This window comes from Streptomyces sp. NPDC090798 (genome assembly GCF_044768965.1).
Lineage (GTDB): Bacteria > Actinomycetota > Actinomycetes > Streptomycetales > Streptomycetaceae > Streptomyces.
Genome location: NZ_JBIVXA010000018.1, coordinates 53,539 through 165,551, shown reverse-complemented (window position 1 = coordinate 165,551; position 112,013 = coordinate 53,539). Strand labels below are relative to the sequence as shown.

Here is a 112,013-nt window from a genome sequence, read left to right as displayed (position 1 = left end):
TCGGCACGCTGGAGTACAAGACGGTCAGGCACGGCCGCACCTTCGCCAAGGTGGACCGCGCTTTCCCGTCCTCTCAGGTCTGCTCGGCCTGCGGATTCCGGTACGGCCCCAGGCCCCTGCACGTCCGAGAGTGGACGTGCGGCGCGTACGGCACCGACCGCCACCGCGCCCACAGCGCAGCCCGCGACGTCCTCAGCGCGCCCGCACTCGGAAACGCAGCACCCTCCCGCAGCCATGCACGGCGGAGACCGGCCGATGATGTGACTGATCCTTCTCGCCGGCTCGCGCGGGGCGCCGCGAGACACGAGGTTTCTCATTACCCCGCTACCTACAGCATCAGTGGCGCAGGATGGAACTGCACCCTGAACACACTCACCTGCACCCGTAGCGACGTCCTCCCCGCCGGGAGCAGCTACCCTCCCATCACCCTGAAGGTCGACGTCTCCTGCACGGCCCGCTCCCAGGTGACGAACACCGCCATCGGCGGCGACGACACCACTACCCGCACCGCCACCGACCTCACCAAGATCGACCGCCACAACCACTACGAGCGCTGCGAGCACCACGACCACTGGTAACCGAACTGACCTGTGCCAACGGCGGGGACGTCCATGAGGGCGGCCCTGCCGTTAAGCACGCGCTGCTGATCAGCAGCGGGAGCTTCGCGAGCGCCGAAGCCGGCAGTGGTTCACCAGCCGCGCTGATCGAGTGATGGCGACAGCCGTGTCCTCGTTGCGCCGCATGGTGTGCAGTTCGGTGTGGTGTCGTTCTGCTGGTGGTCCATCCGTGCGTGGGCGGTCCGCCCACCTTCCCCGGAAGCCCGGGCGACAGACAAGGCGGGGACCGGGAACGGAGACCACGGGATGGCGAGCTCAGCGGCCGCGGTGTTGTCGGCGGCTCAGCCCTGGACCGCTCAAGACACCTGGCTCCTGGTGGTGGTGGGTGTCTCCATCGCCCTCGTCGTTCTGCTCATCAGCTGGTTGAAGATCCACGCCTTCCTGGCCCTGACGGTGAGCTCCCTGACCGTCTCACTCCTGGCTGGTCAGCCCGCCGAAAAGGCCGTCGGCTCCTTCACGACCGGGATGGGCCGCATTACAGGCTCGGTTGGCGTGCTCATTCTCCTTGGCGCGATTCTGGGCCGTATGCTGGCCGATTCCGGCGGTATCGACCGGATCGTCGACACCTTGACCCGCACCGTCCGACCCGAATGGCTGCCGTGGGCGATGACCCTGGTCGCGGCCCTCGTCGGGTTGCCGATGTTCTTTGAGGTCGGCTTCGTCATGCTGATGCCGTTGGTGCTGCAGCTGGCGAAGCAGCTCCACTACCCGGTGCTGCGGGTGGGCATGCCCGTTGTGGCCGGTCTGGCCACTGTGCACGCGCTCGTCCCCCCTCACCCGGGGCCACTGATCGCGATCCAGGCAGTGCACGCCTCGATCGGGCTCACCATGCTTTTCGGGCTCCTGATCGCGCTGCCCTGCGCCATCGTCGTCGGCCCTCTGTTCACCGCCTATATCTGGCCCCGTGTGCCGGCCCACGTGCCCGACTCCGTCGAAGCCGCCTTCACCACCACCCCTCACGACAAGAGCGACGACGCGGGCGCCAGCGGTGATGTGGAGGGTGTCGAACGAGCGCCACGCAGGCTACCGAGCCTCCCGGCGACCCTCGGCACCATCCTGCTCCCTATTGTGCTGATGGCACTCAAGGCGATCTTCGACAGCATTCCCATGTCCCACGGCACGCTGTACACCGTCGTAGAGTTCCTGGGCACCCCGATGATCGCACTGCTGGTGGCGGTATTCGTGTCGCTGGTGACATTCGGATATGCGCTCGGCGCCGACCGGCGCCACATCCAAGCATCCCTGGCCAAGAGCTTCGCGCCCGTCGCGGGCGTACTGGTGATCGTCGCGGCCGGCGGAGGATACTCCCAAGCCCTGCAGGACACCGGTGTCGATCGTGCCGTCACCCTGGCGGCAAGTCACCTCCACCTCTCGCTGCTCCTGCTCGCGTGGCTGATCGCCGCCTTGATGCGAGTCGTCGTCGGGTCCGGCACCATCGCCACCATCACCGCAGCCGGCATCGTCGGCCCCCTCGCGGACGGCCTGGCGCCCACTCAGGCAGCGCTCCTCGCCCTGGCCCTGGGCTCGGGATCGACATTCATGGGGCATGTCAACGATGCGTCGTTCTGGATGATCAAAGAGTATTTCGGAATGTCGGTCGGTGGCACGTTCAAGACCTGGACGGTGTCCCACACTCTGCTCTCGTTGACATCCTTGGGCTGCATCATGCTGCTCAACGCCGTCGTGTGACACCCCTTTTGGGCCGACGACCACGGGCTGTGCGGCTGGGGTCGGGATGGTTGATGTGGTGTCAGGTGCCGTCTCGTAGGCGATGGGACGGCGGACGACCGCACGCGCTGTCGGCGCCGCCACGAGGTCGGCGACTGGCACGCCTCCCAGCGCAACCCTTTCAACGGCACCCGAGCACCTCGTCCAGGCCATCCGGCACGGCCTGAGAAAGGGGAAGGAGGCGACAGGCACGTCATCCACCCGCTCCATCGGTTGTGGGATCCCCCGTGTCCGGAGGAAGTTTTAGCGTATTCGCAGTGATCCTTTGACCAACCCCAACACTCAGGTTTGTGAGCTGTCATGCAAAACGAACGAAAGGCCAGTCGAGGGCGCGTCGTCGTCGGCGTCGACGGCGAAAAGGGAAGCACCGCGGTACTGCAGCGCGCGGCGGAAGAGGCACGGCGCCGGGATGCCACCCTCCTGGCCGTCATAGTGTGGAGTCCGTTCGGGGGCGAATACGTCGAGCGTATGTTTCCTTGTCCGGAGCTGAGCACATCGCAGGAGGCGTTGGCCCGGGAAACACTCGACACGCAGTGCGAGCGCGCTTCTCTTCCCAACGACGTGCCGGTGGAGCACCGAGTGGCAAAGGGCGTTCCTGGACCGGTACTGACGAGTCTGGCTCGGGGAGCCGAAGATCTGCTGGTGGTGGGTCGCAAGCGCCGACAGGTCCTCCGGCGGCTGCGTCGCACGGTCGACAAGTACTGCCTTCAGCACGCGGCATCACGTGTACTGGTCGTTACAGCGCCATGACACGGATGGATCGGCATCGGGAGGGCGGCCAAGCCTAGCGAGGCCGCTCCCCGATCCGCTCGGCCGCCTTTTCGGCGATCATGATTGTGGGTGCGTTGGTGTTTCCGCTGATGACAGTCGGCATGACCGAGGCGTCGACGACACGGAGTCGCTCGACTCCGTAGACCTCCAGGTCCGAATTGACGACCGAGTCGTGTCCGGTGCCCATGGCACAGGTGCCCACTGGGTGATACGACGTGGCACTCCACCTGCGGACGTGCTCTTCGAGAGCCGCGTCGTCCAGGCCGTCCAGACACTCCAGGTCGTCGCTGGGCGGCAGGTACGACCGCGCCAGGTATTCGGCGAAGGGTGCGCAGTGGGCGATGCCCATGACCGCTCTGAGCCCGGCGACCATGACCGGCACATCCGCAGGCACGTCGAAGTACCGGGGATCGATCAGCGGTGGGGCCTGCGGATCAGCTGACGCGAGACGGACGGTGCCGCGAGTCTGCGGGTTCAGGGGGACGCAGTTCATCGTGAACACCGGCTGGTCGGATACTTCCTCACCGCTGAGAATGAGTGCCGTGGCCCCTCCCACCAACTGGACGTCAGGACGGCTGTTGCCGTCCGTGACGTTGAGGAACGCGCCGACCTCGCCGTAGTTGGAGGCGAAGGGCCCGTCGCCGTGGGCACGCCACCGTTCGAGGTTGTCCGGGGTGAGCAGGTCCCGGACGATGTCAGTGGAGTTCCGGGTCTCCCACACGACGGGAGCCATCAAATGGTCTTGCAGGTTCCGCCCGACCCCGGGCAGGGGGACTCGGACGTCTATCCCCACATCGTGCAGCTCGTCGGGATCGCCTATGCCCGACAGGAGCAGCAACTGGGGCGAGTTGATGGATCCGCCGCAGAGCAGGATCTCCCTGTCGGCGTGGGCCGTCCGCTCCTGTCCGTCCCGGAGATGGGTGACGCCGGCCGCGCGTGATCCCTCGAGCGTGATCTTTGTTGCCAGGGCGCCGGTGCGTACCGTGAGATTGGGCCGGCCAAGAGCGGGGCGCAGATAGGCGTCGGCCGTGGACCACCGTCGCCCGTGATGGCAGGTGACCTGGTACAGGCCGGCGCCGGCAGGGGACGCACCCGCGAAGTCGTCGTTGTGGTCCAGTCCCCATTCCACGGCGGCGTCCAGCCAGGACCGTGACAGTTCGTGGGTGTAGACGCGGTCCTCGACGTGCAGGGGTCCGTCCGAACCGTGGTAGGGCTCGCCGAGGCGGCGGTTCGACTCGGACTTCATGAAATACGGCAGGACGTCGTCGTAGCCCCAGCCTTTCGCACCGTGCTCGTCACGCCAGCTGTCGTAGTCGTGCCGGTTGCCCCGGGTGTAGATCATGATGTTGGTGGATGATGAGCCGCCCAGTGTCTTGCCCCGGGGCCAGGAGAAGGTGCGGCCCGGCTGGGGCTGCTCGACCGTCCGGTAGCTCCAGTCGGTATGCGATCCGAAGAGCATGCCGAGCGCGGCTGGGATGTGGATGAGTTCGTCGGTGTCGGGGCCGCCCGCTTCGAGGAGTAGCACGCGGACGCGGTCGTCGCGGCTCAGGCGTTCTGCGAGTACGCAACCGGCGCTGCCGGCGCCCACGATGACGTAGTCGAATCCTTCGGTTCCGGTGGAAGTCATGCTGGCTCTCCCTCGCCCGGCGGACGGCCGTCGCCTGGACTCGCCCGAGCCGGGCGACGGATGCGGGCCGTGGCGTCAGGGGTGGTAGATCGACTGGAGTTGCTGGTATGCGTGAAGCCCTTCGGGCCCCAGTTCGCTGCCGAGTCCACTGGCCTTCCTGCCTCCGTAGGGGGAGGTGAGGTCGGGCAGATAGCCGTTGAGCCCGACGGTGCCGGTCCGGATCCGGCGGGCCACCTGGGCACCGTGGTCCAAGTCCGTGGTCCAGACGGTGCCGGCGAGACCGTAGACCGACTCGTTCGCCAGGCGCACTGCCTCGTCCTCGCCGTCGTAGGGCGTGATCGTGAGGACCGGGCCGAAGATCTCCTCCTGCGCGATGGTCGATGAGTTCTCGACGTCGGCGAATACGGTGGGTTCGACGAACCAGCCTCGGTCGAGGCCGGGCGGCCGGCCTCCTCCGGTGGTGAGCCGAGCCCCCTCGTTGAGGCCGGTCTTGATGTACCCCAGCACACGTTCGCGCTGGCGCTGGCCGACGAGCGGGCCGATCTGGGTGTGGGGGTCGAGCGCGTCACCGACGACGGCGTCACGGGCCATCGCCGTGCAGAACTCGACCACTTCCCGATACCTGCTGCGGGAGGCCAGGATCCTGGTGCTCGCGTAACAGGTCTGACCGTTGTTCAGCAGACTGGCCATGAAGAACTGCTCTGCGTTCGCGGCGAGGTCGGCGTCGTCGAGGACGACGGCGGCGGACCTGCCTCCCAGTTCCAGGGTCACCGGCCGCAGCAACTCGGCGCATGTGGCGGCCACTTGGCGCCCCGCCCGGGTGGAGCCGGTGAACGACACCCTGTCGATGTCAGGATGGGCGACCAGATACGCGCCGGTGTCGCGGCCGCCCGCAACAATGTTGATCACGCCGTCGGGGATGCCCGCTTCCTCGACCGCCTCCGCCAGCAGCACCGAGTCGAGGACCGTCTCCGGTGCCGGCTTGAGGACGAGCACGCAACCGGCCGCCAGCGCCGGGGCCATCTTGAAGAAGGCGATGGTCTGAGGGAAGTTCCAGGTCATGATGGCGGCTACGACGCCTGCGGGTTCCCGGCGGACCAGGGTGGTGCCACGGGGCAGTCCGGTACGCAGTTCCTCGCCCGTCATGCTGTCGGCCAGACCCGCGTAATAGCGCAGCAGGGCGGATGGCACCACACCTTCGAAGGACCGGGCGACAGTGATCGGCATGCCGTTCTGCGCGCTGACGGCGTCGGACGTCGCCCCCTTCCTGGCATCGAGCGCGTCCGCGAGACGGATCATGGCGGCCGCGCGACGTCCAGTGCCCCAGGATGCCCAGCCGGTCGGTGCGTCGAATGCGGCACGAGCGGCCCCGACCGCCCGGTCGATGTCGCCCGGGGAGCCGTCCGGTACGGCACCGAGGTGATCGCCGGTACTCGCGGATACGGCGTTGATGACGCGATCGCCGGATGCGCGCACCCAGCGCCCGCCGATGAACAGATGGTTGGGATCCATGGTGGACTTCTCCTCGGCATGGCCGTGGGCTCACGGCACTCCGTGATGTTCGAGATGTGGATGGCCCCGCGAGCACGAGGGTGCTCAGCGCGGTACGCAGGCCGCTGCCAGTTGCGGCTTCCCGGGCCATGGCCCGGCGCGTCGAACCTGCGGGTGGGGCTACATCTGCGACGCCCCTTGCGGCTGGTACCGGCCTCACGAGGAGCGCTTTCATGATTCAAAACTGAATAAATGCGACATTACACCCATCTGGGGTAATGCGTCACCAGATGGGTAGGAGATCGGCGGAAAAACTTTGGGAAAGGTGGCACCTCGTGAGGACATATGGCGGAGCAACGGCGGAACAGCGCGCTTCGCTCCGCCGTAGGCGCCTCATGGAAAGCGGCCTCGAGCTCTTCTCCAGCCGGGGATACGCCCACACCTCCATCAGTGCGGTACTCCGCCACGCCGGGCTGAAGGACAGGTACTTCGCGGAGAGCTTCTCGTCCCTCGACGATCTCATGGCAGCACTCATGAGAGACATCTACGAGGAACAGATCACCCGGTGCGCCGAGGCGATCGGCACCGACCAGCCGCTGCGCGACCGGGCTCGAAACATGATCGACGTCATCGTCGGGCTTCCTCTGGAAGACCCGAGAAAAGGGCGCGTCAAACTCGCGGAATCCCTGGGTGCCGGTCCCCTCACAGCACGCGAACGGCGTCTGGGCCTGCAGCGCATGAGCGGCCTCGTGGACTCCCTCCTGAGGGAAGGGCTTCACGATCCCCGGATCGACACCGCCACCCTGTCCGTGGCCGTCGTGGGCGCGGTCAGCGAGATGCTGCTGAGCTGGTTCAACGGAGTTCTGGACATCTCGAGGAAGGAGCTGGTGGATCAGGGCCTCCTCCTCTTCGAGGCCATCACCGAGCACGCCTCGGCGACATCACGAGAATGACAGCGCAGCCACCGTCGCGAGACCGAGCGCGTCCACGACGCGACGGCCCGCAGCGTCATGAGGCGGCGCCGACGCCGTCGCGTGCGGACTCGGCCGGGCGGAGCCACTGCGCGATGTGCGTGCGGTGACCCAGCCCTTGAAGGGGCGGTAAAGGCCGGCTCGCGCCGCCGGCAGCAGAGAGAATTCCGCCAGCCGGTACGAACCGCAGAGGATTCCGCACCCGGCAGACGGAGCTTGCCGGCCAGGTCGATGTGGTCCGCACTCGGTCCGGTTTTCAAGGGAGTGGGGCGTTTCAGTGAGCGTCGCGGGCATGGCCGGCCGCCCGCCGCGTCGCTGGTGGCCTGGGTTCGCTGTGTTCGCTAGCGTCGGTCCATGTTGCATACGAGATTTACCGAAATATTCGGTATCGCTTACCCGGTGATGGCGGCCCCCATGGGCTTGCACAGCGGCGGGACGCTCGCCGCCGCTGTTTCCGCGGCCGGCGGGCTCGGCTCCTTCGGGGGTACGCATCCTTGGAAAGGGCCTGACTGGATCCGTGCGGAGATCGCGACCATTCGCGCCTCGACGGACCGCCCGTTCGGAGTCGGCTTCATCACGCCGTTCCTCCCCTTCACCGAGCCGCATTTCGCTGCCGCGCTGGAGGAGCGGCCCGAGATCATCGCGCTGTCGTTCGCCGACCCCCGGCCGTGGCTTGCTCGCGCCAAGGACGCGGGAGCCCGGGTGATGTGCCAGGTGCAGAACTACGATGACGCGAAGACGGCCGTCGCCGCGGGTGCCGATGTCCTCGTGGCGCAGGGTACCGAGGCCGGTGGCCATACCGGGGCGATGGGTCTGCTGCCGTTCCTGGCCGGGATCGTGAGGCGCTATCCGGATGTTCCGGTGCTGGCCGCAGGGGGCATCGGCGACGGTCGAACGCTCGCGGCGGTTCTCACAGCCGGTGCGGACGGCGCCTGGTTGGGCACGGCGTTTCTCGCCACGCCCGAAGCGGTCGAGGTGCACGATGCCCACAAGCGCCTGATCGTGGAGAGCGATGGCAGCGACACCGTGCGGACGCGGACCTACGACATCGTGTCGGGGCTGCCGTGGCCGGCGGCGATCGGCGAACGCGTCCGCCGCAATCGGTTCACTGATGAGTGGTCAGAGCGTGAGGCGACGCTGCGGGACCGCAGAGAGGAATTCGCGCCCCCGGAAGGCGTCAACCCCTTCGCGGCCCCACCCGATCCCGACACCAGCGAGATCATCTACGGCCAGTCGGCGTTCTTCGTCGATGCCGTCCGCCCTGCCGCGGAGGTGGTCCGGACGATCAGTGACGAGGCGGAGGCAATCCTGGCCTCGCGGCCTCGATCGCTGCTGAGCTGACCGCGTGTGTGACGTGCGAGGCCGGTCCGCCGGGACGGTCCCGGCCCCCGGTGGCATCCGGTCGCAGGTCGGACCGCGTACGCCCGTACGCGGCGTTCGATCGTGACGCGGTACACCACTTGCCGAACCGGCTCGACGCGCTCGCCACCCGTCCCCCGGGCCAGGAGGAGGAGTACTCCGATCTCGGCTACGCGGTCCTCGGCGAGGCCCTGACCGCCGCATCGCCCAGACCATCGCTGCGGCGCCCTCCTCGGACCCCCCACCATGCCTGCGTGGACGTGCCAGTTCACGGACGGGCTTGCGTGCGGTCTCGCACGATGATCTTGCCGGTGTTCTCGCCGCGCAGCATTCCCAGGAACGCGTCCACGATGCGTTCGAAACCGTCCACCACCGTCTCGTCCAGAGCGAGCCGGCCGCTCTGCAGATGCGGCACCGCGAACTCGTACAACTCCTCCTGCATGTCACGGTAGTTGCTGACCAGGAAGCCCTCCATGCGGAGGCTCTTCTCCACGATGTCCGCGTAGTTGAAGCGCGGCGACGGCGCGTCGGGGGTGTTGTACTGGCTGATCGTGCCGACGCGGACGATGCGCCCGAACTCGCGCAGCGCTCCCACCGCCGCGGCCAACTGTGCGCCGCCGACGTTGTCGACGAACACGTCGATGCCGCTCGGCGCGGCCTTGCCGAGCAGGTCGGCGGCGGGCCCGTCGTGGTAGTCGAAGACGGCGTCATAGCCCACCTCCCGCGTGAGGTGGGCGGCCTTCGCCGCCGAGCCCGCGCTGCCCACGAGCCGTCCGGCGCCGAGCAGTCGGGCGAACCGCCCGGTCGCCGTGCCGACCCCGCCCGCGGCGGCCGACACGAACAGGTCCTCCCCCTCCTGGAGCCGGGCGATCCGGGTCAGGCCCACATAGGCGGTCAGGCCGGTGCCGCCGAGGGTGCTCAAGTACGCGGTCAGGGGCACCTTGTCGAAGCGGGGCAGCTGCCGGATCTCCTCGGGCGTGACCACCGCGTGCGTGCGCCAGCCCTGCCGGTGGAACACGATCTCGCCCTCGGTCAGCCGGGGCGTGCGCGAGGCGATCACCCGCCCGATGGCGCGGCCCTCCAGCGGGGCGTCGAGCGCGAAGCCGCCGGGCACGTCGTCCATCATCTCGCGGTGGTAGGGGTCGACGGACCAGTAGAGGTTTTCCACGAGTGCGCTGCCGGCTGCGGGGTCGGGAAGCGTGGACTCGACGAAGGCGAAGTGCTCGGCGGTGGGAAAGCCGTGGGGGCGGGCGGTCTGGTGCACGGTGAGCGCGGTCTCGTTCATGCCCGGACCGTAGGGCGGGAATGCGCCACCTGGGCAACCGGTTGGGCTCATGCGACACCCCGTTCCATGAGCAGTTCTCATACGTTGAGGTGAGCGCCCCGTGGCCCGCACGACCGACTCCGATCTCGCCCCGCAGGAACTGCGCGTCCTGGTGGCGGTCGCGGACACCGGCGGCTTCTCGGCCGCGGCCGACGCACTCGGTCTGACCCAGTCCGCGGTCTCCCACTCGGTTCGCGGCAGCGAGCGCAAGGTCGGTGCCGTCCTCTTCGACCGCGGCCGCACCGGCGCCCGCCCCACCCCCGCCGGAGAGAAGGCCGTCGCGCACGCCCGCCGCATCCTGCGCCTGCTGGACGTCCTGACCTTCGAGGCGCGCGGCACGGCCCGGCCCGATGCTGCGGAGGGGCCGCTGCGGATCGCGGCTTTCCGCAGCGCGGCTCTCCACCTGCTGCCGCCCGTCCTGCAGCGGCTGCGCGCCCGGCACCCCGGGATCGAGCCGCGGGTGCGGATCGTACGCGAGGTGGGGCGCGGCACTGCGGGTGAAGTGGCCGACGGGAAAGCCGACATAGCCATCGCCACGCTGGGCGGCTCCGTGCTGCTTCCACCGGGTCTGGTCGCGGGCGGGCTCCTCGAAGAGCCGTATGCGCTGGTGCACGCGACGGGTCAGGCCGCCCCGCGCTCGCTGCCGCTGGTCGACTGGGCCGAGAACTGTGGCTCGTACACCCGCGCCTGGTGGGCTGCGCAGGACTGGATCCCGAAGGCGACCGTCGAGGCCGAGGACGACGGAGCGGTGCTCTCCTTGGTGAGCGGAGGTCACGGAATGGCGATCATGCCGGCGCTGTCCCTGGTCGGAGCACCGGACTCGGTCGGGATCACTGATCTCGGCCCCGAGCGCCCGACACGCCAGGTCGGCTATGTCACCACCTCCGAACTGGCCGGATCCGCTGTCGTGCGCGCCTTGGTGAGGGAACTGCGGGCGACGGTCCCGCAGGATGTGAGCCTTCTCAGCGGCAACGCCTGACGAGCGCAGGACGAGAACGGCAGGGGACTATTCATCGCCGCCACTCTGGCCAGCCGGTGGGGCACCCGTTACGGGGAGGAAGGGAAGACGATCTGGGTCGAGCAGGATCTGAGTCCGGGATAGGGGAACGTGTCCCCCGCCACGATCATCAGCGACCGAAGGATCACGGGTCTGTCGGCCGCTGTGATCGCCGAACTCGCCTTTGGGGTCCCCCCGTTGTGGCACGAGCGGCACCAGGCCAGGATTTGTCTCCCTCACCAGCCCGCAAACCAGGTACATGCTTTTACCGGCGGAATTGGCCGACGCGCGGCGGCACGGGCTGCGGGCACGGCGGCGGGATCAGCTGGCGCGGGTGCAGGAACGGTCGGCGCGGAATGCGGCTGCCGCCCTGGCGGCGGGCGCGCGTTGGGCAGGGCCGCCCGGGCAGCGGGAGTTCGGCCCGCGGCGGGAGTTCCGGCGGCCGGCGCCTTGGCTAATCTGCACGGGTGACCACCGACCTGACCCTGCTGCCACGTGTCGCCTATCGCGGACAGGAGGTCACCGCGCCCCGGCTCCGCGGTCTTCTCGCGCTGCTCGCGGGCGACTTGCGCGCGGGCTGCAGCACCGAGCGGCTGGTGGCAGGGCTGTGGCCGGACGAGTTGCCGGAGCGGCCGGGAAAGGCGGTGCAGGTCCTCGTGTCCAGGGTGCGGGCGCAGCTGGGCGCCGACGTCCTCGCGAGCACACCGACCGGATACCGGCTCGCCCTCGCCGAGGACCAGGTCGACAGCTCCGCCCTGCTGCTGCACGCCGCCGCCGGCGCGGACCGGGCCAGGGCCGGGGACCACGCGGGATCGCTGGCCGCGGCCGAGGCCGGGCTCGCGCTGTGGGAGGGCACTCCTGACGGGGCCGGCGACACCGACGACCCCGTGGCCGCGTTGCGCACCGAGCGCGCCCCCGTCCGCGGCACGCTCGTACGCGCGCAGGCGCTCGCGCTCGCCCGCCTCGGGCGGCATGCCGAGGCGGCCGGGCCGCTGGCCGTGGCCGCCGCGGAACATCCGCGCGACGAGGAGGTGCTCGCCGAGCTGCTGCGCGGCGAGGCGGCGACGGCGGGCCCGTCCGCCGCGCTGATGCGGTACGAGGCGTACCGCCGTGAGCTGCGCGAGACGCTCGGCACGGATCCGGGCGCCGGACTCAAGGCCGTACAGCAGGAGCTGCTGCGCGGCGAGGCGCCTGTGGTCCGGCACGGCGTGCCGCACGAGCCGAACCAGCTCCTCGGCCGGGACGAGGACATCGCGGCGGTGGAGCGGCTGCTGCGCGCCTCCCGCGCCGTCACCGTCGTCGGCCCCGGCGGCCTCGGCAAGACCCGGCTCGCACACGCCGTCAGCCGCCGGGGCGAGCAGCGCGTGGTGTACTTCGTGCCGCTCGCCGGCGTCACCGCGGACGAGGACGTGGCCGCGGAGGTGGCCTCCGCGCTCGGCGCGGGCGAGGGCCGGCCCGGCGCCATGAGCGGCCACGACCCGGTCTCCGGCATCCTCGGCGTGCTCGGCTCCGGGTCCGCGCTGCTGGTGCTGGACAACTGCGAGCAGGTCATCGCCGGTGCCGCCGGCCTCGTACAGGCCCTGGTCTCGTCCTCCAGGGACCTGCGGGTGCTCGCCACCAGCCGGGCCCCGCTGGGCCTGACGTCGGAGGCGGTGTACGCACTGCCGGAGCTCGGTCTCGACACCTCCGTCGAGCTGTTCACGCAGCGGGCCCGGGCCGCGAGAAGCGGCGTCGAGCTGCCGCCGGACGCGGTGGCCGGGCTGTGCCGCCACCTCGACGGGCTGCCGCTCGCCGTGGAGCTGGCCGCGGCGCGGGTACGGGTGCTGTCAGTGCCGGAGATCGCCCGCCGCCTCGGCGACCGGTTCGCGCTGCTGCGCGGCGGGGTGCGAGGCGTGCCGGAGCGCCACCGCACGCTGCACGCGGTCGTGGAGTGGAGCTGGAACCTGCTCCCGGAGGACGCCCGGGCGGCGCTGCGCACGCTGTCCGTCTTCCCCGGCGGTTTTGACGGTGAAGCGGCGGAGCGGGTCCTCGGCGAGGACGCACTGTTGCTTCTTGAGCAGTTGGCCGGTCAGTCGCTTCTCACCGTCGCCGACACCCCGGCCGGCGTACGGTTTCGCATGCTGGAGACCGTACGGGAGTTCAGCGCGGCCCGGCGGGCGGAGGCGGGCGGGGACGAGGCGGCCGTGGGCCGATTCCTCGTCTGGGCACGGGACTTCGGGGTCGCGTACCACGACGCGCTCTTCGGCTCGGATGCGCAGGCCGCCTGGGAGCGGATCAAGGCCGAGCAGGACAACCTCGTGCTGGCGCTGCGGCATGCCCTGGCCCGTACGGACAACCCCGCCACTGCCGCCGTCACCGCCGTTCTGGCCAGTCTGTGGTCCACCGGCACCAGCTTTCCCCGCCTCGCCGCCCTCGCCGCGGACACCGGGCCGCCGCTGTCGCACTACCGTCCCGGGCCCGAGTACGTCGAAGTCGCGCGCACCGCCGCGGTGTTGGGCACGGCGACCGTGTTCATGGGCCCCGGCCCGCGCGCCGTACGCCAGCTCGTCACCCTGCGGCGGCTGCCCCCGGCCCCGCCGGACACGCTGATGCGTGCCACCGCGGTCGTGCTGAGCGCGGTCCCCGAGATACGGCCTCCCGGCTACGACGTGCTGCGGGGGCTCTGCGAGGGTGAGGGCGGCAGCGGGCAGCCGTTGCTCTCCGGCATCGCCGAGTGCGTCGCCTGCTACGTCTGGGAGTTCGAGCACGACATCGACCGCGCGCTCGTCTCGGCCCGCCGGGCGGTCACCGGACTGGCGGCGGTCGACAATCCGTCCGTGCGGCTCATGGTGCATTCCCGGCTGAGCGAGCTGTGCCTGCGGACGGGCCGGGGCGAGGAGGCGTACGAGCATCTCCAGGCGGCGCTCGAGGTGCTGCCGCGGCTCGGGGACGGGAACGACTACATCGGCATCCGCTCGCTCCTCGTCCTCGCCTGTCTGCAGCGCGGCGAGACCGACGAGGCCGAGGACTGGCTGCGGCAGGCGGAGAGCGACAACACCCCGCAGCAGGACGACTTCTACCGGCCCGACCTCGGCGGGCGCGCCGAGATCGCGCTCGCCCGCGGACTGACGGAGGTCGGGCTCGGACTGTGGCGCGGCGCCGTGGAGCGGATGCTCGCGGCCGGCTCGCTGCGTGGCGGCGACGCCCGGCTCGACCCGTGGGCCTTCCTGATCCAGTCGGTGGCGGTGACGGCGCACGCGCACGCCGGCCGGCTCGGGCTGGTCGCGGAGGTGGTCGACCGGCTGCGGCAGCGGCTGCGGACGCTGCTCTGCGATCCGGTCGGCTCGCCCTCCGAGCTCCCCTTGTTCGGCACGCTGCTGCATGCCCTCGGCCTGGCGGGGCTCGCGTCCGGTGACACTGGTGCCGTACGGATGATCGCGCTGGCCGAACGGCTGGGGGTGATGCGGGAGTTCCAGCCGACGATGTCGGCGGACCGCGCCCGGAAGGCGGCCGCGGCCGCCGGAGACGCTGCCGGGGCGGCGTACGCCGACGCGGTGTCGGGGTACGCCGCCCTGGAGCGGGACGAGTTGCGGGAGGCGGCCCGCGCTGTCATGGCGGTTACCGGGGATCTTGCAGAAAGCCCCGGCGTTCACGCCGGGGCTGAATGCATCTCAACAGAGCTCTGACGTGCAACCTCAGAGCGGGCGTTTCTGCTGCTCGATGTACTGGCGGACGATCGCCAACGGCGCTCCGCCGCAGGAGGCGGAGAAGTACGAGGGCGACCACAGGCGCCCGTGCATGATGGCGCGGGTGATGTGGCCGGTGAACTCCTGGCGTATCCGGCGGGCGGAGACGCCCTTGAGGCTGTTGACCTGCTTGGAGACGGCGACCTTGGGTGGGTAGTTGATCAGGAGGTGGACGTGATCGCGTTCGCTGTTGAACTCCTTCAGCTCCGCCTCGAAGTCCTCGAGACCAATCGTATTAAGGTCGTGGTCATGCGGCTCCGCTACAACTACCGGGCCTACCCAAATGCCACCCAGCGCCGCGCGCTGGCCCAGGCGTTCGGGTGCGCCCGCGTGGTGTGGAACGACTGCCTGCGCGACCGCAAGGAAGCGCACGCGGCCGGGCTGCCGTATGTGAAGTCGGCCCAGTTGTCCCGGCTTCGGATCACCCAGGCCAAGCGCACCGAGAAACGCGCCTGGCTCGCCGACGTGTCAGCGGTCGTCCTGCAACAGTCCCTCCGGGACCTGGACACCGCCTACAAGAACTTCTTCGACTCGATCAACGGCAAGCGGCAGGGCCGGAAGGTCGGGCCGCCCCGGTACAAGTCGAAGAAAGACACCCGTCAGTCGATCCGCCTCAACACCAACGCCTTCTGTCTCCAGGAGAACGGCACGGTATACGTGGCCAAGGTCGGCAACCTCAAGGTCAAGTGGTCCCGTCGACTACCGGCCGCGCCCACGTCCCTGACCGTCACCACGGACAGCTGTGGCCGGTACTTCCTCAGCTTCGTCGTCGACACCGAGCCGGACATCCTCCCCGGGCTGGAGACGGAGTCCGGTATCGACCTCGGCCTGTCCGCCTTCGCGGTCCTGTCCGACGGCCGGAAGATCGACAGCCCCCGCTTCCTGCGCCGGGCGGAGAAGAAACTCAAACGCCTTCAGCGGGAGCTGTCCCGCAAGGCCAAGGGATCGAAGAACAGGGCCAAGGCCCGTATCAAGGTCGCCCGCCAGCACGCCAGGGTGGCGGACCGGCGCCGGGACTTCCACCACAAGGCTTCCACACAGATCATCCGCGACAGCCAAGCGGTGTACGTGGAAGACCTCGCGGTGTCCGCTCTCGGCCGCACCCGACTCGCCAAGTCCGTGTACGACGCGGGATGGTCCGCGTTCGTCGGCATGCTGGAGTACAAGGCGGTCAGGCACGGCCGCACCTTCGCCAGGGTGGACCGCGCTTTCCCGTCCTCTCAGGTCTGCTCGGCCTGCGGATTCCGGGACGGCCCCAAGCCCCTGCACGTCCGGGAGTGGACGTGCGGCGCGTGCGCCACCGTGCACGACCGCGACCACAGCGCAGCCCGCAACGTCCTCTTCGAAGGACGCCGTATCGTCGCCGCCGGACGGGCGGAGACGCCAAACGCCTCGCAGAGCGCCGGTAAGACCAGGCCGAAAGTCCCGGCACAGCGCGTTGAAGCAGGAAGCCCCCGGAAGGGTCAGACGACCCAGGCCGGAATCCCTGGGCTTTAGACCAGGGAGCACGTCAATTCGGGTCGCGGTTGAAGGACGCCGTCGACCAGCGGTAGCCGAGCACGGTCAGGCCGGCGCACCAGGCGATCGCGATCCACCAGTTGTTGCCGATCTCGGTGCCGAGCAGCAGGCCGCGCAGGGTCTCGATGGCCGGCGTGAACGGCTGGTACTCGGCGATCGGCTGGAACCAGCCCGGCATCGTGTCGGCCGGGATGAAGGCGCTGGAGATGAGCGGGAGGAGGATCAGCGGCTGTGCGCTGTTGCTGGCCGCCTCGGCGTTCGGGCTGGCCATGCCCATCCCGACCGCGATCCAGGTGAGCGCCAGGGCGAACAGCGCGAGCAGCCCGAACGCCGCCAGCCACTCCAGGGCGGTTGCGTCCGTGGACCTGAAGCCGATGGCCACGGCGACGGCGCCGACGAGGACCACGCTGGCGATGCACTGCAGCACGCTGCCGACGACGTGCCCGACGAGCACGGACCCGCGGTGGATCGCCATCGTGCGGAAGCGGGCGATGATGCCCTCGTTCATGTCGGTGGCGACGGACACCGCGGTCCCGATCACGGTGCCGCCGATGGTCATCATCAGGATGCCCGGGACGATATAGGCGATGTAGTCGGAGCGGTCGGCGCCGCCGATGCCCGTGCTCATCACGTCTCCGAAGATGTAGACGAAGAGCAGCAGCAGCATGATCGGGGTGAGCAGCAGGTTCAGGGTGAGGGACGGGTAGCGGCGCGCGTGCAGGAGGTTGCGGCGCAGCATCGTGTTCGAGTCGCGGACGGCGAGGGAGAGGGTGCTCATCGGACGTTCTCCTTGGACTGGTTGGGGACGTTGGCGGGGCCGGTCAGGGCGAAGAACACGTCGTCGAGGTCGGGGGTGTGCACGGTCAGCTCGTCCGCCTCGATGCCGGCCGAGTCCAGCCAGTCGAGGATGGCGCGCAGCTCGCGCTGGCTGCCGTCGCTGGGGATCTGCAGCGCCAGCGCCTCGTCGTCGCGGGTGACCTCGCGCAGGGTGACGGCGGCGGACTGGTAGGCGGCCGGGTCGGTGAAGCGGAGCCGGACGTGTCCGCCGGGGATGAGCCGCTTCAGTTCCTCGGCGCTCCCCTCGGCGGCGATCTTGCCGTCGTTCAGCACCGCGATGCGGTCGGCGAGTTCGTCGGCCTCGTCCAGGTACTGGGTGGTGAGGAAGACGGTGACGCCGTCGGAGACCAGTTCGCGGATGATCTGCCACATGGTGTGGCGGCTGCGCGGGTCGAGGCCGGTGGTCGGCTCGTCGAGGAAGATGATCCGCGGGGCGCCGACCAGCGTCATGGCGATGTCGAGGCGGCGCTTCATGCCGCCGGAGTAGGTGGAGGCGGGCTTCTTCGCGGCCTCGGTGAGGTCGAAGCGCTCAAGGAGTTCGGCGGCGGTGCGGCGGCCCTCGCTGCGGGAGAGGTGGTGCAGGTCCGCCATGAGGAGCATGTTCTCCTCGCCGGTGATCAGGCCGTCGACGGCGGAGAACTGTCCGGTGACGCCGATCGCGGCCCGTACGGCCTGCGGGTCGGCGGCGAGGTCGTGGCCGCCGACTCGCAGCTCGCCGGCGTCGGCGGTGATGAGGGTGGAGAGGATCTTCACGGCGGTGGTCTTGCCGGCTCCGTTCGGGCCGAGCAGGGAGAAGACCGTGCCGGCCGGCACCGCCAGGTCGATGCCGTCGAGGACCGTCTTGTCGCCGTAGGCCTTGCGCAGCCCCTTGGCCGCGATGGCGAGTGAGTGCGAGGTCGTTGTCGTCATGCCGAGGAGGTTGCGGCAGGGCGCATTCAGCGCGGTTTCACGATGGTTTCAGCGAATTCTCGCGAGGAACCCCGGGCGTTGACGCCCGGGAGGAATGGCATCCCCGTGGCTGCGGAGCGGAGCGCCGCGGTATCTGACTGCCCTGGAACCGGGTGGCGGGGGGCAATGCCTTGTTGCCTCCCCGCCGTCGCGGCCTCGGCGCGGCTGGCGCCGCGGCAGGAGAGGCGGCTCGCGTTCCGAGGCGGGGCTCCTGTATGTGTCGTACAGGGGACAGAAGGGGCCCCTGGCCGGCGGTGACGCCGGCCGGGGCCCCTTGACACAAGCGGTCTGCGTCAGCCGTCGGACTCCGAGGAGGGGATGTAGGCGCCCGGCACGTCCTTGGGCGCGAAGATCTTGTTCTCGCCGGGGTAGGGCTTCGTCCACCCGTGGGTCTGGTACCAGGTGAAGTGGTTCATCTGTGCGGGGTTCGCGAAGTCGGGGATGGCGCCCGGCCCGGTCAGCCGCTGGTGCGTCTTCCACTCCTCCCACGTCGCGGCGAGGGCCCGCTTGCCGGCTGGCACCTTGGCCGAGGGGACGGCCGCTGCGCTGGGGTCCTGCGGTGCCGGGGTGTCCACGCCGCAGGCGGGCGGGGTCTTCAGGCCGTCGGTCAGCGAGGTCCGGTTGGGCAGCGCCTTGAACGGCGTGAAGTCGGCGTGCTGGGTGAACGCCCCGTGCATCGGGCTGGCCGCGCTGTCCTTCTGGTTCATCGGGTGGATCCCGAGGATCTGCTCGATGGTCCGGATCATCGTGATCTGCGAGTAGTAGTGGCTGTCGACGGTGGCGTGCTGGGCCCAGGGGCTGATGATCTGGATCGGGGCACGGTGGCCGTCGACGTGGTCGAGGCCGGCCTGGGAGTCGTCCTCGACGACGAAGATCGCGGAGTCCTTCCAGTACTTGCTGTGCGAGATCTCGTCAACCATCCGGCCGACCGCGAGGTCGTTGTCGGCGACCTGAGCGGCCGCGTTCGCCGGACCACCGGTGTGGTCGTTGGAGAGCCAGAACATGTTCAGGTTCGCCGGACCGTTCTTCTCGAAGTCCTGCTTCCAGATCTGCTCCTTGTAGACGTCCGGGACGCTGGTGTCGAACAGCGGGAAGCCGGGCACCGACACCTTGTTGAGCGACGGGATCGCCGAGCCCGTTTGAATGGGGTAGGCGGTGTCCTGCCCGGTCGCCTGCATGTTCTTGGTGTCGCAGTACAGGTTCTGCCAGGACGCGCCGGCCGGCTTGCTCTCGAACGACTGGAACTCGCCGAAGTCCTTGACGGACTTCCCGGCCGCCTGCGCACCGGTCCAGATGAAGCCGGACTTCTGGTGTCCGAGAGCGTCGTCCTCGGTGTCGTAGCTGCGCGTGTACTCACCGGCCGAGGACTCGGTGTACTCCGGGTCGTCGGCCTGCATCAGCCAGTTGTGACCCTCGGCGGAGTTCGTGCCGATGTCGTAGGTGTTGTCGTACAGCCCGAACTGCGAAGCCAGGGCGTGCTGGTTCGGCGTCACGTTCTCGCCGAACTGCGTCACCGACGGGTCGCCGTTGCCCTGCGGCATGTCACCGAAGACCTGGTCGTAGGTCCGGTTCTCCTTGACGATCATGAAGACGTGCTTGATCGTCGAAGCGGCGCCGAGCCGCGCCGGGACCGGCACCGACCTCTGGTTGCCCTTGCCCTTGGCCAGGGAGACCGAGCCGCGGGTCCAGCCGTTCTGTTTGAAGACCTTGCCCGTCTGGGACCTGATGACACTGTCGTCCGGCAGCGTGAACTGCGTCAGGCTCGACGTCGTGTCATGGGTGCCGTGCCCTGCCTTGCCGGTGGGGCGGCGGGCGTCGATACCGCGGGTGTTGGAGACGACCACCTTCTTGCCCACGGTGGTGATCTCCGCGGGGAAGTAGTCCGTCGGGAGCAGGCCGACGTAACTCGCCGGCTCCTGCGGGGCCTTGTAGCGGTAGACGGCGACGGCGTTGGCGCGGCCGAGCGTCACCAGCAGACGACCGTCGTCGGTGAGCGTCACCGCGTCGGGCTCGTAGCCCACCGACGCCTCCGGCCACGGCTGGGTGGCGATGGTCTGCACGACCTTGTTCTTGCGGGTGTCGATGACCGACACACTGTTGTCGGCGGTGTTGGTGACGAACACCGCCCCGTTCTTGGCGTACAGGGCCGTCGGGTGCAGACCGACGTCGATGCTCCCGACGGCTGCGGTCGGGTCCGCCAGGTCGATGACACTGACCGTGCCGGTGGTGGTGGCACCGGTCTGCGGGTTGGCCGGAACCTGGGTGCCGTAGGAGTTGATGGTGGTGTCGCCGGCCTTGGCCAAACGCCCGCCCTCGTTGCTGACGTAGAGCTTGTTGCCGACCATGGCGATGCCACGGGGTGCGTTGCCGACGGCCCAGCTCTGCTTGATGGTCCCGGTCGCCGCGTCGATGGCGGCCACCCGGTTCTGGCCGTTGACCGCGCCGTACACGGTGGAGCCGTCGGCCGAGAACACCGCGGCGCCCACCAGTGCGTGCTTGGAGCCGTCGGCCGGGATCGCGATGGTTGTCGGGTTGGAGAGGGTGCCGTCCGCGTTCACGGTGAACTTGGTGTAGCCGTCGCTCTGGCCCAACCACAGCTGCGAACCATCGGGCGAGTACGTCGGACCCTCCTGGCCGACGGCGCCGCTCGTGATGCGCAGGTCGTCCGTCGAGGCGGTGCCGACGCGCTGCTTCACCTGCCCGGTCTTGAGGTCCATGACGACCAGCGAGGCATCACCGTCGGCGATCGAGGCCGCGAGATGGCTGCCGTCCGGGCTGACCGAGGACGACATGATCTTGCCGTTGTCGATGACGGTGCGGCTGCCGTACGGGGCGATGTACTGGTCGCTCGAGATGACCTGGCCGTTGGCGGTGACCTGGCCGACCTGCTGGGTGCCGAACTGGCTCGTCGAGGCGACAGCGGTGCCCGTGACGGCGAGGGCCACAGCGATGCCCGCCGCTACCAGAGTGCTCCGGCGGCCGACGCGTCTGCCAAAAAGGTTGACCTGTTCCTTCTCGATACTCCGACGCTGCCGTACTACCTGCATGAAGTTATCCCTTCGGGGTGGCGAGCAGGTCGACGTTGCCGTCGAACTGCCAGAGCGGGTTGGGTGCGTCCCCGGTCGGGGTGCGGACCAGGAAATAGCCGTTCACTTCCTTCGGTCCGTCGCCATCGGCCATGAAACGACCGTCTGGGGTGACGTCGAGCTGGTAGATGGCCGTCCCTGCGGCCTCGATGCCGGGCAGATGCCAGGAGATGACGCAGCGCCAGTCGTTGCCCGGCCCCTCGGCGGCGACCTTGACGCTGCCCTTGTCGCACGTCGCCGTGGCCTTCAGCTGCGCTTCTGTGACGGCGGGGCGGTTGAGCTGCCTGGTCTGCAGGCGGTAGAGGTGGGCGAATGCCGTGGCGGCCGAGCGCTGCACCTTGTCCTGCTCGATCCCGGAGCCCGTGGCCCCGGTCGCCGCGGTGAGCACCGCGATCGTCACGGCGACCAGCCCGGCCAGCGGCAGGCCTGCGGCGATGACCGCGCGGCGCCCTGAGCCGTCGTAGGTCAGGTTGGTGAAGTCGCGCCGCAGGAAAAGCACGTAGGCCAGCACGGTCGCGGTCACGGCCCACAGCAGGCTGACCACGATGCCGATCAGGAGCGGGCCGAGCTGCGCGGGGCTGGTGAACAGGCCGTTCCAGGCGATGAAGGCGTAGCTGGGCAGGGCGACGCGTACGGCGACGGGCAGCGGCATCATCTGGGCGAGCTGCATCGTGAGCGCGACGAGCGCGGGCAGCAGCAGTCCCATCGGGGACCGTCCCAGCGTGACGGACCCGAGCAGTCCGATCGCGGCGAGGGCCAGGGTCGGGGCGAGTACGCAGACCCAGGCGAGAAGGACCTTGCCGGCGGCGTCCGCCGGCGTGAGCAGGTGGCCGTCGAGGCCTGCCAGCGGCTGGTTGCCGACCGCCACGATCCCGCCGGCCGTGCTGGATGCGGCCAGCCCGGCCATGAGCAGCAGGATGACGGTGAGGCTGGCCAGTGCCTTCGCGGCGAAGATGCGCCTGGGTGAGCGGACCGCCACGAGCAGGTGGCGCCAGGTGCCGAGCCGGTCCTCGGAGGAGAACACGTCGCCGGCGACCACCGAGGTCAGCAGAGGGAGCGCCCAGGTGCCCGCGAAGCCGAGCGTCACCAGTGCTCCGGCCCACCCCGTGGCGTGCATCCAGCGGCCGAAGAGGGTGTCGGAGGGGAGCGTGCTCTGCCGGCTCACCGCGGCGACGAAGAGCGCCGGCGCGATCCAGCAGGCGAGGACCAGCAGGCGGATCCGCCATTGCGAGACCAGCTTGACCAGCTCGAAGCGGTAGGCACGCGGAACCGAGACGTGGCGGGCCGCGGCAACGTTGTCGTCGGCGATGGTCGCGGTCACCGGCCGTTCTCCTTCTGCTCGGTGAGGGCGAGGAACGCGGCTTCGAGCGGCGACACCAGGGGGGCGAACTCGCGCAGCGCGATGCCCGCCTGCACGAGCCGCACCACCAGTTCGTCGAGGGCGGGCACCGGCGCGCGCACGACGAGCACCTCGGTGTCGTGCCGTGCCCCAATGTCGTCGACGACGCGGATTGCGGCCGTGTCGAGGGCCAGTTGGCGGGCGGCCTGCGGGTCGGAGGTGAGCAGCCGGTAGTCGAGTTCACGGTTCTCGGCGGCCAGTTTGCTCAGCGGGCCGGAGAAGACGACCCGTCCGGCGGCGACGATGGTGGCCTCGGAGCACAGTGCCTGGAGGTCGTCCATGCGGTGGCTGGAGAGCACGACGCTGGTTCCGTCCGCCGCGAGCCGGGTGAGGACACCGTGTACGTGTCTTTTGCCGGCCGGGTCGAGGCCGTTGGAAGGTTCGTCGAGCACGAGCAGCCGGGGCTTGGTGAGCAGGGCGGCGGCGAGCCCGAGCCGCTGACGCATGCCGAGGGAGAAGCCGCGGGCCTGGTCGTCGGCGACATCGGTGAGCCCGACCTGGTCGAGCACGTCGTCGACCCCCGCTGTCCGCGCGTCGCGGCCTCGCAGAGCGGCCAGCGCGGCGAGGTTCTGCCGGGCGGTGAGCGAGGGGTAGAGGCCGGGCCCGTCCACGAAGCCGGCGACACCGTCGGGGGCGGCGAGCGCGCGCCTGAGCGGCGTGCCCAGGATCTCGAGGCGGCCGCTGTCGGCGACGGCCAGGCCCAGCAGGAGACCGAGCAGCGTCGTCTTGCCGGCGCCGTTGGGTCCGACCAGGCCGTGGATCTGCCCCTGCGCCACGTCCAGATCGACGCCGTCCAGTGCCACGACGTCGCCGAAGCACTTGGTGATCCCACGAGCCTGGACTGCGAGAGGTGTGTCCATGAGCCCCTTCTTCCGAAACACTCAGGGACCTTAGGGACGGCACACAACGCAGGCACAGACGGCTGGTTGAACGTGCAGGAAACGGATCGTCAAGGCGTCGGCAAGTCCGGGCGCACAAAATGGGCGGCATCGAGCCAGAGTCGGGCAACTCCTGGAGGCACCGGAGGCACCGGGTCGGCGCGAACACCGTCGGCTTCGAACCCGTCGAGTCCACCTGAACCCGCGGCCTTCATCCTGCTGCCCTGGGCTCAAGCTTCATTTTCGGACCAGGGGAAGCTCAGGGAGGGTTGTCCCCGGGCGCGACGACGTCCGTCTCGTACGTGTACGTACACGGCAGCCTGCGTCCGGTGCCGCAGTCCGGGCTTGTTCAGTACCCGCGGCACATGGGTCTTCACGGTCGCCTCACCGACGAACAGCTTGCCGGCTGTTTCGGCGTTGCTGTCTCCGCCGGCCACCGCTCATGGAAAGCCCTCGTGCCGCCTTCCGCCTGCTCACCACTCGGTCCGGCCGCATAGGCCCGCGGAGGTGCGATTGCCTGGACATCCGCTTCCTCTCCGACCCACAGCGCGATGAACAGCGCGGCGGTCGCCTCCAGGAGTCCCGCCCGTTCGAGACCGCCGGCCGCTACGGGCTCGCAGCCCACATCCAGCACCAACTCGCGTACGCGCGCGAGGGCTGCATGGTCGTCCCCGCAGACCGGAACGGCCAGTGGCCGCCCGTCGAAGACGGGTGGCCGCATGCGCCACACGTCCTCGTGGCAGAGATTGAACGCCTTGACCACATGGGCTCCCGGTGCCGCCTCGGCCAGCTGCTGTGCGGCCGGAAGGCCTCCTTCCGTCAGCAGCCGGAAGCCTGGCCCGACCGGATTGGAACAGTCGAGCAGCACCTTGCCGTCCAGGGCCGCCCGCAGCTCTCGTGCCACGCTCGTCCCTGCGTCATAGGGCAGCGCGGCCAGTACCACCTGTCCGAACTCGGCCGCCGCACGCAGACTTGCAGGCTTCGCGCTGCCCCCGATGCGCGTCGCGAGCCGCTCCGCCTTGTCTGCGTCCCGTCCCCCGATGGTCACCTCGTGCCCGGCCCGCGTCCAGTGGGTGGCGAGTGCGTCCGCCATGTTGCCCGTTCCCAGCACGCCGATTCTCATCACACGATTCCTCTCCGTGCCTGCTTCGACCTTTCGGGACGACGCTAGGTGGCCTGTGGGGCACCATTTGGTACGTGACGACCGACGCCTTCCTCGCCGACTGCCGCGCCCGCCTCGCCTTCGACCTGCTCTCCAACACCTGGAACGCCGTGGTGCTTTGGTCACTGCGCGAGGGTCCCAGGCGCCCGGTCGAACTGCGGGAGCGGATCGGGGGCATCAGCTCCAAGGTCCTCACCGAGACGCTGCGGCGCCTGCAGTTCAACGGACTGGTGGACCGGCACGCACGTCCCGGAGCACCACCGCGGGTCGAGTACCGACTCACTGCTCTGGGACGGACCTTGTTGGCACCCATCGACGCCGTCGGAGCGTGGGCCTTCGAGCACGGTGATGAGGTCATGGCCGCCCAGGAAGCCGCATGCGCTCCCACCGCACAGCGCCCTCCTCATACCCGCTAGGGTCTGTCCGTTTGGATCAGGTCGCCTCACGAGGCGCGCACCAGACCCTGCGGCCCAGGCCTGATCCACATGACAGGGCCTAGGTTCGTCGGCAAGGGCCTTGAGATGTGAGGGCTGCCAACCGCAGTTCGCCCCGGGGCATGAAGTCGAGCACGATCGCATCGAACTCACGCCCGACCGCAGGGAATTTCTCTGGCCGCGGGTGTTCCAGGCCATCGGTGAGGCTCACGAAGTCGATGAAGGCCAGAGCATCGAAGGCGGGAGCGATCGCAGAGACCTCTACGCCAAAACGTCCTCGAGTTCATGAGCTGCGGGGCTGAGGGTGCAGTGAGTCGTCAACGGTAGTTGTCCCGTGCCAATGAACGTTGAGCGTTTGCCACCGACCGCCGACCGCCCAAGCCAGGGTGATGCCGCGTTCCGTAGCAGCTCATCGAGCGGGCAAAGGGGCGTCACAGATCATGCCCGCGTGACAGGCGTCCCGATAGGAGGACTCGTAGACGCGTTCACCAGCACCCTTCGCGCCGATCATGATCCCGCAGATGGCGACGGACATCATGAGCTGGGTGATGGCGACCGCGCGGGCCCGACGCACTCCGGCCACGACAGCGGCAAGCAGGGCGGCTGCCGGCACGAAAGCAGCCTTCTGCAGGTAGGGACCCGGGGGCGCGCCGTAGTGCTGCGGGTCCCACGACCAGTAGGACGAAGCCCAGGACAGCCAGACCAGGGCAAGGGCTGCCAGCTCGACAGCAGCCAAGGCCGCAGCCACGCCCCGACCCGTACGTTCGCCATCTGCACTCACCCAGCGACAATCACCCCGGCAGGCACGCGGTGTCATGAGTACCCGTACTCAAACCCGGCCCATGGCGCCCAACGAGCACTGGTCAGCCGTAGTCCCGGGTGGCCAGGACACCGTTCACGATGCGGGTGTCGCCGATCCATCCGTAGAGACGTGGAGATTCCCGGTGACCTTCCGTACGCGAATGTCGTCGTTCTGGATGGTCAGGACTGGTTCCCAGGTTGGGAACAAGCTGGCTTCGAGCGTGGTGGGAAAGACCGCGAAGTCCGCCGCTGTGACCGAGCACTTGAGTTGGCCGGTTGAGCGCGGCAGCGCCGGCGCCACGCTTTCCAGGCCGGTGGCACGATCACTTGGCGCTGCTCTGCGGGATCGTCCTGTCGGTGGCACGTCATAGGGTGCGCCCGACCATCAATGGCTCATGGGTGAGGGGCGAAGTCATGCACGAAGGGATTCGGTGGCTGGTCGATTTGGAGCACTGGATGTCCAGCGTGGTGTTCGCACGCGGGATATCTCCGCAGGAACTGGCGGTACGTATGGGAGGCGACCGGGACGGAGCGACCGAACCGATCACCGACGCCGAAGCGTGGGACCTCGGCGAGTGGTACCGCCCAGGCAAGGATGGCGATGGCGTTGTACGGGTCGGAGAGCATGGAGGCTGGTCGTTCGCTCTGGAGTACGGGGACTCGACCGGCGGGGACCGGCTGGCAGAGATCTCCCGCAATGGTGCCGAAGCCGTCCACTACGTGCCGATGCAAGAGCATCCGCCGGCCACTGTCCTTTACGCTCGGGACGGCGTGGAACTGAGTGGCTTCGGGCTGGGCGAGGAAGTGTGGCGCTGGGGCCAGGAGCCTGACCTGCTGCTTCCAGACCTCGTTGCCGGGCACGTGCTGCAGCCCGACGGGACCACCATCATCGCTCACGAACGCGAGCACTACACGGATACCTACCGGCGCACCCTCGGCGTGATGGAGCAGCGGTTCGGCCTCTCGCTCTCTCCGGCCTGCCTGAAGGAAGGCCGCCTGCCGGCGTATGCAGTTCGCGGCACCCCCGACATGCACATCTGAGCGGACGCAGAGAGCAACGCTTTCCCGTTGCCCCGCCGAATCGGCCAGCTGCTCCTGGAGCACCGCGAGGGCATCATCCTGGGCGGGAGCAGCCGTGGGTAAGAGGGTCGTGGCCGTACATCGTGAAGCAGGATGCCCCTCGCACGGGCTGCCCCTCCGGAGCCCACAGTTGTGCCCGGTCCTCCCGTCCGGCCGGCTTCACCAAGGCCCTGGTTCTCCGGGCCGTTGACGTGCTGCTCTGGCCGATCAGCGGAGTGGTCTCCGGCCCGGCGATCTGCTCCCTCAGCTTCTTCCCGTAGGTCAACGTCCGGTTCCTCTCGTGGGGTTGAACACGTCACATGGAAAGGGCCGTCGCAACACGACTGCCCTTTGCCAGAACAAGAGGATCCCTATAGCGATACCGGACCATCCCCTTGGACGAGCTTTACTCACCTCAATGGCGCAAGCGGTTCACCGGAGAAACGTCACTGGTCCTCCGTCCGGGCCGCCCGGTTGATCCCGGCGCGCAGACGGGCGCGGAAGTCGGGGCCCCCTCTGCCGGCGCCGCGGTCCCCGGCGGTCAAAAAAGCAGCCCCGCCTCCGGGATACCGGAGACGGGGCTGTGCGGAGCGCCGGGCAGGCCTTGCACCTGCATCTCCCCGCAGGAAGCGGGGCGTCTTTCCTTGGACCACCAACGCGAGGCCGGCCGCCGGAAGTTCGGGCGGCTTGCTCAAGATCAATGATAGCGCAGCCGCGGCGTCCCGCAATCCCGCGGCGGTGAAGGAGCCGGACCGGCCGCCGTGCGGGACAGCGCCCGAGTCCTCGGGTGTTCAGGCCAGCGGAATGATGACTTCGTCCTCGACCGGCGGGTCGAGTTCCTGCGCGCGGTTGCCGGTGGCCGCGAAGCAGCGCAGCCGGACCGCCTCCGGGGTGACGTCCAGGCGCAGGAAGCACTTGAAGAACGGCGGACTGTAGGTCGCCGAACCCGGTGAGAAGAGCTGGGTGTAGATCTTCCGCACGGGCAGGCGGAAGCGCGAGGTGCGGTCGGGGCGGCCGCCCGCGCCCAGCAGGTTCGCGATCAGACGGGTGCGCCGGGTGACGCGGGCGGGCGGGCCCTGGGTGCGGGTCGGCGGGATGCCGAGGCGTTCGGCGACGACGGCTGTCGCCTCGGCCTCGGTGAGGGTGAACAGGCGGCGCAGGCGCAGCCGGCGTCCGTAGAGCCTGCTGTAGAAGGCGAGGGAGTCGCCGCGCAGCGGGTAGCAGCGGAACTCCTGCTCGGTGACGTCCGCGACGGAGACGCGGGGGATGGTGTGGGTGGCGTGCATGAAGGCTCCGCCGCCGCCCGACACCACGTACTGGATGGTGCGGCCGTCCACCTGCACCGGGTAGCGCTGGTAGTTGTGGATGTCGCCGCCTATGGCCGCGAGGTAGCGGTGGTCCGGGTCGCGGACGAGGTCGTCGACGGTGCCGCCGCCTTCGATGGGGCAAGGGTGGTGTTCGCCGTCCACGTACAGGGGCGAGCCGGTGACGAGGATCTTGGGGAGAGGCCCCTTGGACACCTCGCGCAGCCATGCGCCCTGCTCGGCGTCGATGGTTCCCAGCAGTCCCGTGTCGATGCCTATGATCCGCACCGGCCCGGCGTCGATGGCCCAGTACGGGCCCGGCTGGACGGCCTGTTGGGCTGGTGCGGAGCGCAACTTCCGTGCCTCGGTGAGACGTTGTCTGTCGGCGGGGTGCGGCCGGTGCCACAGCAGTGACCGCAGCCAGGCCCGTGAGAGGGGGCGCGGCGCGGGCTGTGGGGCGAGTGGCGGGGCGTCGTCGCAGAAGACGCGCATGAAGCCGCCGAGGTCTTCGTACCAGTCGTGGTTGCCGGGTATCGCGTATATGGGTGCCTGGTAGTCCTGGTACGGGCGGAAGAACTTCGTGCCGTAGTCGTCCGTCCGGCCGACGGGGTAGATCACGTCGCTGGCGATGACGGCGAATTTCGTTCCCTGACTGGCCTTCAGGAAGCCGGGGACGACGGCGTATTGGGGATCGTCCCCTTCTCCGGTGTCTCCGATGACCATGAAGGAGAACCGGTCCGGCTCGTCGCGCCGGATCACCTTGGTGACGGGCGCTCCGGCGGCCGTCCGCTGCGCCACCCAGCGGCTGCGGGTATGGCCCGTGGGATCCCCGAACCAGGAAGCCAGTACGCCGTTGCGTGCGGCCCACAGGGTCTTCGGGTTGAGCCATGAGAGCTTCTCGACCCGGTGCGGCATGAGGTGCTTGTACTCGCCGTGTTCCAGGGTGCCCCAGCCGGCGCCTTCGGCGGTATCGCGTGAAGAGTCAGACACCGGTGAACCGTAGCAACGATCTAGGAGCGGGCCGGGAAGGGGTGCGTGGCGACGCTGTCGTCTCTTCGTGCTCCAGGGGGGCGAGGACGTCGAGTTCGTCCATGCGCATCGGTCCGTGGTCGTGCTCGGCGGCCTCGCTCCTGTCCGGCTTCCCGTCGTGGCCGCGCAGCGGCGCGCATGGGCCGATCCTGCGCAAGATGCCCGGCCGCGGTGTGCGCACCGCGTGGGAGGACCGCTTCGCACAGCCGCGGCGGGCGGCTGCCGCGTGACACTGCCCGGCCTGCCCGACCACCGCCGCCTGCTCGCCGGCGCACTCGGGCCGTCCTCGCCTGTGCGGGAACCCGCGTGTCCGGGAACGGCTGATCCTCCGGTTCCGACCGAGGCCGCACCTCTCCCCCATTCACCGGCTTCGCCGCGTGAGGGGCGTTGCGGTGGGGCCGTGCCGTGCGTGGTCCGCATCGGCGGTGATCGCAGAGGGCGGCGGCCGCGTCGCCGCGTTCGTCGCCGTCCGGGTCGCGGGGCTCGGCAGGCCGCGCCGGGACCGCTCTCCGGCCATGGTGGGCGACCCCGACGAAGATAGACAGGCTGCCTGCTAATATTTGTCAGGTGGCCTGCTCATCTCCGCCGGGATCTCCCCAGCAGGTCTGCCCCGTCGCGGAAGGTCCCGGAGGAAGGAGCCGCGCCGTGCCGCTTGCCGGTGACACCCGCACTCCGGAGCGAATACCCGAGGCCGGAGCACCCCGTGGCAATCCCTTCGGTGCGCGCTTCGTGGCGCCGCTGTACCTGGGGGCCTCGCTCAACCCGGTCAACAGCTCGATCATCGCGACGGCGCTGGTCGCCATCGCCGCGGCCCTGCGCATCCCCGTCGGGGACACCGCGATCCTGATCTCCAGCCTCTATCTCACCAGCGCGCTGGCCCAGCCCGCCGCCGGGCGTCTCGCCGAGGAGTTCGGGCCCCGGCGGATCTTCGTGGCCGGTATCACGCTGGTGCTCGTGGCCGGGATCGTCGGCTCGCTGGCCCACTCGCTGACGGCACTGATCGTGGCCCGGGTGCTGATCGGCGCGGGCACCTCGGCGGGCTACCCGGCGGCGATGCTGCTGATCCGCCGCCGTGCCGAACAGGCCGGCCACGAGGCCCCGCCGCGCGAGGTGCTCGGCGGTCTGTCGATCACCGGTGCCGCCACCGTCGCCGTCGGCCCCGCCATCGGCGGACTGCTGATCGGCGGGGCGGGCTGGCGCGCCGCCTTCTGGATCAACATCCCGGTCGCCGCCATCGCCCTGTTCCTGGCGCTGGCCGGGATCGCCCGGGACCCCGACCCGGTGCGCTTCGGCTCGCCGCGCGCGCTCGCCTCCCGCATCGACCTGCTCGGCATGCTGGGCTTCGGCGGCTCGCTCACCGCGCTGATGATCTTCCTTGACGCGCTGCCGCGCCTGGACTGGCCCGCGCTCGCCGCCGCCCTGGTCCTCGCCGCCGCCCTGGTCGGCTGGGAACTGCGCGCCGCCCAGCCCTTCCTCGACGTACGGCTGCTCGTCGCCAACGGTGCCCTGACCCGTACCTACCTGCGCAACGGCCTGACCTTGATGGGCACGTACGTGATCCTGTACGGGCTCACCCAGTGGCTGGAGGTGGCCCGCGGCCTGTCCGCCTACCAGGCCGGGTTGATGCTGATGCCGATGGGCGTGCTGACCGCCCTGGCCGCCCGGGTGGTGTCGCGGCGGGCGGCGGTACGGCTGCCGCTGATCGCCTGCGCGGTCCTGCTGCTCGTCGGCGCGGTGGCCACGCTGTTCGTGAGCAGCGGCACCCCGGTGGCGGCGGTCATCTGTGTCACCGCGGTCTTCGGCCTGACCTCCGGCGCCGGCACGGTCGCCAATCAGACCGTCCTCTACCAGGAGGCCCCCGCCGCCGCGCTGGGTACCGCTTCCGGACTGCTGCGCACCTTCGGCTACATCGGGTCCATCGCCTCGGCGGCGATCACCGGCACCGCCTTCCACCGCAGCGTGGGCGACAGCGGCCTGCACTCCATAGCGTGGGTGCTGGTCGTGATCTCCGCTCTCGTCCTCGTCATGACCGTCCTCGACCGGCAGTTGGCCCGGGCCGACCGCCACCACACGAACCAACCCCCGGCCGGGGCCCGGAATCCGGGCCCCGCGCCCGGCACAGAACCCCCTCGCGCAGAACCCCCTCGCACAGAAAGCCGATCCACTGACATGACCACTGGTACGCACACCACCCCCGCCCTCAACCCGGCCCGCACCGCGCTGCTGCTGATGGACTTCCAGCCCGTCGTGCTCGGCGTCGTGCCCGACCCGGAGGGCGTGCTCGCCCGCGCGGGCGAGGCACTGGCCTGGGCCCGCGCCCACGGGGCGCACGTCGTCTTCGTACGCGTCGCGCTCGCGGAGGAGGACGCCGCCGCCGTGCCCGCCCACAACAAGACGTTCTCCCAGGCCGCCGCGGCCGGATACCTCACCGACGGCACTGCGGCGACGGCGGTGCACGAGTCCCTGAAGGCCGAGGAGGACGATCTGACCGTACGCAAGACACGGATCGGTGCCTTCGCCAGCGACACCGACCTGCGCGCCGAACTGCGCGCCCGCGACGTGGACACCCTGGTCCTCGCCGGGCTGTCCACCAGCGGCGTGGTGCTGACCACCCTTCGGCAGGCGGCCGACGAGGACTACCGCCTGTTCCTCCTGGCCGACGCCACCGCCGACCCCGATCCGGAGGTGCACCGGGTGCTCATGGAGAAGGTCTTCCCCCACCAGGCCGAGATCATCAGCACCGCGGACCTCGCCGCCCTGAGCACGGCGGTGAAGTAGCCGTCACGACGTCAGGCGGTCTCGGAGTCCGCCAGGCGATTCATGATCTCGGCGGCCTTGTCGAGCGTTCGACGCTCGGGGGCTCGAAGCGCGGACCCGATCACCTCGGCCAGCCACGCCTCACGGGCCGCCGGGATCCGCTCGGTCAGCGTCCGCCCGGCCGGGGTCGCGCTCACCAGGGCCTTGCGCCCGTCGTTGGGGTCCTTCGCGGTGGTGATCAGCTCACCGGTGCGCAGCGCGGCCACGGTCTCCGCCATCGACTGCCGCCGCACGTGCTCGGCCTGCGCGAGCTCGCTCACGGTCATCGGACCGTCCGTGACGATCCGGTGCAGTGTGGTCAGATGCGACCAGTTCCACGGCAGGTCGTCGATCGGCGCCTCGGTGCGCAACCGCGCGCGCAGCCGCGTCATCGCCCGCATCAGCTCGACGGCGGTGCCCTCTGGCGGAACCGGTTCGCTACTCACCAAGCCAGCATATGGCAGGGCGAAGACGCTCTGACCAGCAAAGGGAACCGGTAGAGGCGGATCCCCGGGCAGCAAGACCGGATGCCCCGTCAACAGCCCGCCGGGCAGAGCCGGTTGCCCGGAGGGAGCTCATCTGTTCAATGGCGGCCCGGTGCCCACGTCGGCACCGGCCGAGGTGCGGGTGACGATGTGTTGGGCGATGTCGTCGAGTCGTGACGGGTGGTCGGAGAAAGCGGGTGCCGTCGGCGTCACAGTGGCTCTCCTCCGCGACAGGGCCGGCGAGCCGGACTTGCGTCCGCTGCGCGACCCCGTGGCTCCGGCATGAGGACGACGGTCAGCGGTGAGACGGAGTACGGCGGGCAACACCTGCCTCGGCGTGCCTCTCGGCCTCGCGTGCACCGCAGCGTGATCGAATAGGGCATGGCATCGTCCTGGACTGGTGAACGGGTACGCCTACGCGCTATCGAGCCCGACGACTGGGCAGCGTTCACGCGCTTCGCCGACGATGACGGGCGGCGAGGGAGCCGGCTGGATCTACCGCGGTCCGCCGAGAGCTACCGTGCCTGGGCGAAGGAGCAAGCCGTTGCCAAGTGCGGTGACGACCGCTTCCGGTTGGCAGTCGAAACGACGGCCAGGGGAGAGCTGGTTGGCACAGTCGGCTCGCATCGCACCGGCCCTCGTTCAGGCTGGTTCGAGTTTGATGTCATGATCGGCGCTGACCACCGGCGCAAGGGCTACGCGGCAGAAGCCCTGGTGCTGCTGCTGCGCTTCATGTTCGCCGAGCGGCGCTATCACAAATGCCTGGCAGTGGTCTTCGCCCACAACGAGGCATCGCTGGCACTCACCCGTCGGCTCGGCTTCACCGAGGAAGGGCGCTTGCGGGAACACGTCTTCTTCGCCGGCCGGCACCACGACCTCGTCATGATGGGCATGCTCGCCGACGAGTTCGACCAGCGACACGCGATGGACGCACCCTGAGCGGGCCATCCAAGCGGGTGGGAACGGCACCGAACGTGGTCGACGTTCGCTGTTCGCCGGGGGGCGGCCTGTCGCCGAAGGCGGGACTGCCCTCAGCTGCGCACGGTGGCACGCAGGCGCAAGCCGACAGTCGCGAGACCTTCCAGGGTGGTGACCTGGTAGCTGGGTTCCGGTCCGGGCGGCTCGCTCAAGTGGTAGCGGCGGGCGGTCTGCGCAGTCAGGAGCGTCAGCATCGCCATGGCCAGAGCGGCTCCCTCGCAGCCATGCGGCCCGGTACCGAAGGAGAGGAAGACCCCGGGTTTCGCCGGCGAGTCCGAATCATCGAGCCAGCGCTCGGGCTGGAACTGGTCGGGCTCGGAGTGTTCCCGTGCGTCGCGTTGGGCGGTGTAGGGGCAGACGAGAACGGTGGACCCGGCGTCGATGGTGTAGTCGGCGAGCTGGGTCTGTCGCGTGGCGCGCCGGGTCAGTAGCCAGCTCGGGGGGTGGAGTCGGAGCACCTCGCGCACCAGTGCCTGGGTGTATTGCAGGCGGTCGAGGTCGGTGCTGGTCGTCGCGGCCGGGTCCGCGGGCAGCAAGGCGGCTTCGGCCGCGACGCGGCCCGCTGCCTGGGGATACCGGGCCAGGTGGAGCAGGATCCATCCGGCTGCCCGGGAAGGTGTCTCGAAGGTGGCGACGGTGATTCCGGGGAGAGTGTCGAGGATGGCCTCTTCCGGCAGTAGGCCGTAGCGGGAGGAGGGACGGAGCATCTGTCCCAGCATGTCGTCACCGAGCCGGCCCGATGAACGGCGCCGCCTGACGATGGGCCGCAAGGCGTTGATGAAGGCGACTTGCTGCCGTGTGCGGAACCGCCGTGCCGGTGTGGGCATCCAGCGCGGCCATACCCAGCGCGAGGGGCGTACGAGCACCTCCCGGGCCAGGAAGAGCTGTGAGGCAAAGGGCAGCAGGGCGGGAGCGTCTTCGGAGAAGAGGTAGCCAACGCCGATCTCCGCCAGGGCGTGCCGGACCGGGGGCAGAATCTCGACGTCCTGGCCCGTGGGCCATTGGTCGGCGAATCGGGCGGCCCTGGGCGCAATCTCACCGATCCGGGCTGCAACCGCCTGCGGGCGCAGTCCGCGCATGCGGGCGGCGTGAGCGTGCGCACGCTCCTCGGGCGTCGGTGCTCCGCTCGAGCGCTTCAACGGCGGGAAGAGGGGCGAGGATGCCTTGGGGAAGTCCTGCGCGCGGCGCAGGACTGCTTCACACGGCCCGGCCGTAGCGGCTACGTAGACACCCGGCTCCAGCTGCCAGACGTCCCCGCACTCCTCAGCGCCGCGGCGTGCCAGTGCCAGCCGGTCGCGGCTCCAGGCCGCGAAGCTGCCTTCGGGCAACCGCGGCGGCTCATTCATCCGGCCCATGAGATCGTCTCTGACTCTCGAACCTTGCCGACTGTCCAGGCCGATGTCGTCGGCAGCGTCGCTCGCTGGGAACCGGCGGGCGCCCGGGGGCGCCCGCCGGCAGTGCGGTCAGACTCAGTCGCCGGCGTACGCATTCCATTCATGGGCCCCGTACGCACCGTAGTGGCGGGTGAAGGACAGCTTGCTGAGCAGCTTGGCGATCATGATGCACTCCTCTCGCCTGTCTGAACTCTTTCAGCCGAGGGTTCAACAAAGAAGTTCCCATCAGCACCAAATACCACATATCCCATATTGCCATATATGTCACATCAGGAGCATCGGTCACACGGCGCGCACGTCGCACGTATGGATACAAGGCGCGTGCTTGCGGGCCGGGCCCGCAGCCGGCCAACGTCGCCCCGGTGCTGGAGGTCCGCTCTTCACGCATCGACCGCACCGCACTCCCCCGGTCAGGCCCCCCGCTCTGCCGGGCGCGGGCCGCCGCGGAATCCCCGCACCGGGCGCATCTCGCCGTCAGTCGGTGCCGGCCGTGACCGGCTCCCAGCGGGCGTACTCGTCCATCAGCTCGGCGAAGCGGTCCCGCACCATCTCCAGGCCGGCGGTGGCCACCGCAAGGTGAAGCGGGGGCTCGTCGATGCCCGTGATGTCGGCGACGGCCGCCATGGACTTGACGAGGTCGCCCCTCACCGCCTGCTCGGCGAATTCGGCCATGGCGGCGTAGGAGGGCGCGTAGGCGGGGATGGACGTGGCGGGGAGCTTCGCATTGGTCCCGAAGTTGGTGTCGTAGCCCGCCGGCTCGACCAGGGTGACGTGGATGCCCAGCGGGCCGACCTCCTTGGCCAGTCCCTCGGTCAGGTTCTGCACCGCGCTCTTCGAGGCGCAGTACACGGCCATCGTGGGCAGGCTGACGTGGCCACCCATGGAGCCGATGTTGATGAGGTGGCCGGAGCCGCGTTCCCGCATGTGCGGGAGCACGGCCTGGATCACCTGGACGAGGCCCACCACGTTGGTTTCGAACTGGTCGCGCAGCTGGTCGGGGCTGACTTCCTCGACCGCGCCGACCTGCCCGTAGCCGGCGGCGTTGACGAGAGCGTCGATGGCGCCGAAGCGATCGACGGCCTCCTTGACGGCCTGCCCGATGCCGGCGACGTCGGTGACGTCGAGGCGCGTGACCAGGACATTGCCGAGGCCGGCGAAGGCCGGGTTGGCCTTGGTCGTGTCACGCATGGTGGCCACGACGTTCCAGCCGCGCGCGGCGTACTCGAAGGTGGCCGCCTCGCCCATGCCTGTCGAAGCACCTGTGATCAGAACGGTCTTGCGCATGATGCCCTCTCTCGTGGCGTGGCCCGTACGCCCGCCACTAAACAGAATCTACAAAATATGTATAGCACGCTCATTCGGTATGGTGTGCATATGGCAGCGACCCGTGGGGACACCCGACGCCGCGAGCAGGTGCTCGCGGCGGCACTGACCGTTTTCGCCACGTTCGGCTATCGCAAGACGTCGATGGACGCGGTGGCTCAGGCGGCGGACATCTCCCGCCCCGGCCTGTACTTCCTCTTCTCCGGCAAGGAGGAGCTGTTCCGCGAGACCATGCGGCAGGCGCTGGACGAGGCCCTGGACGACGTCCGCACGGCGCTGGCCGCGCCCGATGCGGACCTCAATGCGCGTCTGGTGGCCGCGCTCGACGCCCATCTGGGCCGCTACGTCGGCACGCACATCAACGAGGGCGTCGACGACCTGCTGGAGCACGGCACGGCACAGCTCCAGAGCATGTACGACGACTACCGGGCCGCCTTCCTCGACGCGCTCACCGAGGCCGTCGCCACCTCCGGCCGGCCCACCAAAAGCGTCACCCCGCAGCAGATCGCCGAGGTCCTGCACGCCGCCGCCGAGGGCTGGAAGCACCGCGTCGCCGACCGTCCGGCATTCGTCGACAAGCTCACCATGGCCGTCGACGTCGCACTGCGCCCCTAGGTTCTGCCGTCAGGTGTCACGCCACATCAGCAGGGCCGCGATGGGGAAGTCCGACAAGACCTGCCGGAGTTCCTCGCCGGCTGACGACTGCCGCGCCGGTCAGCGCTGGAGGATTTCGACGAGGCGGGGGCCGGTCGCGGTCATGCCTTTCCTGACGTAGTCCGTGAGGTCCTCCAGCGATTCGGCCCGGTGCACCTCCAGGCCGTAGCCGCGTGCGATGTCCAGTACGCCGATGCCGGAGATGTCGAGGTAGTCGCCTCCCGGGACGTGCATGATCTCGGCGAGGTCCTGCAGCGCGCGGTACTTGGTGTTCGTGCAGACCACGAACGTGACGGGCACCTGGTGGCGGGCCGCGGTCCACAGGGCGGACGGGGTGTACTGCATGGCGCCGTCGCCGATGAGGGCGACCACGGGCCGCTCGGGGCAGCCCAGGCGCAGTCCGATGGCGGCCGGCAGGCCCCAGCCCAGGCCGCCGGCGGCGGAGTAGAACAGCGACTTGGCGCGGGTGATGGTCAGGCGGTCGCGCATCACTTCCCCGGAGGTCCACTCCAGGGCGATGACCGTGTCGTCGTTCTTGCCCCGGTCGATCGCGTCGAGGATCGCCTCGATGGTGAAGTGCGGTCCGCTGGTGTCGGCTTCGGGGATCGTGCGGGTCGCGGGCCAGGGGCGGTCGCTGCCGGCGGCCGCGGCGGCGACGCGGACGAGCGCGTCCGACGGGTCGCCGATGGAGATGCGCCCGAAGGGCGCGCGGGCTGCTTCGTCCGGGTCGTCGGTGACCGCGTACACGCTGGTGCCCGGCTGCAGGAAGTCCCCGTCGCTGGGCACGTGGTAGCGGAAGACCGGTGCCCCGAAGCTCACGACGACGTCGTAGTGCGCGAGCACGTCGGCCACCTCCCCCGCGGCGGTGGGCAACTGCCCCTGGAAGCAGCGGTGTCGCGTCGGGAAGGGCGCCCGGGGCGGGCTCGGGGCGATCCAGACCGGAAGGTGCGCCCGTTCGGCCAGCGCGACGGCGGCCTGGAAGCCCTCCTCGGTGTCCGCGCCGGGCCCCAGCACCAGGGCCGGCGCCGAGGCGCGGTCCAGGGCTGCGACGAGGGTGTCCAGGGCCCGCTGCGGCACCACCGGGTCGCCGTCCACGCCGCGTTCGAGCAGGTGGTTCAGGGCATTGTCCTCGGCGGCCTCGGTCCAGTCGTCCAGCGGGACGGACAGGTAGACCACACCCCGGGGCGCGGAGTCGGCGAGCATCAGGCCCTTGGAGAGCAGCGACGGGGCGTCCTGCGGACGCAGCGGCTCACCCGACCACTTCACCAGCGGGTCACCGAGTTTGACCGGGTCGACGTTGGTGAGCATCGCGCCCACCGGCACGTACCGGCGCGCCTGCTGGCCGGCCATGACGACCATCGGCGTGTGGCCGCTGGCCGTGTTGGTCATGCAGCCCATCGCGTTGCCGCTCCCCGCGGCCGCGTGCAGGTTGAGGAAGCCGGTCGTGCCCGACGCCTGGGCGAACCCGTCCGCGATGGCGATCGCGGCGCCCTCCTGCAGCACCAGGTAGTACGGGATGTCGTCCGGAAGCCCGGTCAGGAAGGACAGTTCGTTGGACCCCGGATTACCGAACACCGCCTTCACTCCGTGGTGGCGAAGGATTCCGTAGAAGGCGTCGCTGACAGTGACCACGACATGCATTCCTCACGTAGAGTGCACGGACACAACTCCACCACTATCGCGCCAGATCACCGCATAAGCTCATTTTGCGGACGTGCGGGGGACGTGCGCCGTGCCGACCGCGGACGCACCCCGTGGGACGCCGGCAACTCTCCGGGCCCGGCCAGGTCGAGCCGGTACGCGACAAGCTCAGGCGCCTCGCGGAGCGGCGGGGCAGGCCCCTAGAAGCCTCTGCGGACACCCCCGTCGACTGTCAGCATCACGCCCGTGAGGTACGACGCGGCGGGCGACAGCAGGAAGGCGGCGCTGCGGCCGAACTCCTCGGGGGTTCCGTAGCGGCGCAGGGGGACGCCGGCGGTCGCACGGGCGCGGGCGGCGTCGGCGTGGCCGGTGTGCGCGTCGAGTTCGCGGACCCGGTCGGTTTCGATGTGGGCGGGCACGAGGCCGACGACGCGGATGCCCCGGGGGCCCAGCTCGTTCGCCAGGTTCTTCGCGTAACCGGCCAGGCCCGGCCGGAAGGCGTTGGAGAGCGCGAGGCCGGGGATCGGCTCGTACACGGAACTGGAGAGAACGAAGCCGATGACCCCTCCCTCACCCAGCTCCGCCGCGACGGCGCGGGACAGCCGCACCGCACCGAGGAAGACCGACTCGAAGGCGGCGCGCCACTGGTCGTCGTCGATGCTGTCCGACGTACCTGTCGGCGGGCCGCCGACGCTGATGAGCACCCCGTCCAGCCGCTTGAAGGCATCGCGTGCCGTGCCGATGAGCCGGTCCGGGGCAGCGGGGTCGGCGTTGTCGGCCACGACACCGACTGCCTGCCCCTGGCCGCCGAGCTCCGCCCCGGCGTCGGTCACCGACTCCTCGCTGCGGCCGCTGACGACCACCCTCGCACCGTCCGCCACCAGTTCGCGCGCGGCGGCCCTGCCCAGACCGCGGGTGCCACCGGTGACGATGTACACCCGGTCCTTCAGTCCAAGGTCCATGAGCGCTGTCTCCTGTCCCATCGTGCCGGGCGCATGGTCTACAACATCGCCTTCTGGGGTTGCGTGGGCACCACGATGACGGTGGTGGTGCCGGCGCCCAGGGCCGCCTTGAACTCCCGCTCCAGGTCCCCCGTGGTCTCCACGTCGACCGCTCGGCATCCGAAACCGCGGGCCACGGAGGCGATGTCGAGCCCGGGCAGGTCGAGGCCCGGAACGCCCGGCGTCTCCTCCAGCACCGCGAACGACTTGAGGATGGAGTACTCCTGGTTGCGCATGACCACGTACACGATCGGGAGGTTGTGCTGGGCCGCCGTCCAGATGGCCTGCACGGAGTACTGGAAGGAACCGTCGCCGATCAGGCCGACCACCGGCCGGTCGACGCCCCGGTCCCGGTCGCCCAGCGCGACGCCCACCGCGGCCGGGGTGCCCCAGCCGATCCCTCCGCTGGCCGTGGCGAAGAACGATCCGGTCCTGACCGTCGGAAGCCACTCGACCTGTTGCGCCATCGTGGAGGTCGATTCGTTGACGATGACCGCGTCCGGCGGCCTGACCCTGCTCAGGGCGGCGTACACCTCGGGCGGGGTGAGCGGGCTGTTCGGCGCCTGCGGCAGCTCACGGGGCCGCGCCATCGGCTCCGGAGCGGTCCGCGCGGACCCCTCGGCGACCATGTCCAGGAGCAGTTCGATCGCCGTCGCGGGATCGCCCAGGAGGCTGTCGCCCACCCGCGCCGCCGCGGCAACCCCCGGATTGCCGGTGATCTGCAGGAGCTCGGTGCCGTCGGGGAGGTAGTCGCCGGGCACGTAGGGGTAGTAGCGGAACGCCTCCGCGCCGATCACGACCACCAGGTCGTGCCCGGTCAGCCGGTCGCTGATGGTCTTCACCGACATGCCGAGCGGGCCGCGGAAGAGGGGGTGGTCCTCCGGGAAGGAGGCGCGGTCCAGCAGCGGGGCGCCGTAGACGGAAGCGCGCAGCTTCTCCGCCAGGGCCACGGCCGCGTCCCAGCCGCCGGCCCGGTCCACCTCCGGCCCGAAGACCAGCGCGGGACGACGGCTTGCGGAGATGCGGTCGGCGAACAGCCGCAGGCGCTGCGCGTCGGGGGCGACCCGGTCGCTGACGGTCCGGATCCGGGTGAATCCGGACAGGGGACGCTTCCAGTCGTCCATGGGAATCGACAGGTAGACCGGTCCCGCCGGCGGCTGCAGCGCCTCCGCGTAGGCCCGCATGAAGGCCTCCGGGACGTCTTCGGCGCGGGCCGGCTCGTAGGACCATTTCACCCACGGCTTCGGCAGCGTGGTGGCCTCGCGGTTGCCGAGATACGGCTCCCCGATCACGAGTTCACGGTGCTGCTGTCCCGAGGTGATGATCAGGGGCGTGTTTCCGTGGTAGGCCGCCACCAGGTTGCCCACGGCGTTTCCCACCCCGGCCGAAGAGTGCACGTTGACCAATGCGGGGCGGCCGGTCACCTGGGCGAACGTGTCGGCCATGGCGATGACAGACGCCTCCTGCAGCGCCAGGACATAGGTGAAGTCCTCGGGGAAATCCTGCAGGAAGGTCTGCTCGGTCGAGCCGGGATTGCCGAAGACCGTGGTGAGTTTCAGGGTTCGCAGCAGGTCGTAGGTCACGCCGTGGACGGTGGATTGCTCGGTCATTGTTGCCACCGACTTTCGTGCTGGAGCCGGGCGCCGGGTCAGCGGCCCTGCCCGTGGGGTGCGCGCTTCTCGGTGAAGGCTCGGGCGCCTTCCTTCGCGTCGTGGGACGCCGGAACCGAAGCGACGATCCGATCCTGCTCGACAAAGGCGTCCTCGTCGCGCAGTGCGGTCCGTTCGGTGACGGCACGTTCGACGGCTGCCACGGCCAGGGGGCGTCGTGCGCCACGAGGACGACGCTAGGAGCGTGCACGGATGGAGCCATTGGGCGACGGACACCATATTTGTCACGAAATTGGTTTCCCGGTACCAACATGCGCGGCGGCCATCAGCATTTCCTTGCTTGACAAAGCAGATTACTGCCTGTGCATACTCGGTCGGTCGGTCCGGAACACGGGAGCCCGCATGAACCTCGGCATGGCCATCGCTGACTTCACCCAGCCCCAGGGGCCGGCAGGCATCGCACGTCACGTGGGCCGGCTCGCCCGCACCGCGGAGGAGTACGGGTTCACGCGCATCGCCGTCATGGACCATCTCTTCCAGATCGGGATCGTAGGGGCGTCCGAACAGGAAATGCTGGAGGCCTACACCACGCTGGGCTACCTGGCGGCGAGCACCGGGCGCGTGGAGCTTCTCGCCCTGGTGACCTCGGCCGGCTACCGCGAGCCCGGCCTGCTGGCCAAGATGGTCACCACGCTCGACGTGCTGTCCGAGGGCCGGGCGGCCCTGGGCATCGGCGTCGGCGCGGGGTTCAACGTCGCCGAGGCGCGCGGACTGGGTCTGCCCTTCCCGCCTGTCGCCGAGCGGTTCGAGCGTCTCGAGGAGACGCTGCGGATCTGCCTGCAGATGTGGAGCGACGACGAAGGGCCCTTCAACGGCCGCCACTACCAACTCGAGCGCACCCTCAACTCCCCGGGCACGGTACGGCGCCCCCATCCGCCGATCCTGATCGGCGGGTCCGGCGAGCGGAAGACGCTGCGGCTTGTCGCGGAGTACGGCAACGCCTGCAACCTCTTCCACGGACCGGACCTCCGGCACAAGCTCGATGTGCTGCGCGGACACTGCGACCGGGCCGGGCGGGACTACGACACGATCGAGAAGACCGTCCTCCTCCCCCTCGACCCCGGGCGGCGGGGCGAGCACGTGCCGGGCCTGCTCGCCGAACTGCGCCGGCTGCACCGGATCGGCATCGACCACGTCATCGGCCCGGTACGGGGAGCCGACCAGCAGGCAGCCCTCCAACTGCTCGGAGAGCGCGTCGTTCCCGAGGCAGCGCATCTCTGAGGTGTCGCATCACCGACCGCGACGTGGCAGGAACCTGACCAGTTCAACAGTTTCAATTTGCTTGAAGAAGCATTTAAAGCGCATCCACTGACAAGTCCTCGGAGGAATCCGTGAGCGACAGCAACGACCAGCCGGGCAAAGACGCCGATGTCATCGTCGTCGGGGGCGGATCCGCGGGCGCCGTACTCGCCGCCCGGCTCAGCGAGGACCCGCAGCGCGAGGTCCTGCTGATCGAGGCAGGCCCGGACTACCCCGCGGGGCAGTTACCCCACGGGCTCCAAACCCCGCATCTGCTGGCCGATCCTGATCACGACTGGGGCTACACCGCGCGGGGCACCGACCGGGCCCCGGGCATCCCCGCTCCGCGCGGCCGGACCATGGGGGGCAGTTCCTCCGTCAACGCGGGGGTGGCCATCCGGGCGCGTTCCGCGGACTTCGCCGCCTGGGCGGACCGTTACGGCATCAAGGGCTGGTCCTACGAGGACGTCCTGCCCACGTTCAGGCACATGGAGAACACACCGGCCGGCGACGACGCCTACCACGGGCGCTCCGGACCCTTCCCCGTCCGCCAGTGGTCCTACGAGGAACTCACGTCGCCTCTGCGGGCGTTCGTCGACGGCTCGGCGGACCGGGGGTTCCGGCGTGTCGAGGACTTCAACGGGGCCGAGCAGGAGGGCGTCGGCGGCTATCCCGTCAACATCGCCGGCGGGGTGCGGCAGAACACCGCCCTGGCCTATCTGACACCACCGGTGCGGCGGCGCCCCAATCTCCAGGTGCTGAGCGAGGTCACCGTCGACACCGTACTCATCAAGGACGGCACGGCGCGCGGCGTGGTGGGTGCCTCCGGCACCGTGTACCAGGCCGCCGAGGTGGTACTCGCCGCGGGCAGCTACGGCAGTCCGGCCATCCTGCTGCGCTCCGGCGTCGGCCCGGCGAAGGACCTGCGGGCACTGGGCATCGACGTGGTCGCCGATCTGCCGGTCGGCCGGCGGTTGCAGGACCATCCGTTCTTCCACTCGCTGTTCGCCCTGGCGCCCGGGCACCAGACGATGACGGACGCCTTCTCGGCGGGTCTGTGGTGCGCCTCGACCGAGGCTCGGGCCGGCGAACTGGACCTCGGCATCGTGGCCGTGCACCTGCTGGACGGCTCCTTCAGCCCGACCGGCGGAGCCCTGCTCCTGGCGACGGCCCTCACCCGGCCGGAGTCGCGGGGCTCCCTCCGCCTGGCCGGCCGGGACCCCCACGCCGCTCCGGTCATCGACGACAACTACCTCGCGACCGCCAGGGACCGCCGCCGCATGCTGGAGGGCGTGAAGCTCGTGCGCAGCCTCGTGAGCACGCCGCGGTTCGCACGGGTGGTGGCCGGCGAACTCGTTCCCGGCGACGCCGTCCAAAGCGACGAGGAACTGCTCAACACGATCGAGGCCCGGATCTCCACCTACGGTCACCCCACCTCGACCGTGCCCATGGGAGGGCCCGAGGACGAATGGGCCGTGGTCGACGAGTCGGGCGCGGTCAAGGGGGTTGAGCGGCTGCGCGTCGTGGACGCCTCCATCATGCCGGAGGTCCCGTCCACGGTGACCAACGCGACCACCATCATGATCGCGGAGCACATCGCCCGCCACGTGTACCGGGCCTGACGAGGCGTGTGGAACCCCGGCGCCGGGGAGCGCGACGCGGACCGCCCGACCGGTGCGGTCCGCGTCAGCTCCACCACCCGGGCGCGCAGACGACGACCGCGTCGACCAGGTCCTCAGCCGATGAAGTGCCGCACCAGCGCCTCGTACACGCCAGGGTCCGCCGGATCCGCCGGAGCGTTCTGGTAGACGGCCCTGAACCGCGCCACGTGATCGGCGACCTCGCCGGTGGCGAGGCGCAGTTGCTCCTCGGCCGAGGATCCCCCTTCGCTTCGCCGCCGCTCTTCGCGCCGGTGGCCTCACTCCAGGTCGGCGGGCTCGGCGACGTACATGTTCAGGGCGTCGAAGACGGAGGCGGCGAGTCGCGGCCGTCCGTGGCCCGATTCAGTCGAGCTTTTTCACCACGGCCTCGAACTGCCTCACCAGAGCGGGCAGGGAGCGTCCGTCGAGCTGGTCGACGACCCGCTTACGGGCGCTCGCCAGATGAACGGGGTAAGCGGCCTGGAGGCGCTTTAGCCCCTCCGGGGTCAAAGAGGCCACATTGCCCCGCCCGTCGCCTTCGTGGCGCCGCTTGGTCACCTGGCCCCGAGCCTGGAGTGTGTCCACGATCCGGGTGATCCGACTCGCCGACAGGGCGCTGGCCGCGGCGAGATCCGTCATCCGCAGCTCCTGGTTCTCGGCTTCGGAGAGGCTCATGAGGACGACGTACTCGGTGAGCGTCAGTCCCGTGGCCCGCAGCAGATCGTCGTCCAGCGAGCGCGGGAGCGCGATGATGACGCGCATCAGGGCACGCCAGAGGCGTTCTTCTTCGGCGGCCAGCGGATCAGCGTCACTCATCCGTGCAGCTTACGTGCTCAAGCAAGCAAGCTCAAGCGTTGATCGGATCTCGGATTCTCGCGCAGCCCGCGGCGCCGCACAGAGCCGCTCACCCATCCCGGTTTATTTGCTTGACAAAGCACTGGCATGCCAAAGATGCTTGCTTACGCAAGAACAATCCGAGTTCGGCCACGATCCGGCCGGCCCTCGCCGGCCGGCCAGGTCCTGTCGTCACCTTCCCGTCGTCCGCCCGGAGGGCGGCCCCTGCGGCGTCAGGTGCGTGCTCTCGGCATGCCGGGCACCGGCCCTCGTACTTGGATACGTCACCCCCGCCGTCGCCGAGCTCACCGAATTCTTCGGCGAGCACCGGGCCGGCTGACCGCCTACCGTGCCCGCGACGGTGCGGCAGGCCGCCGGGCAGGTCGGGGAGCTGGAAGGAGTTGATGTGGTGCCGTACACACGGCGGGAGGCGGGCTGCGTCCGCGTCGCGGACGTCGAAGCCGTCCGCGCGCAGCTCGTTCACGGCGGCGTCCGGTGGGGGCTGGGCGCAGGCCGGTGCCGATCACCAGCTCGCCGTGCCCGTACGGCGGGCTGGTGCGGGACGCGTCCGCGGCCGCTGCGTCGTAGCCGCCGACCGAGCGCGACCGGACTTCCTTGCCCCTCTCGGCGTCGGCCGCCCGGTCCGGCGTTCAGACCGTTCCGTTGACGACGGCCGAAGTGGCCCGCCACGCCACCGCCGGCGGTGAACACCCCGCTTCGGCCCGGACCAGGTCAGAAGGGCAGCGCCCGCTGGTCGCTGGTGGCGTTGATCCAGATGACGTCGGTGAAGTCGGCGAGGCTGTCGGGGCCCGTCCGGCCCCAGCCGCTGTCGCGTACGCCGCCCATGGGCGCGTGGATCTCGTCGTTGACGGTGGGCGAGTTGACGTTGACGATGCCGTGCTGCAGCGTCGGCGCCAGCTCGAGGCCCCGGTAGGTGTCGCCGGTCAGGATCGAGGACGTGAGGCCGTACATCGTCCGGTTCGCGACCTGCACCGCCTCCTCGGCACTCTCCACGGCCTCCACGACGACGAGCGGCCCGAAGGTCTCCTCGTTGGAGACGGTCGCGGTGTACGGGACGTCGGTGAGGATGGTGGGCTGGTAGACAAGGCCGTCGTGCGTGCCGCCGGTGCGCAGCGTGGCCCCCTTGGCGACGGCTTCCCTGACGCGCTCGTCCACGAGGTCGACCGCCGCCCGGGTGACCAGGGGGCCGATGATCGTCGCCGGGTCCAGCGGGTCTCCCGAGGGCAGTGTCCTGGTGCGTGCGACGAACTTCTCCAGGAACTCCTCGTAGATCCCGCGCTGAACGATGATCTTGCGGGTGTTGAGGCAGATCTGGCCCTGGTGGAAGAAGGCTCCGAAGGTGGCGGCGCGGACGGCGTAGTCCATGTCCACGTCGTCGAGGATGATCATGGGGTTGTAGCCGCCGAGTTCCAGGACCGTCCGCTTCAGGGTGCGGCCCGCCCGTTCCGCGAGCATCCGCGCGGTGTTCACCCCGCCGATGAGGTTGATGACCCGTACGTCCGGGCTGGCGAAGAACTCGTCGGCGATGGCCGCCGCGCGGCCGGGCGCGTGGGTGACGACGTTGATGACTCCGGGCGGGAAGCCGGCCTCCTCGGCTATCTCGGCGACCATCAGGCCGGCGGATACGGGCGCGAACTCCGACGGCTTGACGACGACGGTGTTGCCCGCGGCGATCGGGTTGAGCACGGCCCGCCACGACAGGATGCTGGCGCCGTTCCACGGAGTGAAGCTCGCCACGACTCCCAGGGGACGGCGCACCCCGACCGAGTGGGTGTTGGGGACGTTGGACTGCAGGACCTCGCCCTTGGGCAGGAAGACCCAGTTGGCCGCCTGCTCCAGGGTCGCGGCGACGCCCTCCTGCTGGAACGTGGAGAACGGGATGGTGCTGCCGGTCTCCCGGGCCAGGATCTCGGCGATTTCCTCGCTCCTGCGCCGTACGATCTCGGCCGCCCGGTAGAACAGCTTCGCCTTCTCGGCCGGGGCCAGCGCCGCCCAGGCCGGGAACGCCTCCGCCGCGGCCTCGATCGCGATCCGGGCCTCCGCTCCCCCGGCGTCGGCGACGCGTGCGAAGACCTCACCCGTGTAGGGCTCGTAGTCCTCGAACACCGCCCCGCCGCCGGCCTCCCGCCACTGTCCTCCGGCGTAGTACTTGCGCACGGGTACATCGGGCATGACAACCCACTCTCAGATGGGAGAACTTACTTGCTTTAGCAAGCAGATTCGACCTCTCCTCGGCCGCGTTGTCAAGTACGGTCCGGCACAGATGCCGAGACGTCTTGCCTTTCTCCGGTGGGTCGTTGGTGCCTCACATCGCCTTGACGTGCCATCACGTCCGGGTGGTGATTGCCGAACAAAGCAATGAGTTAGCGCGGGCGTCCAGGGCCGGACTCGACCGCTCGACCGGCGAGGGTCAGCGCTGTGCGAACCGGACGCGTGTCGGCCGCGCGGCGTCCGGCCGCAGGGCGATCCCGTTGAGTGCCAGTGGTTCTCCGTGGACATCGGTGATCCTGACCGTGCCCCCGCACCCGCTGCCGGCGGGGAGGGACATGCCGTTCAGGGCGTCGGTGACGGTCGGGCCGTCGGCCCGGTGGGTCGCCGTCGCGGTGAGGTTGCTGAACTCGTCATACGACACGCCCGCGGCATCGGTGAGGCGGGCGGGGGGGCGCCTCGTGCCAGGCCCGGGCCTCGTGGTCGGCGTGGCCCGTGCGGGGGCCCAGGACCAGGTGGCCGCCGGCGTGGGCGTAGGCGGCGAGCCGGTCGAGCGTGGTGTCGTCGGCGAGGACAGGGCGGCCACGACGAGGACGTGTGGCGGCGCGCGGCCTCCCCGGGGCCATGCCTTCCCGTTCGCCGCGCGGGTCGTGCCGCCGGCGGGCGGGGACGATGCGGGCCTGCCGTCCGGCGTCGAAGGCGCCGCGGTAGGCCGCGGTAGGAGGGGTCGAGGATGCGGTGGCGGGCGGCCGGGTCCGGTTCGCCGTCGGGGGTCGCGAGGGGCGGCGCTCGCATGCGCGTCATGTCGTGCGTCATGTCACGTGCGGGGCGCGGGTGCCCGTCGCTGCCGCTGGGCGCCGATGCGACCGGTGCCCGGCAAGGCGGTGCGGGGGACGCGGCTTCCACCGCGTCCCCCGCACCGCCGGGACGGCATTCCTCAGCCCGGCCCTAGCGGCTGCTATTCATTATTGTTGTTGCCGTTGTTTTCACCGATGCTTATCGTCCTGACACTCTTGGTCATCTTGACGACCTTCTTGATCACGACGCCCTGGGAATTCTTGGTGATTTTGGTCGTTTTGGTGATCGTGGTGATCTTGAGGCCCTTGATGGTCAGTTCCTTCTTGACCGTCGTTTTGGTGGTGGTGGTCGTACTGTTCTTGACCAGCCCCGTGATCTCGGCGGCCTGGTGGCCCTGGTGGTTTGCCGCGACCGCGGCCACGGTCCCGGTGTGCGGCGTCGCCGGGGCGGCGAAAGCGCTGGAGGGTATCAGCGCGCCTCCTGCCGCCAGGGCGGTCGAGGCGGCAAGCATCACAAGACGCTGGGTACGGGAAGTGCGGGTCATGGGAATTCTCCTCCGTGAGAAATAATCAGGGTTTCCGAACAGTCCTGAAAATTCGCGGCCATTCGGTATTCGGTGCGGCCGGCTTCCGTTGAACCGGCCGGCATCTCTATTAGGCACCGGCGGACGAAAGGAGTCATGCCCCTGGAATACGTGGCAGGAGAACTCGGGACTTGACGGACGGCGGCAGCTCTGCTGCGGACGTGCGGCACATCAGGGGCCCGGAGCCGGGGCGGGCCGGGTGCGGGCTAGCCTGGCAGTTCTGGGCTGGATCAACACCGGACACCTGACCGCCCGATGCCGGCGGAGCACCCCGCCGCTGTCCGTCCGGGACAGACGAGAACGGAGCAGCCGACGTGAGCGACGCCCAAACCAGCACCCAGGAAGGAGCCGCGGCACCGGCGGCCGATCTGCCCGAGCGGATACGCCGGCACCGGCGCCACACGCTGGAACTGCTCACCGTCTGCGCCCTCGCTCTTGTCCCGTGGACGGTCCTGCTGGCGATGACACTGCCGTCCGTGTACGAGGTCCGCCAGTGGCGCGTGACATGGGTCGGATTCGACGCCCTGCTCATGGTCGCGATGGCGGCCACGGCGCTTCTCGGGTGGCTGCGGCACCGCGCTGTGATCGTGTCGGCGGCTGCGACGGCGGTGCTGTTGATCTGCGACGCGTGGTTCGACGTGTCGCTCGCTTTCGGCACCTCGGGGGTGTGGCTGTCGGCGGTGCTCGCGGCGTGTGTCGAACTGCCGCTGGCCTTCTACCTCATCCACCGGGTGATGGGGATGATCTCGCTGGCGCAGTGGCCCACCGTCAAGGCCGCCGCCGACAGCAGCAGGCAGCCTGCCCGCCCGGACGCCTGAACTCGTCCTGCCTTCCCGCGGAGGAGACGACATGATCAGGCACGACATGATCGGACAGGCCCTGACACGTATCCCGTCAGGGCCTGAGCTCCACGCGGTGACCCGCTAGCGATAGCAGTCCAGCACCGGGTCGGTCTCGCTGTAGATCGCGGTGTCCTTCATGAATCCCAGCTGTCCGTTGTCGGCGACGGTCATCAGCCAGCGGGTCGGGTGCGGTCCGCCGACCCAGGCCTGGCCGTCTTCCTTGCAGTAGAACCAGCTCGGGTTGGAGTACATGTAGCCGACGATCGTGCCGGGGTCGGGGTAGGAGTGGTTGTTGCCGATGATGCCGTAGACGGGCGCGCCCGACACGTTGTTGCAGTACCACCTGATGCCGCCGTCGTTGGTCCAGCAGCCCGCGGCGGCATGGGCGGACGGAGCCGCCACCGCGCCGAATCCGATGGCCAGCGCCGCTGTCGCCAACGTCGCGCCGATCTTCCTGTGAGCACGCATGCATTCCCCCGCGTTGTCGTTCCACCGAGCGGTGACCGGATCAAGGTGCGTCGAGGCACGGTGTGCTGCGGCCACTATGCCGAGCACGGGCCGCTCAGGTCGATCACTTCGATCCTGATGGAATCCCCCGTACGCAGCCGTTGGAATCCCCCGTACGCAGCCGCCGGAACCGGCCGCGTCGATTCGGCCGGCGATCTCCTGGGGCGGCCTCTTGCGCTCGCCGGTGCGGTGGCGCTCCGCGGACCGCTGAGTGCTACGGACCGGATGGACCGGGAGGGGGCGACGTCGTTCGGTGTGGGGCGCGTTCCCACCCCGGACGCGCTGCCGGGAGGTGTTCCGGCTTCACCACCGCCGCCCGGCGCGAGCGCGCCGGGCCTGCCCGTCTACTGGTGCTGTCGCCACCGGTCCGGGTCCTCTTCCAGGGCCGCCCGGTCCCAGCCGGCGTGTTCCGCGGCGGCGTTGTAGGTCGTGTGCAGGAAACCAGCCAGTGCCCGGTCCGGGTCGGCCGCAGTACGCACCGCCTCGTACGGCAGGAGGAACTGGGCGAAGTCAGGGCTGTAGAACGCGTCGGCCGGGGTGACCGGGTGGTCGGCGAAGCCACCCGGCTCGGGATAGGCGTATGAGTAGAAGGCTCCTTCTTCACCGCCGCCGGGCCAGAAACCACAGCTGCTCAGCTCGCGGGAGTAGCCCTCCACCATCACCCAGTCACCGCAGTTCGGGGCGCCGCCGGGATGCGGCGGCGCCGCCCGTCCTGAGAACCTCGTGCAGGCCAGGTCCATGGCGCCCCAGAAGAAGTGCACCGGGCTCACCTTGCCGGCGAAGTACGAGCGGAACTCCCCCAGCGCCCGGTTGGCCTGCAGCAGCTGCCGCCAGAAGAGCTGCGCGGCCCCCGGGTCGTAGGAAGTGTGCTGGTGGTCTTCATCGAAGGGGATCGCCGGGTCCACCTCGTTGGGAGACGCCTGGATCTTCGTCTCGATTCCCAGCTCGCTCAGGGCCCGCATCGTCTCGCGGTAGAAGTCGGCCACCGGCCTCGGCTCCAGGGCCACGCTGCGGTGGGCGCCGTCGCTGCTGCGGATACGCAGCTGATGGTCGAGGAAGTCGAACTCGATGTCGAAGACCCCTGAACGGTAGGGGATCGCCGACGTGGTCAGCCCGCGCGGGCTGACATACGAGGTGACCTGCCACCAGTGATTGACCATGGGCGCGTGGGCCAGCCGGATCTTGCCGACGATCTGGGCCCACATGTGCAGGGTGTCCCGGGTCTCGGTCCAGTCGGCGACGCGCAGCCGCGGCCACATCGTCCGCGACGCCTCATTGGAGATCACGGCCACAGCACACTCCTCCCAGGACAGCCGGCCGATACCGACCACGCTGCCCTCAGCCGGGGAATCAGGCAACCCGGCAGGCATCCCGGCGCGCCTCACCGGCCGCCGGACCGGGACGCTTGCATGCTCCACGAGCAGCCGTGCGCCCGCATCGCGAGGAGTGATCCAGCGGCTCAGTCCCACCAGCGGCGGGGCCCTTCGGGGCCGATCGGAAGGATGCTTTGATCATGAATGTCGACCAGTCGGTACTGGTTCTCGGGGCGACGGGGGGACAGGGCGGCGCCGTCGTCAGCGCGTTGCTGTCCCGCGGCGTCGCCGTCCGTGGCCTGGTCCGCAACCCTCGATCCGCTTCGGCCCGGGGCCTGGCCGCCCGCAACGTCGAGGTGGTGGGCGGAGATCTCATGGACCGCGAGTCCCTGGCCTCAGCCATGCGGGGCGCAGCCGGTGTGTTTGCGATGACCACGCCCTTCGAGTCAGGACCGGCCGCCGAGATCGCACAGGGCCGGAGCATTCTCGCCGCCGCCCATCATGCTCGTGTGCCACACCTGGTCTTCAGTTCGGTAGCAGGTGCCGATCAGGACACTGGTGTGCCGCACTTCGAGACCAAGGCTGTCATCGAGCGGGAACTGGCCGCAGGCGAGGTGCCCTACACGATCCTGGGGCCCACCTACTTCTTCGACAACGCCCTCGGCGGCGAGGACCGGATCCGCCAGGGGGTGCTCGATCTGCCCCTGCCACCGGACCGTGCGCTGCAGCAGTTGGCACGCCCCGATCTGGGCGAGTTCACCGCCGCCGTCTTCGCCGCGCCCGACGCGCTTGTCGGACAGCGCATCGAGCTCGCCGGTGACGCCCCCACGCCCGAAGACATGGCGGCCGCGTTGAGCACGGCGGTCGGTGGGACCGTTCGCCACAACGAAGTGCAGCTCAACGAGATCGGCAACGACGACATGCGAGCGATGTGGGCGTTCCTGCGTGGTCCCGGCTACCGCGTCGACCTGTCGGCGCTGCACGCCGCCCATCCCGATCTGCGCTGGACGTCGTTCGCCGACTGGGCCGAAAGCGCCTTCTCAACGGCGCCATGACATGGTGCCTTGTCCGCGGGTCCTTGGAATGGCCGGCATCAGCTGCCGGGTGGTGACAGCGCGGTACTGCAGGGGTCGCCGTGATCCCCCGTCACCGCGGGCAAGCGCGGTTGTCGCGGCGCGCACGCGATCCGGACGGCGGCGCGGCTGCATCCGCCTCAGCCCGGGGTGATCCGCGGTCTGCCCGTGGTGTGCGGCCGGGTGCGCCCGGGAAACCCGCCGTGTTGGAGGTGCGCGGTTCCGGGCGCGCACAGCGGGCCTCCCGGCCGCACCGTTCTCCTGCCCCGCTCCCCCGCCACCCGCGCATCGGCGTCGGCATTTTCACGCAAGAGTCACATGAGTGCGGGGCGGTCCCAGGCCTCAAGGCCTGGGACCGCCCCGCGCTATGGGGTGGGAGTGCTGCTCCTTACCAGCGGTACCAACGGCCACGGCTGCCGCCGGCTCCGGCGGAACGCATGACGAAACCGAGCAGCCATACAGCCAGCACGATCACGGCCACGATCCACAGAGCCTTCAGCGCGAAACCGGCACCGAAGAGAACCAGGGCAAGCAGAAGAACGAGAAGCAGGGGAACCATAGTTATCAACCTCCGAGGCAACGTGTTCCCTGCCAACACCCCGCCATGCACCCGAATTTTATGTGTTTCTTATCCTTCGGTGCGGGAATGCGGTACCGCCCCGAATCCTTCGCCTGGGAACCGAGGTCCACGACGGCCTCGTTGCTCCACGGGTCCCGCGGCCTTCCCGGCTGAGACGGCCCAGCAGGTAACGCGCGACGTTGTGCCGGCGCACCCGCAGGTACGCGCTCTCGATGTTCTGCGGGTTCTTCCTGGACGGACTGCGCCTGTCGTCCAGCCAGGCCTTCAGCGTCCGGTCGGTGACCGTCAGGCCGGCCTCCCGGGCCGCGGCGCGGGCACGCTCTGTGCGGGTGAGGTAGTGGAGCCGGGCGAGGAGGCCGCGCCGGGCGGTGACCGGGGTGGCGGCGAACCCCGCGAGCGCGTCGAGTTGCCGGGCCACGGCCTCGTGGCCCTTGATGCCGCGAGCGCCGAATTTACCGAAATCGTTGTTCCTTTCCGGCATTTCATCTCCTCGCTTTCCCGGCAACCGACTTGACGGAGCCTCACGGTCCCGTACTTCAGGGTGAGTCAAGATGCAGGATCGGGACGGGGGCGGCAGTGGGCTCCGGTGAATTCCGGCAGTAGTGGTCCGGAATGGTTTTTCTATCGTCCGGTGCGGCCTGGGCCTAGGGAGTCTCGAGGTGCCCGATGCCGGCGGCGAGCCGCCGGGGTTCGGTGGTGCCGGTGTCGTCGGCCTCGGTGGCGGTGACCGTCCAGGAGCAGCCGCGGTCGGTGCGGGCTCGGAGGGTGTACGTCAGAGGCGGCAACAGGTGTCCTTGTGCTGGTGTCGATGCCTCCTGGTGGGGCTGGTTGGCATCGGCGCCCAGTATCGGTGCCTGGTCAAAGAGGCGGCCCGCGCCGGGGACAATCGTCGCCATGAGTGAAGGTACGGGTGATGCCGAGAGCCGCCTGGCGCGGATCGAGCGGCTGCTGGAGAGCGGTGAGCGTGAGGTGGCGCCCGCGTGGCGGCGGGCGACGCGGGGTGAGCCGCGCTGGGCGGTGACCGCGGTGATCCTGGTGGCGGTCGCTCTGCAGTGGATGCTGCCGCACCGGCTCGCCTTCCAGCCGTACTGGGCTTTGCCGGTCCTGGAGTTGGTGCTGCTGGCCGGTCTGATCGCGGCGAATCCCCGGCGGGTCGAACCCCGCACCCGGTGGCTGCGGTGGTGGGGGCTGGCTCTGACCGGTGCGATCAGTCTGGCCAACGGCTGGTCGGCGGTCCGGCTGGTGACGGGCCTGGTGAACGGCACCGGGGAGACGGAGGCCGGGCCGCTGCTGCTGACCGGCGGCGGTATCTGGCTGACGAACGTCATCGTGTTCGCCCTGTGGTACTGGGAGTGGGACCGCGGCGGGCCGATGGCGCGGGTCCGCGGCCGGAGTCAGTACGCCGACTTCCTCTTCGTACAGATGCAGAGCCCGGAGACCGCGCCGCCGGACTGGGAGCCGGCGTTCCTGGACTACCTGTATCTGTCGTTCACCAACTCCACCGCCTTCAGCCCGACCGACGTGATGCCGCTGTCGCGCTGGGCCAAGATGCTGATGATGCTGCAGTCCTCGGTCTCCTTGGTGACGGTGGTGCTGGTGGTCGCCCGGGCCGTCAACATCCTCAAGTGACAAGGCCGCGTGGTCGTGTGCGGGCGGCCGATTTCGGAGGAATGTGCTCATGCGTATCAGGACCGCTCTCGCTCTGGCCGCCGTAGCCGTCGTCGCTCTGCTCGGTCTGGCCGGTACCGCGGCCGCCGACGGTGACGTGGGCAACGGCAACGGTGACGGCAACACCGCGACGCTGACCGTCAGCGGCAACAGCATCACCGGCACGGGCTTCCCGGCCGAGGTGTTCAGCGTCGGCAACACCGGCCTGGAGCAGTCCCCCGTCACGGTCACGTTCGCCCGCATCGGCTAGGTCCTGTCGCCACCTTCCCGCCGTCCGCCCGGAGGGCGGCCCCTGCGGCGTCGAGGGGGTCCCTCCCTGTCCGAGTAAAGCCGAGAACTTGGGGGCGCGTGCATGGCGTCGCGGGCGGACGGGAGTGTTTCGCCGGCAGCGGCGAGTCCTTGAGCGCCTTGCCCGCCGACATGAAGTACTTGAGGGCCTTTCCGGCGGCCGGGCCGGCGACGTAGTTCAGTCGCGGGTCCATGCTGTGCTCCGTCAGCCGCCGAAGCGCTCGCCGTCCGCGGAGCTTGCGGGGACGGCCGCGGCCCGGCGGCGACGGCGGTGCGCCACCCCTGCGGCCGCGGCCGCCACGGCGGCCAGGACCGCCGGGATCAGCACCGCGGGCCGCAGGGCCGACCGGTACAACGGAGCCGGTGACGCCTCCAGCGGGATGCGGGCGGTGTCGTTGTGGGGCGTGCGGTCGTAGGGGTTGTACGTCCGGATGGTGCCGTGGGCGCCGGGCACCTGCCGGTCGACGCGGAAGCGGAAGTCCACGGTGGTCGTCCCGTCGCCCCCCGACCACAACACGTCGCTGTCGAGATCACAGACGAAGGCCCCGCCCGGCTTCTTGGTCCGCGCGCACGCCCACTTCCCGTCCGTGTCCTCGAAGGTGTACGGGATGGAGGTGACCGTGGTGCCCTCCGGCGGGACCACCTCGAAGCGGCCCCTCTCGTCCGCCGGCCTGCCGGGGCCGAGGTCGCGCACGCCGAGCGTCACGCTCACCGTGTCGCCGACCCGGCCCCGCACGGTCCCGGTGACCGCCGCGTAGTCGGCCTGCACGGTGGTCTCCACGACGGTGACGGCGCCGGTGCCGTCGTGGATGCCCTCTTCGGGCGTCCTGGTCAGCGTGAGCAGGGCGCCGGTGCCGCGCACCGTGAGCTTGGCGGGCCGCTGCGGGTCGGACGACCAGGAGTAGTCCAGCGTGCCGGCCAGCTCCCCGGGGACGGCGGTGAAGGTGAAGGGTGAGCTCGTGCGGTACGCGGTGCGCGGGGCGGCCTTCACCGGGAACGTGCACCAGGCGTCGGTGAACGTCGGGTTGTAGGAGCAGTTGCGGAAACGGGCCGTCAGCACCAGGCCGCCCTGTGCGGTGATCCGCAGGGCGATGCCGCGCTGCGTGGAGAACCGGCTGGGGTTGGAGAACCTCGGTGTCAGCGCCGCGGGCTTCCCCGGCTCCACCCCGGTCATCTTCCCCAGCTTCTCGGGCCCGTACAGCGTGGGCCCCCCGACGGTCATGCGGGTGGTGCCGGTGACGGAGGGCGCGTTGTCCGCGCTCGCGGTGTACGTGACCGTCCCGCTGTCGCCCGGCCGCACCCCGTCCACGCCGTGGAGGGTGAAGGGCGGCATGCTCTCCCCGTCGTTGTCCAGGGTGCCGTACTCGCACGTCCACACCCAGCCCCCGCCGGTGCAGTTGTTGCCGCTGCCCTTGCCCACCCGGGCCACCCCGGCCAGCCCCGACGCGTCCACCACGACCTTGATGTTCCGGGCCGGTCCGGTGTTCCCGGGCACGACGGCGACCGGAAGGACGAACTCGCCGTTCGCGGCCTTCGCGCCCTCGTCGGCGTTGTACATGACGAACGTCCCGGGGGCCTCGAACCGCAGCTCGGTCTCACCGGACCCGTCGGCGACGGCGGGCGCGGCGGCCGTGAGGAGAAGTGCGGCGAGGAGTGCGACGAGGGTCCCCCACCGCCTGCCCTTTTGCGGGTGTGCGGTCCGTATCGGCATGCGGGGCACTATGCCATCGGCCTCCGGCGTCCCCCCAACACGGCCCGGGGCGAACGGACTTGGCGAACCGGCCGGCCGAACCGGCTTGGCGGACGGACGTGGCGAACCGGCTTGGCGGACGGCCTTGGCGGGGGGGGGGGGGGGGCAAAGGCGGCCCTGCGTCTTCTCCCGCCGGTCCAGCACCCCCGGCGCGGACGGCAGCGCAGCGGGCCCGTTCGAGTGGCGGGTTCAGCGCGCCCGGTAGACGAGGTGCCAGCGGTGCACAAGGGTTGATACCGGCTGATTGCTCGTATTTTCTCCCGCTCATTTCCTGCCCTTGTCGGACAGGCGGTCACGGGCAAGCGCCCCCCGCCCCCGGCACACAAGGAGTCTCCAGGCCATGAGCAACAACCACTCGCTGTCCGGCAAGGTTGCCGTCGTCGGAGCCGGGGCGAAGAACCTCGGCGGATTGATCAGCCGGACGCTGGGCGAGGCCGGCGCGAAAGCCGTCGTGAACTACCACTCGGACGCCACCAGGTCGGATGCCGAGACCACGGTGAAGGCCGTGGAGGCCGCCGGCAGCGAGGCCATCGCCGTCCAGGGCGACCTGGCCAAGGTCGCCGATGTCGAGCGCCTGTTCCACACCGCAAAGGAGCGGTTCGGCGGCATCGACGTCGCCGTCAATACCGCGGGCATGGTGCTCCGCAAGCCCATCGTGGAGACCACCGAGGCCGAGTACGACACGATGCACACCGTGAACGCCAAGACCGCGTTCCTGTTCATCCGCGAGGCCGGCAAGCAGCTCAACGACGGCGGGAAGATCATCAACATCGTCACCTCGCTGCTGGCCGCCTTCACCGACGGATACGCCACCTACGCCGGTGGCAAGGCACCGGTCGAGCAGTACACCCGAGCCGCGGCCAAGGAGTTCGCCGCCCGCATGATCTCGGTGAACTGCATCGCCCCTGGACCGATGGACACCCCGTTCTTCTACGGCCAGGAGACGCCCGAGCGCGTCGCGTTCCACAAGTCGCAGGCCATGGGCAACAGCCTGACCAAGATCGAGGACATCGCCCCGATCGTGCGATTCCTGGCCACGGACGGCTGGTGGATCACCGGCCAGACCATCTTCGCCAACGGCGGCTACACCACCCGCTGACCGGGCTCAGCTCCGCCGACGGCTCGCGCCGCGAAAACCCTGCGCGCGAACCACCGGTGCCGCCTTCACCCTGCCTCACGCGGCGGCCGACGGAATGCGCTGCGCGAACGTGCGCGCAACCAGGCCCGTGACCGCCGAAGGCGCCCGCCCGGTCGCGGAGTTGGGAGACGCCTGCTGCGGCGTCGATGCCTGTTGTACGCCCGCCTGGCCGTTGCGCTTCCTGCGCAGCTCGACATCTTGCGCCGTGGCGGCGTGATGCGGCCGTGCGCGGACGCTTCGCGCGCACGAGCCGGTGGTTGTGCCGCTGACGCGGCCTGGAGGCTCTCCACGTTCTGGGTCCGGGCGCGCATGAGCGAAGCGGCCGGGGATACCTGCCGCTGCCGTTTGAGCGCGAACAGGTCGGCGGGCCGGCCGTGGCCGGCAACGGGTCGTGGATGTCCTCGGCGGGCGTGAGGAAGGCCGCCGCGAACCCCACGAGGCCCCGGCACCGTGCAGGCGGCCGCTCACCAGACGTTGCTCGCCGCCGAGCTTTCGCCCCTCGTCGTCAGCGACCTGTTCGGCATCCGCGTCAACACCGCCGGCGCCTGGGCCGGAGACGCCCAGGACAGCTGGGCCGGCTCTCTCGCGGTATGCAAGGCCACCGAATGGGCAGGCGTAACGGCCGGCTCTCGGCCCTGCTCGATCACGAAGGCTTCAGCTGTACGTCGCCGGCGATGGCGATGAAGCGTTCCAGTTCGCCGACGATATCGGGGCCGGCGGGCTGGTAGACGATTTCGGTGATGCCGTCTCGGGCGTAGGCGCTGAGCGTGTCGCGGATGCGGTCGGGGGTCGCGGTGACGGTGGTGGCGGTGATCGCCTGCCAACTTCCCGCGTTCCAGGCGGCGTCGTCGGCCGCGTTGAGGCCGATGAGGTGCTGGTCGTGCACGGCCAAGTGGCGTTCGGTGCGGGGGTGGGCGCTGACGGCGTCGAGCCAGGCTTGACCGCCGGGCAGGGCGGTGGGGTCGCCGCCGAATTCGTGGGCGGCGTGATAGGCCAGAGCGTTGCCAGGGCCGGCGGCCGCGCGCACGCGGGGGGAGTCCAGCGGTTCGTCCTCGCCCAGGACGGTGCCATGGATGCCCAGTGCGGCCCAGGCGAACTCGTGGGCGTGGGCGGTTTCGCCGTTGACGCTGAAGAGGCCGTCAGCGATCTCATGGGTGACAGCGAGACCTTTGGGACCGAGCGCGGATACCAGCACCGGGATGTCGACGGGGCGCTGCGGTGCGTTCGTGCCGGGATGCATCATGCGCATGGGGGCGCCCTCCCATTCCACGGTGTCACCGCGCAGCAGACCGCGTACCGTCCGGACGTACGTGCTGAGGTAGGACCAGGTGGCCGGAGGTGCGCCGAGGGCACGCGTGCCGTTGAAGCCGGTGCCGAAGGCGAGGGCCGCTCGGCCGGGTGCGAGGGCGGCCAGGGTGGCGGCGCCGGAGGCGTTGACCATGGGATGGCGCAGTGTCGGGACGAGGACGCCGGGGGCGAGGCCGATGCGGTGGGTGCGTTCGGCGGCCGTCGCCAGCATCGCCCAGACGTCGGGGCTCTGGGCGGGGGTGTCGTGGAGCCAGGCGCGGTGGTAGCCCAGCTGCTCGGCGACGGCGATGTGTTCGGGGGAATGCAGGGATGTGGCGAACTGACAAGAGATGTCCATCGGTCAGGCTCCTTGGGCAGGAAGGAAATTCCCGTCTCCCAAGCTCATGTCTTGGGCTCTGAGCTGGGCAGGTGTCCAATCGTCACGAGCAGCGTCAGCGGGTGGTGCGCACCGGCCACAAGCGCGCGGCGCCGGAGAGCATCTACCGGTATGCCTCCTCGGTCCGGTCCAGCGGCACGGTTTCGGCCGTCGGGCGAGTCCCGCGCAGGGCGCTGAACGCCATGGTGTCCTGGGTGTGCGCGTCCCCGAGCGGGTGGGCCGTGCTGTGGATGTAGTGGTGGGCGCCGCGTTGCCCGGCGAAATCGGCCTCGCCGGCTCCGCGGGTGAGGGCAACGGTCCCGAGGCCGGTCACGGCCGCGTACCGCGCGGGCCAAGGGGTGCCGCGCCGGTCGCTGCCGGCGCGTCGGGGATGCGGGCCAGAGCGTCGTTCGGTCGGCGGTCCGTTCGCATTCGTCGAGCGCGAGGTGCCGCTGCCGGGCCCCGGCCCCGTACGGGTGGCCGATCGCCGGGCGGTGCGACCGGCTGCGCGACTCGACAGGTACTCATCTGGGTCCCGGCCATCGGGAGTGAAGCTGGTCCGGGGGTCAGATCTGCGCTCTGCCGCCATCAACGAACAGTTCGATTCCCGTGACGAAGCTGGAGTCGTCCGAGGCCAGAAAAAGCGCCGCCTTGGCAACTTCGTCGGGCTCCCCCATGCGGCCCATCGGAATGGTGGAGGCGATTTTCGCGATGGCGTCCTGGGGTTGCGTCGCCACAAGCGGGGTTTCGATCGGGCCAGGGCTGAGGACGTTGGACCGGATACGGCGATCCTTCAGCTCTACCGTCCATCCCCGGACGAAATTTCGAATGGCGGCCTTGCTCGCGCCGTAGACCGAGAACGCGGGGGTTCCCTTGACGCTCGCAACGGAGCCCGTGAGGATGATGGAGGCACCGTCATTCAAGAGCGGCAGGGCCTTTTGCACCGTGAAGAGTGCGCCCTTCACATTGATGTCGAAAATTTTGTCGAAATGTTCTTCCGTGACGTCTTCCAGCGATGCGAACTCGCCCAGGCCCGCGTTGGCGAAGAGGATGTCGAGCCGCCCTTTCTCCTTGACGGTCTCGTAGAGGCGGTCGAGGTCGGCCAGTTCGGCGACGTCGCCCTGGACGCCGGATACGTTGCGGCCGATTTCCTTGACGCTCTCATCGAGTTCTTTCTGACGGCGGCCCGTGATGAAGACGTAGGCGCCCTCTTCGACGAAGAGCTTTGCCGTGGCCAGCCCGATCCCCGTGGTGCCGCCGGTAATGACCGCTACTTTTCCCTGCAACTTTCCCATGGCCACTGCTCCCGATATCGGTAAAGCCCGGTAAAGCCCATACATCCACGCCCGAAGAAATGGCCGGTATGCCGGCCGGCATGGCTTCGTCCGTACGGCGGTGCCGGTCAGCGTTCGGGCGGGAACTGGTCGCCGAACATCGGCAGGCCGCTGGCGGAGTCGGTGCGGGTCGCCTCATCCTGCAGGACGTCCCAGTGCTCGGCGAGTTTGCCGTTCTCGACGCGCACCACGTCGGCCGCCACCGAGGCGGCGGGGCTGCCGTTGCCGGTGAAGCGGCCGTAGAGCATGACGTGGTCGCCTTCGGCGAGCACGAGCTGGTGCTCGTAGCGCAGCGTGTCGGGCAGGGAGCGGATCAGGTCGAACAGCCCCGCGCGTCCTGGTGCGATGTGCGCGCTGTGCTGGATGTAGTGCTCGGACCAGAAGTCCTCGGCGGCGTCGTAGTCGCGCTGGTTGAACAGCGTGTCGAACGCCTTCAGCACCAGTGTCCTGTTCTGTTCGGGTGCAGCCATGCCGGCCTCCGCGAGATAACCGATGAACCCCATCGCATCACAATGTCGATCGACATTGTTTCTACGCTTGCCACCCGACGATGTCAATGACGATCGACATTGAGATCTTCGGTCCGGCTCGCTACAGTCCTCCCAGGAGCCGGGCCCGGGAGGAGACAGTGGGCGTCTCGAAGCAGCAAGCAGCAGAGAACCGAGAGGCGATCATCGCCGCCGCGGACGGCCTGTTCCGTGAGCGCGGCGTCGACGCCGTCGGCCTCGTCGAGCTGATGGGCGCGGCCGGATTGACACGCGGCGGCTTCTACAACCACTTCGCCTCGAAGGACGCGCTCGTCGACGCGGTCCTCACCAAGGCCATGGCGGACGGGTTCGGCAACCTCGACGCGGCCATCACGGCGTCCCAGGCCCGCGGAAGCGACCCGCTCGCAGAACGGATCGACTGGTACCTGTCGCCTGGACACCGCGCCGACATCGAGCACGGCTGCCCCAACACGGGCTTCGCCGGCGACGCCCGCCGACTGGACCCGGCCGCCCGCGAGCGTTACGCGAACGGCCTGGCGGCGAACCTCGACCGTTTCACGCAGATCGTCCAGGCACCCGGACTCGACGAAGGCGAGCGGCGAGCGCGGGCCATCGCACTGTTCAGCGAGATGGCCGGTGCCCTGCTGCTGTCACGCGCCGTCGCCGATGCCGACCCCGCCCTCGCCGACGAAATCCTCGACAGCGCCCGCACCGACCTGCGCAGCCGCACCAGTACCGCGTAGGCCGTGAGGGGTGGCCTCCTCCCGGTGTTCCACCCGTGATCCCCTCAGGGAGCCCCGGCCGATCCGGTCCTCGGCGGGGGCTTCGGCGTCCCACCGGATCACTGCCCGGCGTCGACCAGTTCCTTGTCCTTGACCGCCGCGTCAAACAGCGCCGCGGCGGCCGCGCGGGCGGTCGTCGCCGCGGAAGGGTCCCTGTCCATCCGCGCCGACACCCCGGCACCGTCGTACAGAAGGTGCAGCTGCCTCGCCAGGTCCTCGGGGTCGGCGACGCCGGCCTCCCGCGCCAGATCCGTGAAGAGGGTCCTGACCCACAGCCGGTACCGGTCCGCGGCACCCTCGACGGGGCTGCCCGGCTGCGCCTCCGCGCTGGCCGTCATGTGTGCACAGCCGTTGAAGTCGGGCTCGGTGAACAGCTGGCCCTGCGCGTCGAAAACCCCCAGCAGCCGCTCGCGTGGTGTCCGGAACCGGGTCAGGGCGCGTTCGACCTGCGCGCGGGTGTCGGCGTGCCGGGCATCCAGGTAGGCCTGGACCAGTTCTTCCTTGCTGCCGAACAGGTTGTAGAGCGAGGCCTTGGCGACGCCGGCCTTCTGCACGATGCGGTCGATGCCGACGGTCTGGACGCCTTCGCTGTAGAACAGCTCGTCGGCGGCGGCCAGCAGGCGCTCACGCGCGGACGGCTTCGAGGCGGTAGTGGCCTTGCTCGGCACGGGACGCTCCCTTCTTTCGGACTGACGGTCCAGTCTACGGCTCCGTTCAGGGGCTCATCCGGGTCCCAGCCTGCATAACAAGGCTAGACAGACCTGTCTTCCCGATCGGGGGGCGGTCGCCGTGCTCCTAGCGGTCGAGGAAGAGCTTGGTGTGGGTCACGAACCGGTCGGGGTACTGGAAGTGGGCTCCGTGGTTGGCGTCGGGGTAGATGATCAGCTCGGCGTCCGGCAGGAACTGCTGGAGGATGTACGAGTTGATCGTCGGGATGATGATGTCGTCGGTGCCGTTGACCACCAGAACGGGGATCGTGATGTTCTTCAGGATCGAGTACGCGGGGTCCTTCGTGGTGCCGTAGGCGTGGATGGCGGTGCCCTGGCCGGCGTAGACCTGCTCGCCGAACGGGGAGGCGTCGCGGTCCTTGCGGGCGACGATCCGCTCGACGTAGGCGCGGCCCAGCTTCCGGCTGGTCTCGGTGGGGGCGAACAGGACCGGCAGCCACATGTCCTCCTGCCGGGGCAGCTTGACGGTGAACAGTGCAGCGGTCTCCGCCGGCGTCTCGCCGATGCCTACGCCGCCGCGCGGGCCGGTGCCGACCAGGACCAGCTTGCGGGACAGGTCGGGGCGCTGGAGGGCGACCTGCTGGGCGACCAGGCCGCCCATGGAGTGGCCGACCAGGTCCACGCGCGACAGCCCGAGGGCGTCGATGAACGTCCCGGCGTCGGTGGCCATCTGCTCGATGGTGTCCGGGACGACGCCGCTGGTGGAAGCGACTCCCGTGTTGTTGAACAGGATGACCTCGCGGTCGGCGGCGAAGCCGTCGCTGATCGCCGGGTCGTGGTCATCCAGGTTGCCGATGAAGTGCTGGAAGAACACGACCGGGATCCGGTCCGTGGCCGCGTCGCCGAAGCGCCGGTAGGCGAAACGGATGCCGCCGGCCTCGACGAACTGGGTCGGGGCGGTGTCGTGGGTGTAGTCGGCCATAAGGGCGCTTCTCCTTGAACCAGCGTTCTGTGTCGGGGAGGGGGCGGACGGCGGTTTCGACAGCCGCGCGTCCGCCGTCCGGGTGCAGAGGACGGGCTCTGCACCCGGACGTGGGTCAGTTGGCGGTGTGGCCGCCGTCGACGTTGAGGATGTGGCCGGTGATGTAGGAGGCCTCCTGCGACGCGATGAACACGATCGCGGCGGCGACCTCCTCCGACAGGCCCAGGCGAGCCAGCGGAACCTCGCTCACCAGGGCCGCCTTGTTCTCCGGTGTGCCGGTGAAGCGGGTGAGCATGCCGGTGTCCGTGGGGCCCGGGGCCACGCCGTTGACCCGGATTCCCGAGCCGGCGACCTCCAGGGCCACCGACTTGGTGATGCCTTCGACGGCGTGCTTGCTGCCGACGTAGACGGAGGCCCCCGCGGCGCCCTCGTGCCCGTAGGTCGAGGAGATGTTGACGATGCTGCCGCTGCCCTGGTCCCGCATGACGCGGACCTGGTGCTTCATGCTCAGGAGCACACCGAGGACGTTCGTGTCGAACGTCGCGTTGTACGTTTCCGCGCTCTGGTCGGTGATCGGGCTGGGCCGGCCTTCGGTGCCGGCGTTGTTCACCGCGACATCGAGACGGCCGAACCGGGCGACGGTCTCGTCGACCATGGCGCGCACCTCGTCCTCGTCGCGGACGTCGGCGTTGATGAACTCCGCCCACGAGCCGAGGCCGCGCAGTTCCTCGACCAGGGCCTTGCCGACCTCATCGCGGCGTCCGGTGACGACCACGTTCGCGCCCTGCTTGGCGAAGCCGACGGCGGCGGCGCGGCCGATGCCGGTGAGGGCACCGGTGATCAATACGACGGGGTTGTCCATTGTCTTGCTCGGTTTCTGTAGTGGTGGGGGGTCGGACGGTCAGACGGCGGTGCGTCCGCCGTCGGCGGGGATGACAGCGCCGGTGATGTAGCCGGCGGCCGGCGAGGCCAGGAACGCGATGACATCGGCGATCTCCTCGGCCTCCGCCGTGCGGGCCAGGAGCGTGGTCTTGCCCAGGGCCGTGAGGTTCTCCCTGGAGGAGCCGCCGGTGTAGGCCGGTCCGGGGGCGATGGTGTTGATCCGCACACCCCGCGGGCTGTACTCGGCGGCCCAGGAGCGGGTCAGCGAGGTGAGCGCGGCCTTGGTGGCGCTGTAGGCGGCGCCGCCTGCCAGGCCGATCTGCCCGGCCATGCTGCCCAGGTTGATCACGGTGCCCCGGCCGCGCTCGGCCATCGCCGGCGCGATGGCGGCCGTGAGGTAGTAGGCGCTGCGTACGTTGGCGTCGAAGAGCGCGTCGAATGTGTCGGGCTCCAGGTCGGCGGTGGGGCCGAACCAGGAGAACCCGGCGTTGTTGACGAGGACCTCGACGTCCTTGGCCGCCTCCGCCAATTGCCTGACGGCGGCGACGTCGGTGAGGTCGGCGGCAAGGAATTCGGCCCGGCCACCGAGGCCCTCGATCTCCTTGACCACTGCGGCTCCGCGGTCGGCGTCGCGTCCGTGCACCAGGACCTTGAATCCGTCCCGGGCGAGCTTCTTCGCAGCGGCCCGGCCGATACCGGACGTCGCGCCGGTCACCAGGGCTGTACGTGTCTCGGCCATGATCGCACCTCCTCCTGAATAGTTAGACCGGTCTGTCTGCTTTCGGTATTCAGCTAAACAGACCTGTCTGGTCTCGTCAACACCGGGGCGGCCGATCCCATGCCCCTTCCTCCTTGGATAGATGTTTGACACTGGTGAGAGGTGGTGCCTACGGTTGCGACGCCAGCAAGACAGACTGGTCTAATCAATATCAGGGAAGAGAGCAAGACATGAGTACGACGTTCTTCGGCGCGTCCTTCGACGCCCATGACGCCGCACGCGCCGCGCGGTTCTGGGCCGCGGCCCTGGACCGCAAGGTCGCCGAGGGGGCCGACGAGCACGATGCCGTCGTGGAGGCCGGCGATCCCGGCAACGGACCGCGGCTGGCCTTCCACAAGGTTCCCGAGGCCAAGAGCACCAAGAACCGGTTCCACCCGGATCTGATCACCGGCGACTACGAAGGCGAGACCGAGCGCCTGCTCGCGCTCGGGGCGACGAAGCTCGACGAAGTCGAGAGGGGCGGCGCCCGGTGGACCACCTTCGCCGATGTCGAGGGCAACGAGTTCGACCTCATCGCCGGCTGAACCACCCACAGGGAAGAGGAACAGGACCATGACGACACGGGAGCCCGAGATCCCCGGACCCGACCACCCGATCACCATCGAGCCCACCGGCGTGCGCGTGGTGGCCCGCGTCGGCACACACGTCGTCGCCGACACCACCAGGGCCCTGACGCTGCGCGAGGCGAACTACCCGCCGGTCCAGTACATCCCGCTCGACGACGTCGACCAGACGCTGCTCACGGACAGCGCCACCCGGACGTACTGCCCGTACAAGGGCGATGCGTCGTACTACAACATCGCCCTGGCCGAAGGCGGCCCGGCCGACGCGGTGTGGTCCTACCGCGAGCCGTACGACTCTGTCGCCGCCATCGCCGGCCACGTCGCCTTCTACACCGACCAGGTGGACGTCGCCGTCGGGGCCTGACAGCCGAGGGAGGAGGCCGCGGGCCTCCTCCGCCCGCCCGTCATCCGGACCTCGGCGCGGAGTCGGCGCGGCTGGTCGCGGCGGGCAAGCTCACATGGCCCTGCGCCCCGTCTGCAAGGCCAAGGACTTCACCGAGGCCCTCGCGTACCTGCGGAAGAAGAGGCCGCCGAGGGTGGCCGGCGGCAAATAACACCCCCTTCGCGTGTCCGCAGACACGCGCAGTCAGGGATCGGACACCCGCATGGCGCTTCGCTCCTGCGACCCCTCCGCCGGAACACGGGGAAGGAGCGCCAAGGCCTGCTCCGCGGCCCCGCTGACGACCTCCGCAGTGGCTCCCGCCTTGCCCAGGGCCTCAAGCCCCCGCAGCACGGCAAGCAGGAGGCTGGCGAGGCTGTCCGCATCCGCGTCAGCATCCAGAGAGCCTTCCGCCTGGGCCCGCGCGATGCAGCCTTGCAGCGCGCCATGCAGCCCGCGGACAACCGCGGCGATTCGCTCGGCCACGCCCTCATCGACGGCCGACAGTTCCGCTGCGCTCTTGGCCATCATGCAGCCGCGCCGTTCCACGTCCCAGACGACGCCGTCCGCGACATTACGCACATGCCGCTCCAGCATGGGCAGGGCCGGTCCGGGGCCGCCCAGAGCTGTGCGCCAGGCTCCCAGCGCGTCACTGTTGTAGCTGTCGAGAGCCCGCAGGAACAGCGCGTGCTTGTCCTCGAAGGCCCCGTACAGACTTCCCCGGCCCAGGCCGGTCACCGCGCTCAGGTCGTCGATGGAGGTGCCGTTGTAGCCCACAGACCAGAACTGATCGCGGGCAGCCCGCACAACCTCTTCTTCGTCAAACTGTCGAGGCCGCGCCATGGGGAAACTGTACGCCGCGTACAACAGCCGAGATCGTTCGTCGGTTCAGGGGCTTGTCGCCGCCTTTGCCGCCTGGTCTCCTGTACGCCGGAACGGGGCGGAAGTGAGGACGGGACGGCGTGGAATCAGTGGCGGGACCGGACGTACGGGGCGCGGTGCCCGAGGGGCTCGGTGCGGCGATACGGGATACGGCCGAGGAGATCGCCGCACTGCTGCGGGCGGGCGCCGGCATGGAACGTCGGGTGCCGCAGTCGCAGTGGAGCGTCGGGGAGGCGGCCGCGCATCTGGCCCTGGCCAACGAGCTGATGGCGGACATCGCGGCGGGACGTGCGCGCAGCTACGGGGACGGCACGCCGCAGAGTCTCGCCGCGGCCAACGAGCAGGGGCTCGCCGCGTTCGGTGAGCGCGGGGCCGAGCCGCTGGCCGGGATGATCGTGGAGCAGGCCGGTGCGTGTCTGAAGGCGCTGGAGGAGCGGGGCGCGGAGGGGACCGTGGTCACTCCGCTGGGCCCGATGGGACCGGATGTGCTGGGGTCGTATCTGCTCACGCACATGCTGGGACACGGTTACGATCTCGCCCGTGCGCTGGGGCGTGCGCACATGATCGACCGGGGGCGGGTGCGGCTGACGCTGCCGTTCTTGATGACGGCGATGCCACGGGTGACCGACACGGCCCGCACGGCCGGGCTGAGCGCCTGCTATGCGATCCGCCTGTGGGGTGGCGGCCGGTTCGGTGTGCGGGTGGACGGGGGTGCGGTGTCGGTCGGTGAGCGGCTGCCGGGGCGGGCGGACTGCACCATCCTCATCGAGCCGGTCACTTTTCTCCTGATGGCGCTCGGGCGCCGGGGCCAGTGGGGCGCCCTCGCTCAGGGCCGCATCCTGGTCGGGGGGCGCAAGCCCTGGCTCGCTCCGCGCTTCCCGGCTCTGTTCAAGGCGCCCTGAGCGCGACGGGCCGCGGCGGCCGGACGAGGGCCGGCTGCCTGTGGTCGTACGGGCCTGGTGGTCACCTGGGCTCGGGGGCGGTGACGGCCGGGGCGGCGCCGAGGAGACCGAGGAGGGTCTCGCGGTGGAGGTCCGCGATCGGTCCGAGGAAGTCCGGGTGGCGCAGCAGGGGGGCCGCGCGGTGGTCGCGCGGGCTGGGGATGGTCAGCCGGCGCGCGTCGCCCACGCTGTCGGGGCCGTGGTGGGTGGCGGCCAGGCAGGCGGCGGCCAGGGCGGCGAGGTCGGCGTCGGCCAGCAGGCAGGCCGCCCAGCTGACGACGGTCTCGTCGACCTGGGTGCGCCAGGCGTGGGTGGCGTCCGTCAGCGGGGGTGCGTCGGCGCCGGTGACGAAGTCCAGCCGGCCGGAGCCGCCGGGGCCCAGCAGGTCCAGCAGTTCGGCGTCCAGCGCGGTGGGGTAGCGCAGGGCGGCGGCGATGGTGGCCGCGTGTCCTGCCTGGGCTTCGGCCAGGGCCTGGTTCAGCGGGCCGGCGGCCGGGGGGAAGGCCGACAGCAGCCAGCGTGCGGAGGCGGCGATGACGGGCGAGAGATCAGTGGGCATGGTGGACCGTCCTGTGCGTGTGCCCGCCTGTCCTGGGTGTTCCGGTGTGGGTGATCCGGTCGCGGGCACTGCGCGCCCGGGCGGGGATGTGCATGGCGGACAACGGTACGGCGGCCTTCCGCGGGGGCGACAGGAGCTGCGTCACAGCCGGGTGCGGTGGGGCGGCGCGGCCAGGGGGGCGGGCGCTGCCTCTCGTGGCGGCCGCCGGGCCGGGGGCGCGGGGGCAGAACGGCGTCGTAGCCGCGTAGGGAACGTCGTCGTGGGGCCCTGCCGCGGTGCGGCCGCGGCAGGGAGACGCGCGTCACATCCGTTGATGTCACATCGTGCCGAGCTGGTTTCGTCATAGCGGTGTATCCGCCCACAACGGCAGGGAGTGCACCCATGGAAGCCCGACTGAACCTTTTCGGCAGCCCGCTCGTGGCCAAGTCCTTGAGGCACCTCGTCTCGGCGGGCAAGGTGACGGCGGACTCGGCGCTGCCGGCCGCGACGCAGGAGCTGGTGAGGCTCCGCGCCAGCCAGATCAACGGCTGCGGTTTCTGCACCGACATGCACACCAAGGACGCCGCGCACGCCGGGGAGACCTCGGTGCGGCTCAACCTGGTCGCGGCCTGGCGGGAGGCCACGGTGTTCACCGACGCCGAGCGCGCGGCCCTGGAGCTGGCGGAGCAGGGCACCCGCATCGCGGACGCGGCCGGCGGGGTCACGGACGAGGCCTGGGCGAATGCCGCCAAGTACTACGACGAGGAGCAGCTCGCCGCACTGGTGTCGGTCATCGCTCTCATCAACGCCTTCAACCGCCTGAACGTCATCGTCCGGCAGCCCGCCGGTGACTACCAGCCGGGCCAGTTCGGATGACGCGGAGCAGCCGGCCGGGGTCGCGTGTGAGGGGACGGGGGTGTGACGACAGGGCCTAGCCGAGCATGCGGTCGAGGTTGAAGGCGGCGCTGATCAGGGCGAGGTGGGTGAAGGCCTGGGGGAAGTTTCCGCGCTGTTCGCCGGTGTGGCCGATCTCCTCCGCGTAGAGGCCGAGGTGATTGGCGTAGGTGAGCATCTTCTCGAAGGCGAGGCGGGCCTCGTCCAGGCGGCCCGCGCGGGTGAGTGCCTCGACGTACCAGAAGGAGCAGATCGAGAAGGTGCCTTCCTCGCCCTGGAGGCCGTCGGGGCTGGCCTGGGGGTCGTAGCGGTAGACCAGGGAGTCGGACACCAGGTCCTCGCCGAGGGCGTCGAGGGTGGCGAGCCATTTGGGGTCGGTCGGGGCGATGAACTTCGCCAGCGGCATCATCAGCAGGGAGGCGTCGAGGATGTTGCTGTCCTCGTACTGGGTGAAGGCGTGGCGTTCGGCGGACCAGCCGTGGCTCATGATCCGCCGGTAGATCGTGTCGCGGACGGCGCCCCAGCGGACCATGTCGGCGGGCAGGCCGCGGTGCTGGGCCAGCCGCATGGCGCGTTCGATCGCCACCCAGCACATGAGGCGGGAGTAGAGGAACGTCTTGCGGCCGCCGCGGGTCTCCCAGACTCCCTCGTCGGGCTGGTCCCAGTGGTCGCACACCCAGTCGACGAGCTCGCTGATGCTGTCCCAGTGGGCGCTGGAGATGGGCTTGCCCCACTTGTCGTAGAGGTAGAGGGAGTCGACGAGTGCCCCGTAGATGTCGAGCTGGAGCTGGTCGACGGCGGCGTTGCCGACGCGTACGGGGGCTGAGCGGCGGTAGCCCTCGAGGTGGGGCAGTTCGCGTTCGGGCAGGTCACGGCATCCGTCGATGCCGTACATGATCTGCAGGGGGCCGGTGGGTCCGGACGGGCCGTCGGGGGCGCGCTGGACGTGTTCGGTGACGAAGCCCATGAAGGCTTCGGCCTCGTCGGTGAAGCCGAGTCTGAGCATCGCGTACACGCAGAACGCGGCGTCGCGGATCCACACGTAGCGGTAGTCCCAGTTGCGTTCGCCGCCGATCTGTTCGGGCAGGCTGGTGGTCGGCGCGGCGACGATGGCGCCGGTGGGGGCGTAGGTGAGGAGTTTCAGGGTGAGGGCGGAGCGGTGGACCATTTCCCGCCAGCGGCCGCGGTAGCGGGACTGGGACAGCCAGCGGCGCCAGTAGCGCACGGTCGCGTTGAATTCTCTTTCCGCCTCGGCGACGGCGCAGAAGCGGGGGGCCACGGCGCCGCCGATCTTGTCGATGGTGAAGACGGCCGTCTCGCCCTCGTGCAGTTTGAACAGGGACCATACGTCCGGGCCGTCGACCTCGATGGGCACGGTGGAGGTCAGGGCGAGGCGCAGCGCGGCGGAGGCGAAGACCGCCTGGCCGGCCTCCGCGTGCACGGTGTGGGGTACGGTGCCGTATTCGAAGCGGGGGGCGACGCGGGCGCGGAAGGGGAGTGCTCCGCGGACGCACACCACACGGCGGATGAGGCGGTGGCGGTCGGCCTCGCGTGAGTCGTCGACGACGGGCATGAAGTCCTGGATCTCGCCGACTCCGTCGTCCGCGAAGAAGCGGGTGATCAGGACGTTGGTGTCGGGGAAGTAGAACTGTTTGGTGCGGGTGGGGACGTCGGGGGCGAGTTCGAAGGATCCGCCCCGTTCGGCGTCGAGGATCGAGGCGAAGACGCTGGGTGCGTCGAAGCGGGGGCAGCAGTACCAGTCGATGGTGCCGTTCGTGCCGACGAGGGCGGCGCTGCGCAGGTCGCCGATCAGGCCGTGCTCGGCGATGGGCAGGTAGCCGGGGGTGCCGGTGCCGCGGGGGCCGGCGTGTGTCCGGTCGCTGTCCTTCGCTCCGGCCTCAGGAGTCGCTTCAGCCACGTCAGCCTCCTTGGGCTTCGCCCGAGCCGCCCCCTGGTGTCCAGGCTAGCGAGTTGTCGCACCCGTGGGCCTGCGGAGCGGTGGGGGGCTGCGGCGGTACGCGCCCCTCTCCCCCGTACGCCGGCCGGCTCCGCCTCGCGGGGAGGGTCAGCGGGCCGCGGGCTGCGCGGGCAGGTTGAAGACGTGGCCCGGGGAGACGATCTTCGTGATCGCCTGCCCGAAGAGAGTGCTGGGCTCCGCGCCGTTGTGGTCGATGTCGGTGTTCAGCACGACGACGAGGGTCGCCTGCGCCGCGGGGAGGTAGATGGTCAGGGATTCGTAGCCGGGCAGGGAGCCGTTGTGCCCGATCCACCCCTGGACGTTGAAGATGCCCAGGCCGTATCCGGCGCCCGGGATCGTGGTGGGTAGCGTGGCCAGCCGCTGCTTCTGCGTGGCCGGGCTGATCAGGGTGGTGCCGTCGGGCAGGACGCCGGTGGCCACCGTGCGCGCCCACACGCGCAGCTCGTCCAGGTTGGAGATCATCGCGCCGGCCGCCCAGGCCCAGGACGGGTTCCAGCCGGCCGTGTCCTCGACCTTCCCGGTCGCGGTCTGGTCGGTGTAGCCCTGCGCGTGCGGGCTCGGGAAGGCGGCGTCGGTCGGGAAGAGGGTGTGGCGCAGGCCCGCCGGGGCGAGGACGTTGTCGTGGATGTAGTCCTGGACCGGCTTCGCGCCGGCCTTCTCGATGACCAGGCCGAGCAGGATGAGGTTGGTGTTGCAGTAGGAGAACTTCTGGCCCGGCGGGAACAGCACGGGATGCCTGAAGGCGTAGGCGAGCAGCTGCCGCGGGGTGAAGGACCGCCGCGGATCGGAGGTGAAGGCCTTGAAGAAGCGCGGGTCCTCGGTGTAGTTGAACAGGCCGCTGCGCATCCCGGCGAGCTCGCGCAGGGTGATCCTCTCCCCGTTCGGCACCCCGGCGACGTACCTGCCGATCGGGTCGTCCAGGCCCACCTTGCCCTCGTCGACGAGTTTCAGCAGGGCCGTCACGGTGAACGTCTTGGTCTCGCTGCCGATCCGCGTGTACAGATCCGGCGACATCGGCCGGCCGCTGCTCTTGTCGGCGACCCCGAACGACCTTATGTAGGTGCCGTGGTCGGGTGTCCACAGGCCCACACTCACCCCGGGCACGTTCGCCTCGCGCATGACCTGCCGCACAGTCCGGTCGAGCTGCCCGGTCACGGCGGGGGTGAGTGTGCGGACCTCGCCCGTCGGCGAGGCGGAGGGCGAGGGCGGCTGCGGGACGGTGGCCGCGGTGCGCACGGACACCGGTGCCCCGAACGCGGCCGGGCCCGCGACCGGCACCGTCAACATCCCCACCGCCGTGGCGGTTACGGCCCCCCTGCGCAGTCGTCTGCACGCGTGCGTCATGGGCCCACTCCCAGCAGCCGAGGACGAGCCCGCGAGCGTGGTGGACGAGAGCGCCGGTCAGCTGCGCGACGAACCGCAGGTCACCGCCGTGCCGTGGACACCACCCTCAAGCTCCTGCCCCACCAGCATAGGAGCGCGGCCTGCCCCCCGCCCGTCGGCGAGGGGGGTCCGGGACGGCGCGGTGAGGACCGTACGACACCGGGACCGGACGGCAGGGTCCGGGCGGACGGCAGGGTCCGGGCGGACGGGCCGTGCGGGCAACCTGCCTGCGGGCACAGCTTCCTGACGGCCAGTCAGCCAGGGTGGCCGCATGCCCGGCGGCCGGCCCGGCGTCAAGTGAGGAACGGGCGGGGTGGGGTGGGACTGCGGTCTGGCGCACCGGGCGGCCCGGTGCCGCTTGCCGGCCGTTGGACCGGGTCCGTGCAACCGCCCGCCCTGCCTTGATCGTCCCCGCCCCCGGGGGAACCGTGACGGGAGGGGATCATGTGGTGCGGGTCGCGTATGTCCTGAGGACGAGGGCCGGGGGGAGATGAAGTGAGCTTCCTGCTCTGTCTGCTGGCCGTCCTGGTCACGGTCGTCTCCGGCGCGGTGTTCCTGGGCCGGGGACTGGCCTCCGTCTGGAGAGGCGGGCTCGCGCGGTCGCTCCGCGGTCTCGCGTATGTCGTCGCGGCGGGCGCGGCCGCGATGTACGCGTGGGGGATGCTGTACGTCGCGGGTGCGGCGCTGGAGGCGGCGGACGGCGGGGCGGACTCGTCTCCCATCCGGCCCTGCCGCACGGGCGTGCAGGAACGCGACTACTGGATCGACGACTACCAAGTCTGGTGGGTACCGGTCCGGTTCGTGTGCCACCGGAGCGACGGGACCACCTACGACCGGGAGGTACCCGGATACGTGAACCCGGCACTGGCCGGCCTCGCGGTCAGCGCAGTGGCCCTGGCCGTATCCGGCCGGTCCGTATCCGGCCGGTCCGTGGACGAGCGGTCCGTGGACGAGCGCGCGCGGAGGCCGTGAACATGCTGGTGTTCTACGCCGTGCCGCTGGTCAGTCTCTTCCTGTTCGCGGCCGGATCCGTTGCGTACCTGCTGTGGGCGGCTCGGCGCCGTCCGTCCCGGCAGGTCCGCTGGGCCGTCGCCGGGGCGTGTGTGGCGGTGCTCGGATACGCGGGTGCCGTGGCGTACGGGCTGGCCTTCACCGATCCCGTGCAGGTGTGCGGCCAGAAGACCCTCGACAACGACTTCCCGCTGGTGCGCGTGAGCGTGGACGTCTTCCCGCCCGATGTCGCCTGCTACTGGACCGACTCGGGCACCTATGGACCCTCGCACCCCACAGTCCTGGGAACGTGGGTCATGTGGGCAGGCGCCGGGGTCCTGGTCGTGGCTCTCTCCGTCATCCTGATCGGGCGGAAGTCGCGGGCCTCGCGCTGGGTGCGGGCCGGTGCGATCTGGTCGCCGTTGGCGGCCGCCATGATCTGGGTGATCGGTGTCGGCCCCGCGATGGAACTCTCACGGACCGAGCTCTACGACGAGTGCCTGCACCACAAGACGGTCCCTCCGGAAACCAAGCTGATCCGGATCGACGTACAGGACATCGAAAGAACTGTCCTTCCGCCCTCCCTCACCTGCACGTACTCCGACAGCAAGGCCGACCTCCTCGCACCCGAGCAGACCGGCCTGCTCGGGTGCGGCGTCGCGTTCGTGGCGTTCGCGGGGGTCGCTCTGTCCCAGGCCGCACGAGCGGGCCGGTCCAGGCCGCGCACGTGAGACGTGGTCGGGCATGGTCTTCCGGCAGCGGGGCGGTGTGTCACGGCGCCGGCGTGTCGCTGCTGACGGGGCCGGGCCGACAGGAGTTCGGCCCGGGCCGGTGAGCAGCGGCGTTGCGGCGCGGTGGTCACCCGCGGCCCTGGGGAGCGTGGTGGCACGGCCTCGGGGAGTGCGGTGGTCACAGGCCCAGGGAGATGGCCAGCCGGGTGAGTTCGGCGGTGCTGCTGATGTTGAGCTTGGCCCGGATACGGCGGAGGTAGGCGTCGACCGTGTGCTTGGAGAGCCCCATGTGGCGGGCCGTCTGCAGATAGGTGCGCCCGGCGGCGATATGTCGCAGCGTCTCCTGCTCACGGGGGGCCAGCGCGGGGACGGGGGCTTCGGCGTGCGGCGTGGTGAGTGTGAGACTCATGGGATTTCCTCCGACGTGTCGGCTCGGTCGTCGCTGCTCACACCCTTGAAAGCAGGGGACATATGACCGAATAAGGCTTTTTGTCCGCTTTACATAAAGAGTGGCCGGGGGACTTCATGACGGTGTCCGCCGACTGTCACAGGCCTGTCACAGGCAATCCCCGCAGGTTTGCAGCGGCGCGCTCACGGACGAAGCGACACCCCGCGCCCCCGGTGACGGCGCCGGGTTGGTGGTCCGTGCCCCCCGGGATCATGCTTGTCAGGAGAGCCCCCGGCCGTGCAGGTTCCCGAAGGGCGAGATGAGCGGCGATGGAGCGACTTCCCACCCATCCTGGTGAGCGGCCACACGAGTCGGACGCCTCCCCCGGTCCGGCCCGTCCGGCCCCTCCCACTCCCACTCCCACGGCCACCGCTGCCGTCGACGCGCGGGGCATCGTGACGGAGTGGAGCGAAGGCGCCCGGCAGCTGCTCGGCTATCCGCCCTCGGAGGTCGTGGGACAGCCCGCCGCCCGTCTGCTCGCCGACGACGCCGACGCGGCCGGCGCGGCCGGCGCGGCGATGCTGCGGGACGCGGCCGGACGGGAGCGGTGGAGCGGCACCGTGGCGCTGCGGCACCGCGACGGCCGCCGGGTGCGGCGGGAACTGCTGGCGCACCGCCGTACGGTGGACGGCCCCCTCACCGAGTGGCTCGTGGTGTCCGCCGTGACCGGCACGCCCGAAGGACAAAACCCTGCCGGCACGCCCGAAGGACAAACGCCTGCCGGCACGCCCGAAGGACAAACGCCTGCCTGCACGCCCGAAGGAGAAGCGGCCCGGGGCGGCACGTCCGGGAGCGAGGCGTCCGGAGGCGGGACGCCCGGGAGCGGCCGGCTGGGGGAATGGGCGTTTCGCCAGTCGCCCTGCGTCCTGGCCGTCTTCGACGCGGACCTGCGGCTGGTGCGGGCCAACGCCGGTATGGAGCAGGTGCTGTCCCGCACCGAGGACCGGATGCGCGGGCTGCGCCTGCCGGAGATCGTGCCGCATCCGGTGAGCGACGAGACCGAGGCGAAGATGCGCCGGGTGCTGGAGGGCGGCGGCCCGCAGCGCCTGCGGGCGGGCCCCGGTCCCGCGGGCACCGGGGCGGAAGACGGCTGGTCGACCTCCCTCGTCCCGCTGAAGGACCCCGCCGGCCATGTGCGCGCGGTGTGCCTGGCGGCGCACCAGCGGATCCAGGAGCATCTCGCCCGGCAGCGGATGCTCCTGCTGAGCGAGGCCTCGGCCCGCATCGGCACCACCGCGGACAGCGGGCGCACCGCACAGGAACTGGCCGACATCGCCGTCCCCCGGCTCGCGGACTTCGCCGCCGTCGATCTGCTGGACGCCCCCCGGCACGGCGGCGAGCCCTCCCCCGCCGCCCCGGACAGGCCCCTGTCCATGACCCGTACCGCGGTGCGCTCGGTCCTCGATGACGGCTCCGCCGCCGCCTCCGCGGCGGGCACAAAGATCCTCTGCCCGGCCCTGTCACCGGTGGCCCGGTGCCTGGCCCAGGGCCACGGCGCCCTGTACGACGCGGCCGACCCCGACCTCGTCCGGTGGGCGCGGCAGGACCCGGGGGCCGCCCGGCTCCTCGGGAGCGGAACGCACTCGGTGATGGTGGTGCCGATGCGGGCCCACGGCGCCACGCTCGGCGTGGCCCTGTTCGGCCGGCACCGGCGCGCGGAGCCCTTCGAGACGGACGACCTGTGGCTGGCCGAGGAGCTCACCGCCAAGGCGGCCGTGAGCATCCACACCACCCGCCGCGACAGCCGGGAGCACACCAGCACCATGACCCTGCAGCGCAGCCTGCTCCCGCAGACGCTGCCCGACCAGGGAGCCCTGGACATCGCCACCCGCTATCTGCCCGCCGGCACCCGGGCCGGTGTGGGCGGCGACTGGTTCGACGTCATCCCGCTGTCCGGTGCGCGGGTGGCCCTCGTCGTGGGCGATGTGGTCGGCCACGGCATCCGCGCCTCCGCCACCATGGGCCGGCTGCGCACCGCGGTGCGCACCCTGGCCGATGTCGACCTGCCGCCCGACGAACTGCTCACCCACCTCGACGACCTCGTCCTGCATCTGTCCGCCGACGAGGGCGGCACGGACGGCGCCGCCGAGAGTGCCGGGGGCATCGGCACCACCTGCCTGTACGCGGTCTACGACCCGGTCTCGCGCCGCTGCGCCCTCGCCCGGGCCGGCCACCCGCCGCCCGCCGCGGTCACCCCGGACGGCGCCGTCCGCTTCCTCGACGTCCCGGCCGGTCCGCCGCTGGGCCTGGGCGGCCTGCCGTTCGAGACCTTCGAGACCGAACTGCCCGAGGGCAGCCTCCTGGCCCTCTACACCGACGGTCTGCTCGCCGCCCGCGACCACGACATCGACGAGGCGCTGGACAAGATGTTCGCCGCCCTCGCCCGCCCCGCGAAGACCCTCGACACGGTCTGCGACAGGGTCCTCACCGCCATGCTGACCCACCGTCCCGACGACGACATCGCCCTGCTCGTCGCCCGCACCCGGGTCCTGCACACCGACCGGGTCGCCGCCTGGGACCTGGCCTGCGACCCGGCCGTCGTCGCCCGGGCACGCAAGCACGCCACCGAGCAGCTGACCGCCTGGGGGCTGGACGACGCCGCCTTCATCACCGAACTGACGGTCAGTGAACTGGTCACCAACGCCATCCGCTACGGCCGACCGCCCATCCAGCTGCGGCTGATCCACGAGGACTCCACGCTGACCTGCGAGGTCTTCGACTCCAGCAGCACCGCCCCGCACATGCGGCGCGCCCGGACCTTCGACGAGGGCGGGCGGGGCCTGCTGCTGGTCGGCCAGCTCGCCCGGCGCTGGGGCACCCGGCACGCCCTCACCGGCAAGACCGTCTGGGCCGAGCAGTCCCTCTCCCCCGGCTGACCGCCGGGCGGCACGGACGGCCACCGCCCGTGCCCGCGGACGGCCACGGCTCCCTTCCGTGCAGGAGGTGGCGGTGGGCAGCCGGCGCTGCGGCCGCGCAGACGTGGCCGCTAAAGGCGTACGACGACCAGGGCGACGTCGTCGCCTCCGCCGCTGCTGACACCGAGGCGGGCGAGCAGCATGTCGGCCAGGCGTTCGGGGGCAAGACGGGTGTGGCGGGTGAGGGTGTCGGTGAGCCGGCGCAGGCCGACGTCGATGTCCTCTCCCCGGCGTTCGACAAGCCCGTCGGTGTAGAGCACGAGGGTGTCTCCCGGGGTGTAGGGCAGCTCGGCCTGGGGGCGGGGCACATGGCGGGGGCGGGCGCCCAGCGGGGGGTCGGTGGCCTGGTCGAGCAGGTCGAAGGAGCCGCCGGGGTGCACCAGAACGGGCGGGAGATGGCCCGCGCTGCTGTAGCGGATGCGGTGGCCCCGGTTGTCGATGACGGCCTTGACCACGGTGGTGGCCAGCGCCCCTTCCACCGAGCGGGCATACAGGCCCAGCACCTCCAGCGCTCTGGCCGGCTCGTGCAGGGCGCGGACCGCCGCGGACAGGGCGCTGCGGAGCATGCCCATCGCCGCGGCGGCCTCCAGGCCGTGTCCGACGACGTCACCGACGGCCACGGCGAAGCCGCCGGGCAGATCGACCACGTCGTACCAGTCGCCGCACACGTTCAGGGACCCGGCGGCGGGCATGTAGCGCACCGCGATGTCCTGGTGGGCCGCCAGGTCGGGCGATTGCAGCATGGCCTCCTGCAGGGTGACGGCGATCTGGCGTTCCCGGGCGTGCGCCTTGCGCAGTTCCTCGTTCAGCTGCTGCAGTTCGCGCGCCCGCGCATACAGCTCGGCCTCCATCGCCTCCCGCTCGCCCAGCACGCCGGCCACTTGCTCGCGCGAAAGGCGGGACATGACGAACTCGGTCACGTCCTCCACTCGGTGGATGATCCACTCCACCTGCCCGTCCGGCCCGAGCACCGGGGTGTTGATCGGCGACCACCAGCGCTCCTCGAACGCACCCGGACGGCCGGTGACGGGGATGTCGTACTTCTGCACCGCCATGGTGTCCGGTTCCTTCGAACGCAGCACCCAGTGCAGGGAGGCGTTCAGATTCCGCACCCCATCGGCGCCCGGGTCCGCGGGATTGTCGGGGAAGGCGTCGAAGAGATACCGCCCGACCAATTCCGTCCGGGGGCGGCCGGTCGCCAGGAGGTACGCCCGGTTGACGTCCACGATCACCAGGTCGCGGCCCAGCACCAGATACGGGCTGGGCGTGGCGGCGAACAGCGCCCGGTAGTCGATCCGCTCCCTCACCACACGCTCTCCCTACCGCCCCGACGTCGCGGTCCTCACCCCGCCCATGAACCCACTCGATCACGACACGGGGCCGTCCGCGCTGCGGGAACCCCCGGCCCGAGTCCGTCGCCGGCTGGACCGCGCCGCTGGGCGGGCGTTCCATCGGAGGGTGGCTCCTTTGCGTATCGACGTGCATGCCCACCTGTGGACCGCGGGGTATCTCGACCGCCTCGAGCGCCTGGGGCAGACCGATACGGGTAGGCCAGCGCGGGATCGGCGCCGACGCGACCGCGGCCGACCTGGAGCGTCGTTTCACACTGATGGACCGGGCGGCCATCGACCTCCAGCTGCTCTGCGTGGCCCCGCAGTCCCCGCACCTGGCCGGGGAGTCCGACGCCGTGGCGCTGGCCGGCGCGGCGAACGAGTCGTACGCGGAGCCGGCGGCCCGCTTCCCCGAACGCTTCCGGATCTTCGCCGCGCTGCCTCTCCCCCCATGTCGACGCGGCCCTGCGGGAGCTCACCCGCGCCTTCGACGGCCTCGGGGCGGTCGGTGCCGGCGTGACCACGACCGTGCTCGGCCGCACCCGCGCCGATCCCCTCTTCCACCCCCTCTACGAGGAACTCGACCGGCGCGGCGCCGTCTTGTACATCCACCCGGCCGGCGAGGGCGCCGCCAGCCCGCTGATCACCGGGCACGACATGACCTGGATGGTCGGGGCGCCGGTCGAGGACACGGTGTGCATCTGATCCTCGCCGGTCTCCCCGTCCGCTATCCGCGGATGCGTGTCCTGGCCTCGCACCTGGGAGGGGCACTGCCGCTGCTGCGGCGCCGGCGTCCTTCGGGGCGGACCGCCTCGTCCTCGGCACGGACTTCCCCTACGAGGACGGGGGGGGTCTTCCTGCGGGCCGTGGACCACATCGCCGACTCGGGGCTCACCCCGGAGGAAGCCACGATGATCCTCGACACCAACGCGGCGGACCTGCTCGGCCTGTCCGCGCCCTGACCCCGCGGGCGCCACCGCTCCCACCGTGCCGCGGGCCGGGCCCCCAAGGGCGGGCAGGGGTCAGCCGGAAGGGCGGGCAGGGGTCAGCCGGCGCCGCCGGTGCCGCCGCGGCCGCCCGTGCCGCCGCTCTCACAGCCGAGCCCGAGGCAGATCCCGCCGGTGCCGCCCTTGCCGCCGCGGCCGCCGTCGCCGGTGCCCACCGCGGCTCCGCCCGTGCCGCCGGTGCCGCCGTTGGCGCTGCCGCCGCAGATCCCGGCGCAGATCCCGCCCTCGCCGCCGATACCGCCCTCGCGGCCCGGCGCGCCGGTCGTGCCGGTGCCGCCGTTGGCGCTGCCGGTGCACAGCCCGGCGCAGATCCCGCCCTGGCCGCCGTTGCTCCCGTTGACGGTCCCGTTGCAGTTGCCCGCGCACACCCGGTCGCCGATCCGCACGCTGTCGTCACCCACCTTGACGGTGCCGAACTGGCCGCCGGCGAACCGGCCGCCGGCGAACTGGCCGCCGCCCGGCTGGGCGCCGTCGGCGGGAAGCTGCCGGGAGGCGGCCACCACGGCCGTATGGCTCTGCGGCACCGGCGCAGCCATCGCGGCCGGCGCCAGCGCGCCGGCCGCCACACCAGCGGTCAGGGCGGTCGAGACCGTGAGACCGAGACGGACCTTCCAAGAACGCATACGCATGGCATTTCCTCTTTCCAAAGAATTATTTTCCGTACCGCGGTTTCCGCTGTATCGAATAAACCCGGCCAGGGCCTCGCCGTCACGGCCCGGGAACTCGGGGCTTGACAGGAACGCCCCGGCCCGCACCGGGCCGGGGCGTCGGAGGAAGTTCCTCAGGAGCCGAAGAGGGAATTCAAACCCATCAGCGCGGCCCAGTCCCCGTCGCGGAACTGCTTGTCCCAGGTGTCGAACTCCTTCTCGGAGATCTTGTACTTCTTGGCGACATCGGCCTTCTTCGCCTGCCCGGACTCCACGGTCAGCACGATCCGTATCTTGTCCACGCCCGTGAGCTCCGACTTGGGCTTGTCGGGCAGGTCGCCGAACTTGAAGCAGCCGAGCCCGCCGGGCTTGCCGGGCTCTCCCGGCTGGCCGGGCGCACCGCCCTTGCCGCCTTCCCCGCCCTGCCCGCCTTCCCCGCCCTGGCCGCAGTGGGACGGGTCGGCCGGGGCCATCTGGCTGGTGCCGGTGGTGACACCCGGCGCCGCCTGGGCGGCGCACGCGGTGCCGGTGGCGAGGGCCACCGAGGCCACCGCCAGGACGAGCGGACGCTGCCAGCGAGTTCTGGACATGGGGGTTCTCCGTTTTCCTTGAGCAAGGTTGGGGTTCTGCGGGCGCCGCGCCGGCCGTCCGGCTCCGCGCACTGGTCAATGGGGGTGCGGGGGTGAGGGGTTGGGGGGTTGGGGGGCGGAGGCCGCGCGGGCCTCCGCCCCACCGGGGCGGGACGGTCAGAAGATGCTGCCGCCGCCGGCGCCACCGCCGCCGCCCAGGCCGCCGAAGAGAACGCCGAGGCCGCCCGCGCCGCCCTTGCCGCCGCTGCCGCCCTGGAAGACACCGAAGCCGCCGTTGCCGCCCTTGCCTCCGTTGCCGCCCTGGAGGATGCCGCCGCCGCCGGTGCCGCCGCCGCCGGCGCTGCCGCCGAACAGGCCGGTGCCGCCGTCACCGCCCCTGCCTCCGTTGCCGCCGACGACACCGTCGCCACCGCCGCCACCGCCGCCGCCACCGCCGCCGGACAGGACGCCGTCGCCGCCGGCGCCGCCCCTGCCTCCGTCACCGCCGACGCCCAGGACGCTGCCGCCGCCGGAGCCGCCGGAGCCCCCGCCGCCGCCGACGAAGCCGCCGCCTCCGGCACCTCCGTCACCGCCGGCGCCGCCGCCGTGGACGAAGCTCACGACATGCGCGGCGGGCATCGGGGCGGCCATCGCGGCGGACGCCGGAAGGACGATGCCCCCGGTGATCACCGCGGCCGAGGCGGCGAGTGTCGCGAGGCGGAAGCCCCGGCGCTTGGAACGGACGTCGCTGTTGGTGTGAAAAATACGGGTCATGGGTTTTCTCCTACCGATACAGGGGGCTCTTCTGTCTGCCCCGAAAATTCGGGACTCCGCGGTTTCGGTGAAAGAGAGAACCCTCTGCGAGGATTTCCGTCCTACCGTCCTGCCTCATTTATTTTCCGGATTTCCTTTCCGGTGAGGCCCGCACTTCAAGTAGGCCCCACGGGCACCGCACGGTCACGTTCCGAGGAGTCGTGACTTGACCCGGCGGGACGAGTCGGGTAAAGCGCGCAAAAGGACGCCGCACGGTGGTCCTGGGACACCGTGCGGCGTATGTGCGCCAGCGCTGCTAGGACGCGGGGCCGGGCGGCTGCTGTTGCTGCTGCTGTCCTGTGCCGGCGGGCGCGGGTCCGGAATTCTGGGGTGCCGTGTTCTGAGGTGCCGTGTTCTGAGGTGCCGTGTTCTGGGGTGCCGTGTTCTGGGGCGCGGAAGACGCGGGCGCGGAGGACAGAGGCGCCGAGGACAGGGGCGGAGGCCCGGAGGACGGGGGCGCGGACGTCTGGGGCGCGGACGTCTTTGGCTCGGGCTGTGAGGAGGGCGGCGCGGAGGACGGGGCCTGCGTCTTCGAGGACTCCCCGGACGACGGGGAGGACGGCTTGCCCGACTCCGGCGAGGACTTGTCCTTCGACGGTGACGACTCCTTGCCGGACGTCGACGGCTTCGACGACTCGGAGGGCTTGGAGGGCTTGCCCGACTCCGACTTCGACGGCTTACCCGACTCGGAGGGCTTGGACGGCTTGCCCGACTCGGAGGGCTTGGACGGCTTGCCCGACTCCGACTTCGACGGCTTACCCGACTCGGAGGACTTCGACGGCTTGCCCGACTCCGACTTCGACGGCTTACCCGACTCCGAGGGCTTGGACGGCTTGCCCGACTCCGACTTCGACGGCTTACCCGACTCAGACGGCTTGGACGGCTTACCCGACTCCGACTTCGACGGCTTGCCCGACTCGGAGGGCTTGCCCGGTCCCGGCGAGGTCTTGCCGTTCGAGGGTGTCTGTTCCCTGCCCGGTGTGGACGGCTTAGGTGGAGGCGGGGGCGGGGGTGGTGTCGTCTTCTTGTCGTGCTCGCCGCGGTGGTCGCCCTGGTTCCGGGTGAACCAGTCGTCCTTCTTCGGGCCCGCCACGACGAACTTCTTCACCGGGCGGGGCGCCGGCGCGACGACGACCACGTGCGCGGGCCGGTATCCGGACCAGGACTGGCCCACCGGCCTGGGGGCGCTCTGTTGCGCGGCCGGCGGTGTCAGCGGGTTCCCGCAGGCGCAGCGCACCCTCGGTACCCCGCGGTCGTCGACCAGGACGGCGGTGCCCGCCTGCAGCACGGCCTGATAGCTGGTGGCGGAGCCGTTGCGGTAGCCGTGGTTGGTGACCCGGGTGTCCGCCCGGAGCTGTACGGGGGTGAGGGTGCGCAGATAGCCGGGGACGGCGGAGGGCTGGATGCCCAGCACCGAGGCGAAGGCCGCGTTCTTCGACGGGCTCGCCTTGAGGGCGGTGATCTGCTTCTCCACGTCGCAGCTGGCGACGTTGCGTGTCCCGCCGTAGAGGCCGGGGGCGTCGCCGTTCACACTCTGTGCCGCGTTGTCCGTGCCCGTGGCCGTGGAGGGCAGCGAGGGTGTCGCCGGCGCGGCGCCCTCCTTCGCGGTCGACTCCGTGAACGGGTCCGTGCCCGTGCTCCCGGCGGACTGCAGGAAGACCTCGCCCCGCTGCTGGTTCGAGGTGCCGTCGGAACGGGTGAACACGAGGATCAGGGCCACCGCCGCCACGATGGCGGTGGCGACCACGGCCACCCGGGGCGCGGACTTCCACCACGGGTGGTGCGGGCCCTCGTCGCCGCCCGGGCCTTCGCCGCCGGGCGGTCCGCCCGGCGGTCCGCCCGGCGGACCCTGCCGCCCGCCGCGTTGGCGGGTCACGGCGTCCGGGGGTGTGGGCCGGCCCGGCTGGGAAGACCCCGCCAGCGGCCCCGATGGAGGACCTTTGGGGCGTTCGGACGACGGTTCGGACGACGACGGTTCGATGCTCACGAGCTCCACTCCCGGCATCGGGGCCTGCGGCACACAGGCCAGCGGCACAGCGTCAGGAAACCCGCAACACAACCTCCTGCCGTCCGCCCCGTGCCCTCCCCCTCGCCCTCCGCCGTCGGTTCCTCTTCACACCATTGTGTGCGGCCGTCCCGCACACCTCGCAAGCCGACGGCCCCGCACCCCGGCAGGAGCGGACAGGGCCGGGCCGGGGCGGGCTGCGTACGGCCGGACGGGCGTACGGCGTGCACCGACCGGGTGTACGGCGTGCGGGTTATCCGGGGGTACGGCCGAAGACCGGCCGGGCCCACTGCGGCGGATCCGGCGCCGGATCGGGCACCGGATCGGGCACCGGATCGGGTGCCTGCGCGGCTTCGGCGACCGCGGGGACCACCTGGGTCGGCGCGTGCATGTCCTTGCCGACAGCGGCAGCGGCAGCGGCGCCCGCGCCGCTCGCGGCGGCCCGCAGTGCCGCCACGAACTCCAGGCAGGAGTCGTAACGGTCCTCGGGGACCTTCGCCAGGGCCTTGGCCAGCACGCCGTCCAGCGCCGGCGGGAGGCCCGGCCGTTGTTCGCTCAGGGGCGGCGGCTGGTCGTACTGGTGCGCCCACAGCAGCGCCATGTCGTCGTCCCGCTGGAAGGGCGGGCGGCCCGCGAGGGTTTCGTAGACGACGCAGGCGAAGCCGTACAGGTCGCACCGGCCGTCCACCGGGCGGCCCGAGATCTGCTCCGGGGCCACGTAGTCGAGCGTGCCGACGAACTCGCCGACGGTCGTGAACCCGGTCAGCGACAGCGACTTCTTCGTCAGCCCGAAATCCGTGAGGTAGACGTACTCGGGATGATCACTGTCCGTGCCCCGGGCCACCAGGATGTTGCCGGGCTTGACGTCCCGGTGCACCAGGTCGTGTTCATGGGCCGCGTCCAGCGCCGACGCCACCTGCCCGGCGATCCGCAGCGCGGTCGTCACCGGCAGCGGACCGTCCCGGTCGAGCAGGGCCTGCAGATCCAGCCCCGAGACGTACCGCATGGCGATGTACAGGACACCGTCCGTCTCACCGGCCTCGAAGACCGGCACGATGTGCGGGTGGTCGATCGCGGCGGCCACCAGCGACTCGTGCGTGAAGCGGCGCCGGAAGGTGTCGTTGCGGGCCAGTTCCGGGGCGAGCAGTTTCAGCGCGACCGTACGGTCCAGACGCAGGTCCTTGGCGCAGTACACGACGGCCATGCCCCCGCGGCCGATCTCGCGCTCCACCCGGTAGCCCGCGATCTGCGCCCCGATCAGGCCCGAGGCCCGGCCGGAGTACAGCTCCATTCCCCCCGACGCCGCGCCCATCACACACCGCCGCCGGAACCGACTCCCGGAACGGGTCCCGGCGCAGCCGCCGTGTGGACGGGCCGCTCACCCATGCCCGAATTCTATCCAGCGCTTTCTCCGGGCGCTTGATCACGGCCGGTCCGCAGGCGGGCGTCCCGGAGGTGTCCTTCGGGTTCGAGTTCGCAGGCCGGGCGGGGTCAGGGCGTGGGGCACAGGGTCAGGTGGCGGCGGGCGGACGGCCGGGGCCGGGGCCCCGCGGGCGGGACCGGGGCAGAGGCGAGGGCCGGGACGGGGGCGGGGGCAGGGGTGGGCGGGCGGGTGCGGGCGGGGCGGGGGCGTTGCGCACCGGCGGTCTCCTCGCGGACGACTTCCCGCAGGGCGCGGCCGAAGCGGGCGATGTCCTGGGGGGTGGTGTCGGGGCCGAGGGAGGCGCGCAGGGCGGTGGTGGCGCCGGAGCGGGGCAGGTGGAGCGGGGTTTCCTGCGCGACCGTCTTCCACAGGACGACACCGCGGGCCGCCAGCCGGCGGCGGACGAGCGCGGCGGGCAGGTCGCGGTGGCGGAAGGCGAGGATGGCGGACTGGACCCGGCCGGGGGCGATCAGTTCGGTGCCGGGGCACTCCTCGACGGCGGCGCGCAGGGCGGGCAGGAGCCCCTGCCCGGCCAGGCCGGCGGACCCGTCGGTGGTGGCCGTGGCGGTGGTGGCCGTGTGGTGGGCCAGGGCGGCGTTCAGGCCCGCGACGGCCGCGTTCGGCGGCGGGGGGCGGTGGGCGGCGGCGTCCTCGAACGCGGCACGCAGCCGGGGCGCCAGGAAGGCGAACCCGACGGCGTACGGGCCGCGCAGGAACCGCCAGCCGTCCCCCGTGAGCAGCTGGCAGCCGATGCGCCCGGCATCCACGGGGAGCTGGCCGGCGGAGTAGGAGGCGTCGACGGCGTACACGCACCGGTACGGGGCGAGGAGCTGCCCGATCTCCTCGACCGGGTTGACGATTCCGCAGCCGGAGGGGACGTGGACGACCGAGACGAGGGCGACGTCGTCGTCGATGTGCCGGGCCATCCACTCCAGGTCCAGGTCCCCGTCCTCGCGCAGCGGGACGACCTCCACCGTGCAGCGGGTGCGGTCGCGCAGGGCGTAGAGGGCGGTCAGGCGGGCGGCGCTCTCGTAGGGGGTGGTCCAGACGCGCTCGCCGCGGCCGGGGGCGAGGCGGGAGACCAGCGCGTCGAAGGCGCCGGCGGCGTCCGTGACGACGGCGGTGTCGGCGGCCGGGACGCCGAGCAGAGCGCCGAGGCGCTCGTGGACCTCGGCGCGCAGGACGTCCTCGAGGTCCTCCTCGAGCTCGTGCGGGCCGTAGCGGTCCTCGCGGCTCGCGCAGTCGGCGACGAGTGCGCGGACGGCGGCGGGCATGGTGCCCCAGCCCGCCGTGTCCAGGTGGACCGTCCGGCCCTCCTGGTCCGCGGGCTCCGTGCGGTCCGTGCCGTACGCGTGGTCCCTGTGGTCCGTGGATGACGGCGTCGCGTTCATTTCCGGGGCCTCCCCCCGCTGTCGCCAAACATTGCCAACTTGCTTGGCAATACATTGCCTAGCGTGAGGCCGTGATGGCAACGGGGGCTCCGGCGGTGCTCTAGCGGAGGGGCCGCGAGAGTGCTGTTCACCCCCCTCGGATTCGGCTCCGTGCGGCCCTCGGAGCGGGGTGTTTGACAAACTTTGCCAGGCATCTGCGCAGGTGGTACGGCGTCTCTCGCCGGTCTCCAGCCCATCTCCAGCGAATACCGAGCAGATCCCGAGGAGGCGTTGCCAAGCTTCTTGGCAAGAAGTTACCAACGCAGATTCGCTTCATTGCCACAGAGGAGCTGTCATGAAGAACCTCGTCGCCCGCCTCGCCGTCACCGCCGCCACCGCCGCCGTCGCCTCCGCCGTGCTCACCGCCGGCGGCATCAGCACCGCCGCGGACGGCATCGGCTGGCCCAAGGCGGCGAGCACCACGACCGCCTCCTCCTCCATCGGGTGGCCCAAGGTCACCGTCGTCTCGGCCACCGGCGACATCGGCTGGCCCAAGACCACCGCCACCGTCTCCGCCACCGATGACATCGGCTGGCCCAAGACCACCACCACCGTCTCCGCCACCGACGACATCGGCTGGCCCAAGGTCACCACTGCCGCAGCCACGGACGGCATCGGCTGGCCGAAGGCCACCGTCGTCTCGGCGAACGGCGACATCGGCTGGCCCAAGACCACCGCCACCGTCTCCGCCACCGATGACATCGGCTGGCCGGTCGCGGGCGGCAGCGCGGCCGTCTGAGGATGCCGCCCGCCCTCGCGCGGCCGTCCCCTCCCGCGCGTCCGCGGAACCCTTCCCCCGCCGCTCCCCGCTCCCCGTACGACGTCCACCGGACCACCACCCACCGGACCACCCGCCGAACCCGTGAGGCCCCCGCCGGCAGCAGCACCGTGGCGGGGGCCTCGGTCATGTCGTGGGGCGGGCCTGCGGCCTGAGCGGGCGTCCACGGCAACTCGAGCGGGACGCGGCACGGTGCTGCCCGGAGCGCCGCTTCGCCTCTCCCGTGTCCCGGAAGGAAGTCGCCCAATGGCCCACGCACCGTGGAACGCGAAATTCGAGGACGTCCTGCGCCAGGGCCTGCCGGGGCTCGGCAAGGACAAGGAGCCCGCCGCCGATGTCCCGATGGAGGCCTACGGGCTGGACTCCATGGCGCTCATCGGCATCGTCGGCGCGCTGGAGTCCGCGTTCCGCGTCAGCCTCGCCGGCCAGGTCGTCGTCCCGGTGCACGCCCTGACCGCCGGCCAGCTGTGGGGCATCCTCTCCGCCGCGCTGGCCCCGGCATGGGACGAGAGCCGGCCCGCCGCGGCCGGCCGCCGCACCCGCGACCCGGGCCCCTGGGCCGTGGCCTGAGCGCCGGCGGCGGGCCGGCCCCCGGTACTCCAACCGCATCCGGGGGTTGTGGCCTCGGCGTCTGCCGTGGAAGCGGCCGGCCCGGGCCCCGGCCGCACCGCCGGAAGCATGACCGGTGCAGATGGTGCTGGTTTCAGGCGGAGAGCCAGTCGGCGTAGCGGGTGGGGGCGAGGTGGGCGTCCTTGTCGGTGAGGACGTCGCCCTTGACGGCGGCGAACATGCCGGCGGTGGGGTCGGTGACGACGGTGCGGTTGTCGCCCTTGTGGGACAGGGTGATCCGGCCCAGTTCGTCCAGGGAGAAGATCTCGGGGCCGGCGGTGTTGCGGATGCCGTTCAGCGGGGTGCCCGCGGCGACCTCCGCCACCGCGTCGGCCACGTCCTTGGCGGCGATCGGCTGGATCGGCGTGGCGGGCAGCCGGACGGTGTCGCTGTCGGCGGTCCAGGACATGACGGCGTCGATGAACTCCATGAACTGTGTCGCGCGGACGATCGAGTAGGGGATCGGCCCGGCCGCGAGGATGTTCTCCTGGAGCGCCTTGGCCTGGTAGTAGTCCAGCTCCGGCACCTGGTCCGTGCCGACGATCGAGAGGATGACGAAGTGGCCGGCGCCGCCCTTGCGGGCCGCGGCCAGCAGGTTGTCCATCGAGGTCCGGAAGAAGGCCGGGGAGGCTTCGTCGAAGGTCGGGGAGTTCGTCAGGTTGACGACGACGTCGGCTCCCGCCACCGCCTCGTCCAGTCCCTGGCCGCTGATGACGTCGACTCCGGTGGACTGCGAGTGCGGTACCGCCTCGTGCCCGGCGGCGTTCAGATTCTTGACGACCTGCGCCCCGATCAGCCCGGTACCGCCGATGACCGCGATCTTCATGACATGCCTTTCATCGAGAGCATGTCTGGAATATGGCATATAAACCGCTACGTGAACCCGGCGAGAAGCGGCGCTTCGACCGGCCGGGGGCGGGCGGTGTCAGCAACCACCGACGAACGTGACCGTCTCGTCGAGCGGCGCCCGGCCCGTACGGGTGCAACCCACCGTGACGTCCTCGAACCCGATCGGCATGCCGCAGAAGAGGATGAGCTCGTCCGGGGGTGAACAGGACCTCCGCGACGGTCTTGCGGTACTTCGCCCACGCCATCCGCGTGCAGCTGTGCAGCCCTCCGGCGCGCCGCGGCCCTGTCGCCTCACGCCGGGGTGCCGTACCAGCCGGAGAAGCCCCGGGCGGCGCCACCGCGGCTCCAGTGGTTCGAGACGGCCCCTCAGGTTCCCGTTGCCAGGATCTTGGCAAGGTTTTGCCAAGCCTTCCTCTGTAGCCGCTGTCGAAGGAGCGAGCCGCGATGTCACTCTCCGGTCCCAAGCCGCCCGACCGCATGGTCCTCTCCGCGCTGACGGCGTTGCCCGCTCTGCCGAGGGGCGCAGGCGGCAACGGCGAGGCCGAGCACGCCGCGCCGCCCGCGTCCGGCGCCGAACCGCCCGGCACTCCCCTGCAGGAGATCGTCCGCGACCTGTTCGCCGAGGCGGTCGGCGTGCCGCGGCGTACCGTCCACGCCGACTCCGACTTCTTCCGCATCGGCGGGCATCCCGCGGCCGCGGCCCGGCTGCTGGCCCGGGCCCGCCGGGTGCTGGGCGCCGGCCTGGACGACCGCGCCCTGCGCGAGGCGCCCACCCCGGCCCGTTTCGCCGCGGCAGCCGGCGAGCGGCCGGCCGCCGCCACCGGGCCCGCCGGGGCGCTCGACGGGGCACTCGACGGGGAGGGCAGCGCGGTCCTGCCGCTGCGGCTGCGCGGGGCGCTGAACGCAGGGGCGCTGCAGGAGGCGCTGGGAGACGTGGGGCGCCGTCACGGGGCGCTGCGCAACAGCCGGCTGGGCTCGGCCGGCACCCGGCTGCGCGCCCTGGCCGCCGGGGACCACCTGCTGGAGCTCACCCTCCCGGCCGACCTGGTCGACCTGTGGTCGCACACCCCGCTGGCCGCCGAACTCGCCCTGGCCTACCGGGCACGGGCCGCGGGCCGGGCGCCGCGCTGGGAGGGCCCGGTGCCCGAGGCGGCGCCCCGGGCGAGGGCCGGCGACCTGGCGCCCACCGTGCCGCCGGGCAGCCGGCCCGCCCCGGCCGACGCCCGCGTCGGCCGCCTCGCCCTCGACTGGGACGCCGGCCTGCACCAGCGGCTGGCCCATCTGGCCGCCACGCAGGGCGCCACCCTGTTCATGGTGGTGCACACCGCGCTCGCGGCCCTGCTCACCCGGCTCGGCGCGGGCCCCGCCATCACCGTGGCCGCGCCGGTGCCGGCCCGTGACAGCGCCGCCCTGCGCCGGGCCGTGGGCCCCTACGGGCGGGTGCTGGCCCTGTCCGTGGACACCTCCGGCGACCCGGCCTTCACCGCGCTGCTGCGCCGGGTGCGCGCCGCGGACCTCGCCGCCTACCGCGCCGGCGCCGCGGCGCTGGCCCGGCCCGGCGGCATCGCGCTGAGCGTCCTGGCGGACAGCGGCGAGGCGTACGAGGCGGCCGGGCTCACCGTGCGGGCGGCCCCGCCCCTGCTCCCGCTGCGGGCCGCGGCCCTCGGCCTGATCCTGACCGAACGGCACACGCCGGCCGGCGCGCCCGCGGGCATCGCCGTCACCGCCGCCTACCAGTACGACGCCGTCGGCGAGACGGCCGCCGCCCGTCTGACCGGGCAGCTGACCGCCCTGCTGGAGGCCGCCCTTGACGCCCCCGCCGCCGCGCTGAGCCGGCTGGGCGGCGGGGCGCGGCCGCCGCTCGCCCCGGCCGGGACCCGGGAACACACCACCCTCTCCCCCGCCCGCCAGACCGCACCCGCGGTGCCGGTGCCGGTGGCCGGGTGAGCCCGAACGGCTCTCCGGCCTGCGATTCCGGGGCGGGGCCGAGCCCGGTCCTCCGGGGGCGGGCTCGGTCCGGCGCGAAGAACAGCCGGCCGGCTGCCCCTACGATCACGTCAGCACGCTGCCCGCCATAATCGGAAACCTGCGGAACTGGTCCGGTTTCCATGGTTTCCACAATGGCTCTCCGCCTTTTGTGCTGCCAAAGCGCGCCTTTCGGACACGCAGGGAGCCGGCTCGCAGGGCGGCGCACACCCCGACGACCACTCGTTCCGGCACGTCACCAGGCGCAGTGTTCGAAGACCGTATGCGTCTCGTGCCGCCCCTCAGCGCGCCGGGAGCTGGTCATAGGTCCTGAAGGTGTAGGTCGCGTCGTAAGTCATCAGGTTCCCGCTCGGCGCCGGGAGCCCGAGCTGCCGGTTGAGCGGTCCGGCCATCGGCCCGCAGTCTTCAGCGGCAGGAGCGGCGAAGGTGTCGTCGTACGCCGAGAACCTGATCAGCGGCGGGTTCGTGGAGATCCACTGCGAAGGGCCCGATCGCTTCAGCCGGAAGTCGACCGGTGCACCGGCGCCGATGGTGCAGCCCTGCGGCAACCGCGGGCTCATCAGCCTGAATCGCAGGCTGAACTGCCCGGTGTAGAAGTCGGACCGGCCGCCGTACTCCGGCTGAATCGCCAGCCTCGGCCGCCGCGCGCGCTCACCTTGCGCCGTACCGGACACCCCGCCCGCGACGGCGGTCGGCGCGCTGTGCATCGCACCCCACACCTGCCCGTTGGCGCCGTCCGGGAGCGGACCCTCGGCGTGCGTCATGGTGATCGGGGCGAGAGCCACGGTGACCTTGCCCACCGTCAACCGCGGTGCGGCCGTGTGCACTTCGCATCTCCAGCGGGCCGGGTCGACCCCGGCGGGGAGGGCCGGACAGTCGCCGAAATCAGCCGCGGGCTGCGCGACGGCAGCTCTGTCGGCGGGGGCGGGCGGCTCGGCGTACGCGAAGCTCGGCGTGTACGCCCCCGCAAGCCCCGTCAGGGCAACGACACCCGCGAAGGAGACCGCGGCGCGGCGGGCGAGAGGGAAGCGGGGCTGATCGGCAGTGGTGTTCGGCATGGTCATCAGCCTGCTGTCCACCGCCCGCCGACCACCATCGGTGACACCCCTACCCCCACCCTGAGCCGACCCTGACACCTTGTCAGGGTGCGGCCCCGGGCGGAGAGCGGCACGTTCGGTTCTCCGGTGCGCGGGCCAACGCCGCTGGGCCACCGGCTCGCAGGAGTGTCCGTCCCCCGGCCGCCGTACCCGTCAGGGCGTGTCCGTGACCTTCCCTCAGCACGACGGCAGGGAGGGAAGGACGACGTTCAGGCCCCGGGCCGCCGGCGGCAGCGGGACGCCGGGCCGCCGCAGGCACTGCAGAGGTGCGTCAAACGGCCTCTTCCGGATCCTTGGGGGACGGCGGGGTGACGGGTCCGGGTGTGACCTGTGCGCTCGCCGCGCCCGCGGCGGCCAGGAAGAGTCCGGTGACCGCGGCGACGGCCGCGACCGTACGGGAGTGCCTCATCTGATCCCTCCATGGATACTCCGCCCTTCAGGGCGGAGGGTAAACGGACTCCTGCGGAGCAGGGCAGGGAAAGACGATCCGCTGCCAGGGCGGATCGTCGTTCGCGGCCAACTACCCGCAGATAGTCAGGAGTTGATGCGATAGTTTGTGAGTTCTGAGCACTCACGTGAAGCGGGCGTTCAAGTACCGCTTCTATCCGACGGATGCGCAGGCAGCGGAGCTGTCGCGCACGTTCGGGTGCGTGCGGAAGGTCTACCACCTGGCGCTCGCCGCCCGTACCCAGGCGTGGGTGACCCGTCAGGAGCGGGTCAACCACAACGCCACCTCCGCGATGCTGACGGCGTGGAAGAAGACCGAGGAACTCGCGTACCTGAACGAGGTGTCCTCGGTCCCCCTCCAGCAGACGCCGCGGCACCTGCAGACGGCGTTCACCCATTTCTTCGGCAAACGGGCCAGGTACCCGCGGTTCAAGTCGCGGAAGAAGACGCGCAGGAGCGCGGAGTACACCACCAGCGCATTCCGCTTCCGCGGCGGAGCGCTGACACTGGCGAAGATGACCGAACCGCTGGCCGTCGTGTGGTCGAGACCGCTGCCCGAGGGCATGGCCCCCTCCACCGTGACCGTCTCGCAGGACGCGGCGGGCCGCTGGTTCGTCTCCCCGCTGTGCGACGACCCCGGCGTCAAGCCGCTGTCCGCGAGGGGGAATGCGGTCGGCATCGACGCCGGGCTGGAGCGTCTCCTGACCCTCTCGACCGGAGAGAAGATCACCAACCCCCGGCACGAGCGCCGTGACCGTGCCGCTCCGGCCAAGGAGCAGCGTCGTCTCGCGAAGAAGGAAAAGGGCTCGGCGAACCGGGCCAGGGCCCGGCTGAAGGTCGCGAAGATCCACGCGCGGATCGCTGACCGGCGCCGCGACACGTCGCACAAGATCACCACTCGGCTCGTTCGTGAAAACCGAACGATCGTGATCGAGGACCTGACCGTGCGCAATCTGGTCAAAAACCACAAGCTCGCCCGCGCCATCAGTGACGCAGCATGGAGTGAGTTCAGGAGCATGCTGGAGTACAAGGCCGTCTGGTACGGGCGCGAGGTGATCGCCATCGACCGGTGGTTCCCCTCCTCCAAGCTGTGCTCCGCCTGCGGCACCCTGCGGGACAAGATGCCGCTGAACGTCCGCACCTGGACGTGCGCCTGCGGCATGACCCACGACCGCGACGTGCACGCGGCGCACAACCTTCTGGCCGCCGGGCTGGCGGTGACAGTCTGTGGAGCGGGTGTAAGACCTCAACGGAGTACTCCGGACGGGCAGTCGGCGACGAAGCAGAAACCCTCACGGCGCGAGCCGTAAGAATCCCCCTCCTTCAGGAAGGGGAGAAGTCAAGCGGTTGCCTTTCGTCTGCGTGGGCTTTGGTGGACGAACCTCGACGCCCCAGCCTGCCCCGGGGCGTCGCAGGGGTCCTCGAGACCTGCTCGAGAGTGGCTCGAACGATCTCCCGAATCGGGCGAAGCGTTCGTTCCGGAGTGCTTCAATGGCCCCCGGCAGAGCCTGAATTGACCAGCACTGACCGGCAGGGAGCGAGCACGGGGATGCGGAAGTCGTACTACGCGGCACACGTCTACATGATCCTGGGAGTGATCTCCGGGCTGTATTACCGGGAGTTCACCAAAGCCAACGATTTCACCGGCGACACCCAGCTGGCGCTCATGCACACCCATCTGCTCGCGCTGGGCATGATGGGATTCCTCATCGTCCTCGCCCTGGACAAGCAGTTCGCCCTGTCCGGGACGAAGCTGTTCACGTACTTCTTCTGGTTCTACAACGTGGGCATCGCGATCACCGTCGCCATGATGTTCGTCCACGGCACCGAGACCGTGCTCGGCGACCATGTCCCCGAGGCGGTGCCGCTGACCGCGGGCCTCGGGCACATCCTGCTCACGGTGGGACTCATCCTGCTGTTCGTGCTCCTCGGCAAGCGGCTCAACGAGTCCGCCGGGGCGGGCCCCGCCGAGCCGGAGCAGGAGAAGGAGACGGCCAAGAGCCCCGCCTGAGAGTCCCGTCGGCAGTCCGGTCCGGGAGTCCGGACCGGCTGCGGCCCCGACACGTCCGGCCCGTCCCGGCGGACGGAGAGGCCGCTGTCCCAGGCCGGGCGGGCCGGGCGGCTGTTCGGGGCCGGACGGGCCGGGTCCCGCCGGGTCAGACGGGCTGGGCCGCCGGGCCCAGCAGTGCGTCGGTCAGGGCGGCCAGCCGCCGGCGCGCCGGGTCCGGGCGCAGGCGGCCCGCCCGGGTGAGGGCGGCCTGGCCGTGCCAGGCGCTCCACAGGACCTCCGTGAGCAGCCCGCTGTCGCGGCCGGCCGCGACGGGCTCGACGGCCTGTCCGATCTCGGCGAGGACGTCCGCGAGCGGCGCCGGCGTGCCGGCCGCCCCGGTGGTGTCCTCGCCCGGGTCGAGGGTGAGCATGGCCTCGTAGAGGACCGGTCCGTGCTCGGCGAAGTCGGCGTAGGCGCGGGCGACCGCGCCCAGTGCCTCCTGCGGGTCACCGGCTTCCTCGCGGGCGGTGCGCAGCGCGGCGGCGAGTTCGGCGAAGCCTTCCAGGGCGACCGCGTGGACGATGGCGTCCTTGTTCTTGAAGTGCTGGTAGAGCACCGGCTGGCTGTATTCGATACGGTCCGCCAGACGCCGTGTGGTGACGTAGTCCCAGCCTTCGGACTCGGCCATCTCACGGGCTGTGGTGAGGATCAGCCGGTGGCGCTGGGCCTGCTCGCGAAGGCGTCGCTCTCGGGGCGTCATGAACCGAACTTTAGCACTTTCGGCGAAAATCCAGCTGTCAGTGATAGAGTCCCTGCCTTTGAAATCTGCTGCTGCCGTACGGGAACGGCGGCTCGGTGCGGGGAGGGTTCGAGCGGTCTTCGAGGCACGGGCGCCAGGATCGGGGCACGACTGCCCACAGAGAGGGCCACCCCATGCTGACCCCGACTCCCCTGGAGGAGCTGCTCGACCTGGCCGCGGACGTCATCGGCTGCGACCGGCGCACCCTGCCGGCCGGGGCCGCGGGTTCCCCCTTCATCACGCTGGGCGGCGGCCTCACGCAGGCCGTGCGGCTGCAGGCGCGCGCCGGCCGGCAGCTGGGCCTGGCCGTGGACCTGGCACAGCTGCTGGGGCCCGCCCCGCTGGCGGACGTACTGGCCCGGGCCGTGCCCGTCCCGGCCGCGGTGCCCGGACCGCCCGCGGGCGCGGGCGCGGTGCGGGCGTTGCTGCCCGGGCAGCGGGCGGCGCTGGCCGCCGAGCGGGAGGCGGGTGCCGGTGCGGTGTGCCGGGTGCTCAGCGCCGAGCTGGCCGGGCCGCTCGACGCGGGCGCGCTGCGCCGTGTGCTCGCCGCTGTCGGTGCGCGGCACGAGGGCCTGCGGACCGTGTTCGCGGATACGCCGCACGGCCCGGTGCGGCGGGTTCTCGCCGCGTGTACTCCGCCGCTGGTCACTCTGGAGGCGGCGGGAGCGGGCGGGGGCGGGGGCGGGGACCCGGTGGCGGCGGTGCACGGGTATCTGGCCGCGCGGGCGCGGCAGTTGGTGGGCCGGCCGGGCCGGCCGCCGCTGGCCTTCGCCCTGAGCCGGCTGGCCGGGGGTGCGCATCTGCTGTCGTTCGTGTACCACGACGCGGTGGCCGACAGCTGGTCGGCGGCGCTGCTGTGGCAGGAACTGCTCGCCGACTACGACCGTGCCGTGCGCCGGCGCCCGCTGGTGCGGGGGTTGCGTCCCGGGCCGGATACGGCGGGGCGCGCCGCGGTGGCCGCCCGGCCGGGCGGGCTGCGCGCGGCGGGCGAGCGGGCCGAGCGGCTGCGCGGCTTTCCGGCCGCTGTGGACCTGGCGGAGGGCGCGCCGCGGCCCGCCGTGTTCGATGTCCGCGGCGAGCGGCTGTACGTCGGCCTCGACGTGCGGCTGCGGGACGCGGCCGACGCGACGGCCCGGCGGGCCGGTGTGCCGCACGGCACGGTGCTGCTGGCGGCGTGGGCGCTGGCCGTGGGGCGGCGCGCGGGCCTGGAGCGGCTGCTGGTGGGCTGCGAGGTGCCGCGCCGCGTCACGGCGGCGCTGCTGGGCACCCTCGCGCCGTGCTCGGCGACGGTGCCGGTGGGCTGTGAACTGGAGGGCGGCGTCGACTACTTCCTGCGCGGGGTCGCCTGCGCGTTCAGCGAGGCCCTCGGCTGCGCGGACCTCGACACCGCCGAGCTGGCGCGCGAGCTCGGGGTGCGCCCGGACCGTTCCCGGCCCGTCCTGACACCGGTGACGTTCGCGGCCCGCGACGAGCTGCTGCCCGCGCGTGTGCGGGCGGGCGACTTGAGCGCGCGTTTCCACCACGGGCACGCGGGCGCCGTCACGGCGGACGCCGCGCTGAGCGTGCTGCGCTGGCGCGAAGACCCGCTGCTGCGCCTGGAGTTCGCCCCCGCGGTGCTCTCCCGCACGCGGGCCGTGCGGCTGGCCGGCGAGCTGCGCGCCGCGCTGGCCGCGCTGACGGCCGCGTCCCCGCACACCCCGGTCGACGACCTGCTGGCCGCCCCGGCCGGCGCGCGCGATCTCGCTCTGCCGCTCTCCTAGGGTCCGTCTTCAAAGATCATCGGATGGTGGATCACGGTCGTGTGCTACGTCGCCATGAACTCACCGATCAGGAGTGGGAGTTACTTGCTCCGCCGATACCGCGGGCTGCAACGGGCCGACCGCGGGTGGAGGACCGGCAGGTCACCAACAGCATGGTCTACAAGATCCGCACCGGGATCTCCTGGCGTGACCTGCCGGAACGCTGCGGACCGTGGAAAACGGTCTGCACCCGCTTCCGCCGCTACGCCCTGGACGGTGTGTTCACCCGGGCCCCGCAGCAGATCCAGGCCCACGCCGATGCGGCCGGGGACATCGACTGGCTGGTGCAGATCGACTCCACCATCGTCCGCGCTCACCAGCACGCCGCAGCGACCGGCCGAAAAAGGGGGCAGTACCGGCCGGACGAACCGGACGATCACGCCCCCGGCCGATCCCGGGGCGGACTGACGACCAAAATCCACCTGGCCTGCGACGGCAAGGGCCGCCCGTTCGCGATCCTGGTGACGTCAGGACAACGCCACGACAGCATCCGCGCACGCCCTCTTCTGGAAGCTCCTGATGGGCAACTGGGCCTGACCAAGTTGGCTCGGCGGATGGGGATATCGACAAGCAGACTCTCCCATCTGGTGGACCGCGCACGGGAGCACGGTTGGGTGGACCAGCTGCGCGAGATCAGCGAGGCCCTTGTCGGGCCGGTCGACCAACAGGATGAAGGCGGCAGTACCTTCTAAGAAGGTTGGGGCGGACCCTCCATACCCCGATCAGCGAGCCCTGCTGGGCGGACCGTGTGATGCGTCAAACGCGCCGTTACTTCCCGAGATCGTCGTTGGCGTCACGCAGTTCACGCATGGCATCGGCGAGCTCGGCGAACCCGTCGCGTCCGAGGGGGGTGAGGACTCGGGCGCGCATGATCTGCGTCACCAGCTGGGAGATGGCCCGGGCCATGTCCTTACCCTGGTCGGTCAGTTCGAGGTAGATGAGGCGCCGGTCATCCTGGCAGGTCATACGGCGGGTCAAACCGGCGTTGCAGAGCCGGTCGCCGACCTTGGTGAACCCGCCGCTGGACTTACGTGTCTCGTGTGCCAGGCGTGTCATCGGCATCCGGTACTTGGGGGCATTGAGCAAGCGCACCAGGACCTCGGCCGCGCCTGGGCCGAGGTTGAAGCGACCGGTCACCTCGCTCGCGAGGGAGTCATGTGTGGCGTGGAAGCCCTGCATCACCAGCATCCACCAGTCGAGCAGTTCACGATCGATGTCCTGCTCGACACCTCGGTCGTCGCCGCTGTCGGCGGGGGGCGGTGGTTCCTCGCCCTGCCGACCCCTCGTTTCGCGCTCCACAACAGTCCTAACGTGCAGGTGGCGCGAATGTTCCTGATCACTTCAGTGGTGAGGGACCGGCTGCGCGAGAAGGGCGCGGGTCATCAGCCCACTAAAAACGCCGAGGCCGACGGCCGCGGCTGCCCACCATGGGGCCCAGGGAAGCAGACCTATGGCCTGGTCGACCGACCAGCGGCCGGGTCCGGTGAGCATGAGCACGGCCGGCAGGAGCATCAGGATGAGCGGGTACTCGTAGCCGTTGTTCTGCACCCAGAGGCCGTTGCGCCACTTCACCGTGACCGCGACCGTCATGACTCCCCCTGCGATGGTGGCCGCCAAGGGGGTGAGCGCTCCTGCACACAGCAGCAGCCCCGCGGCTATCTGTCCGCCTCCCGCGGCGGCCGCAGTGAGCCGGCCGCCGCAGAATCCGTCTGCCCGGAACTCTGCCGCTCCACCCTCGATGCCGTGGCCTCCGAGGCGGTGGCTGACCTTCTGGATCCCATGCCCGACGAAGAGCAGGCCGACGGCCAGTCTCAGGATGAGCAGTCCGGTGTTCATCACACTCTCCTCAAGCGTGGGTGGGTGGGTGGTGCAGCAGCGGTGAGTCGCGGTGGGCTACAGCACGAAGCAGGTGTCGAAGATCTCGGTCGGAGCCTCGGGGGCGAAGCCGCGCCGGGCGCGCCAGTGCCGGTGCTGTTCGGACTCGGCGACGGCCTGGCCGAGCAGTTCGGCCTGTCGCGCGCCCGAGATGCTGGGCTTGACGGTGGCCTGGTAGCCCCCGTAGTGGGCGACCGGGCTCCATGCCGGGCTGATCGCCGGTATCGCCTCGTCCAGGCCCTCGTACTCGGCGGCGGCGTAGACGATGCGGCCGCCGGTGACGGTCAGCAGGGACTCGATGTGCGGGATGTCCTGCTCGGGGACGGTGAGGAAGTCGTCGGACAGGACGGCGAGGTCGCCGTAGAAGCCGGGCCTGAGGATGCCCTTGACGTCCTGCTCTCCGGTGAGCTGGGCGCCGGCCTGGGTGTACATGGTCAGTGCGGTCTCGCGGCTGACCCGGTTGTCCGGCGGATAGATCGTCAGATCGCCGACGGTCCGGCCGGAGACCAGCCAGTGCAGCGCGACCCACGGGTTGTAGGAGGACACCCGGGTGGCGTCCGTGCCGGCGCCGACGGTCAGGCCGCGCTCCAGCATGGCGCGCACCGGCGGTGCCTCTGCGGCGGCCTGGGCGCCATAGCGGCGCACGAATGCCTCGCCCTGGAAGGACATCCTGTTCTGGATCGACATGGCGCCGCCGAGTGCGGCGATGCGGTCGAGGCTGTCGCCCGAGACGGTCTCCGCGTGGTCGAACAGCCAGCGGTTGCCGGCAGGGAAGAGACCCTCGGCGGCGAGCTTCTCGAAGACGGCGAGGTCGCGGCGGATCGTCTCGTCGTAGGTGGCGTGCAGTCGGAAGCCCCAGCCGTTCTCCATCAGCAGCCGCACGGCCTGCTCAAAGTCCCCCTCGTAGCCGGCGGCCAGTTCGGGCCGGGGCTCCGTGAAGTTCTCGAAGTCGGCTGCCGACCATGTCAGGTTCTCTCCGGCCCCGTTGAGCCGGAGCCACTCGTCGCCGTCCCCGGGGTGGACCATGCCCATCCAGCGCTTGAGGTCGTCGATCTCCTGTCCCGCGGTCTGCGGGAAGAGGTGGTAGGCGATGCGCAGCGACAGCTGGCCGGCCTTGGCGAGGCCGATGACGGTGCCGTAGTTGTCGGGGAAGTTCTGAAAACCGCCGGCAGCGTCGATGGCCGAGGTGAGACCGAACCGGTTCAGCTCGCGAAGGAAGTGCCGGGTGGAGGTCTTCAGGTCCTCTCCCTGCAGGGTCGGCGCCGCGGCAAGGGTGGAGTAGAGGATCAGCGCGCTGGGGGCGGCCAGCAGCATGCCGGTCGGCTCGCCGTCACGGCCGCGCACGAGCTGCCCGCCCCTGGGGTCCGGGGTGGCCTTGGTGTAGCCGGCCGCTTTCAGCGCCGCGCGGTTCATCAGGGCGGACTGGTACAGGTGCAGTACGAAAACGGGTGTGTCCGGCGCGGCCGCGTTCAGCTCGGCCAGGGTCGGCAGGCGCTTCTCGGCGAACTGGTCCGCCGACCATCCGCCCACCACCCTGACCCACTGCCCCTTGGGGGTGCGGGCGGCCTGCTCGCGCAGCATCGCCAGTGCCTGGCGCAACGTGGGCACACCGTCCCAGCGCAGTTCCAGGACGTAGTTCAAGCCGCCGCGGATCACGTGGAGGTGAGAATCGTTGAGGCCGGGGATGACCCGGCGGCCCAGCGCGTCGACCACCCGGGTGCGGGCGCTGATCAGGCCCGCGACGTCCTTGTCGTCACCGACCACGGTGACCTTGCCGTCTTTGATGGCGACGGCGCCGGCCTGCGGGTTCACCGGGTCGCCGGTGTAGACCTTGGCGTTGCGGACCACGAGGTCGGCGACGTGACCATCGTTGACAGGGGGGAGGCCAGCCACAGGCATAGTGGCCATGGAAATCATCTCCAGGGGGGTGCTCAGCTGTGTGAGGGGTGAGGCGGCTGCTGCGGCCGCAGCGGGGCGGGACGTGACCGGGGTGCGTCAGCGGGAGGATGAGCCGCGCGGCACGGCCAAGGCGGCGGCAGCGGTACCGAATGTGCTGACCAGCAGGGGCCAGCCAAGCCCCGTGTGCTGCACGAGCAGGGCTCCCCCGAATGCGCCGGCCAGCATCGCCAGCACCGAGGCCGATCGGCGGCCGACACGCGGATTGGTACCGCCTGCCAGAGTCGAGTCGGAGGCCAGCCCGGTCAGCGTGAGTGTCAGCACCGTCGTGGTCACATCCGGTACGGCGAGTTTGCGGACCGTCCCGTTGCGCAGGCCCATAGCCAATGCGATCAGGGCGATGAGCACATGGACCGCACGGCTCGCGGTGAAGGCGACAGTGGTAGCCGTGGCCAGGAGCACTACTTCCAGCACCAGAATCCAGCGCAGCCAAACCGGCGAAGTGCGGCGGCGCATAACGGTTTCCAGACGACCGGCGACCCCGGCTCCGAGAAGGAAGGCGACCAGCGACACCACCGAGCCGAGCACCGAGAAGCCGGGGACGCCGACCGCGGCGAAGCCTATGATGACCACGTTGCCGGTCATGTTGGCGGTGAAGACGTGTCCCAGCCCCAGATAACTGATCGCGTCGATGAGGCCGCTCACCGCCGTCACGGTCATCAGCGCCGGCAGCAGCGGCTCACGACCACCCGGCGCGCCAGGTGCCGAGGAATGATTGAGGTTCACTGTCGTTCCCTTGGGCCGCAGCCCCTGTCCGGTTCGGGTTGATCTCGCATGCAGACGTGGTGCGACGTATCGGCTGGACGCCCTGCGGCAGGATCTTCGCGAGTGCCCCAGCCGCCCGGGCCGGCAGCCGCGCGGACGAGGCGTTCGGGCCACTCGCGCGCAGTTCGACGCCTGCCTGCGATATGTGGCGTTCGCCCTGCGGCGCGGGATCATTTCTGCGCCGCTGAAACCCCGAGCATCGGGCGCATCGAGGTCCTGCTTGGCCGGCCGGCGCCGGCCCGGGGCGGAGCGCCCTCGGGCCGGCGGCCCAGCGGTCAGCCCGCGGCGTGGGCGCCGATGACGGACTGGGCGTAGACGACGCCGAGACCGTAGGCGCCGCCGTGCTCCTTGACGATCTCCATGACAGGGAGGTACGTCTCGGCACGGGCCCAGTCGCGCTGCAGCTCGAGCAGCACCTGGATCCAGGTCACCGGCACAGCACCGGCACTGACCATGCGCTCGATGGCGTGCTCGTGCGCCTGCGGGCTGATGCCGCCGGAGGCGTCGGCCACCACGTACACCTCATAGCCCTGCCCGAGCGCGGACAGCACCGGGAGCACGAGGCACACCTCGGTCCAAAGGCCCGAGATGATGATCTTCCTGCGGCCCGTGGCCTTGATCGCCTCGACGACCGCGTTGTCCTCCCAGGCATTCATCGTGGTGCGGTCGACGATCTCCTCGCCCGGGAAGACCTCTGCCAGCTGCGGCAGGAGCGGGCCGGAGAACGACTCGGCGGCCACGGTGGTCAGCACCACCGGGACGCCGAACGCCTTGGCCGCCTTCGCCAGGCCAACGGTGGCATTGACGATCGCAGTGCGGTCGCCACTGCCGGTACCGAAGAACATCTGCGGCTGGTGGTCGACGAACAGCATCACCGAGTTGTCGGGAGTCAGCAGGTCCGGGCTGGGAGCGGCCTTGACGTTGGCGATGTTGAACATGATGGGTTCCTTTTCTTCTGGTGCAGGCAGGGACACACGCCTGGCGTGTCTGCCGGCGGGTCCGCCGAAGAGGCGGCCGACCCGTGCGAGCAGTCCCTGCAGTCGGTTCTTGGATGCCGACATCGCGGCCTCCTTGGGTGTCACGCGGGGGCGGGTGGCCCGTCCCCGGGTAGGACGCTCACACCAATCAACCTTCCACGAGAGATGTTTTCGCGCAAGAAGTTGAATCGTGAACTAGATGGGAGGTGTGTCACGTGAGGGGCGTCACTCCGCGCCCGCGGACTCATGGGCCCACGGCGAGGCACTTGCTCTCGGCGCACCCCAGCAATCCGCCGACCCCGGCCCACGGCCCGGCCCGTCATCCCGGACGCCAACGCCCCCGTACCCGATGGCCCTCGCCATGCCTCCCGAGTGCGCACGTACGACAGCCGGCCGTACCCGGTGCGCTCGGCCACCCGGACTGGGGAGACACGGGCTCCCGGCCACGCCCGGAAAGGCGGCGTGGTGACCTGCGGACACGCCGTCAGGCGCCTGGCGGGCGCGGACAGTTGCCGGACGGGATACCGGAGAGGTTCCCAACGGGCCCCGGCACGCTTCGCACTTTCCCGTTGCACGCAGCCCGTCCGGCAACGGGTGGATCTGGCCGGGCTGGGTTACGGCTTACATGAGCCCCGCGTCGGCGGGCGCCACTGCCGCATGGGGCCGATGCGGGTCAGCACGCCTCCCCGGCCTTCGACCCCGGGCCGGCTCTGGGCGCGATCCGTTTGAAGACGGACGGTCCCGTACCCGCCGCCGTCGTGCCGTACGGCGGCGGGGGCCGGCCGTGTCCGTACGGCGGCGGGGGCGTCCGGTGCGCGCGTGCCGGGGGAATGCACGCGCGCACCGGAGCCGGTGCCCGGGCGGCCGGCGGGCCGGCGCCCGGGGGGCGGGGTGCGTGTCCCTCCGGGGGTTGGGCGGGATACGCACCCGAGGCGGGCTCGGTGGGGCGGACCAGGGTCCCGGGGCGGGGATGGCTCCCGGGAGCGAAGCCGTCCCCTCCCGGTGTGCGGGAGTCGGTCCTGCGGCGGAGGGCGAGTCACTCCTTCTACGGACGGGTCACCCCTCGGGGGTGGCAGTGAGCGCCCTGGAGGCGGGGCCAGGAACCCCGGGCTCCTTGCCCCGGCCGGGAGCCCGGTCCGCAGGCCCCCGGCCGGAAGCCGAGTCCCGCCCCCGGGACGGGAACCAGACACCTGGAGACCGGGGCCAGACACCCGAGGACCGGGGCCAGGCGCGCCCGGCCGGGGGGCCGGCACCCGGGACCGAGGTCGGACACCCGCAGGCCAGGGCCAGACACCCGGAGACCGGGACCAGACACGCCCGGCCGGAGGACCGGCAGCCGGGACCGAGGTCGGACACCCGCAGGCCAGGGCCAGACACCCGGACACCCGGACCAGACACGCCCGGCCGGAGGGCCGGTACCCGGGGCCGAGGTCGGGCACTCGCAGGCCGGGGGCAGTTACCCGGGCCGGGGTCAGGTCGTGAACTGTGGGAGGCGGGTGGCGGTTTCGGTGGGGGCGGGCATGGAGGCGATCTCGGTGGCGACCTTGCGGGCGGCGTCGCGGTAGGTCTCGTCGCCCAGGATGCGGCGGGCCTGTGCGGTGACCGCGCCGGCCGTCAGGTCGGCGGCGTAGACCACCTCGCCCGCGCCGGCGTCGCGTACGGCGGCGGCGTTGGCGGGTCCGTCGGCGCCCTGCGGGAGGATCAGCTGGGGCAGTCCGGCCGCGAGCGCGGCCAGGGTGGTGCCGGCGCCGCCGTGCTGGACGACCAGGGCCGCCCGCTTCAGTGCCTCGGGCTGGGCCACCCACGCGGCCGCCACCACCCGCTCGGGCAGTTCGCCCAGGTCGGCGACGTCCACCACCGGGCCGGTGGCCACCAGGACCGGCACCTCGAGCGGCAGCAGCCCCTCGATGACCGTGCGCAGGACGTCCACCGAGCCCAGCGCGGTGCCCAGGGTCAGGTAGACGAAGGGGCCGTCCGCGTCCCGGATGGCCGCGGGCAGTTCGCCCGGCACGCCGTAGGCGACGGGGCGCTGCTCGATCCGGGGCAGCGGGGCGGCCAGGAAGCCGCGGTCCTGCAGGGAGGGCGGGCAGATGTCGATGTAGGTGCGGGCCAGGGCCAGCAGCTGGCCGCCGGGCACGCGCACGCCCAGGTCGGCGGCGGTGGCCAGCAGTTCCTCCTGGATGCGGGCCTCCTCGGGGCCCATCGCCATCACGCCCACGCCGTGCGCGACGGCGGGCACGCCCGCCAGGTGCGCGGCGAAGGCGGCGCCGGGGTTGAGCGCCTCGTAGACGACGAGGTCGAAGCTCCCGCCGGCCAGGACGGGGGCGAGGTCGGCGGCCACCCAGCGGGGCAGCACCGAGCCGAACACCTTCACATGCAGGTCGGCCAGTACCTCGGGCGGCACGTCCTGGGCGCCCAGGTCGCCGTCGCCCTCGCCGTGTTCGAGGCCGGCACTGCCGCGTACTGCTTCCATGAACGCCTCGGGAACCGAGCGGCCCGCCGCCACCGGCTCGAGGCCGGCCGCCCGCAGGGCCGGGTGCAGCTGCTCGCCGGTGGCGAAGGCGACCTCGTGGCCCGCGGCGCGCGCGGCCTTCGCCAAGGGAAGCAGGGGATACACGTGCCCGAAGTTGCCCGCGCTGGCAAAGAGGATTCTCATACCGCCCCACGGTAGGGACGCCCCCACCCTTTGTCTAGCAGTGACAGGAGGCATAGCAGCGGCAGGCGAGGGGGTTCGAGCGGGCGTGCGGGGCGTTTCGAGGCGCTCTCCAGTCACGGCCGATCGCCCTGGCGGATCGTCGTGGCGGCGGCCTGGCCCTGGGCGCGCGGCACACGGCGAAGGAGTCACGACTGATGACCATCACCCAGGCGGTGCCCCCGGGCACCCTCACCCCTCCGGGGCGGCGCTTCACGCTGTCGGCCCAGACCCTGGACAGCCCGGTGACGCCCAATCCGGTCTTCCGCGAATGGTTCGCCGAACAGCGCCGCACCAACCGCTACGAGGTGCGGCGCATCCCCTTCCGCGACCTGGTCGGCTGGCGCTTTTCGGACTCCACCGGCAACCTCGTGCATGACAGCGGCCGGTTCTTCTCCGTGGAGGGCCTGCAGGTGCGCGCCGAGTGGGAGGGGCACGCCGCGTCCTGGTCGCAGCCGATCATCAACCAGCCCGAGATCGGCATCCTGGGCATCGTCGTCAAGGAGTTCGACGGCGTCCTGCACTGCCTGATGCAGGCCAAGATGGAACCCGGCAACCTCGAGACCGTGCAGCTGTCCCCCACCGTGCAGGCCACCCGCAGCAACTACACCGGCGTGCACAAGGGCGCCCGGGTGAACTACATCGAGTACTTCGCCCCGCCGCGGACCGCCTCCCGCGTGCTGTTCGACTCCCTGCAGTCCGAACAGGGCTCCTGGTTCCTGCGCAAACGCAACCGGAACATGGTGGTCGAGGCCCTCGGCCACGTCCCCGCGCACGAGGACTTCGTCTGGCTGACCCTCGGCCAGATCCACCAGCTGCTGCGCGAGTCGAACGTGGTCAACATGGACGCCCGCACCGTGCTGTCGCTGATCCCCTCGTACGCCGACGAGGGACCTCCGCTGCACAGCATGGAACACCTCCTCAACCGGCTCACCGAGATCAAGGCCCACCGGGAGCTCGTGCAGACCAGCATGCCGCTGGCCGCCGTGCAGGGCTGGCGGCGCACCGAGGACGCGATCGCCCACGACAGCGGCCACCACTTCACCGTCATCGCCGCGTCCGTGGCCGCCGCCAACCGCGAGGTCACCCGCTGGACCCAGCCCCTGCTCGCGCCGGCCGAACAGGGCCTGTCGGCGTTCGTGGTGCGCCGCATCGGCGGCGTGCCGCACCTGCTCGCCCACGCCCGCTCCGAGGCGGGTGTGCTGGACGTGGCGGAGCTCGGCCCCACCGTGCAGTGCCAGCCCGGCCGCGCCCTGACCCTGCCGCTGCCCCGCCGGCCCCGCTACCTCGACCTCGTCCTGCGCGCCGATCCCGCCACGCTGCTGTACGACACCGTGCAGTCCGAGGAGGGCGGCCGCTTCCACCACGCCGGCAACCGCTACGTCCTGATGGAGGTGGGCGGCGAGTTCCCCGTCGACGTACCCGGGGACTTCCTGTGGGTGACCGCCGGCCAGCTGTCCGCGCTGCTGCGGCACAGCAACTACCTGAACATCGAGGCCCGTACGCTGCTGACCGGGCTGCGCGCGGCCTGGGCCCGCGGCGGGGCGTACGCCCGGTGAACGGGCCCGAGCGCACAGCAGGAGCGGGCGGGCCGGTGCTGCGGATCGGGGTGCTGGGCTGCGCGGACATCGCCGAGCGGCGCATGCTGCCCTCGATGGCCCGCCAGCCGCTCGTCGAGGTGAGCGCGATCGCCAGCCGCAGCCTCGCGAAGGCGCGGGCGTTCACCGGCCAATTCGGCGGCACGCCGGTGGCCGGCTACGCCGGGCTGCTGGAGCGCGACGACGTGGACGCCGTCTACCTGCCGCTGCCGCCCGAACTGCACGTGGAGTGGACCCTGCGGGCCCTTCAGGCCGGCAAGCACGTGCTGTGCGAGAAGCCGTTCGCCGCCCGCCTCGCGGACGCGGACAAGGCGGTGTCCCTCGCCCGCGAGCGCGGCCTGCTGCTGATGGAGAGTTTCATGTTCCTCCACCACTCCCAGCACGCCCGCGTCCGACAGCTGCTCGACGACGGGCTGATCGGCGAACTGCGCCTGTTCGGCTCCGAGTTCGGCATCCCGCTGCGCCGCGACGCCGACGGCACCCTGCGGCGGGCCAGCACCCTGCCCGAGGTCGCCGCCTATCCGCTGCGCGCCGCCCAGCTCTTCCTCGGCCCGCGCCTGCGGGTGGCCGGCGCCCACGTGAGCCCCGCCACCGCGCACGGTCCGGCGCCCGCGGGCGGCGCCCTGCTGACCGCCGCCGGCGGGGCCACCGCCCAGCTCGCCTACGGTGTCGAGCACGCCTACCGCAGCGGCTACGACCTGTGGGGCAGCCAGGGACGGCTGCGCCTGGAACGCGCCTTCAGCACCCCCGACGAGCACGTCCCCGTGCTGCACGTCGAACGCGGCGGCGCCGTCCGCGAGATCCGCCTCGCACCGGACGCCCACTTCACCAACATCGCGGGCGTCTTCGCCCACGCCGTCCTCGACGGCGAGGACTTCACCCCGCACACCGAGGCCCTCCTCGCCCACGCCCGGCTCGTCGACGCCGTCGAACAGGCCGCGGCCCACCCCGGCCCCGTATAGACGACACGCGGACGGGCTCACGGGCGGGGGGGGGGGGGGGGGGGGGGGGGGGGGGGGGGGGGGGGCGGGCGCCGCCCGCCCCCCCCCGCCCCCCGCGCCCCCGCCGCCCCCCCCCCCCCCCCCCCCCCCCCCCCCCCCCCCCCCGCGCCCGACGACGGCTACCGGCCGTCCTGTCCGGCGTGGATGTCGACGCCGAGCTGGCGGAACAGCCCCGCCATGTCCAGCTGGTCCCAGTGCTCGGCCAGCAGCCCGTCCTCGACCCGCCAGAAGTCGATCGACTGGAAGTTCAGCGGCCGCCCGGTGGCCTCGACACCGAAGAACGTGCCCTGGTGGGTGCCCGAGTACTCGAAACGCCCGGCGATGCGGTCCCCCTCCACGACCAGGTCGTGGGTGACGACCTTGACATCGGGGAACGCGGCGAAGATCTGCTCCCAGAACGCCGTGTTCGCCTCGATACCGTCCTCCACGACCGGGTTGTGGTCGATGTGCCCGGGCGCGGTGTGCTCGCTCATGGTGCTCACGTCATGAGCGTTGATCATGTCGACGAAGCGCTGGACGAGTTCACGGTGGTTGTCTGCCATGCCTCAAGCCTTCCTGGGCTCGCGTCACCGAAGCGGGCAGGCGCAGCCGCCCGCCCCGCCGTGTCACCCGAGGATCCCCACCGCCTCTCGAGCCGCCCTGGAGGGGGCCTGTGGGCGCGGCCCATCCCCCATCCCGGCTCAAGTGCCCGCTCCTAGCCTCCCCTTCATGAAGGCTCTCGTACTCTCCGGCGGGGCCGGAACCCGCCTGCGCCCCCTCACCCACACATCCGCCAAGCAGCTGGTGCCCGTGGCCAACAAGCCGGTGCTCTTCTACGGCCTGGAAGCGATCGCGGACGCGGGCATCACCGAGGTCGGGATCGTCGTCGGGGACACCGCCGACGAGATCATGCAAGCCGTCGGCGACGGCTCCAAGTTCGGCCTCACCGTCACCTACATCCCCCAGAACGCGCCGCTGGGCCTGGCCCACGCCGTCCTCATCGCCCGCGACTTCCTCGCCGACGACGACTTCGTCATGTACCTGGGCGACAACTTCATCGTGGGCGGCATCTCCGACCTCGTCGACGCCTTCCGCGCGCAGCGGCCCGCCGCCCAGATCCTGCTCACCCAGGTCCCCGACCCGCGCCAGTTCGGGGTCGCCGAATTCGGCGCGGACGGACGGGTCATAGGGCTGGAGGAGAAGCCCGAGGCCCCCAAGAGCGACCTCGCGCTGGTCGGCGTCTACCTGTTCACCCCGGCCGTGCACGAGGCCGTCCGCGCCATCACGCCCTCCTGGCGCGGCGAACTGGAGATCACCCACGCCCTGCAGTGGCTCATCGACCAGCAGCGCGACGTGCGCTCCACGACGATCTCCGGCTACTGGAAGGACACCGGCAACGTCGGCGACATGCTGGAGGTCAACCGCTCCGTCCTGGAGCACACCGAGCCGCACATCGAGGGCGACGTCGACGACGCCAGCGAGATCATCGGCCGGGTGCGGATCGACGAGGGCGCCCGGGTGAGCGGCTCACGCATCGTGGGCCCGGCCGTCATCGGCACCGGCAGCGTGATCACCGGCTCCTACGTCGGCCCGTTCACCTCCATCGCCCCCGACTGCCGCATCACCGACAGCGAGATCGAGTTCTCCATCGTCCTGGACGGCTCCTCGGTGCGCGGCGCCCGCCGCGTGGAGGCCTCCATCATCGGACGCAACGTGGAGGTGACCCCCGCACCCCGGATCCCCGCCGCCCACCGGCTCATCCTCGGGGACCACAGCAAGGTGCAGATATCGTCTTGACTTCTCCCTCTCGTCAACGAGGGGAATTCTCACGGCTCGCGCCGTGAGGGTTCGTGCTTCGTCGCCGACTGCCCGCCCGGAGTTCTCCGTTGAGGTCTTACACCAGCTCCACACGCGGACACTGCCAGCCCGGCAGCCAGAAGGTTCTTCGCCGCGTTCACGTCCCGGTCGTGGGTCGTTGCGCAGTCACACGTCCAGGTACGGACGCTGAGCGGCATCTTCTCCTGCAAGGTGCCGCGGTGGGAGCACAGCTTGGACGAGGGGAAGAAGCGGTCCACCGCGATCACTTCCCGCCCGTACCAGGCGGCCTTGTACTCCAGAAGGCCCCGGAACTGCGCCCATGCCGCGTCGCTGATGGCGCGGGCCAGGGTCCGGTTTTTGACCATGTTGCGCACGGTCGAGTCCTCGATCACGATCGTTCGGTTTTCACGAACGAGCCGAGTGGTCAGCTTGTGCGGCGTGTCGCGGCGGCGGTCGGCGATCCGCGCGTGGATCTTCGCGACCTTGAGCCGGGCCTTCCTGCGATTGGCGCTCTCACCCCTGGCCTTGCGGGCAAGGTTGCGCTGGGCCTTGGCCAGAGCGGCACGGTCCCGGCGCTCGTGGCGGGTTGTAGACCTTCCGCACGCACCCGAACGTGCGCGACAGTTCGGCCGCCTGCGCATGGGTCGGGTGGAAGCGGTACTTGAACGCCCGCTTCACGTGGTTCGTGGTCACGCTCACAAACTAGTACGGCTATCCGTAAAGGCCACCTGCGGGTCAGGGCCCTGCGATCCGTCCCGGCGGCGAATCACAGCCCCTCGCCCGGCTCCGCAGGAGTCCGTTTCCTCTCCGCCCTGAAGAGCGGAGTATCCACGGAGGGATCAGATGACCACCACACGCATCCTCGTCACCGGCGGAGCGGGGTTCATCGGCTCGCACTACGTACGCACCCTGCTCGGCCCGGCAGGCCCCGGCGACGTCGAAATCACCGTCCTGGACAAGCTCACCTACGCCGGCAACCCCGCCAACCTCGACCCGGTCCGCTCCCACCCCGGCTTCCGCTTCGTGCACGGCGACATCTGCGACACCCGCCTCGTGGCCGAACTCGTCGCCGGCCACGAGCAGATCGTGCACTTCGCCGCGGAGTCCCACGTCGACCGCTCCATCCTCGGCGCCGCCGAGTTCATCACCACCAACGTGCTGGGCACCCAGACCCTGCTGGACGCCGCGCTGCGCCGGCCCGGCGGCCCGGCCCGCTTCCTGCACGTCTCCACCGACGAGGTCTACGGCTCCCTGGCCGAGGGCTCCTGGCCCGAGAGCGACCCGCTGCGCCCCAACTCCCCCTACGCCGCCTCCAAGGCCTCCTCCGACCTGGTGGCCCTCTCCTACCACCGCACCCACGGCCTGGACGTCCGGGTGACCCGCTGCTCCAACAACTACGGCCACCACCACTTCCCCGAGAAGGTCATCCCCCTGTTCGTCACCAACCTCCTCGACGGACACCGCGTCCCGCTGTACGGGGAGGGGCTCAACGTCCGGGACTGGCTGCACATCGACGACCACGTGCAGGGCCTGGAACTGGTGCGTACCGGAGGCCGGCCGGGCGAGGTGTACAACATCGGCGGCGGCACCGAGCTGAGCAACAAGGAACTGACCACCCTGCTGCTCGACCTCGCCGGGGCGACCTGGGACAGCGTCGAGCACGTGCCCGACCGGCTCGGCCACGACCTGCGCTACTCGGTGGACTGCACGAAGATCTCCCGCGAGCTCGGCTACCGCCCCCGCAAGGACTTCGCCCAGGGCCTGGCCGAGACCTTCGCCTGGTACCGCGACCACCGCACCTGGTGGGAACCCCTGAAGCAGAAGGCCGCCCTGTGAGTTCGCACGACCGGCTCTGAGGCTCCGGCAGACACGCCCACGCCTCAGGGGCGCGGGCGTGTCACGTGCCCCGGCTGTCAGGGCTAGGAGGTCTTGGTCGGCTTCGTGGTCACGGTCGGGTGCGCCGTCGTCATCTTCGACGGAGTCGGCTTCGGCGAGTACTTCCTGCTCTTCGACGGAGTCGGCTTCGGCGAGTACTTCCTGCTCTTCGACGGAGTCGGCTTCGGCG

The 112,013-nt window shown here is 70.8% G+C and carries 99 protein-coding genes and 8 pseudogenes (1 of these 107 running past the window's edge); 43 read left to right on the top strand and 64 right to left on the bottom strand.

Annotated features, from left to right (window positions below; genetic code table 11):
• From ACIQTP_RS33050 to ACIQTP_RS33040, 3 genes and pseudogenes are all read left to right on the top strand, one after another.
• Positions 1-131 (top strand): annotated as a pseudogene (locus tag ACIQTP_RS33050) (zinc ribbon domain-containing protein); its annotated part reaches 526 nt to the left of the window's first position; the annotation flags it as partial.
• Between the two features lie 732 nt (positions 132-863).
• The gene (locus ACIQTP_RS33045; protein WP_402049929.1) at positions 864-2,306 is read left to right on the top strand and encodes a GntP family permease; all 1,443 of its coding nucleotides are present in this window, start codon (positions 864-866) and stop codon (positions 2,304-2,306) included.
• 339 nt (positions 2,307-2,645) lie between these two features.
• On the top strand, positions 2,646-3,095 hold the full coding sequence (locus ACIQTP_RS33040) for a universal stress protein (protein WP_403406956.1): 450 nt from the start codon (positions 2,646-2,648) through the stop codon (positions 3,093-3,095).
• A gap of 34 nt (positions 3,096-3,129) precedes the next feature.
• Here ACIQTP_RS33040 and ACIQTP_RS33035 read toward each other — a convergent pair whose 3' ends face one another.
• Together ACIQTP_RS33035 and ACIQTP_RS33030 are read right to left on the bottom strand one after the other, a co-directional pair.
• Positions 3,130-4,743, bottom strand: coding sequence for a GMC family oxidoreductase (locus ACIQTP_RS33035; protein WP_403406954.1), 1,614 nt, complete (start codon positions 4,741-4,743; stop codon positions 3,130-3,132).
• Between the two features lie 75 nt (positions 4,744-4,818).
• The gene (locus ACIQTP_RS33030; protein ID WP_403406952.1) at positions 4,819-6,255 is read right to left on the bottom strand and encodes an aldehyde dehydrogenase; all 1,437 of its coding nucleotides are present in this window, start codon (positions 6,253-6,255) and stop codon (positions 4,819-4,821) included.
• Between the two features lie 257 nt (positions 6,256-6,512).
• Here ACIQTP_RS33030 and ACIQTP_RS33025 point away from each other — a divergent pair, with 257 nt between their 5' ends.
• Both ACIQTP_RS33025 and ACIQTP_RS33020 read left to right on the top strand, forming a co-directional pair.
• Positions 6,513-7,187, top strand: a complete 675-nt coding sequence (locus ACIQTP_RS33025) for a TetR/AcrR family transcriptional regulator (protein WP_403406949.1) — start codon at positions 6,513-6,515, stop codon at positions 7,185-7,187.
• A 372-nt stretch (positions 7,188-7,559) separates the two neighbouring features.
• Complete coding sequence (locus ACIQTP_RS33020) at positions 7,560-8,546, top strand: NAD(P)H-dependent flavin oxidoreductase (protein WP_402049943.1); 987 nt, start codon at positions 7,560-7,562, stop codon at positions 8,544-8,546.
• Positions 8,547-8,832: 286 nt separating this feature from the next.
• On the opposite strand, the gene ACIQTP_RS33015 is transcribed toward ACIQTP_RS33020, so the two are convergent.
• Entirely contained in the window at positions 8,833-9,849 is a 1,017-nt protein-coding gene (locus tag ACIQTP_RS33015) for an NADP-dependent oxidoreductase (protein WP_403406945.1), read from the bottom strand.
• Between the two features lie 100 nt (positions 9,850-9,949).
• On the opposite strand from ACIQTP_RS33015, the gene ACIQTP_RS33010 reads away from it, so the two are divergent.
• The 3 genes and pseudogenes from ACIQTP_RS33010 to ACIQTP_RS33000 all read left to right on the top strand — a co-directional run bounded on the left by ACIQTP_RS33010 (position 9,950) and on the right by ACIQTP_RS33000 (position 14,550).
• Positions 9,950-10,867, top strand: a complete 918-nt coding sequence (locus ACIQTP_RS33010; RefSeq protein WP_403406942.1) for a LysR family transcriptional regulator — start codon at positions 9,950-9,952, stop codon at positions 10,865-10,867.
• A pseudogene (locus ACIQTP_RS33005) lies at positions 10,868-10,990 on the top strand (ATP-binding protein); the annotation flags it as partial.
• 362 nt (positions 10,991-11,352) lie between these two features.
• The gene (locus ACIQTP_RS33000) at positions 11,353-14,550 is read left to right on the top strand and encodes an ATP-binding protein (protein ID WP_403406939.1); all 3,198 of its coding nucleotides are present in this window, start codon (positions 11,353-11,355) and stop codon (positions 14,548-14,550) included.
• Between the two features lie 9 nt (positions 14,551-14,559).
• Here the strand turns inward: ACIQTP_RS33000 and tnpA are convergent.
• A pseudogene (tnpA, locus tag ACIQTP_RS32995) lies at positions 14,560-14,829 on the bottom strand (IS200/IS605 family transposase); the annotation flags it as partial.
• Positions 14,830-14,859: 30 nt separating this feature from the next.
• Between tnpA and ACIQTP_RS32990 the strand changes: the two are divergent.
• Positions 14,860-16,107, top strand: a complete 1,248-nt coding sequence (locus ACIQTP_RS32990; RefSeq protein ID WP_403406936.1) for an RNA-guided endonuclease InsQ/TnpB family protein — start codon at positions 14,860-14,862, stop codon at positions 16,105-16,107.
• A 13-nt stretch (positions 16,108-16,120) separates the two neighbouring features.
• Here ACIQTP_RS32990 and ACIQTP_RS32985 read toward each other — a convergent pair whose 3' ends face one another.
• From ACIQTP_RS32985 to ACIQTP_RS32955, 7 genes are all read right to left on the bottom strand, one after another.
• Positions 16,121-16,906, bottom strand: coding sequence for an ABC transporter permease (locus ACIQTP_RS32985; protein ID WP_403406933.1), 786 nt, complete (start codon positions 16,904-16,906; stop codon positions 16,121-16,123).
• Positions 16,903-17,874 (bottom strand): ATP-binding cassette domain-containing protein, encoded by a 972-nt coding sequence (locus ACIQTP_RS32980; RefSeq protein WP_403406930.1) that lies wholly within the window; start codon positions 17,872-17,874, stop codon positions 16,903-16,905. The genes ACIQTP_RS32985 and ACIQTP_RS32980 overlap by 4 nt, the downstream gene beginning before the upstream one ends.
• Positions 17,875-18,206: 332 nt before the next feature.
• Entirely contained in the window at positions 18,207-20,960 is a 2,754-nt protein-coding gene (locus tag ACIQTP_RS32975; RefSeq protein WP_403406927.1) for a bifunctional YncE family protein/alkaline phosphatase family protein, read from the bottom strand.
• Positions 20,961-20,964: 4 nt separating this feature from the next.
• Complete coding sequence (locus tag ACIQTP_RS32970) at positions 20,965-22,320, bottom strand: ABC transporter permease (protein WP_403406924.1); 1,356 nt, start codon at positions 22,318-22,320, stop codon at positions 20,965-20,967.
• Positions 22,317-23,258: an ABC transporter ATP-binding protein gene (locus ACIQTP_RS32965; RefSeq protein ID WP_403406921.1), complete on the bottom strand. Its 942-nt coding sequence runs from the start codon at positions 23,256-23,258 to the stop codon at positions 22,317-22,319. Before ACIQTP_RS32965 ends, ACIQTP_RS32970 begins: the two co-directional genes overlap by 4 nt.
• A 248-nt stretch (positions 23,259-23,506) precedes the next feature.
• Positions 23,507-23,653, bottom strand: a complete 147-nt coding sequence (locus ACIQTP_RS32960) for a hypothetical protein (RefSeq protein ID WP_403406918.1) — start codon at positions 23,651-23,653, stop codon at positions 23,507-23,509.
• Positions 23,650-24,399, bottom strand: a complete 750-nt coding sequence (locus tag ACIQTP_RS32955; protein WP_403406916.1) for an NADPH-dependent F420 reductase — start codon at positions 24,397-24,399, stop codon at positions 23,650-23,652. Before ACIQTP_RS32955 ends, ACIQTP_RS32960 begins: the two co-directional genes overlap by 4 nt.
• A 74-nt stretch (positions 24,400-24,473) precedes the next feature.
• Between ACIQTP_RS32955 and ACIQTP_RS32950 the strand changes: the two genes are divergently transcribed.
• Positions 24,474-24,854 carry a winged helix-turn-helix transcriptional regulator gene (locus tag ACIQTP_RS32950; protein WP_403406913.1) on the top strand — a complete coding sequence of 127 codons (381 nt, stop codon included), beginning with the start codon at positions 24,474-24,476 and terminating at the stop codon, positions 24,852-24,854.
• A gap of 427 nt (positions 24,855-25,281) precedes the next feature.
• Here the strand turns inward: ACIQTP_RS32950 and ACIQTP_RS32945 are convergent, their stop codons facing one another.
• The gene (locus ACIQTP_RS32945; RefSeq protein ID WP_403406910.1) at positions 25,282-25,620 is read right to left on the bottom strand and encodes a DUF6234 family protein; all 339 of its coding nucleotides are present in this window, start codon (positions 25,618-25,620) and stop codon (positions 25,282-25,284) included.
• 467 nt (positions 25,621-26,087) lie between these two features.
• On the opposite strand from ACIQTP_RS32945, the gene ACIQTP_RS32940 reads away from it, so the two are divergent.
• The gene (locus ACIQTP_RS32940) at positions 26,088-26,714 is read left to right on the top strand and encodes a DUF6461 domain-containing protein (RefSeq protein WP_403406907.1); all 627 of its coding nucleotides are present in this window, start codon (positions 26,088-26,090) and stop codon (positions 26,712-26,714) included.
• 809 nt (positions 26,715-27,523) lie between these two features.
• Here the strand turns inward: ACIQTP_RS32940 and ACIQTP_RS32935 are convergent.
• Positions 27,524-29,026 (bottom strand): metallophosphoesterase family protein, encoded by a 1,503-nt coding sequence (locus ACIQTP_RS32935; RefSeq protein ID WP_403406904.1) that lies wholly within the window; start codon positions 29,024-29,026, stop codon positions 27,524-27,526.
• A gap of 101 nt (positions 29,027-29,127) precedes the next feature.
• On the opposite strand from ACIQTP_RS32935, the gene ACIQTP_RS32930 reads away from it, so the two are divergent.
• Both ACIQTP_RS32930 and ACIQTP_RS32925 read left to right on the top strand, forming a co-directional pair.
• On the top strand, positions 29,128-29,295 hold the full coding sequence (locus tag ACIQTP_RS32930; protein ID WP_403406901.1) for a hypothetical protein: 168 nt from the start codon (positions 29,128-29,130) through the stop codon (positions 29,293-29,295).
• A 415-nt stretch (positions 29,296-29,710) separates the two neighbouring features.
• Positions 29,711-31,843, top strand: a complete 2,133-nt coding sequence (locus tag ACIQTP_RS32925) for an MFS transporter (protein WP_403406898.1) — start codon at positions 29,711-29,713, stop codon at positions 31,841-31,843.
• An 11-nt stretch (positions 31,844-31,854) separates the two neighbouring features.
• On the opposite strand, the gene ACIQTP_RS32920 is transcribed toward ACIQTP_RS32925, so the two are convergent.
• Positions 31,855-32,307 (bottom strand): MarR family winged helix-turn-helix transcriptional regulator, encoded by a 453-nt coding sequence (locus tag ACIQTP_RS32920; protein WP_403406896.1) that lies wholly within the window; start codon positions 32,305-32,307, stop codon positions 31,855-31,857.
• A gap of 420 nt (positions 32,308-32,727) precedes the next feature.
• Here ACIQTP_RS32920 and ACIQTP_RS32915 point away from each other — a divergent pair, with 420 nt between their 5' ends.
• Positions 32,728-33,285 (top strand): GNAT family N-acetyltransferase, encoded by a 558-nt coding sequence (locus ACIQTP_RS32915; protein WP_403406893.1) that lies wholly within the window; start codon positions 32,728-32,730, stop codon positions 33,283-33,285.
• Between the two features lie 92 nt (positions 33,286-33,377).
• Here ACIQTP_RS32915 and ACIQTP_RS32910 read toward each other — a convergent pair whose 3' ends face one another.
• Positions 33,378-34,670 (bottom strand): cytochrome P450, encoded by a 1,293-nt coding sequence (locus ACIQTP_RS32910; RefSeq protein ID WP_403406890.1) that lies wholly within the window; start codon positions 34,668-34,670, stop codon positions 33,378-33,380.
• Between the two features lie 522 nt (positions 34,671-35,192).
• Positions 35,193-36,002, bottom strand: coding sequence for an SDR family NAD(P)-dependent oxidoreductase (locus ACIQTP_RS32905; RefSeq protein WP_403406887.1), 810 nt, complete (start codon positions 36,000-36,002; stop codon positions 35,193-35,195).
• 90 nt (positions 36,003-36,092) lie between these two features.
• Between ACIQTP_RS32905 and ACIQTP_RS32900 the strand changes: the two genes are divergently transcribed.
• Complete coding sequence (locus tag ACIQTP_RS32900) at positions 36,093-36,656, top strand: TetR/AcrR family transcriptional regulator (protein WP_403406884.1); 564 nt, start codon at positions 36,093-36,095, stop codon at positions 36,654-36,656.
• A gap of 99 nt (positions 36,657-36,755) precedes the next feature.
• Here the strand turns inward: ACIQTP_RS32900 and mdlC (ACIQTP_RS32895) are convergent, their stop codons facing one another.
• From mdlC (ACIQTP_RS32895) to ACIQTP_RS32880, 4 genes are all read right to left on the bottom strand, one after another.
• Positions 36,756-38,327 (bottom strand): benzoylformate decarboxylase, encoded by a 1,572-nt coding sequence (gene mdlC, locus ACIQTP_RS32895; RefSeq protein WP_403406882.1) that lies wholly within the window; start codon positions 38,325-38,327, stop codon positions 36,756-36,758.
• Positions 38,328-38,536: 209 nt separating this feature from the next.
• Complete coding sequence (locus ACIQTP_RS32890) at positions 38,537-39,298, bottom strand: SDR family oxidoreductase (RefSeq protein ID WP_402050008.1); 762 nt, start codon at positions 39,296-39,298, stop codon at positions 38,537-38,539.
• A gap of 38 nt (positions 39,299-39,336) precedes the next feature.
• Positions 39,337-40,947: a benzoylformate decarboxylase gene (gene mdlC / locus ACIQTP_RS32885; RefSeq protein WP_403406879.1), complete on the bottom strand. Its 1,611-nt coding sequence runs from the start codon at positions 40,945-40,947 to the stop codon at positions 39,337-39,339.
• A gap of 38 nt (positions 40,948-40,985) precedes the next feature.
• Complete coding sequence (locus ACIQTP_RS32880) at positions 40,986-41,150, bottom strand: hypothetical protein (protein ID WP_403406876.1); 165 nt, start codon at positions 41,148-41,150, stop codon at positions 40,986-40,988.
• Positions 41,151-41,349: 199 nt separating this feature from the next.
• Between ACIQTP_RS32880 and ACIQTP_RS32875 the strand changes: the two genes are divergently transcribed.
• A complete protein-coding gene (locus tag ACIQTP_RS32875) occupies positions 41,350-42,228 on the top strand; it encodes an LLM class F420-dependent oxidoreductase (RefSeq protein WP_403406873.1) in 879 nt (292 codons plus the stop codon).
• Positions 42,229-42,338: 110 nt separating this feature from the next.
• On the top strand, positions 42,339-43,868 hold the full coding sequence (locus ACIQTP_RS32870; protein ID WP_403406870.1) for a GMC family oxidoreductase: 1,530 nt from the start codon (positions 42,339-42,341) through the stop codon (positions 43,866-43,868).
• 381 nt (positions 43,869-44,249) lie between these two features.
• Here ACIQTP_RS32870 and ACIQTP_RS32865 read toward each other — a convergent pair whose 3' ends face one another.
• The 4 genes and pseudogenes from ACIQTP_RS32865 to ACIQTP_RS32850 form a co-directional block, all read right to left on the bottom strand.
• Positions 44,250-44,702 (bottom strand): MarR family winged helix-turn-helix transcriptional regulator, encoded by a 453-nt coding sequence (locus ACIQTP_RS32865; protein WP_168515964.1) that lies wholly within the window; start codon positions 44,700-44,702, stop codon positions 44,250-44,252.
• Positions 44,703-45,452: 750 nt separating this feature from the next.
• Positions 45,453-46,913 (bottom strand): aldehyde dehydrogenase family protein, encoded by a 1,461-nt coding sequence (locus ACIQTP_RS32860; RefSeq protein ID WP_403406867.1) that lies wholly within the window; start codon positions 46,911-46,913, stop codon positions 45,453-45,455.
• Between the two features lie 385 nt (positions 46,914-47,298).
• Positions 47,299-47,735, bottom strand: a pseudogene (locus tag ACIQTP_RS32855) (beta-galactosidase trimerization domain-containing protein); the annotation flags it as partial.
• 172 nt (positions 47,736-47,907) lie between these two features.
• Positions 47,908-48,291, bottom strand: coding sequence for a hypothetical protein (locus tag ACIQTP_RS32850; protein ID WP_403406864.1), 384 nt, complete (start codon positions 48,289-48,291; stop codon positions 47,908-47,910).
• 353 nt (positions 48,292-48,644) lie between these two features.
• Between ACIQTP_RS32850 and ACIQTP_RS32845 the strand changes: the two genes are divergently transcribed.
• A complete protein-coding gene (locus ACIQTP_RS32845; RefSeq protein WP_403406861.1) occupies positions 48,645-49,148 on the top strand; it encodes a hypothetical protein in 504 nt (167 codons plus the stop codon).
• A gap of 105 nt (positions 49,149-49,253) precedes the next feature.
• On the opposite strand, the gene ACIQTP_RS32840 is transcribed toward ACIQTP_RS32845, so the two are convergent.
• Positions 49,254-49,640: a hypothetical protein gene (locus ACIQTP_RS32840; protein ID WP_402050042.1), complete on the bottom strand. Its 387-nt coding sequence runs from the start codon at positions 49,638-49,640 to the stop codon at positions 49,254-49,256.
• Positions 49,641-50,023: 383 nt separating this feature from the next.
• A complete protein-coding gene (locus ACIQTP_RS32835; protein WP_403407017.1) occupies positions 50,024-50,938 on the bottom strand; it encodes a DUF5996 family protein in 915 nt (304 codons plus the stop codon).
• A gap of 254 nt (positions 50,939-51,192) precedes the next feature.
• On the opposite strand from ACIQTP_RS32835, the gene ACIQTP_RS32830 reads away from it, so the two are divergent.
• Positions 51,193-52,047 (top strand): NmrA/HSCARG family protein, encoded by an 855-nt coding sequence (locus ACIQTP_RS32830; protein WP_403406858.1) that lies wholly within the window; start codon positions 51,193-51,195, stop codon positions 52,045-52,047.
• Positions 52,048-52,453: 406 nt separating this feature from the next.
• On the opposite strand, the gene ACIQTP_RS32825 is transcribed toward ACIQTP_RS32830, so the two are convergent.
• The 3 genes and pseudogenes from ACIQTP_RS32825 to ACIQTP_RS32815 form a co-directional block, all read right to left on the bottom strand.
• On the bottom strand, positions 52,454-52,624 hold the full coding sequence (locus tag ACIQTP_RS32825) for a hydrophobic protein (protein WP_351429451.1): 171 nt from the start codon (positions 52,622-52,624) through the stop codon (positions 52,454-52,456).
• Between the two features lie 103 nt (positions 52,625-52,727).
• Positions 52,728-53,126, bottom strand: a pseudogene (locus tag ACIQTP_RS32820) (transcriptional regulator); the annotation flags it as partial.
• 163 nt (positions 53,127-53,289) lie between these two features.
• A complete protein-coding gene (locus tag ACIQTP_RS32815) occupies positions 53,290-53,541 on the bottom strand; it encodes a hypothetical protein (protein WP_403406855.1) in 252 nt (83 codons plus the stop codon).
• Between ACIQTP_RS32815 and ACIQTP_RS32810 the strand changes: the two genes are divergently transcribed.
• Both ACIQTP_RS32810 and ACIQTP_RS32805 read left to right on the top strand, forming a co-directional pair.
• On the top strand, positions 53,540-54,274 hold the full coding sequence (locus ACIQTP_RS32810) for a hypothetical protein (protein WP_403406852.1): 735 nt from the start codon (positions 53,540-53,542) through the stop codon (positions 54,272-54,274). The genes ACIQTP_RS32815 and ACIQTP_RS32810 overlap by 2 nt on opposite strands.
• A gap of 49 nt (positions 54,275-54,323) precedes the next feature.
• Entirely contained in the window at positions 54,324-54,563 is a 240-nt protein-coding gene (locus ACIQTP_RS32805; RefSeq protein WP_403406849.1) for a hypothetical protein, read from the top strand.
• Positions 54,564-54,806: 243 nt separating this feature from the next.
• Here the strand turns inward: ACIQTP_RS32805 and ACIQTP_RS32800 are convergent, their stop codons facing one another.
• Positions 54,807-56,312, bottom strand: coding sequence for a hypothetical protein (locus ACIQTP_RS32800; RefSeq protein ID WP_403406846.1), 1,506 nt, complete (start codon positions 56,310-56,312; stop codon positions 54,807-54,809).
• A gap of 379 nt (positions 56,313-56,691) precedes the next feature.
• Here ACIQTP_RS32800 and ACIQTP_RS32795 point away from each other — a divergent pair, with 379 nt between their 5' ends.
• Entirely contained in the window at positions 56,692-57,450 is a 759-nt protein-coding gene (locus tag ACIQTP_RS32795) for an SDR family oxidoreductase (protein WP_403406843.1), read from the top strand.
• 682 nt (positions 57,451-58,132) lie between these two features.
• Here the strand turns inward: ACIQTP_RS32795 and ACIQTP_RS32790 are convergent.
• The 4 genes from ACIQTP_RS32790 to ACIQTP_RS32775 all read right to left on the bottom strand — a co-directional run bounded on the left by ACIQTP_RS32790 (position 58,133) and on the right by ACIQTP_RS32775 (position 60,956).
• Positions 58,133-59,134 (bottom strand): LLM class flavin-dependent oxidoreductase, encoded by a 1,002-nt coding sequence (locus tag ACIQTP_RS32790; protein WP_403406840.1) that lies wholly within the window; start codon positions 59,132-59,134, stop codon positions 58,133-58,135.
• A gap of 142 nt (positions 59,135-59,276) precedes the next feature.
• Entirely contained in the window at positions 59,277-59,486 is a 210-nt protein-coding gene (locus ACIQTP_RS32785) for a hypothetical protein (protein ID WP_403406837.1), read from the bottom strand.
• 232 nt (positions 59,487-59,718) lie between these two features.
• Positions 59,719-60,447, bottom strand: a complete 729-nt coding sequence (locus ACIQTP_RS32780) for a glucose 1-dehydrogenase (protein WP_403406834.1) — start codon at positions 60,445-60,447, stop codon at positions 59,719-59,721.
• A 107-nt stretch (positions 60,448-60,554) separates the two neighbouring features.
• A complete protein-coding gene (locus ACIQTP_RS32775) occupies positions 60,555-60,956 on the bottom strand; it encodes a nuclear transport factor 2 family protein (RefSeq protein WP_403406831.1) in 402 nt (133 codons plus the stop codon).
• An 86-nt stretch (positions 60,957-61,042) separates the two neighbouring features.
• On the opposite strand from ACIQTP_RS32775, the gene ACIQTP_RS32770 reads away from it, so the two are divergent.
• Positions 61,043-61,717 (top strand): TetR/AcrR family transcriptional regulator, encoded by a 675-nt coding sequence (locus tag ACIQTP_RS32770; RefSeq protein WP_403406829.1) that lies wholly within the window; start codon positions 61,043-61,045, stop codon positions 61,715-61,717.
• A 98-nt stretch (positions 61,718-61,815) separates the two neighbouring features.
• On the opposite strand, the gene ACIQTP_RS32765 is transcribed toward ACIQTP_RS32770, so the two are convergent.
• The 4 genes from ACIQTP_RS32765 to ACIQTP_RS32750 form a co-directional block, all read right to left on the bottom strand.
• On the bottom strand, positions 61,816-62,424 hold the full coding sequence (locus ACIQTP_RS32765; RefSeq protein WP_402050084.1) for a TetR/AcrR family transcriptional regulator: 609 nt from the start codon (positions 62,422-62,424) through the stop codon (positions 61,816-61,818).
• Positions 62,425-62,551: 127 nt separating this feature from the next.
• The gene (locus tag ACIQTP_RS32760) at positions 62,552-63,406 is read right to left on the bottom strand and encodes an alpha/beta fold hydrolase (RefSeq protein ID WP_402050087.1); all 855 of its coding nucleotides are present in this window, start codon (positions 63,404-63,406) and stop codon (positions 62,552-62,554) included.
• 115 nt (positions 63,407-63,521) lie between these two features.
• A complete protein-coding gene (locus tag ACIQTP_RS32755) occupies positions 63,522-64,268 on the bottom strand; it encodes an SDR family NAD(P)-dependent oxidoreductase (RefSeq protein ID WP_403406825.1) in 747 nt (248 codons plus the stop codon).
• A 39-nt stretch (positions 64,269-64,307) separates the two neighbouring features.
• The gene (locus tag ACIQTP_RS32750; RefSeq protein ID WP_403406822.1) at positions 64,308-65,027 is read right to left on the bottom strand and encodes an SDR family NAD(P)-dependent oxidoreductase; all 720 of its coding nucleotides are present in this window, start codon (positions 65,025-65,027) and stop codon (positions 64,308-64,310) included.
• A 209-nt stretch (positions 65,028-65,236) separates the two neighbouring features.
• On the opposite strand from ACIQTP_RS32750, the gene ACIQTP_RS32745 reads away from it, so the two are divergent.
• A complete protein-coding gene (locus ACIQTP_RS32745) occupies positions 65,237-65,590 on the top strand; it encodes a VOC family protein (RefSeq protein WP_403406819.1) in 354 nt (117 codons plus the stop codon).
• Positions 65,591-65,618: 28 nt separating this feature from the next.
• Positions 65,619-65,993 (top strand): DUF427 domain-containing protein, encoded by a 375-nt coding sequence (locus ACIQTP_RS32740; RefSeq protein ID WP_403406817.1) that lies wholly within the window; start codon positions 65,619-65,621, stop codon positions 65,991-65,993.
• A 222-nt stretch (positions 65,994-66,215) separates the two neighbouring features.
• On the opposite strand, the gene ACIQTP_RS32735 is transcribed toward ACIQTP_RS32740, so the two are convergent.
• Positions 66,216-66,851, bottom strand: coding sequence for a TetR/AcrR family transcriptional regulator (locus ACIQTP_RS32735; protein ID WP_403406814.1), 636 nt, complete (start codon positions 66,849-66,851; stop codon positions 66,216-66,218).
• Positions 66,852-66,970: 119 nt separating this feature from the next.
• Between ACIQTP_RS32735 and ACIQTP_RS32730 the strand changes: the two genes are divergently transcribed.
• Entirely contained in the window at positions 66,971-67,792 is an 822-nt protein-coding gene (locus ACIQTP_RS32730) for a maleylpyruvate isomerase family mycothiol-dependent enzyme (RefSeq protein ID WP_403406811.1), read from the top strand.
• A gap of 61 nt (positions 67,793-67,853) precedes the next feature.
• On the opposite strand, the gene ACIQTP_RS32725 is transcribed toward ACIQTP_RS32730, so the two are convergent.
• Positions 67,854-68,390: a hypothetical protein gene (locus ACIQTP_RS32725; RefSeq protein WP_402050106.1), complete on the bottom strand. Its 537-nt coding sequence runs from the start codon at positions 68,388-68,390 to the stop codon at positions 67,854-67,856.
• Positions 68,391-68,771: 381 nt separating this feature from the next.
• On the opposite strand from ACIQTP_RS32725, the gene ACIQTP_RS32720 reads away from it, so the two are divergent.
• A complete protein-coding gene (locus tag ACIQTP_RS32720; protein ID WP_403406808.1) occupies positions 68,772-69,245 on the top strand; it encodes a carboxymuconolactone decarboxylase family protein in 474 nt (157 codons plus the stop codon).
• A gap of 55 nt (positions 69,246-69,300) precedes the next feature.
• On the opposite strand, the gene ACIQTP_RS32715 is transcribed toward ACIQTP_RS32720, so the two are convergent.
• A complete protein-coding gene (locus tag ACIQTP_RS32715; protein ID WP_402050112.1) occupies positions 69,301-71,181 on the bottom strand; it encodes a glycoside hydrolase family 15 protein in 1,881 nt (626 codons plus the stop codon).
• A gap of 147 nt (positions 71,182-71,328) precedes the next feature.
• Positions 71,329-72,528 (bottom strand): serine hydrolase domain-containing protein, encoded by a 1,200-nt coding sequence (locus tag ACIQTP_RS32710; protein WP_403406805.1) that lies wholly within the window; start codon positions 72,526-72,528, stop codon positions 71,329-71,331.
• Between the two features lie 591 nt (positions 72,529-73,119).
• Between ACIQTP_RS32710 and ACIQTP_RS32705 the strand changes: the two genes are divergently transcribed.
• Positions 73,120-73,596 carry a hypothetical protein gene (locus ACIQTP_RS32705; protein ID WP_403406802.1) on the top strand — a complete coding sequence of 159 codons (477 nt, stop codon included), beginning with the start codon at positions 73,120-73,122 and terminating at the stop codon, positions 73,594-73,596.
• A 2-nt stretch (positions 73,597-73,598) separates the two neighbouring features.
• Entirely contained in the window at positions 73,599-74,345 is a 747-nt protein-coding gene (locus ACIQTP_RS32700; protein ID WP_403407015.1) for a hypothetical protein, read from the top strand.
• A gap of 178 nt (positions 74,346-74,523) precedes the next feature.
• On the opposite strand, the gene ACIQTP_RS32695 is transcribed toward ACIQTP_RS32700, so the two are convergent.
• Positions 74,524-74,754, bottom strand: coding sequence for a response regulator transcription factor (locus tag ACIQTP_RS32695; protein WP_403406799.1), 231 nt, complete (start codon positions 74,752-74,754; stop codon positions 74,524-74,526).
• A 308-nt stretch (positions 74,755-75,062) separates the two neighbouring features.
• Between ACIQTP_RS32695 and ACIQTP_RS32690 the strand changes: the two genes are divergently transcribed.
• Positions 75,063-77,669, top strand: coding sequence for a SpoIIE family protein phosphatase (locus tag ACIQTP_RS32690; RefSeq protein WP_403406796.1), 2,607 nt, complete (start codon positions 75,063-75,065; stop codon positions 77,667-77,669).
• A gap of 110 nt (positions 77,670-77,779) precedes the next feature.
• On the opposite strand, the gene ACIQTP_RS32685 is transcribed toward ACIQTP_RS32690, so the two are convergent.
• Positions 77,780-79,015, bottom strand: a complete 1,236-nt coding sequence (locus ACIQTP_RS32685; RefSeq protein ID WP_403406793.1) for a PP2C family protein-serine/threonine phosphatase — start codon at positions 79,013-79,015, stop codon at positions 77,780-77,782.
• 540 nt (positions 79,016-79,555) lie between these two features.
• Here ACIQTP_RS32685 and ACIQTP_RS32680 point away from each other — a divergent pair.
• Both ACIQTP_RS32680 and ACIQTP_RS32675 read left to right on the top strand, forming a co-directional pair.
• Positions 79,556-79,744 carry a hypothetical protein gene (locus ACIQTP_RS32680; protein ID WP_403406790.1) on the top strand — a complete coding sequence of 63 codons (189 nt, stop codon included), beginning with the start codon at positions 79,556-79,558 and terminating at the stop codon, positions 79,742-79,744.
• Positions 79,735-80,001: a hypothetical protein gene (locus ACIQTP_RS32675; RefSeq protein ID WP_403406787.1), complete on the top strand. Its 267-nt coding sequence runs from the start codon at positions 79,735-79,737 to the stop codon at positions 79,999-80,001. The genes ACIQTP_RS32680 and ACIQTP_RS32675 overlap by 10 nt, the downstream gene beginning before the upstream one ends.
• Positions 80,002-80,084: 83 nt before the next feature.
• Here the strand turns inward: ACIQTP_RS32675 and ACIQTP_RS32670 are convergent, their stop codons facing one another.
• From ACIQTP_RS32670 to ACIQTP_RS32645, 6 genes and pseudogenes are all read right to left on the bottom strand, one after another.
• Positions 80,085-80,675, bottom strand: coding sequence for a hypothetical protein (locus ACIQTP_RS32670; protein WP_403406784.1), 591 nt, complete (start codon positions 80,673-80,675; stop codon positions 80,085-80,087).
• Positions 80,676-80,827: 152 nt separating this feature from the next.
• Positions 80,828-81,283, bottom strand: coding sequence for a DUF1153 domain-containing protein (locus ACIQTP_RS32665; RefSeq protein ID WP_403406781.1), 456 nt, complete (start codon positions 81,281-81,283; stop codon positions 80,828-80,830).
• Between the two features lie 156 nt (positions 81,284-81,439).
• Entirely contained in the window at positions 81,440-82,036 is a 597-nt protein-coding gene (locus ACIQTP_RS32660; RefSeq protein WP_403406778.1) for a hypothetical protein, read from the bottom strand.
• 685 nt (positions 82,037-82,721) lie between these two features.
• Positions 82,722-84,062, bottom strand: a pseudogene (locus ACIQTP_RS32655) (DUF6777 domain-containing protein); the annotation flags it as partial.
• A gap of 271 nt (positions 84,063-84,333) precedes the next feature.
• Positions 84,334-85,371 carry a serine/threonine-protein kinase gene (locus tag ACIQTP_RS32650; protein WP_403406775.1) on the bottom strand — a complete coding sequence of 346 codons (1,038 nt, stop codon included), beginning with the start codon at positions 85,369-85,371 and terminating at the stop codon, positions 84,334-84,336.
• 200 nt (positions 85,372-85,571) lie between these two features.
• Entirely contained in the window at positions 85,572-86,894 is a 1,323-nt protein-coding gene (locus ACIQTP_RS32645) for an aminotransferase class V-fold PLP-dependent enzyme (RefSeq protein ID WP_403406772.1), read from the bottom strand.
• Positions 86,895-87,228: 334 nt separating this feature from the next.
• Here ACIQTP_RS32645 and ACIQTP_RS32640 point away from each other — a divergent pair, with 334 nt between their 5' ends.
• Together ACIQTP_RS32640 and ACIQTP_RS32635 are read left to right on the top strand one after the other, a co-directional pair.
• Positions 87,229-87,672, top strand: a complete 444-nt coding sequence (locus tag ACIQTP_RS32640; protein ID WP_403406770.1) for a hypothetical protein — start codon at positions 87,229-87,231, stop codon at positions 87,670-87,672.
• Positions 87,673-87,957: 285 nt separating this feature from the next.
• The gene (locus ACIQTP_RS32635) at positions 87,958-88,281 is read left to right on the top strand and encodes an acyl carrier protein (protein WP_402050160.1); all 324 of its coding nucleotides are present in this window, start codon (positions 87,958-87,960) and stop codon (positions 88,279-88,281) included.
• 133 nt (positions 88,282-88,414) lie between these two features.
• Here ACIQTP_RS32635 and ACIQTP_RS32630 read toward each other — a convergent pair whose 3' ends face one another.
• The gene (locus ACIQTP_RS32630) at positions 88,415-89,146 is read right to left on the bottom strand and encodes an SDR family oxidoreductase (RefSeq protein ID WP_402050163.1); all 732 of its coding nucleotides are present in this window, start codon (positions 89,144-89,146) and stop codon (positions 88,415-88,417) included.
• Between the two features lie 99 nt (positions 89,147-89,245).
• A pseudogene (locus ACIQTP_RS32625) lies at positions 89,246-89,444 on the bottom strand (nitroreductase); the annotation flags it as partial.
• A gap of 169 nt (positions 89,445-89,613) precedes the next feature.
• Between ACIQTP_RS32625 and ACIQTP_RS32620 the strand changes: the two are divergent.
• Entirely contained in the window at positions 89,614-91,116 is a 1,503-nt protein-coding gene (locus tag ACIQTP_RS32620; protein ID WP_403406766.1) for a condensation domain-containing protein, read from the top strand.
• Positions 91,117-91,436: 320 nt separating this feature from the next.
• Here the strand turns inward: ACIQTP_RS32620 and ACIQTP_RS32615 are convergent, their stop codons facing one another.
• On the bottom strand, positions 91,437-92,213 hold the full coding sequence (locus ACIQTP_RS32615) for a hypothetical protein (protein WP_403406763.1): 777 nt from the start codon (positions 92,211-92,213) through the stop codon (positions 91,437-91,439).
• Between the two features lie 310 nt (positions 92,214-92,523).
• The gene (locus ACIQTP_RS32610; protein WP_159055364.1) at positions 92,524-92,661 is read right to left on the bottom strand and encodes a hypothetical protein; all 138 of its coding nucleotides are present in this window, start codon (positions 92,659-92,661) and stop codon (positions 92,524-92,526) included.
• Between the two features lie 166 nt (positions 92,662-92,827).
• On the opposite strand from ACIQTP_RS32610, the gene ACIQTP_RS32605 reads away from it, so the two are divergent.
• Both ACIQTP_RS32605 and ACIQTP_RS32600 read left to right on the top strand, forming a co-directional pair.
• A complete protein-coding gene (locus ACIQTP_RS32605; protein WP_403406760.1) occupies positions 92,828-94,009 on the top strand; it encodes an RNA-guided endonuclease InsQ/TnpB family protein in 1,182 nt (393 codons plus the stop codon).
• Between the two features lie 239 nt (positions 94,010-94,248).
• Entirely contained in the window at positions 94,249-94,710 is a 462-nt protein-coding gene (locus ACIQTP_RS32600) for a DUF2871 domain-containing protein (RefSeq protein WP_403406757.1), read from the top strand.
• A gap of 145 nt (positions 94,711-94,855) precedes the next feature.
• Here ACIQTP_RS32600 and ACIQTP_RS32595 read toward each other — a convergent pair whose 3' ends face one another.
• Positions 94,856-95,449: a TetR/AcrR family transcriptional regulator gene (locus ACIQTP_RS32595; protein WP_403406755.1), complete on the bottom strand. Its 594-nt coding sequence runs from the start codon at positions 95,447-95,449 to the stop codon at positions 94,856-94,858.
• A gap of 173 nt (positions 95,450-95,622) precedes the next feature.
• Here ACIQTP_RS32595 and ACIQTP_RS32590 point away from each other — a divergent pair, with 173 nt between their 5' ends.
• Together ACIQTP_RS32590 and ACIQTP_RS32585 are read left to right on the top strand one after the other, a co-directional pair.
• Entirely contained in the window at positions 95,623-97,248 is a 1,626-nt protein-coding gene (locus ACIQTP_RS32590) for a condensation domain-containing protein (RefSeq protein WP_403406752.1), read from the top strand.
• A 23-nt stretch (positions 97,249-97,271) separates the two neighbouring features.
• Complete coding sequence (locus ACIQTP_RS32585; protein WP_403406749.1) at positions 97,272-97,979, top strand: IS5 family transposase; 708 nt, start codon at positions 97,272-97,274, stop codon at positions 97,977-97,979.
• A gap of 76 nt (positions 97,980-98,055) precedes the next feature.
• On the opposite strand, the gene ACIQTP_RS32580 is transcribed toward ACIQTP_RS32585, so the two are convergent.
• From ACIQTP_RS32580 to ACIQTP_RS32555, 6 genes are all read right to left on the bottom strand, one after another.
• Positions 98,056-98,586 carry a MarR family winged helix-turn-helix transcriptional regulator gene (locus ACIQTP_RS32580; protein ID WP_403406746.1) on the bottom strand — a complete coding sequence of 177 codons (531 nt, stop codon included), beginning with the start codon at positions 98,584-98,586 and terminating at the stop codon, positions 98,056-98,058.
• Positions 98,587-98,628: 42 nt separating this feature from the next.
• Positions 98,629-99,123, bottom strand: coding sequence for a DoxX family protein (locus ACIQTP_RS32575; protein ID WP_403406743.1), 495 nt, complete (start codon positions 99,121-99,123; stop codon positions 98,629-98,631).
• A 57-nt stretch (positions 99,124-99,180) separates the two neighbouring features.
• Positions 99,181-101,070, bottom strand: coding sequence for an amidohydrolase (locus ACIQTP_RS32570; RefSeq protein WP_403406740.1), 1,890 nt, complete (start codon positions 101,068-101,070; stop codon positions 99,181-99,183).
• A gap of 87 nt (positions 101,071-101,157) precedes the next feature.
• Positions 101,158-101,844 carry a YoaK family protein gene (locus ACIQTP_RS32565; protein ID WP_403406737.1) on the bottom strand — a complete coding sequence of 229 codons (687 nt, stop codon included), beginning with the start codon at positions 101,842-101,844 and terminating at the stop codon, positions 101,158-101,160.
• A 314-nt stretch (positions 101,845-102,158) separates the two neighbouring features.
• Positions 102,159-102,821, bottom strand: a complete 663-nt coding sequence (locus ACIQTP_RS32560; RefSeq protein WP_403406734.1) for a hydrolase — start codon at positions 102,819-102,821, stop codon at positions 102,159-102,161.
• Positions 102,822-104,331: 1,510 nt separating this feature from the next.
• Positions 104,332-105,516, bottom strand: coding sequence for a glycosyltransferase (locus ACIQTP_RS32555; RefSeq protein ID WP_403406731.1), 1,185 nt, complete (start codon positions 105,514-105,516; stop codon positions 104,332-104,334).
• A gap of 194 nt (positions 105,517-105,710) precedes the next feature.
• Here ACIQTP_RS32555 and ACIQTP_RS32550 point away from each other — a divergent pair, with 194 nt between their 5' ends.
• Positions 105,711-107,111: an NDP-hexose 2,3-dehydratase family protein gene (locus ACIQTP_RS32550; RefSeq protein WP_403406728.1), complete on the top strand. Its 1,401-nt coding sequence runs from the start codon at positions 105,711-105,713 to the stop codon at positions 107,109-107,111.
• Positions 107,108-108,112 (top strand): Gfo/Idh/MocA family protein, encoded by a 1,005-nt coding sequence (locus ACIQTP_RS32545; RefSeq protein ID WP_403406725.1) that lies wholly within the window; start codon positions 107,108-107,110, stop codon positions 108,110-108,112. Before ACIQTP_RS32550 ends, ACIQTP_RS32545 begins: the two co-directional genes overlap by 4 nt.
• A 158-nt stretch (positions 108,113-108,270) precedes the next feature.
• Here the strand turns inward: ACIQTP_RS32545 and ACIQTP_RS32540 are convergent, their stop codons facing one another.
• Positions 108,271-108,693, bottom strand: coding sequence for an ester cyclase (locus ACIQTP_RS32540; protein WP_067383410.1), 423 nt, complete (start codon positions 108,691-108,693; stop codon positions 108,271-108,273).
• Between the two features lie 166 nt (positions 108,694-108,859).
• Here ACIQTP_RS32540 and ACIQTP_RS32535 point away from each other — a divergent pair, with 166 nt between their 5' ends.
• Complete coding sequence (locus tag ACIQTP_RS32535) at positions 108,860-109,927, top strand: glucose-1-phosphate thymidylyltransferase (protein ID WP_403406722.1); 1,068 nt, start codon at positions 108,860-108,862, stop codon at positions 109,925-109,927.
• Positions 109,928-109,956: 29 nt separating this feature from the next.
• On the opposite strand, the pseudogene ACIQTP_RS32530 reads toward ACIQTP_RS32535, so the two are convergent.
• A pseudogene (locus ACIQTP_RS32530) lies at positions 109,957-110,532 on the bottom strand (RNA-guided endonuclease TnpB family protein); the annotation flags it as partial.
• Entirely contained in the window at positions 110,462-110,626 is a 165-nt protein-coding gene (locus ACIQTP_RS32525; protein WP_403407013.1) for a helix-turn-helix domain-containing protein, read from the bottom strand. The pseudogene ACIQTP_RS32530 and the gene ACIQTP_RS32525, both read right to left, overlap by 71 nt.
• Positions 110,627-110,791: 165 nt before the next feature.
• On the opposite strand from ACIQTP_RS32525, the gene rfbB reads away from it, so the two are divergent.
• On the top strand, positions 110,792-111,784 hold the full coding sequence (gene rfbB, locus ACIQTP_RS32520; protein WP_403406719.1) for a dTDP-glucose 4,6-dehydratase: 993 nt from the start codon (positions 110,792-110,794) through the stop codon (positions 111,782-111,784).
• Positions 111,785-112,013 lie beyond the last annotated feature (229 nt).

Coding starts and splice junctions, on each gene's coding strand:
- ACIQTP_RS33045 (WP_402049929.1), top strand. CDS start 864: ATGGCGAGCTCAGCGGCCGCGGTGTTGTCGGCGGCTCAGCCCTGGACC.
- ACIQTP_RS33040 (WP_403406956.1), top strand. CDS start 2,646: ATGCAAAACGAACGAAAGGCCAGTCGAGGGCGCGTCGTCGTCGGCGTC.
- ACIQTP_RS33035 (WP_403406954.1), bottom strand. CDS start 4,743: ATGACTTCCACCGGAACCGAAGGATTCGACTACGTCATCGTGGGCGCC.
- ACIQTP_RS33030 (WP_403406952.1), bottom strand. CDS start 6,255: ATGGATCCCAACCATCTGTTCATCGGCGGGCGCTGGGTGCGCGCATCC.
- ACIQTP_RS33025 (WP_403406949.1), top strand. CDS start 6,513: ATGCGTCACCAGATGGGTAGGAGATCGGCGGAAAAACTTTGGGAAAGG.
- ACIQTP_RS33020 (WP_402049943.1), top strand. CDS start 7,560: ATGTTGCATACGAGATTTACCGAAATATTCGGTATCGCTTACCCGGTG.
- ACIQTP_RS33015 (WP_403406945.1), bottom strand. CDS start 9,849: ATGAACGAGACCGCGCTCACCGTGCACCAGACCGCCCGCCCCCACGGC.
- ACIQTP_RS32990 (WP_403406936.1), top strand. CDS start 14,860: ATGCGGCTCCGCTACAACTACCGGGCCTACCCAAATGCCACCCAGCGC.
- ACIQTP_RS32985 (WP_403406933.1), bottom strand. CDS start 16,906: ATGAGCACCCTCTCCCTCGCCGTCCGCGACTCGAACACGATGCTGCGC.
- ACIQTP_RS32980 (WP_403406930.1), bottom strand. CDS start 17,874: ATGACGACAACGACCTCGCACTCACTCGCCATCGCGGCCAAGGGGCTG.
- ACIQTP_RS32975 (WP_403406927.1), bottom strand. CDS start 20,960: ATGCAGGTAGTACGGCAGCGTCGGAGTATCGAGAAGGAACAGGTCAAC.
- ACIQTP_RS32965 (WP_403406921.1), bottom strand. CDS start 23,258: ATGGACACACCTCTCGCAGTCCAGGCTCGTGGGATCACCAAGTGCTTC.
- ACIQTP_RS32955 (WP_403406916.1), bottom strand. CDS start 24,399: ATGAGAATCGGCGTGCTGGGAACGGGCAACATGGCGGACGCACTCGCC.
- ACIQTP_RS32940 (WP_403406907.1), top strand. CDS start 26,088: ATGCACGAAGGGATTCGGTGGCTGGTCGATTTGGAGCACTGGATGTCC.
- ACIQTP_RS32930 (WP_403406901.1), top strand. CDS start 29,128: ATGCGCATCGGTCCGTGGTCGTGCTCGGCGGCCTCGCTCCTGTCCGGC.
- ACIQTP_RS32915 (WP_403406893.1), top strand. CDS start 32,728: ATGGCATCGTCCTGGACTGGTGAACGGGTACGCCTACGCGCTATCGAG.
- ACIQTP_RS32910 (WP_403406890.1), bottom strand. CDS start 34,670: ATGAATGAGCCGCCGCGGTTGCCCGAAGGCAGCTTCGCGGCCTGGAGC.
- ACIQTP_RS32905 (WP_403406887.1), bottom strand. CDS start 36,002: ATGCGCAAGACCGTTCTGATCACAGGTGCTTCGACAGGCATGGGCGAG.
- ACIQTP_RS32900 (WP_403406884.1), top strand. CDS start 36,093: ATGGCAGCGACCCGTGGGGACACCCGACGCCGCGAGCAGGTGCTCGCG.
- ACIQTP_RS32890 (WP_402050008.1), bottom strand. CDS start 39,298: ATGGACCTTGGACTGAAGGACCGGGTGTACATCGTCACCGGTGGCACC.
- mdlC (WP_403406879.1), bottom strand. CDS start 40,947: ATGACCGAGCAATCCACCGTCCACGGCGTGACCTACGACCTGCTGCGA.
- ACIQTP_RS32875 (WP_403406873.1), top strand. CDS start 41,350: ATGAACCTCGGCATGGCCATCGCTGACTTCACCCAGCCCCAGGGGCCG.
- ACIQTP_RS32865 (WP_168515964.1), bottom strand. CDS start 44,702: ATGAGTGACGCTGATCCGCTGGCCGCCGAAGAAGAACGCCTCTGGCGT.
- ACIQTP_RS32860 (WP_403406867.1), bottom strand. CDS start 46,913: ATGCCCGATGTACCCGTGCGCAAGTACTACGCCGGAGGACAGTGGCGG.
- ACIQTP_RS32850 (WP_403406864.1), bottom strand. CDS start 48,291: ATGACCCGCACTTCCCGTACCCAGCGTCTTGTGATGCTTGCCGCCTCG.
- ACIQTP_RS32840 (WP_402050042.1), bottom strand. CDS start 49,640: ATGCGTGCTCACAGGAAGATCGGCGCGACGTTGGCGACAGCGGCGCTG.
- ACIQTP_RS32835 (WP_403407017.1), bottom strand. CDS start 50,938: ATGTGGCCGCGGCTGCGCGTCGCCGACTGGACCGAGACCCGGGACACC.
- ACIQTP_RS32830 (WP_403406858.1), top strand. CDS start 51,193: ATGAATGTCGACCAGTCGGTACTGGTTCTCGGGGCGACGGGGGGACAG.
- ACIQTP_RS32825 (WP_351429451.1), bottom strand. CDS start 52,624: ATGGTTCCCCTGCTTCTCGTTCTTCTGCTTGCCCTGGTTCTCTTCGGT.
- ACIQTP_RS32810 (WP_403406852.1), top strand. CDS start 53,540: ATGAGTGAAGGTACGGGTGATGCCGAGAGCCGCCTGGCGCGGATCGAG.
- ACIQTP_RS32815 (WP_403406855.1), bottom strand. CDS start 53,541: ATGGCGACGATTGTCCCCGGCGCGGGCCGCCTCTTTGACCAGGCACCG.
- ACIQTP_RS32805 (WP_403406849.1), top strand. CDS start 54,324: ATGCGTATCAGGACCGCTCTCGCTCTGGCCGCCGTAGCCGTCGTCGCT.
- ACIQTP_RS32800 (WP_403406846.1), bottom strand. CDS start 56,312: ATGCCGATACGGACCGCACACCCGCAAAAGGGCAGGCGGTGGGGGACC.
- ACIQTP_RS32795 (WP_403406843.1), top strand. CDS start 56,692: ATGAGCAACAACCACTCGCTGTCCGGCAAGGTTGCCGTCGTCGGAGCC.
- ACIQTP_RS32790 (WP_403406840.1), bottom strand. CDS start 59,134: ATGGACATCTCTTGTCAGTTCGCCACATCCCTGCATTCCCCCGAACAC.
- ACIQTP_RS32780 (WP_403406834.1), bottom strand. CDS start 60,447: ATGGGAAAGTTGCAGGGAAAAGTAGCGGTCATTACCGGCGGCACCACG.
- ACIQTP_RS32775 (WP_403406831.1), bottom strand. CDS start 60,956: ATGGCTGCACCCGAACAGAACAGGACACTGGTGCTGAAGGCGTTCGAC.
- ACIQTP_RS32770 (WP_403406829.1), top strand. CDS start 61,043: ATGACGATCGACATTGAGATCTTCGGTCCGGCTCGCTACAGTCCTCCC.
- ACIQTP_RS32760 (WP_402050087.1), bottom strand. CDS start 63,406: ATGGCCGACTACACCCACGACACCGCCCCGACCCAGTTCGTCGAGGCC.
- ACIQTP_RS32755 (WP_403406825.1), bottom strand. CDS start 64,268: ATGGACAACCCCGTCGTATTGATCACCGGTGCCCTCACCGGCATCGGC.
- ACIQTP_RS32750 (WP_403406822.1), bottom strand. CDS start 65,027: ATGGCCGAGACACGTACAGCCCTGGTGACCGGCGCGACGTCCGGTATC.
- ACIQTP_RS32745 (WP_403406819.1), top strand. CDS start 65,237: ATGAGTACGACGTTCTTCGGCGCGTCCTTCGACGCCCATGACGCCGCA.
- ACIQTP_RS32740 (WP_403406817.1), top strand. CDS start 65,619: ATGACGACACGGGAGCCCGAGATCCCCGGACCCGACCACCCGATCACC.
- ACIQTP_RS32735 (WP_403406814.1), bottom strand. CDS start 66,851: ATGGCGCGGCCTCGACAGTTTGACGAAGAAGAGGTTGTGCGGGCTGCC.
- ACIQTP_RS32725 (WP_402050106.1), bottom strand. CDS start 68,390: ATGCCCACTGATCTCTCGCCCGTCATCGCCGCCTCCGCACGCTGGCTG.
- ACIQTP_RS32720 (WP_403406808.1), top strand. CDS start 68,772: ATGGAAGCCCGACTGAACCTTTTCGGCAGCCCGCTCGTGGCCAAGTCC.
- ACIQTP_RS32710 (WP_403406805.1), bottom strand. CDS start 72,528: ATGTTGACGGTGCCGGTCGCGGGCCCGGCCGCGTTCGGGGCACCGGTG.
- ACIQTP_RS32700 (WP_403407015.1), top strand. CDS start 73,599: ATGCTGGTGTTCTACGCCGTGCCGCTGGTCAGTCTCTTCCTGTTCGCG.
- ACIQTP_RS32695 (WP_403406799.1), bottom strand. CDS start 74,754: ATGAGTCTCACACTCACCACGCCGCACGCCGAAGCCCCCGTCCCCGCG.
- ACIQTP_RS32690 (WP_403406796.1), top strand. CDS start 75,063: ATGGAGCGACTTCCCACCCATCCTGGTGAGCGGCCACACGAGTCGGAC.
- ACIQTP_RS32670 (WP_403406784.1), bottom strand. CDS start 80,675: ATGCGTATGCGTTCTTGGAAGGTCCGTCTCGGTCTCACGGTCTCGACC.
- ACIQTP_RS32665 (WP_403406781.1), bottom strand. CDS start 81,283: ATGTCCAGAACTCGCTGGCAGCGTCCGCTCGTCCTGGCGGTGGCCTCG.
- ACIQTP_RS32660 (WP_403406778.1), bottom strand. CDS start 82,036: ATGACCCGTATTTTTCACACCAACAGCGACGTCCGTTCCAAGCGCCGG.
- ACIQTP_RS32650 (WP_403406775.1), bottom strand. CDS start 85,371: ATGGAGCTGTACTCCGGCCGGGCCTCGGGCCTGATCGGGGCGCAGATC.
- ACIQTP_RS32645 (WP_403406772.1), bottom strand. CDS start 86,894: ATGAACGCGACGCCGTCATCCACGGACCACAGGGACCACGCGTACGGC.
- ACIQTP_RS32640 (WP_403406770.1), top strand. CDS start 87,229: ATGAAGAACCTCGTCGCCCGCCTCGCCGTCACCGCCGCCACCGCCGCC.
- ACIQTP_RS32635 (WP_402050160.1), top strand. CDS start 87,958: ATGGCCCACGCACCGTGGAACGCGAAATTCGAGGACGTCCTGCGCCAG.
- ACIQTP_RS32630 (WP_402050163.1), bottom strand. CDS start 89,146: ATGAAGATCGCGGTCATCGGCGGTACCGGGCTGATCGGGGCGCAGGTC.
- ACIQTP_RS32620 (WP_403406766.1), top strand. CDS start 89,614: ATGTCACTCTCCGGTCCCAAGCCGCCCGACCGCATGGTCCTCTCCGCG.
- ACIQTP_RS32615 (WP_403406763.1), bottom strand. CDS start 92,213: ATGCCGAACACCACTGCCGATCAGCCCCGCTTCCCTCTCGCCCGCCGC.
- ACIQTP_RS32610 (WP_159055364.1), bottom strand. CDS start 92,661: ATGAGGCACTCCCGTACGGTCGCGGCCGTCGCCGCGGTCACCGGACTC.
- ACIQTP_RS32600 (WP_403406757.1), top strand. CDS start 94,249: ATGCGGAAGTCGTACTACGCGGCACACGTCTACATGATCCTGGGAGTG.
- ACIQTP_RS32595 (WP_403406755.1), bottom strand. CDS start 95,449: ATGACGCCCCGAGAGCGACGCCTTCGCGAGCAGGCCCAGCGCCACCGG.
- ACIQTP_RS32590 (WP_403406752.1), top strand. CDS start 95,623: ATGCTGACCCCGACTCCCCTGGAGGAGCTGCTCGACCTGGCCGCGGAC.
- ACIQTP_RS32585 (WP_403406749.1), top strand. CDS start 97,272: ATGGTGGATCACGGTCGTGTGCTACGTCGCCATGAACTCACCGATCAG.
- ACIQTP_RS32575 (WP_403406743.1), bottom strand. CDS start 99,123: ATGAACACCGGACTGCTCATCCTGAGACTGGCCGTCGGCCTGCTCTTC.
- ACIQTP_RS32570 (WP_403406740.1), bottom strand. CDS start 101,070: ATGGCCACTATGCCTGTGGCTGGCCTCCCCCCTGTCAACGATGGTCAC.
- ACIQTP_RS32560 (WP_403406734.1), bottom strand. CDS start 102,821: ATGTTCAACATCGCCAACGTCAAGGCCGCTCCCAGCCCGGACCTGCTG.
- ACIQTP_RS32555 (WP_403406731.1), bottom strand. CDS start 105,516: ATGAGAATCCTCTTTGCCAGCGCGGGCAACTTCGGGCACGTGTATCCC.
- ACIQTP_RS32550 (WP_403406728.1), top strand. CDS start 105,711: ATGACCATCACCCAGGCGGTGCCCCCGGGCACCCTCACCCCTCCGGGG.
- ACIQTP_RS32540 (WP_067383410.1), bottom strand. CDS start 108,693: ATGGCAGACAACCACCGTGAACTCGTCCAGCGCTTCGTCGACATGATC.
- ACIQTP_RS32535 (WP_403406722.1), top strand. CDS start 108,860: ATGAAGGCTCTCGTACTCTCCGGCGGGGCCGGAACCCGCCTGCGCCCC.
- rfbB (WP_403406719.1), top strand. CDS start 110,792: ATGACCACCACACGCATCCTCGTCACCGGCGGAGCGGGGTTCATCGGC.